This window comes from Mesorhizobium sp. M0028, from assembly GCF_040323855.1.
Taxonomy (GTDB): Bacteria; Pseudomonadota; Alphaproteobacteria; order Rhizobiales; family Rhizobiaceae; genus Mesorhizobium.
This window is the reverse complement of sequence record NZ_JAMYVG010000007.1, coordinates 111,340-224,250: the sequence shown is the minus strand read 5'-3', so window position 1 is coordinate 224,250 and position 112,911 is coordinate 111,340. Positions and strand designations below refer to the sequence as shown.

The following is a 112,911-nucleotide window of genomic DNA, read 5'->3' as shown; positions in this document are numbered from 1 at the left end:
CTTGGCCTGAACGCCAGCGCCGACCAGATCGAATTGCTGCGCAACCAGATGGGCCTCAACGCTCCCGTCGTGCTGCGCTATCTGCATTGGGCCGGCGGGCTGCTGAGCCTCGATTTCGGCCGTTCCTATACCTATTCGGTGCCGGTCATCGATCTGGTCCGCGAGCGCCTCGTCGTGTCGCTGCCGCTAGCGTTGATGGCGCTGGCGCTGTCCACCGTCATTGCCATCCCGGTCGGGCTGTTTTCCGCCAGCCGTAGCGGCCGGGCCGGCGACACGATCGCTATGGGCGCCGCCCAGCTTGGCGTCGCCGTGCCCAATTTCTGGTTTGCGCTGATGCTGATCTATCTTTTCGCCGTCTGGCTGCGGCTGGTGCCTGGCGGCGGCTTTCCCGGCTGGAGCGCCGGCGTCTGGCCGGCGCTGAAATCGCTGCTCCTGCCGGCAATCGCACTCGCTCTGCCGCAGGCGGCGATCCTTGCCCGGGTCACCCGTTCAGCGCTGATCGAAGTGCTGAGCGAGGACTACATCCGCACCGCCCGCGCCAAGGGCCTGCCCTATCGTATTGTCTTGTGGCGGCACGCACTGCGCAACGCCATGCTCCCGGTGGTCACCATTCTAGGCCTGCAATTCGCCTTCCTGCTCGCCGGCACCGTCATCATCGAGAACGTCTTCTACTTGCCCGGCCTCGGCCGGCTGGTGTTCCAGGCGATCAACCAGCGTGACTTGATCGTGGTCGAGAGCGTCGTCATGCTGCTGGTCGCCGCCGTCATCGTCGTCAATTTCGTTGTCGATCTCTCCTATGCGGTGGTCGATCCGCGCCTGAGAGGCCGGCAATGACGCTGCACATCGACATCCCCGACGAGAACCTTGCCGGCATCCTGGCCAAGGCGTTCAAAAACCGTTCGTTCCTCGCCGGCTTCGTCATCACCGCGCTGGTGGCTGCGGTCGCGATCCTCTCCTTCTTCTGGACGCCTTACGATGTCACCAGGCTGGTCATTTCCGACAAGACCCAGGCGCCATCGCTGGCGCACTGGTTCGGCACCGACCATTTCGGTCGCGACATCCTGTCGATGATCATGGTCGGCGCCCGCAACTCGATCGCCGTGGCGCTGGTGGCGGTCGGCATCGGCATGGGCATCGGCGTGCCGCTCGGCGCCTTTGCCGCGGCGCGCGGCGGCATCGCCGACGACGTGCTGATGCGGCTGAACGACCTGGTCTTCGCCTTTCCGGCGCTGCTTTCGGCAATCATGATCACCGTCATCTTCGGGCCGGGCGCGTTCAACGCCATCATCGCCATCGGCATCTTCAACGTCCCGGTGTTCGCGCGCGTCGCCCGGGCCGGCGCCCTGGCGATCTGGCCGCGCGAATTCATCCTCGCCGCCCGCGCCGCCGGCAAAAGCAGGACGCTGATCAGCATCGAACATGTGCTGCCCAACATCGCCACGCTGCTGCTGGTGCAAGGCACCATCCAGTTCGCGCTGGGCATATTGGCCGAAGCCGGGCTTTCCTATGTCGGGCTGGGCACCCAGCCGCCGATGCCGAGCTGGGGCCGCATGCTGTTCGACGCCCAGACCCGCATGGTGGTGGCGCCCTGGATGGCGATCTTTCCGGGCATGGCGATCGTCGTCACCGTGCTTGGCCTGAACCTGCTTGGCGACGGCATTGCCGACATTCTCGATCCGAAATCGCGGCGGCAGCGATGAGCCTGCTCGAAATCGACAAGCTGTCGCTGACCATCGGCAGCACCCGTATCCTCAGAGACATCGAACTTTCCGTCGCGCCGGGCGAAGTGATGGGGCTCGTTGGCGAATCCGGCTCCGGCAAGTCGATGACGGCGCTCACCGTCATGCAGCTTCTGCCCTGGGCGGCGCACACCAGCGGACGCATCACCTTCGACGGCATCGACATCCTTGCCGCCAGCGAGGACCAGATGTGCGCGCTGCGCGGCGACGATATCGGCATGGTGTTCCAGGAGCCGATGACGGCGCTCAATCCGGTCAAGACCATCGGCGAGCAGGTCGCCGAGGGTATTCGCTGGCACACCAGGGCAAGCCGCGCCGACGCCGAGGAACGGGCGCGAAAAATGCTCGACCGGGTCGGCCTGCCGGCAGCACAATTCCCGCTGTCGCGTTATCCGCACGAACTCTCCGGCGGCCAGCGCCAACGCGTCGTCATTGCCATTGCCTGTGCGCTGAAACCCAAGCTGCTGATTGCCGACGAGCCGACGACCGCGCTCGACGTGGTGCTGCAGGCGCAGATCCTCGACCTTCTGCGCGACCTCGTAGCGGAAAACCGCATGGGTCTTCTGCTCATCTCGCACGACCTCGCCGTGGTGACGGAGATGGCGGACCGCATCACCATCCTGCGCCATGGCGAGGTGATGGAGGCCGGCGACACGGCCCGCACGCTATCTGAACAGCTTCACCCCTACACGCGCCAACTGGCGCAGGCCTCGATGCATTTGCCGGCGCGAGCCCGCACGCATGACAGCGGATCAGCCAAACCGCTGCTTCAGGTAGCGAACGTAACGCGGGACTATCCCGGACGGCGCATATCGATGTTGAAACCGGCAGCTCCCATCCGCGCCGTCGACGATGTCTCCTTCTCGATGGCGCCCGGCCAGTCGGTGGCGCTCGTGGGGCGCTCCGGCTGCGGCAAGTCGACGCTCGCCCGCATGGTCCTGGCGCTGGACAAGCCGACGGCCGGTGGGATCCGCTTCCGTGGCGACACCCTCACCGGCAAGAGCGAGGCGGAGCTGAAGCCGGCGCGGCGCGACATGCAGGTCGTGTTCCAGGACCCGTATGGTTCGTTCGACCCACGCCAGAAGGTCGAGAGATTGGTGGCCGAGCCGCTGCATGTGCTGGAGAAGAAGCCGGCGCCCGCCGCGCGGCGCGAAATGGTGGCGCATGCGCTGCACGAGGTCGGCCTGTCGCCTAAAGACATGGACAAATATCCGCACGAGTTTTCGGGCGGCCAGCGCCAGCGCCTGTCGATCGCCCGCGCCATCATCACCCGGCCGAAGCTGATCGTCGCCGACGAGCCGGTCTCGGCGCTCGACGTCTCGATCCGCGCGCAGATCCTCGATTTGTTCGCCGAACTCAACCAGAAACTCGGCATCGCCTATCTGTTCATCACCCATGATCTGACCGTCGCCCGCGCCATCACCGACGAAGTGATGGTCATGCATGACGGCAAGATCGTCGAGCGCGGCAGGACGAGCGAAGTGCTCGACCACCCGCAATCCGAAGCCGCCAAGGCGCTGGTCGCCGCCGCTCCCGATTTGCATCGGGCAATTGCGAAAAGGCTGCAGGAACAGGGGTGAGCAGCTTCGTGGCACGGCTTGATCCACAAAGCATACCTACCCCCTCACGTGAAAACTACACCGATCGCGGTCAATCAGGCGAGCGGAGTGTCGAGTCTAGCCACAAAGAAAGCAAGGATTCGACCGGCAACAATGGCGGACATTAGAATGGCTAAGGAGGCGGCGAAACGGGGCGTCGGGACCCTGTAAAGCCAAATCCCAACAAAGGAGGCGATAAACCTCCTTCTGTTCCAAACGACTAACAGGAGGGGCTAATGGTCGACCTATCAATGCTCGAGTGGTTAGAGGAGTGGTACCAAGGGCAGTGCAACGGCGATTGGGAACACCAATACGGCATAAAAATTGATACGATCGACAACCCTGGATGGGAAGTTTCAATAGATTTGCACGGGACGCAGCTCTATGGAAGAAAGTTTACAGACGTAAGCTTTCAGTATGGCGAGGAAATAGATTGGTTTTTTGTAACAGTCAAGGATGGTACTTTCAAGGGATTTGGAGGGGCAAGGAACTTGTCGAAGATTATCGAACAGTTTAAAAAGTTTGCGATGGAGACGCAAAGGTAAATAGAGAAATTAGATGCCTAAAGATTTTTTTCGCTAGATGTACAAAACTGGAACTACGGTGACAGTGCTGGACCTCACCACATAAATGAGACACGGCAATTTCTGTGACAGGTTATCCTGGAGGATGACCTATTACAGACAAAATGACGCTCAGAACGTCAGCAGTCAGCCGATGACTCAGTCTTGCGGCTTCACCACATCGGCCGGGCTGATGTCGAGCAGGTCGAGGGTGCGGCGCAACAGCTGCATCTCGCTTCCGGCAAGTTGCGAATCGGCCTTGGCGATCTCGGCCATGTGACGGGCGAGCAGCTTGCGCCGCTCGACGTCGAGGTCGCGAAACTGAGCGATGGCTTGCGAGCTGTTGGTCTCGTAGCCGAACTCGTTGAGATATTCGATAACGCTGTCGATGCTGGTTTCGGGAATGCCGAAGGCTTCCCGGCAGATACGCCTGAAGGCTGTCATTTCGCTTTCGCTGACCGATCCGTCGGCCAGGATCATGCGGAACAGCATCAGCAGTTCCGCCGACAGCACCGGATCGTCTGCGACCTTGCGCACGCCGGGATCGCCGTCGAAGATCGAGCGTATCTGGTCCAGCAATCCCATCGCCATCAGCCCCTTCCGATTCGTCGGGAAGGTAGCGCGGAATCGGCTTTGCGCAAACGGGGTGCGAAGGGTGGAACTGGGCAATCGCTTCAGGTTTTGAATTCGTCTCCTCACCCCTTTAGGGCGTTGGCGCTGCCCCTCACCTGCCTGCCGGCATCCTCTCCCCGTTTAGTGACGGGGAGAGGGCGCTCTCGTCACCGGTTTCGCCAATCGCAGACGCTGCAAGAAAAGGCGCCGACGTTGCGACCAGCCCTTTCTCCCCGTCACTATACGGGGAGAAATGCCCGGCAGGGCAATGAGGGGCGGCGGCGACATCGACAATTGGTGGTCTCCGCCACAATTTGGAAACTGTCATTCGTCTGAAGCGATTGCCCTTCGTGATCGAACTCGCGGCACCGTTCTGGCCACTCCCATAAAACTGCTGGCCGATCCGGCAAGCCCCGCTGCGCGCGCATTGGTGTGTGACCGCGCGACTGATAGTATGCCGTTGTACGAATCATGTTGAGGAGGGACCGGACATGAATCTCAGTGCGCCTACCCAGCTTATTTTCATCATATCCCTTGTCATCGCCATCATCGGCGTTCTCGCCGCGCTTGGCGTTCTTGCGTTTATCCCTTTGAATGCCGCGTGGATTGTCGTCATCGCCTACATCGTGCTGGCCGCCGGCTGCCTGATGCGCGGCGCTTAAACACGTCCAGACAATTCAGAATCTCAGGCAACTCGGAGCGCCCGGCCAAAAGCCGGGCGCTTTTGATTCTGCAGGATGGTCTGTTAGAATTCCTGGACGAGGGAAGCACATGCCCGCCAGCGAAGACGGCAGCCGCCACGACGGCCCAGGGCTCGATCGGTTCGAGATGGTGCGGCGCGCGCCCAGTCATCGGCTTCAAGGCGCCGTCACCGACATGTGCGGCTTTCGCGAAACCATGCCAGGCCATTTCCGCGTCATCGAATATGCCTCGCTGACCGTGCCGCTGGTCATCAGCTTTGCCGAACCCTTTGCCATCGGGCTCGGCAGGGACCCCGGCGACAATGACCGCTTCGCCAGTTTTGCCGCCGGCCTCTACGCCGGGCCGGTGGTGATCGAATCCTTCGGCGGCGCCTGTTGTGTGCAGATCAATTTCACCCCGCTCGGCGCTCGTCGCTTCTTCGGCCGGCCGATGAGCGAACTGACCGATCGCATGGTCGGCCTGGATGACGTGCTCGGCGTTGGAGGCGTCGCGCTTCGCGAAAGGCTTGGCAATGCGCCGGATTGGAGCTCACGCTTTGCCATCGCCGAGGCCTTCGTCGCCGACCGGTTGGCAACCACAGACGGCACTCAAGCCGAAATTGTCTGGGCCTATGAGACGATCGTCTCGACGAGTGGTCGGACCCGCATCTCGACGCTGGCCGAAAAGCTTGGCTGGAGCCGCAAGCATCTCGCCGGAAAATTTTCGGACGCGGTCGGCGTTGGACCCAAGACGCTCTCGCGCATCGTCCGCTTCAACCACGCGCTTTGCCTGTCGAGAAAGGCCAACAGCGATTGGGCCGACATCGCCGCCGACTGCGGCTATGCCGACCAGGCGCATCTGGTGCGCGAGTTTCGCGACCTCGCAGGCGTCACGCCGACGACTGTCGCCGTGAGGTAACATTTCTTCAAGACGCGCGACCGGCCTTCGCCCAGACTGGGTTGATCGACCAACACAGCGAAGGAGATCAGCCATGCCGAACACCACCGAAGCACCGCGGCTTTACCCGGCGCTGCGCTACAGAAATGCCGGCAAAATGATCGACTGGTTGTGCGAGGCCTTCGGCTTCAGCGTCCGCACCCGCTATGGCGAAGGCGACGTGGTGCACCATGCCGAACTCGCATTCGGCTCCTCGATCATCATGCTCGGCACGGCCCGCGACGATGCCTATGGAAAGATGGTCGGCGCGCCCGGCTCGGGCGGCGGCAAGTCGATCTATGTCGCGGTCGCTGACGCCGACGCGGCATACGCTCGGGCAAAAACCGCCGGCGCCGAGATTCTGGAAGAGCTCACCGACCGCGACTATGGCAGCCGCGAATTCATCTGCCGCGATCCGGAAGGCAATGTCTGGTCGTTCGGCACCTACTGGCCGAAGGCTGACGAAGCCGCCAGCTAACGCGCCAGCCCGAAAATCGCGTTGCAGTCGAGGTGGGTTTCCAGTTCGGCTGCGATCTCGTCCAGTGCCCGTTCGACCTCGGCGCGGTAGTCGATGCCGCCGCCCTTGACGCCGAGGCTTTCGAGGAATTTCGCCCGGAAGGCGTCGGCGGAAAACAGCCCGTGCATGTAGGTGCCTGACACCTTGCCGTCGGCGGAGATGGCGCCGTCATCGACGCCGTTGATAACGGCGGATGGCCGCAGCGTGTCGGGACCGGTGGTGCGGCCGAGATGGATTTCGTAGCCCTCGAGCGGCAGATCGAACGGCACCGAGCGCGCGCTGACATTGCGCACCGTCTTTTCCGGCTCCATAACCGTTTCGACGTCGAGCAGGCCGAGGCCTTGCGTCTCGGTAACGCTGCCCTCGATGCCGTCGGGATCGCGCACGCTATGGCCGAGCATCTGGAAGCCGCCGCAAATACCGACGATATGGCCACCGCGTTTCCTGTGCGCGGCAAGGTCGCGGTCCCAGCCATTCTCGCGGAATTTCACGAGATCGCCGATCGTCGACTTTGAGCCGGGAATGACCACCAGCCCTGCATCCTGCGGCAGGCGTTGGCCAGGCGGCACGAACACCACCTCGACCTGCGGTTCGGCCTTGAGCGGGTCGAGGTCGTCGAAATTGGCGATGCGCGAGAGCACCGGCACGGCGATCTTCAGCGCGCGCCTCTGGCCGGACGCCAGCCGTTCGAGCACGACGGAATCCTCCGACGGCAGCCGCGCCGCCGCCTTCAGCCACGGCACGATGCCAAAACAGCGCCAGCCAGTGAATTTTTCGATCGCCTCGATGCCGTCATCGAACAGCGAGACATCGCCACGGAACTTGTTGATGAGGTAGCCGACGATCATACGCCGGTCCTCCTCCGGCAGGATCAGATGGGTGCCAGCGACCGAGGCGATGACACCGCCGCGATCGATATCGCCGACCAGGATCACCGGCACGCCGGCGCGCGTCGCAAAGCCCATATTGGCAATGTCTCGGCTCCTGAGATTGATCTCGGCCGGCGAGCCGGCGCCCTCGACAATGACCAGATCGGCGCCCTCGCCGACCTTCGCCCAGGAGTCCAGCACCGCATCCATCAACCGGCCCTTCAGCGCCTGGTAGTCGCGCGCCCGCGCCTCGCCGAACACCTTGCCCTGCACGACAACTTGAGCGCCGACATCGGTCTGCGGCTTGAGCAGCACCGGATTCATGTGGATGGTCGGCGGCACGCCGCAGGCGATCGCCTGCAGCCATTGCGCGCGGCCGATCTCACCGCCGCTTGAATCGCCGGGAATATCGGCGACGGCGGCATTGTTCGACATGTTCTGCGGCTTGAACGGCCGCACTTTCAAGCCGCGGTTCTTCGCCGCGCGGCAAAGACCGGCGACGAGCACCGTCTTGCCGACATCCGAACCCGTGCCCTGCAGCATGATTGCCTTGGCCATATCAGCCCCTGCCCTGCGCAACGGTTCCGGTGATCGTCGACTTGGCTGCCAGCGGGCCGCCGCGCCAGAGATAGAGCGCCATCAGTGGCTCCTTGCCGGTGCGCATGGCGTGGCTGACGTCAGAGGCATGGTGGATCACCTCGCCCGCCGCTCGAAGGCGAAAACCGCCATCGCCCATGCGCCATTCGGTGCCGCCGGTAAGCGGGACGTAGATCTCCTCCGCGACATGGTGGTGATCGGGGTAGACGATGTCGGGCCCAAGGATCAGCAGGCCGGCCGCGACCTCTTCATTGACGAAATGACCGCGCGTGCCGAATACCTCCAGCCAGCCGTAATTGTCGATGAAAATCTTGCCGAAATCCGCTTCGCCATAGGTCTGGCCCCAGCGCAGATCGCCGCGACGCTGCGCAACCAGCCGCGCCAGCGGCTTGGCCGCAGCGGGAGCGAGTTCGACGATACGGTCGAGCAGGACGAGACAAGGCAGTGCATGCGGTTCGAGCGGCCGGCTTGGCATGTCCCAGCCGATTCGGGCCACGGCGTCGCGCACCAGCGCATCATCGAACGTCTGGAGATAGGCATGGAAGCGTCCAAGCAGTTCGTCGAAATTTGTCGTCACACTTTGCTCCAAAGCGCATTCGCACACAGCGGCTGCGCAGACGGTCGGGTTGCGCGGCGGCATCATTGGTCTAGATTGGACGGCGCGCAAAGCCAAAAACGACAGGCCAGCAGGCCGGAAACATCAGGGAGCACGCCATGGACGCCGCTGTCGATGCGGGCACCAGCCAGTTCGAACTCAACGAGGACCAGCGCGCCATCCAAGAGATGGCCGAGGCCTTCGCCGCCGATCGTGTGGCGCCGAACGCACTCGACTGGGATCGCAACAAATATTTCCCCGCCGACGTGATCCGCGAGACCGGCCCGCTCGGCCTTGGCGGCATCTATGTCCGCGACGATGTCGGCGGCTCGGGGCTCGGCCGGCTCGACGCCGTGCTGATCTTCGAGGCGCTTTCGCGTGCCGATCCGGCGTTTTCCGCCTTCATCTCGATCCACAACATGGCAGCATCGATGATCGACCGCTTCGGCAGCGACGAGCAGCGCCGGCGCTTCCTGCCCAAACTGACCTCGATGGAATGGCTGGCAAGCTACTGCCTGACCGAGCCGGGCTCGGGCTCGGATGCGGCGGCGCTGAAGACGCGCGCGGTCAAAAGCGGCAGTGACTATGTGCTGAACGGCGCCAAGCAGTTCATCTCCGGTGCCGGCGACAGCGACCTCTATGTCGTCATGGCGCGCACCGGCGCCGACGGGCCGAAAGGCATTTCCACCTTCGTCGTGTCGAACGATGCGCCCGGCCTTTCCTTCGGCGCCAACGAACACAAGATGGGCTGGCACATGCAGTCGACCCGCCAGGTCGTCTTCGAGGACTGCAAGGTGCCGGCGGAAAACCTTTTGTCGGCAGAAGGCGCCGGCTTCGGCATCGCCATGGCCGGGCTCGACGGCGGCCGCTTGAACATCGCCGCCTGTTCGCTCGGCGGCGCGCAATCGGCACTCGACAAGGCTCTCGCCTACACCGCCGAGCGCAAGGCCTTCGGCTCGAAGATCAACCAATTCCAGGCGCTGCAGTTCAAACTCGCCGACATGGAGACCGAACTGCAGGCAGCGCGCATCTTCCTCTACACCGCCGCCTCGAAGCTCGACCGCAAGGCGCCGGATGCCGGAAAATGGTCGGCAATGGCCAAGCGCTTCGTCACCGACACCGGCTTCAACGTCGCCAATGACGCCCTGCAGTTGCATGGCGGCTATGGCTATCTGCACGATTACGGCATCGAGAAGCTGGTACGGGATCTGCGCGTCCACCAGATCCTCGAAGGCACCAACGAGATCATGCGCGTCATCATCGCTCGCGCGCTGATCGTACGGTAAGGCAGTAGGCAGTAGGCAGTAGGCAGTAGGCAGTAGGCAGTAGGCAGTAGGCAGGAAGATGACCGGCAAGATCAATTCGTACAAGGATCTTATCGTATGGCAGCAGGCGATGGATCTGGCCGTCACCACCTACTCCTTGACCAAGGCATGGCCAAAAGAAGAATTGTATGGGTTGACCAGCCAAATTCGCCGCTCAGCAACCTCTATTCCTGCAAACATCGCGGAAGGTCATGGTCGAGACAACAGAGGCTCCTATCAGCAATTTCTCAGGATAGCCCAAGGATCGTTGAAGGAGTTCGAGACACACCTTGAGATCGCTGAACGCATTGGCCTTGCCACGCATGACCAAGCTTATCACGTACTGTTAGCGACCGAGGGCATCGGAAAAATGCTTCGCCAACTTATTAGCAAACTTGCGCCCGAATAGGTCGCCTACTGCCTACTGCCTACTGCCTGCCTTACCCAAACCGCGGAGTGCCATTATGACCACCATCGCCTTCATCGGCCTCGGCAATATGGGAAATCCGATGGCCGCCAACCTGGTCAAGGCCGGGTATGCCGTGCACGGCTTCGACCTGGTGCCGGAAAACCTCGTCATCGCCAGGGAGCACGGCGTCGTCATCATGGCCAATGCCGTTGCGGCGGTAAAGGATGCCGATGCGGTCATCACCATGCTGCCGGCCGGCAAGCATGTGCTGTCGGTTTACGCAGACATCGCGGCCAAGGCGAAAAAAGGCGCGTTGTTCATCGATTCCTCGACCATCGACGTCGAGTCGGCGCGAAAGGCCCATGCCACCGCGGCCAAGCACGGATTGCTGACGATCGACGCGCCGGTCTCCGGCGGGACGGGCGGTGCGGCGGCCGGCACGCTGACCTTCATGGCCGGCGGTTCGAAGGACGCCTTCGCCAAGGCCGAACCGATCCTCAAGCCAATGGCCGGCCGCATCGTTCATTGCGGCGACGACGGCGCCGGGCAGGCGGCGAAGATCTGCAACAACATGATTTTGGGCATTTCGATGATCGGCGTTGCCGAGGCCTTCGTGCTGGCGGAAAAGCTCGGCCTGTCGCACCAGGCGCTGTTCGACGTCGCCTCGACCTCGTCCGGCCAGTGCTGGTCGCTGACCACTTACTGCCCGGTGCCCGGCCCTGTGCCGACATCGCCCGCCAACAATGGCTATAAGCCCGGGTTTGCAGCGGCACTGATGCTGAAGGACCTGAAACTGTCGCAGGAGGCCGCACAGAGCGTCGGTGCGGCAACGCCGCTCGGCGCCGAGGCAGCCCAGCTTTATGCGCTGTTCAACGCACAAGGCAATGCCGGCGCGGATTTTTCCGGCATCATCAATTTCCTGCGCGGTGACCCTGCGTAAGGTCAAATTTCATAGTTTTCGATCTGCCCAAAGCGGAAAGTCGGCAAATTTAGGTTTGCTTAAGCTCTTGCTAACCCTGCAGTAACGATGTGCGTTTAAAACGGATTGCGAGGCGGACATCCGCCCGGCGCTCCGGATCAGGTCTCGCGTACCGGAGCCCGTAAGTTTCGCCGTAAGTTTCGCAAGTGTATTGTTGGCGAAGCACCATGCGTATCTGGCAAAGCCGCGTTCCGATGGAGCGCGGTTTTTGCGTTTTCGCCATGTCGTCGGAGCTATATTCCGATTGCCGCGTCGCTGATGCGGCCCTTCGGTGCTGTCTCAGTTTGAATTTCCGCTCACGACCCCCACATGAATTTCGGCTCGCTACCATTTCCACCGAGCGGGCTCGAAAGCTTGAAGGCAACCCAGTTGCAGACATAGTCGCGAAGACTATTTCATTAGAGGCTATACGGCCGCACGAATCTCTTCACATATTGAGGTCCCGCAATGGCGCACGAGCCTCGAAAAAGACCACTGTTCCGCAAGCTCGATAATCATCTATTGCGCGTGAGCGACCTCGATGCAGCCGTATCGTTCTATGGGGATCGTCTCGGTCATGCGCTCGTTTGGCGGGACGATGAAGCCGCCGGCTTTGCGCTGCCTGAAACCGATGCGGAGCTGGTTGTCCATCTTCATATCGGTCCCGAGACCGACATCCTGGTCGATAACGTGGACGACGCGTTTGAGGAATTCTTGGCCGCCGGCGGTGAGGCTGTGCAACCGCCATTCGAGATCGCGGTCGGGCGGTGCGCCCGTGTCCGCGATCCTTTCGGCAACATTGTTGTGATCTTGGACCAATCGAAAGGGATGTTGGTCACTGACGCGAAGGGGCACGTCATCGGTGTCAAGGCGGGCCAGTGATCACGCGTGGTCGTCGATACTGCCAACAGCCTCGCCTGGCGAACTCTTCGCCATAAAGCGGCATTCAAACTCCGGGCGCCCGATTACCGGACGCCCGGCGATCGTTCCATCTTACCGCTTGCGCAAATCTGCTTCGGCCAGGTCGAGCGCCCTGGCGATGCGGTCGCAGGCCATGTCGATCGTCTCGCGCGTCCAGATCAGCGGCGGCGACAGGATCATCGTGTCGCCGGTGGCGCGCAGCATCATGCCTTGGGCAAGGGCGTGGTCGCGAACCATCACCGCCGCGCTGCCGGCCGGCAGGAAGCGCTCCTTGGTCACCTTGTCCTTGACGATCTCGATCGCCCCCATCAGCCCGAACGAGCGCACCTCGCCAACCAGATCATGCCCACCGAAACGTTCCTGCAGCGCCTTGGCGAAGTAAGGCCCGGTGTCGTTCCTGACGCGCTCGATCAGGCCCTCGCGCTCGATGATCTCGAGGTTCTTCAGCGCCACCGCGCAGGCCACCGGATGCCCGGCATAGGTGTAGCCGTGATAGAATTCGCCGCCCTTTTCGACCAGCGTCGCCGCGATGCGGTCGCCGACAAGCAGCGCCGACAGCGGCTGATAGCCGGAGGTCAGCGCCTTGGCCGTGGTGATGGTGTCGGGCTCGACGTCGAAGGCTTGTGCGGCGAACCATTCGCCGGTGCGGCCATAGCCGGTGATAACCTCGTCCAGCATCAGCAGTACATCGTATTTGCGGCAAATGCGCTGCACTTCCGGCCAATAGCTCATCGGCGGGATCTTCACCCCGCCTGCCCCCATCACCGGCTCGCCGATGAAGGCGGCGACCTTGTCGGCGCCAGCTTCGAGGATCGCGTCCTCGACCGCTTTTGCCGCGCGCAGGCCGAAATCATGGTCGCTTTCGCCGGGCAGTGCCAGCTCATAGGCATAGGGCATCATCACATGGACGATGTTGGGCACGGCGCCGCCGAGCTGCTTGTGCATCAAATCCATGCCGCCGAGCGAGGCGCCGGCTATGGTCGAGCCGTGGTAGCCCATCTTGCGCGAGATGATGCGGTTCTTCTCGGGCCTGCCTTCCAGCACCCAATAGTGGCGGACGAGGCGCAGCGCCGTGTCGTTGGCCTCCGAACCGGATGAGCCGTAGAACACCTGGTTGATGTGCCTTGGCGCGATCTCCGCCAGCTTTTTCGACAGCAGAACCGGCGTCGGCGTCGAGCATTTGAAGAAGGAGTTGTAGTAGGGCAATTCCTTCATCTGGGCGTAGGCGGCGTCGGCAAGCTCGTCGCGGCCGTAGCCGACATTGACGCACCATAGCCCGGCCATGCCGTCGAGGATTTCCGTCCCTTCGGCATCGTAGATGAACGGACCGTTGGCGTGGGTGATGATGCGCGAGCCGGTCTCGCGCATCTCCTTGTGGTCGGTGAACGGATGAAGGTGATGCGCGGCATCGATCTGCTGAAGCTGCTTCAGCGAATAATTCTGGTAGGTCATGTCTGGTCTTTCCTCTTGAACCAATCCGGCAGCTTTCGCGCCGGGGCGGATTCGTTAGAGGACAGCGGGCGGCGAATAGCCGATACGGGCGCACAGCCGCAACAGCTCGGCGCGAAGCGTGCGCGGCGACGGCGTCACCGCCACCCCAAATGCGCACCCCGATTTCGCCAGCCGAGCCATGCATGTACCTTAGGCTGCCTCCAGCCCTCAGTTCAAGCCGTACCGGTCAAGCGATGTCGGTCAATTGGTGCCAGTCAGGGCCCGCTGCAGGAAGACGTACTTCATCGCCGCCTGTGCGGCCTGCGGCCGCCGATCGCCGCGCCCGCCATGCCCGCCCTCGGTCTCTTCGAAGAACAGCGTCTTGCCATGGCCCGCCGCCTGCAGCCGCGCCGCCATCTTGCGGGCATGGCCGGGATGGACGCGGTCGTCGGCAGTCGAGGTCGTCAGCAGTACCGGCGGATAGGCTGCATCCGTGTCTACATGCTGGTAGGGCGAATAGGAGGCGAGCCAAGCTGCCTCTTCCGGCTTCGCCGGATCGCCATACTCGGCCATCCATGACGCGCCGGGCGGCAGCTCGGTGTAACGCAGCATGTCGAGCAGCGGCACGTCGATGATCACCGCGCCGAACAATTCCGGGCGTTGCGTCAGCGAGACGCCAGTCAGCAAGCCCCCGTTCGAACCGCCCTGGATGCCCAGCGTGGCCGGTGTGGCGATGCCGCGTTTGACCAGATCTTGCGCCACCGCTGCGAAATCGTCGAATGCATTCTGGCGATTGGCCTTGAGCGCCGCCTGGTGCCAGTTCGGGCCGAACTCGCCGCCGCCGCGGATGTTGGCCTGCACATAGGCATTGCCCTTCTCCAGCCACAGCCTGCCGCGCACGCCGGCATAGCCGGGCAGCAGCGGCACTTCGAAGCCGCCATAGCCGTAAAGCAATGTCGGCACCGGCCCGTCCTGGTCGCGCCGCCTGACGACGAAGTACGGGATCATCGTGCCGTCCTTCGAGCGCGCCTCGAACTGTTCGGAGACCAGGGACGACGCATCGAAGCGCGCCGGCTGCGACTTCACCGTTGCCAGCGCCGCGGCATTATCGTCCGACCAGATGATCGAGCTCGGCGTCAGGAAATCGGTGAAGGAGAAGGAGACGCTGGAGCCGAAATGCTCGGCATGGCTGATGCCGACATTGCCGTTTTCGGGCAATGCAACGGGCTTGAACTCCCAGCCGCTGTCGCTGCGCTCGCCGGCGATGACCTTGCCGCGCACATTGTCCATCAAATTGATGAACAGCCGGGCCTGCGTGCGGGCGATGCCGGCGATCGAGACACGGTGCGCCGGCTCGAGCACGATATCGATGGATCCGAACAGACCGGTTTCGATCCAGCGCTCGAAATCGAGTGAATAGAGCCCGTCGGGCTTGCACAGCGTGCCGTCCGGCGCCGTCCACGGGGTACGCACGCCGAAGACAAGCTGGCCCTTGAACAGCGCCGTATCGGTGACGTCGTCCGGCAACGGGATGCGCCGGTTCTCGCCAGAAGGCAGCCGCAGGAAACTGTGCGAGGCGAAGAAGTCGAGCGTCCGGGCCAGGAAGACGTGGCGCCTGTCACCGTCGAATTCGACGGATCCGCCGGCGGCGAGATCCTGCTTCAGCGCCTCGAAGATCGGCATCGCCGCTTCCAGTGGCGTGCCGCGCCGCCAGAGCTTGACCACGCGCGGATAGCCGGACTGGGTCATGTCGTCCTCCTCGAAGGCGGCGGAAACGATGACCGTGTCCTCGTCCAGCCAGCTGAAGTTCGATTTCGAGGCGGGAGCACGAAAGCCACCCTCGACGAAGGACCTGCTTTCGATATCGAATTCGCGCATCTCGCTGGCATCGCCGCCATCCGGCGACAGGCTGAGCAGGCAGCGGCTGAAATCGGGGTAAAGCCGGCTGGCGCCGCTGAACACCCATTTCACCCCCTCTTCCGCCGCCAGACTGTCGAAGTCAATGATCGTCTGCCAATCCGGCTTGTCGGTCTTGTAGGACGCGACGGTGGTGCGCCGCCAGAGGCCGAGTACGTTCGTGCGGTCCTGCCAGAAATTATAGACATGGCCGTTGATAGCGGCCCCGACGGCGATGTTATCCTCGGCCGTCATCAGGTCGAGCGCGGTCTGGAACGTTGCCTGGTAGGACGGGTCACCCTGCAATTCGGCGACAGTGATTTCATTCTGGCGATGAACCCAGTCGAGCGCTCGCTGGTCAGTCCTGCCCTCCAGCCAGAGGAAGGGATCTTCGGCCGCCGGATCCGGTTGGGCCTGGCTGTTCAATTTGGTCATGAGGTCTCCGGTTGAGTCGGGCGTCGGCATCGCCAAGATCGACACGGGGCCGCTAATATTCAAGTCATTGCGTCAGAACGGCGACTTCAGGCATTCACACCATCCGCCTTCGAATGACCGTTACAAGCCCCAGCGCCAGGCAAATGGCGCCAAGCGTGAGCGGCAGGCCGCCTGCGCCAACAACATCCATGGCGCCGCCCGCCAGCGGCGGCACGGCGATGCCGCCGACGCCCCACATCAGCGAAAAGGCGGCGTTGCCGGCGACCAGCGCCGAGCCGGTGAACCGCTCGCCGAGCTCGATGATCGACATCGTGTAGATGCCGTAGGAAACCGCACCCCAGATGAAGACGCATGGCCATATGAGCGGCGTCTCGATGAGAACCGGCAACAGCACGCATCCGAGCACCGTCACCGCCACACAGATGAACCGCACCAGCCGCGCCGTCAGTCGTTCCGCCAACAGGCCGAGCGGCACCTGCATAGCGATGTTGCCGGCGATCATCACCGACAGCAGCGCCGACATGCGCGCTTCGGCGATGCCGTAATGCGTTCCGTAGACCGGCAGCAAGGCGAGCACTGCCTGTTCGAAACCGGCGGCCACCACGACCGCCGACAACAGCAGCCACGCCTGCGGCACGAATCCCAGCACCGAAACCCGGTGCCCGCTCTCGTCGACCCTCGGCAGCCGTGCCAGCACCGAGGCAAGGCAGGCGCCGCAAAACAGGAATGCGCCGATGCCGACCAGAAACGGCGGCCATCCCACGGTGCCGACCGCAAGCAGGCACAGCGGCCCCGCCGCAAAGCCCGCCGAAATGATCGTCGAATAGATGCCCATGACGCGGCCGCGGCGTGCTGGCGGCGCCAGTGCAATCACCCAGACTTCGCTCAGCACGTAGAGCGGGTTGGTGACCCCACCGATCAAAAAGCGCAGCGGAAACCACAGATAGACATTTTGCGTCCAGCCGATCAGCGCCAGCACCAGCGCGGAAAGTGCCGCGCAAGTAAGCGCGGTGCGCCCGGCCCCGAAACGGCGCGCCAGCGCTGGAACCAACGGCGAGGAGACGATGAAGCCGATCGGCGTCATTGCCGCCGACAGGCCGATCATGGCCGGCGAGACGCCCTGGCGCTGCAGGATGAAGCTCAACAGCGGGTAGCTCAGCCCTTGCGCAATGGCGAACACCGAGACAGTCGCGATCACGCCGGTGATCGCCGCCCATTGCACTGCCTCGCCGCTGTTCTGTTCCGCCCGGTCCATGATGCAGGATTAGCGTTTCGGTTCCGTCGCAGTAAGCACCGGCACCGAAAACCGCTTGCGCCAGCCGGAACGCGATCAAGAGGCTGACGATCCCGCCGGCTGCCCCCAGGGCATGTCGCTTCCCTCGTCCTAGTGGTCGCCGCCTCCGCAATGGCCGGACGGCCGGCAGTCCATTATGCCGCCGCATTGCCGCAGCGTACGAGGACTATCATGACCGCCGCCCTTCAGCCCGCCGAACCGGCACTGGCAAACGACCGCGCCCGTCGCGGCGGCCGCGCGGGGAAGCGTGCCGGCGGATCGGCGGTGTTCGAGCAGCCGCCGTTTCGCCAGTTGAAGAACCCGCTGACGCCGACCCGGCTGGTTTCCGACGACGAGCTGGAATCCATCCACCTCGCCTCTCTGCGGGTGCTGCGGGAAATCGGCGTCGACGTGCTGCATGACGAAGCCCGGCGCATCATGAAGGCGCATGGCGCCGATGTCCGCGAAGGCAGCGAGCGGGTGCGCTTCGACAGCGACATGATCCTGGAACTGGTTGCGCACTGCCCGCCGGAATTCACCATCCACGCCCGCAACCCGGCGCATAATGTGCGCTTCGGTGGCGATAATCTGATCATCTCGATGATGGCGTCGGCACCCAATTGCTCCGACGTCGACCGCGGCCGCCGGCCGGGCAACCAGCAGGACTACCGCAACTTTCTCAAGCTTGCGCAGATGCACAACATATTGAATTGCACGGGCGGTTATCCGGTCGAGCCGATCGACATCCATCCGTCCGTGCGACACCTCGAATGCATCCGTGACCTCGCCACGCTGACCGACAAAATGTTCCACATCTATTCGCTCGGCAAGGAGCGCAACGTCGACGGCATCGAGATCACCAGGATCGCACGTGGCATTAGCCACGAGCAACTGCTCGCAGAGCCGTCGGTATTCACCATCATCAACACCAATTCGCCGCTCAAGCTCGACGTGCCGATGATGGAAGGCATCATCCAGATGTCGAGCAAGGGTCAGGTGGTCGTCGTGACGCCGTTCACCCTGTCCGGCGCCATGGCACCGGTGACGATTGCCGGCGCGCTGGTGCAACAGAATGCCGAGGCGCTGTCCGGCATCGCCTTCGCGCAGATGGTGCGCAAGGGCGCTCCTGTCGGCTACGGCGGCTTCACCTCGAATGTCGACATGAAGTCCGGCGCGCCGGCCTTCGGCACGCCGGAATATATGAAGGCGCAGCTGGTCGGCGGCCAGCTCGCCCGCCGCTACAACATCCCCTACCGCACCTCCAACACCTGCGCCGCCAACACCGTCGACGCGCAAGCCGCCTATGAAAGCGTGTTCTCGCTGTGGGGTGCCATCCAGGGCGGCGGTAATCTGATGATGCATGCCGCCGGCTGGCTCGAAGGCGGCCTGCGCTGCTCCTATGAGAAGACCATCCTCGACATAGACCTGTTGCAGATGGTCGCCGAGTTCCTGACGCCGCTCGATCTTTCCGACGAGGCGCTCGGTTTCGACGCCATCCAGTCGGTCGGCCCCGGCGGCCATTTCTTCGGCACCCAGCACACGCAGGACCGCTACAAGACCGCCTTCTATGCGCCGATCATTTCGGACTGGCGCAATTTCGAGAGTTGGGCGGAGGCTGGGTCACCGACCGCGCTCGAAAAAGCCAATCGCGTCTGGAAGGAGCGGCTGGCCTCCTATGAAGAGCCTTATATGGACCCGGCGATCCGCGAGGAGCTCAATGCTTTCGTCGACAAGCGCCGGGCCGAAGGCGGCGCCCCGACCGATTTCTGATCATCTGATGAGTAGTCGACCCCCACTCCGTCGAGCTTCGCTCGACACCTCTCCCCCGATCGACGGGGTAGAGGAAGGGCGCGAAACGATTCCAGTTGGCGCCCTTCCTTTCCCCCCGGAGGGGGGAGAGGTGGCGCCGCGAAGCGGCGACGGAGTGGGGGAAGCCGTTCATGAAACGCGCAGCCGCCGCAAAACAGGCACAACCCAGCGAGCGCGTAGCCTGCGGCAAGCAGGCAATCAGGCCGAAGCACTGCTTTGGCCTGAACTAAAGGCGCGCAAGCTTGGCGGCTATCGCTTTACGCGTCAGTTCTCCATCGGCGCCTTTTTTGCAGACTTTGTCTGCCGCGAAAAATGGCTTGTTGTTGAAGTCGACGGACAACAGCACGCCGGCAGTTCATATGACCGCCGCCGCGATGATTTCATGCGCGCCCAAGGCTACTCGATCCTGCGTCTTTGGAGCCATGACGTCCTGAAACATCGTACTTCCGTCTGTGAAACCATTCTTGCCGCGCTTGATGGCAGGCTGGCCGAAAACATCGCTGTATTCGATCTCCGCTTTGTTTTCGCGCCCCGCTCACTCGATTCAATCTCTTCAAAAACGGAACTATCTTCATGAAATCTCATGCAAAAGCGGTTGTTATCGGCGGCGGCGTCGTTGGCTGCTCGGTGCTCTATCATCTGGCCAAGGCCGGCTGGACCGACATCATGCTGATCGAGCGTTCGGAGCTCACCTCCGGCTCGTCCTGGCATGCGGCGGGCGGCTTTCATACGCTGAACGGCGATCCCAACGTCGCCAAGCTGCAGGCCTATACGGTGCAGCTTTACAAGGAGATCGAGGAGATTTCCGGCCAATCCTGCTCGCTGCACCTGACCGGCGGCGTCATGATGGCCGACACGCCAGAGCGCATGGACTTCCTTCGCCTCGCCCATGCCAAGGGCCGCTATCTCGGCATGGACACCGAACTGATCACGCCGTCCGAAGCCAAGGCGATGTTCCCGCTGATGGACGAGACGAATTTCGTCGGCGCTATGTGGGATCCAGTCGAGGGCCACCTCGACCCTTCCGGCACCACCCACGCCTATGCCAAAGCCGCCCGGAAGCTCGGCGCCGAGATCGTGCTGCGCAACCGCGTCGTCGAACTGACGCAGGAGGTCGACGGCACCTGGAACGTCGTCACCGAGCAAGGCACGATCAAAGCCGAGCATGTCGTCAACTGCGGCGGCCTTTGGGCGCGCGAGATCGGTCGCATGGTCGGCGTCGAGCTGCCGGTGCTGGCGATGGAGCACATGTATCTCCTGACCGAGCCGATGCCGGAGGTCGAGGAATTCAACAAGTCGACCGGGCGCGAGATGATCGGCGTGCTCGACTTCAAGGGCGAGATCTATACCCGCCAGGAACGCAACGGCATCCTGCTCGGCACCTATGAAAAAGCCTGCAAGCCGTGGTCGCCGGTCAACACGCCATGGGATTTCGGCCACGAGCTGCTGCAGCCCGACATCGACCGCATCGCGCCGTCGCTCGAGATCGGCTTCAAGCATTTTCCCGGCATCGAGAAAGCCGGCATCAAGCAGATCATCAACGGCCCCTTCACCTTCGCGCTCGACGGCAACCCGCTCGTTGGCCCTGTGCAGGGCCTGACCAATTTCTGGTGCGCCTGCGCCGTCATGGCCGGCTTCAGCCAAGGCGGCGGCGTCGGCTTGGCGCTGTCGAACTGGATGGTCCATGGCGACCCCGGCTTCGACGTCTGGGGCATGGACGTTGCGCGCTTCGGCGAATGGGCAACGCTGCGCTATACCAACGCAAAGGTGCGCGAAAATTATTCGCGCCGTTTCTCCATCCGCTTTCCCAACGAGGAATTCCCGGCGGCAAGACCGGCGCAGACGACCCCGCTTTACGACACCATGCTCGCCAACAACGCCGTCATGGGCGACAGCTGGGGTCTCGAAACCCCGCTCTGGTTCGCGCCGAAAGGCTCGGAGCCGAAGGACATCGTGTCCTTCCACCGCTCGAATGATTTCGGCGCGATCGGCGAGGAAGTGTGCGCCACCCGCGAGAGGGTCGGCGTCACCGAGATCGCCAACTTCGCCAAATACGAAGTCTCCGGACCTGGGGCCGAGGATTTCCTCAACCGGCTGATGACCAACCGCATGCCGAAGACCGGCCGCATCGTGCTGACGCCGATGCTGAACGAGTTCGGCAGACTGATCGGCGACTTCACCATCGCCAAGGCGGGCGAAGAACGCTTCATGATCTGGGGTTCTTCGGCCGCGCAAAAATATCACATGCGCTGGTTCGAGAAGCATCTGCCGAAGGACGGTCCAAGGGCGTCGGAGGTGCGCATCCACCGCTTCGACCAGACGCTGGTTGGCCTCTCCATCGCCGGGCCGAAATCGCGCGACCTGCTGCAGAAACTGGTCGACGTCGACATCTCGACCAAGGCCTTCCGCTTCATGGATTTCCGCGAGATGGCGGTCGGCGGCGCGCCCTGCATGGTCAACCGCATCACCTACACCGGCGATCTCGGCTATGAGATCTGGATGGCGCCGGCCTATCAGCGTCTGGTCTACAAGGCGATCAAGGAGGCCGGCGAAGAGTTCGGACTTGTTGATTTCGGCATGCGCGCCCTGCTCTCGATGCGGCTTGAAAAGAACTTTCCGACCTGGTTCCGCGAGCTACGTCCGATCTACGGACCGTTCGAAGGTTCGATGGACCGCTTTATCAAGCTGGAGAAGAACGATTTCATCGGCCGCGAGGCAGCGGCCAAGGAACAGGCGGCAGGGCCGAAGCTGCGCCGCGTTTCCTTTATCGTCGATGCTGCGGATGCCGACGTCATGGGCGACGAGCCGATCTGGGCCAAGGTCGGCGACAAGGATTTCGGCACGGTAGAAAAGCCGCATGGCTATGGCGCGCCGCGCTTCGACGCGGGCGGCAAGGAAGTGCGCGGCTCGAACGCCGCTGAAGGCGCGTCTGCCGTGCGCGGTATTGTCGACGGCAACTGGCGCGTGGTCGGCTGGGTCACCTCCGGCGGCTATGCGCATTATGTCGAGAAGTCGATGGCGCAAGGCTACGTACCGGCAGTGCTTGCCGAAAACGAGAGCGCCGGGCTGTTCGAGATCGAGATCCTTGGACACCGGCGGTCGGCGCGCATCAACGTCGAGCCGCCCTTCGATCCGAGTGGCGAAAAGATGCGAACGTAGGTGCAGCCAGCCGGTCGCATTGTGCGGAGCACGCTCTTCATGCTAGCCCAGCCGGCAACTGTGCCGGCAGGGGCGATGAGACTTCCTTGAAGTACGACATGAAATGGGCCGAGTGGCTGGCCGAGGGACGGATCGGCCCCTTCCCGGCGGCGATCGTCATGGTCGCGGCTTATTTTGCCTTGCAGACCATCATACTGTCCCTGTTGAGCTCTTGGGCGGGAACCGGCGTCGGCATCGACGATGCGGAGCAGCTGATCTATGTACCGTATCTCTGGGCTGGATATGGCGGCTCGCAACCACCTCTCTACACCTGGATCAATTGGCTGGCCGCGCATGTTTTCGGCACCAGTATCTTCACGCTGAAGCTCGTCAAATACTCAGTGCTGTTCCTCGCCGCCTGCAGCGTGTTCGCCGCCATGCGGCGGTTCGGCTACACCAAGGCGACAGCGGCGGCGGCCATGTTCGGCCTGTTTACGATCCCGCAGGTCGTCTGGGAATCGCAGCGCGCTTTGTCGCATTCCGTCGCCGTCGTCGGCTTCTGCTCGCTGCTCCTGCTCACCATGGCCTATCTTCTCGAGCGGCGTAGCATGATTGCCTATGCGGCGTTTGGCCTGGCCACGGCGGCGGCAATTCTTGCCAAGTATAACGATGTCTTCCTCGTGGTGGCCCTTGTTGCGGCAGCGCTGTCGCTGCGCGAATTGCGCAGCGCCATCCTTGATCCAAAGTTCGCAATCAGCATAGCGGTCGCGATATTGGTGCTGGCACCAACCACCTATTGGAGCCTCATGCATCCCGCCGATTTATTGTCGAGAGGCGAGAAGTTCGGAATAGACCCGCAACAAGGGCGCATCGCGGCGGCCTTTGTCGGCGCCGGCAAGTTTGTCATGGGGACCTTCAATTTCGCGGTCTTGCCGGTGCTCGTTTCCGCGCTGGCCTTCGGGGTGGCGAAGTTCCGTTTCTCCGAGCGGCACCCGAAACGTCCGGCCAGGGAAATTCTGTTGTGGCGTAGCTTGGCGCTCGGCTTGGCTATGCTGGCAATACTTGTGCTGGCCACCGGCGTGACGGTTGTCAAGGACCGCTGGCTGCTGCCGGTCCTGTTCATGTTGCCGCTGGCCATCGTCGCCACTATGGAACGGCTGGCGCCGCGCGGCAGGAATGCGCAGCTCCTGGTGATCGCGGCTGGAGCGATCATCGCCGTGTTGCTCGCGCCCGCCACTTGGTACGTCCAGATAAACGGGACCAGTGGCCTCTCCCGCATGATCCGCTTGGATTACCCGGCCCTCTATCGCCAACTGACCGCGGACGGACCGGTGAAAACTGCAATATCCGACGGTGCATGGGTCGGCAACCTGCGGCTGGTCGACGAAAAACTGGTCGCACTTGACCAGGAAGTGCCTAATTTCGAAACGCTGATGCGGGGGCCGGCCGTACTCGTCTGGCTTGATCACGACGATCCGCGGCCGGTCATTTTGGACCAGCTCAAAGCGGCCGGCTATGAGCCGGACGGCCAACCGCGGCAAATCATGGTTCCGCTGTTGCGTGGCACCGACAAGTCCGCCCGGCCCGGCGCATTCGTCCGACTGAAGAGAATGGAAGGAGCCATGGCGCCCAAGGAAGGCGCTGGCGAAGGAGTCGAGGGTGGACAGGAATCCGACTGACCGGCCCCGTCATCATCGCAAGATCATGCCGTTCGAGCCGGAGGACTCGATCGATGCGCTGCGCAAAAAATCGCGGCTGAAGGCCGCTGAACTCAACCAGCATCTGCTGGGCTATGGTGCGCTGGCGGAAGCCGAGTGGCAGGCGGCGGGTATTGACGCTCCTGACTTGCCCGCCATGCGCCGATACCGGCTCGAGCGCATCCGCGCCGAGCTGAAGCGCCGCGACTATGCGGGAGCCCTGCTCTACGATCCGGTCAACATCCGCTACGCGACCGATGCGACCAACATGCAGCTCTGGGTCGCGCACAATCCGACCAGGCATTGTTTCGTCGCCACCGATGGGCCGGTGGTACTGTTCGACTATTTTTCCTGTGAGCACCTTTCCGACCATTCCGGCGTCGTCGACGAGGTGCGGCCGGCGGTGTCGTGGGCGTATCTCTACAGCGGCGAGTTGACCGGGCAAAAAGTCCGCCGCTGGGCAGCCGGCATCGCCGAGCTGGTACTGGAACATGGCGGCGGCAATCGCCGTATCGCGGTCGATCACATCAATCCCGAGGGCATCGAGGAACTCGCCCGTCTCGGCATTTCGACCGGCAATGGCGAGGCGGTGATGGAAAATGCGCGGCTGATCAAATCGCCCGACGAGATCCTTGCCATGCGCCGGGCGATCGTCGCTTGCGAGGCGGCGATGGGCGAGATGGAGCAGGCGCTGAGACCTGGTATTTCCGAGAACGAATTGTGGGCCGAACTCCATCGCGGCAACATCGCGCGCGGCGGCGAATGGATCGAAACCCGGCTCCTGTCGTCGGGTCCGCGCACCAATCCGTGGTTCCAGGAGTGTTCGTCGCGGACGATCGAGGCCGGCGATCTCGTCGCCTTCGACACCGACCTGATCGGTCCTTACGGCTTCTGCGCCGACCTGTCGCGCACCTGGCTTTGCGGTGACGCGCCGCCGTCGCAGGAACAGCGTGACCTGTTTCAGATCGCTGCCGACCAGATCGCCCACAACACCGAACTGATGCGGCCGGGCATATCCTTCCGCGATCTCGTCGAGGGCTCGTCGGTGCCGCCGGGAGACTGCTTCCCGGCGCGCTACGGGGTGCTCTATCACGGCGTCGGCCTGGCCGACGAATACCCGACATTGCCGCATGCCGGCGACTGGACCGACGACACGCCGGACGGCGTGCTTGTGTCAGGCATGGTGCTGTGCGTCGAGAGCTACATCGGCAGGCTTGGCGCCTACGAAGGCGTCAAGATCGAGGAACAGATCCTGATCACCGACACCGGCAACGAGAAGCTTTCGACCTATCCGCTCGACAATCGGCTGCTTGGGGGCTGAGCGAACCTAATGCATGTCGCGCAAAAGTGTGCAGCGGTTTTGCGATAACGACATGCGTAAAACAAGAATTTAAAGCGCGTCGCATGAGGCCGACCGGACGCGACGCGCTTTATGTGAGCGCCTCGATCGCCTCGCGCATCATGGCGACGATCGTTTCCGGCGTCCTGCTGGCCGTGATGAACGGCAATCCTTTGCGCCGCCTTGTCCAGCCGACGACCGTCATCTTCTGCGCTGCAGGCTCGAAACGCTGCGCCAGCGCCCAGCTCTCGCAGTCGATCGCCGCGACGTCGGCCCTGCCCTCGGCAACAGCAACAATCGAAGCGCGGTGCCCCCAGCTTTCGCTCAGCGCGGAAAAGATATCCAAACTCTCGCCCAGTGCTTGCAGGTCGCGTGTCGGCGCGATGATGCCCGACATGGAATCGAGGCTGTTGAAGGTGAAACGTTTGCCGCGAAGCTGATCGAGCGGAATGACGGCGCCGCCGTCGGCCGGCGACCTTGCCGGCGGTGCCTCGCCCGCCCTCATGACGATGGCGCTCGAATAGAGTTCGCCCTGTCCGCCCTCAAAGGCGTCGTAGCGCGGCTGGCCGACGAGGTGGACACGCTGCGACAGGCCGAGTTCCATCGGTCCCCAGCAGGTTTGCGCAAAGAGCAGCGCCGGGTGCAGCCAGAGCCGGTGAAAATCCAGTTCGTCCGGCGGCAATGTCGCCGGATCGGGCGCGATGAGTTTTCCCTTATCGTCGCGAATACCGCCAGGCACCGGGGGCAAATCGCCATTGCGGCGGATAATCGTCTCCGGCGCATCGATGCCTTTTTGTCTGAAAGCATCGCGCAGCCGCGCCCATTCTGCGTCGACCTCGTCCCGCGCTTCCGGCCAGTCGTACATCGGCAAAGCCGCAATGAATTCGCTCATGCCGGGATTTGACCGTTATGCAGGGAAATTGACAAGGTCAGGAAAGCGTTGCCCGCGCGGCAGCGCCTGCAATGCCGCGAGGATCATTCCTTCGGCGGCTCGGCGGGTACCGGTGCGCTGCCAAGCCCATTGAGGCTGCGTGCCCTGACGCGCGGCTTGAATGCGCGTCCTGGTTCCGGCATGCGCCGCAGCACGGGATGGACGATCGGTTCCTTCGCCTTGAAGGCATAGGCCTTGAGCAGCGCGAAATAGTTCGGATAGGCGTAGCCATTGTTCATCCGCAGCCACTCGTCGCGGCGGTCGCGAAACAGCTTCGGCAGCCTGTACCAGGCCACCGTCGGGCTCTTGTGATGGACGAAATGCAGATTGTTGTTGAGGAACAGGAAGGACAGCGGCGAGCGCTCGACGATGATCGTGCGGCCTTCCGGATGTTCAGACCATTGATGCTCGGCGTAGGTGCGGATCGAAATCAGCGACTGCCCAAGCCACACCGGCACCAGTATGTAGAGCCACAACGGCATGCCGAAGCCGAACTGCACGACAGGCAACACTACGGCGAGGCCGATCGCATGCAGCAGCCATGCCTTGCGGATGGAATTGTCGCCCGCGGCAACCTGCCTGGCGTCGTCGATGAAGAAGCCGATGCAGGAGAGCCACGGACCGAGCACCAAACGCCCGAGCATCGTGTTGTTGACCTTCAGCAGGAACTTCATAGCCGACGGCAGCTCTTCGTGCTGCCAGAGCGCCTTGTAATAGCTTTCGGGATCGTCGAGCGGATCGGTCAGGCGCTCGTCTGCATGGTGGCGCAGATGAATGGTCTTGAACCGGCGAAACGGCCAGACAAGGCCAATCGGCAGGAACACAACGGCTTCGTTGAGCCGCGCGTTCCGGGTTGGGTGGCCGTGCAGGGCCTCGTGCATCAGCGAGGATTGCAGCGCCGCAATCAGGGCCAGAAGGGCGAGCGCCAACAGCGGGTAGGATGGCCAGAGCAGAAAGCCGGTAGCGAGCCAGCCGCCGTAGCAGAAAAGTGCGAGAAACACCGTCGGCCATTCGATGGTCGCCGCGCCATGTCGCCTGTTGCCCATGCTCGTCATGCTATCGACCACTGCCTTCCAGTCGCCGGAACCCGTTTGATTCCTGACAGAATTGTGTCAGGAGCGTTGCATTGCTGCAACGCGATAAAGCGCACAAACTGTTGCGATTGCGCATTTTCAGCTGCATATGTTATGCATTGTAAACAACGCACCGGATTCATTTACGCCTGAAGCTCCGCGTTCGCGGCTTCAGCGCAAATTTTTCCTCCTATCGGGTGGGGTGGCGATTTGGACAAGCGCGACCTGTCGACGATCTTTCGCGAGCGCCTGAAAATGCTCTTGACAAGGTCCGATCTGAACCAGTCGGCCTTCGCCGCCGCGGTTGGCATCGACCGTTCGGCGCTGTCGCAGCTGCTCTCCGGCGCCTCGACCCGCCTTCCCCGCGCCGAAACGCTGCTCAACATCGCCGCCGAATTCAAAGTCTCGCTCGACTGGCTGCTCGGCCTCAGCCAGGACGAGGGCGTCACCGGTGAAATCCGCGAGAGCCTTGAGATCGAGGAGGCGCCGGACGGCTTCGACCGCACGCTGCTGGCTCGCTGGCATGCCGAGGCGGCGGGAACGAAAATCCGCTACGTCCCGGCCGGCATTCCCGATCTTCTGCGCACCGAGGCGCTTGTCGACTATGAAGCCGTCATCGCCAACAAGAGCCGCGAGGCACAGGCCGGCGAAACGCAGTACCGCATCGACTACAACCGACGGCCCGAAACCGACATGGAAGTCTGTATGCCGCGCCACACGCTGGAGATCTTCGCGCGCGGGCTGGGCGTGTGGGACCGCTTTCCGGAGGCCGACCGCCACCAGCAGCTCCTGCACATGGCGACGCTACTCGACGACCTCTATCCCACCTTCCGCCTGTTTCTCTATGACGGGCGGATGCGCTATTCGATCCCGTACACCATCTTCGGGCCCTATCGCGCAGCCATTTACGTCGGCGACATGTATCTGGTGCTGAACGCCACGCAGCCGATCCGCATCCTGACCAGCCATTTCGACAATCTGATCCGTGCCGCGGACGTCAACGCGCATGAAGCGGCCAGCTTCACACGAAAGCTGGCGGAGATGCGATTTTGACCGGTTGCTCTCCGTGTCGACATTGACGGCACATAAAGAATTCTTTATATCCTTATCTCAGTTATTCTTCCGGGAAGGCGTATTTCACATGACCAATCCGATCGACGCTCTGCTTGCCGAAAAGGGCGTCCTGCTCGCCGATGGCGCCACCGGCACCAATCTGTTCGCGATGGGCCTTGAGGCCGGAGAGGCTCCTGAGCTCTTGAACGAGACCGCGCCCGACACCATCACCAGCCTGCACCAGAACTTTGTCGATGCCGGCGCCGACATCATCCTGACCAACTCTTTTGGCGGGACCCGCCATCGGCTCAAGCTGCACCATGCGCAGGACCGCGTCCACGCACTGAACAAGCGCGCCGCCGAGATCGCAAGCGCCGTCGCCGGCAAGGCCGGCCGCAAGGTGATCGTGGCCGGCTCAGTCGGCCCGACCGGCGAATTGCTGGTGCCGCTCGGCGCCATGACCTATGACGAGGCGGTCGAGGCCTTTGCCGAGCAGATCGAGGGCCTGAAGGCCGGCGGCGCCGAAGTCGCCTGGATCGAAACCATGTCGGCGCCGGACGAGATCCGTGCCGCCGCCGAAGCCGCCATCCGCGTCGGCTTGCCCTATACCTATACCGGCTCCTTCGACACCGCCGGCCGCACCATGATGGGGCTGCTGCCGAAGGACATCCACGGTGTCGTCGACGGCCTGTCGCAGACGCCGCTCGGTGTCGGCGCAAATTGCGGTGTCGGCGCCTCCGATATTCTCGCTTCGCTGCTCGACATGACCGAGGCGAAGCCCGAGGCAACGGTGATCGTCAAGGGCAATTGCGGCATCCCCGAATTTCGCGGTGCCGAGATCTACTATTCGGGCACGCCCGAGCTGATGGCCGATTATGTGCGCCTGGCCGTCGATGCCGGCGCCAAGATCGTCGGCGGCTGCTGCGGTACCTCGTTCCAGCACCTTGCCGCCATGCGCAAGGCGCTCGATGCGCACACCAGGTCGGATCGCCCGACCGTCGAGCAGATCGTCGAACGCATCGGCCCGATGCGCAACAAGCAGGCGACGGTCAACGTCGCCGAGACCAGCGAAGCCCGCCGCGAACGGCGCCGCGGACGCGCCTGACGCTTTCGGCTGCGACGCGGTCCGCGAAGCGGTGCAGCCACGAAAAAAGGCCGGCAAGGTTTCCCTCGCCGGCCTGCCTCACCCGCCCGTAGGCCGGTTCCCCCTGTCAGAACGATCCCATCTGAAAGAAACCGGCCATCATTGCCACTACCGGTTACCGCCGAGCGCCGAGGCAAGGCGCACAAGCGAGAGGAACTCGGACCGGTACCCAAACGGGTCGGCTCCTCTGGCGGCGGTGGCAATCTCCATGATCTTGTCGTAGCCGAACTTCGCGGTCGCATCCTCGTCGCGCAGCTTCTGGCCGAAGGCAGCGACGGCAACGGAGAAACGCTGGTCGGTGCTGGCCTGGTCGAACGACGCCACCTCGTTGGCTGACGTCACCGGCGTGGTGATCAGCTTCGAAGTGTCCTCGTTCGGCAGCTTGTAGCGGATTTTGACGAAGGCATATTCGTCGGCATTGGCGACACCGCCATGGTTCACCGAGGCCTGGCCATAGCGCAGCTGATCGATCTGTTCGCCGCCGCTGCCCTTAGGCGTGATCTCGTAGATCGCGGTGACCGAATGGCCTGAGCCGATCTCGCCGGCGTCGACGCGGTCGTTGTTGAAATCCTCGCGGTTCAAGGCGCGGGTCTCGTAGCCGATCAGCCGGTATTCCGAGACCTTGTTCGGGTTGAACTCGACCTGGATCTTCACGTCCTTGGCAATGGTGAACAGTGTCGAGGAGGCATCCTCGACCAGCACCTTCTCGGCCTCCGCCAAAGTGTCGATATAGGCGGCGGTGCCGTTGCCGTTCTGGGCGATGGTCTGCATCATCTGGTCGTTCAGGTTGCCGCGGCCGAAGCCGAACACCGACAGGAACACGCCTGTCTTGCGCTCCTTTTCGATCAGCCGCTTCAGGTCGTCGTCGTCGGTCTGGCCGACATTGAAATCACCATCGGTGGCGAGCATCACCCGGTTGATACCGTCCTTGACGAAGGATTTCTGCGCCAGCCTGTAGGCTTCCTTGATGCCCGCCTCGCCTGCCGTCGAGCCGCCGGATGTCAGGTTGTCGATGGCAGCGAGGATCTTGTCCTTTTCCGAAGCCTTGGTGGGCTCCAGCACGGTACCGGCATCGCCCGCATAGGTGACGATCGAGACGGTATCGTCGGGTCTCAGCTTGTTGACCAGCAGCCGAAAGGCCGACTGCAGGAGCGGCAGCTTGTCCTGCTCGTTCATCGAGCCCGACACATCGATCAGAAAGACCAGATTGGCCTTGGGCTGCTCGGCCGGCTTCACGTCGAAACCCTTGATGGCAACATGCATCAGCCTGGTGTGCTCGTTCCACGGAGTCGGCATGACGCTGACGGTCGAGTTGAACGGCGTCGAGGCGGAGTCCGGGCCTTTCCAGTCATAGGGGAAGTAGTTGACCATCTCCTCGACGCGCACCGTATCGGCCTGCGGGATAAAACCTTCCTTCAGCGAGCGCCGGACGAAGGAATAGGAAGCGGTGTCGACATCGATAGAGAACGTCGAGACCGGGTCTTCGAGTGCGGCATGCACCGGATTGGTCTTGAAATCCTCGACCCGGTCACGGTTTTCCTCTCGCGGCAGCATCTGGTCGGCCGGCGCAGCGGCAGGCTGCTGTGCCATCAGCTTGGACTCGGCAACCGTGCCAGGCATGCGTCCGACCCGCGCGCCACCATCGACTGCCGGAGCCACGGAGTTTGCACCGCCATCCAGCGCAAACTCGCCGCTCTTCGCCGGTTCGGGTGCATTGCGGGTGAGCACATCCTGCTGCGTCAACCCGCCGACCGCGGTCGATTCCGCTTTCGGCGGCGATGTCGGCGCCACAAGCGCCTCGCCGGCGTCGCGGCTTTCGCTGTCGGCGTCCGCCTTCTTCTGCTTATCTGCTTCGGCAACAACCGGCGGTTTGACGGTCGCCGGCTTGTCAGCCAGCGTTTCGGTGATCTTATCGTCGCCGCCGAATTCGGGCCCGCCGAATTTGGATTCCCCAAGCATATAGATGGTGGCGTATCCGGCGATCGGCAGGGCAACGAGCCCGGCAATGGCCGGCGTGGCGAAGAGTTTCTTTTGCATGATTTCGCTCCAGAGCCTTTGTGCTCGCTCTGTGAGACGAAGCCCGCCTGCCGATCCTTGGGCGGCCGGTAAAGTTTTTTCTTCCATGTCATAGGCGCGCAGCGCGGCCTGGAGGGCACGCGCCTTTGCATCCGCGTCAGGCGCCGGTGCTGCGATATCGCGCAGCCTGTTCAGTTGCTTGTCGTCGACCATGGTCACACTTCCCCGGCTGAACGCATCAGCGTCTTCAACCGTTTCTTCGCCTCATGGATGTGCCAGGAAACCGTCGTCTCCGAGATCGCCATCGCCTCGGCGGCGGCTGCGTGGCTCAGCCCTTCGCCATAGACCAGCAGCACCGCGTCGCGCTGCTTGTCCGGCAGCTTGCGCACCGCTGCCCAGAGCGCCTCGACCGGGTCTTCCGCCTCGGACGAGGTTTCCCCCGAAATCAGCGCATAGGCGCCATAGGCCTCGGTCTTGGCCGTATCGCGGGCGGTCTTGCGCATCATGTCGCGCGCCGCATTCAGCGTCATGGTGTAGAGCCACGTCGTGAAGGCACCGCTGCCGTGATAGTCGCGGATCGCGCGGCCGAGCCGGACGCAGACTTCCTGGGCGATATCCTCGGCGTCGGCCTTTTTTCCACACCACCGATAGGCGGCGCGATAGACGAAACCATAGTGCCTTTCGAGCAACTTGCCGAAAGCACCCCGGTCTCCGCCCTTCGCCCGTCCGATCAATTCGGCGTCGGAGGCTTCGCTTTCGTCCAGCATCATCGCCATCATTTGCCTGTTGGACGAAGGCTAATGGCGGTTCCTTGGGGCGATGGAAAGAATTTTTTGGCGGGCAGTCACGTCGTAATGGTTGGCGCGCCTTGGCCGAGCGTCTCCGCAAACAGCATCGTCAGCCGCTTCCAGTGGCGTTCGGCGCCGGCTGCATCGAAGGCACTATGTGGAGCCGCCACGTTCACAAATGCGTATCGGGGTTGCTTTACGCTGGCTTTGTGCACAATTTCGCCGACTGCCTGCCATGCTATGGCGGCCTGAAGTGAACGGCGCGCTTCAATTTGCCAAGGGACGGAGCTCATATGTGGCTGACGGCATTCCTTGCTTTTTTCGCGGGTGTTTTTGGCGCCAATGGCGTCCCACATTTCGTGAGTGGGATAACCAAGGGTTCCTACCCGTGCGTCTTCGGTAACTCCGCCGTGCCCAATCTGATAGCCGGCTGGGCGAGCTTCGTGGTGGCAACCCTCTTCGCGTACGGGGCCAACTTCGCACAGTATCCCATCGTCTCGTTGGTCTCTGGTGCCATCGGGGTGCTGCTGATGGGTCTCTTTCACGCGGCGGGGCTGGCTTTCGGCCAAAAATCCTGAGATCGGAACGGTCGACGTCTTTGCGTGCAGCGGGGTCTTGTCTGGCTAGCGCGCGAATGCTGCCATGTGAAAGGCCTGAACCTCGGCCGGATAGCGATAATCGATGCCGTAAGGACAGGCGTTGCGATCAAGGCAGCCGCCGGTCCGGCAAGGTCCGCCGTTTTGCCCACGCACATGCGCCAGACAGGTTTCATGCACAAAACCATCCGCAGAATAAGCCGCGACCGGACAGGATTTCAGGCAAGGTTTTTCCAAACATGTGTCGCAAAGGTGAATCACGTCGCGACGTTCGTGGAGCGCAATCTCGTTCTCGAACAACAGCGCGCCGCGATAGGCATGCCAGAGCCCGTATTGCGGATGCATGAGGATGCCGAGCGGCGACGGCTTCAGCCCCTCAGCCTGCATCGCCCATTGCTGGAACGGCAGATAAGGCCTGTCGGACGGTGACACCGCGCGTGCCCCGAATTTTTCGGCCACAGCGCCGATCACTCCGCGCGACCATCTGTCGAGCGGATCGTCGATCGGCTGTGACTGTTTCTCCAACCAGCGCAGGAAGTGCGGCCAAGGTGCGGCGCCTGCCTGCCCCACCAGCAGGACGGATCTGGCGGCGGCGCCGGAGAGACCGGAAGGTGTCCCCTCACCGCCCGCAAAATTGAAGCCGCCGCGCAGGATGAGGCCGTGGGCGGAAAGCGCGGCCGCGATGGTTTCGACCATGCCGCGCTCGAGAATCATCCCTTCTTGTCCGGGTCGGAGAAGGCGCTCCGCCAGACTTCCTTGTGGATGATGTTGGCGACTTTAGCCCCGCCTGATTCGGGCTCCTTTCAGGTGAAGGCGTCGGCCATCGACGCCTTCTTCCTGGCGATGAAGTCCTTCAGCCCGTCGTCGATGCCCTGGTCGAGATAAGGCGCCTCGTAGCTCTCCAGCCAGCGGCGGGCGAGCTCGTTGGCGCGCTGCGGCGCGGTTTTTTCGCCTTCGGCCAGCCACTGCTCGTAGGAATTGTTATCGGCGATGTTGGAGCGGTAGAACGCGGTCTGGAAATTGGCCTGGGTGTGATCGCAGCCGAGGTAATGGCTGCCCGGACCCACCTGGCGGATGGCATCCATCGCCTGACCGTTTTCCGACAGGTCGACACCCTCGGAGAACTTCTGCGTCATGCCGAGTTGGTCGATATCCATCATGAACTTTTCGTAGCAGGAGGCGAGCCCGCCCTCGAGCCAGCCGGCCGAATGCAGCACGAAATTGGTGCCGGCGAGGATCGTCGAATTCAGCGTGTTGGCGCTCTCATAGGCCGCCTGCGCATCGGGGATTTTCGAAGCACAAAGCGAGCCGCCGGTGCGGAACGGCAGCCCGAGCCTGCGAGCAAGCTGGGCGGCGCCATAGGAGACCAGCGACGGCTCCGGCGTGCCGAAGGTCGGCGCGCCCGACTGCATTGAGATCGACGAGGCGAAGGTGCCGAACAGTACCGGCGCACCCGGCCGGATCAGCTGTGTGAACGACGCCCCGGCCAGAACCTCGGCCAAAACCTGGGTCAGTGTGCCGGCGACCGTCACCGGGCTCATCGCCCCGGCAAGGATGAACGGCGTGACGATGCACGCCTGGTTATGGCGCGAGTAAACTTTCAGCGCTCCCAGCATGGTCTCGTCGAAGACCATCGGCGAGTTGGCGTTGATCAGGCTGGTCAACACCGTGTTGTTCTCGACGAAATCGTCACCAAACACGATCTGGGCCATCGCCACCGTATCTTCGGCGCGCTCGGGCGCGGTCACCGAGCCCATGAACGGCTTGTCCGAATATTTGATATGGCTGTAGACCATGTCGAGATGGCGCTTGTTGACCGGCACGTCGACCGGCTCGCAAACCGTGCCGCCCGAATGGTGGATCGATGGCGCCATATAGGCAAGTTTTACGAAATTCCGGAAATCCTCGATCGTCGCGTAGCGCCTGACGCCGTCGAGATCGCGCACGAAGGGCGGTCCATAGACCGGCGCGAACACGGTCGCGTTGCCGCCGATCTGCACCGAGCGCTCGCCGTTGCGGGCGTGCTGGGTATAGACGGACGGAGCGGTCTTCAACAGCGAGCGGCAGAGGCCCTTGGGGAAATGCACCCGCTCGCCCTTGACGTCGGCGCCCGCCTCTTTCCAAAGCTGCAGTGCCTCGGCGTCGTCGCGGAAGATGATGCCGATCTCTTCCAGCACCGTGTCGGTGTTCTTTTCGATCAGCGCCAGGCCTTCCTCGTCCAGCACTTCATAGACGTTGATCTTGCGCTTGATATAGGTGAGCTGTGTACCGGGGCCGCCGCCCGAACGTGCAGCCCGGCGCGCTGCGGCGCCACCGCTGGCAGCGCGCCCGCGCCGTGCGTTTGACGCTTCCTGATCGACCGGCGCGTTCTCACTCATAATCGTTCTTCCCTGGCTTTCGTTCTGGCCTGATTTGCTTTGGCCGGGCTCTTGTTCCGGCCTGAAATCCATTTGCAGCCGCATATTGCGGTCTCTGGCCGGATCGTAGCCATGCACCTTATTCGAAACGGCCCGCCAGCGCCAACGCCTGTCGCAAAATCGACAAGAATTCCAAGAGATTTACGGTCGCTTTCGTTTTGCGGGAAGTCGCAAATCAGCTATGGACAACCGGCCCGCGCGGGTTAGGTAATGGCGCGATATTTTTAAGCTGCCGCGATAGTTGTAGCCGGCAAGGAGCCTGAGAAAAAATGGCCGACGACGAGATCATCCTTTCGGAACTCTCCGACGACGAGTTGGTGCAGCAGATGCACGACGACCTTTATGATGGGTTGAAGGAAGAAATCGAGGAAGGCACCAACATCCTTCTCGAGCGCGGCTGGGCGCCTTACAAGGTGCTGACCGAGGCTCTGGTCGAAGGCATGCGCATCGTCGGCGAGGATTTTCGCGACGGCATTCTGTTCGTTCCGGAAGTGCTGCTGTCGGCCAACGCGATGAAGGCCGGCATGTTCATCCTGCGTCCGTTGCTTGTCGCCACCGGCGCGCCGAAGCAGGGCAAGATGGTGATCGGCACCGTTAAGGGCGACATCCACGACATCGGCAAGAACCTCGTCGGCATGATGATGGAAGGCGCCGGCTTCGATGTCATCGACCTCGGCATCAACAATGCGGTCGAAAAATATCTCGATGCCATCGAAAAGCATCAGCCCGACATCATCGGCATGTCGGCCCTGCTGACGACGACCATGCCTTACATGAAGGTCGTCATCGATACGATGAAGGAAAAAGGCATTCGCGATGATTATGTCGTGCTGGTCGGCGGCGCGCCGCTCAACGAGGAATTCGGCAAAGCCGTCGGCGCCGACGCCTATTGCCGCGACGCCGCGGTGGCGGTCGAGACCGCCAAGGACTTCATGAAGCGCAAGCACAACGTCCGCGCTTCGGCCTGAGTCAATAAATTCGGCACCGACGAGAAAAGCCGCGCCTTGCAGTGCGGCTTTTTTATTCCCAAATGTTTGAAATCGTGCAGATCAGGGTTTCTTGACGGTATCGTCAACCGCCTTCGCAGTGGATTTGATATCCTTACCGACGCCGCGCACCGTGTTGGCGCAGGCCGAAACAGCCAGGGCGCAGGCGAGAATAGCGATTGGCGCAACGCGGAACAATTTCATGATTGGTGTCTCCCTCAGAATATAAATTCGCTGGACAGCAACGAAGATGGATTAGACTGGTTCCATGACTACCGCGCGAAAACAACAATCCGATCAAGGCGACAGGCTGCTCGTCATCGCCTGCGGGATGATTGCGCGCGAAGTTCTGGCGGTCAAGGAGCAGCTCGGGCTCGACCATCTCGACCTGACCTGCCTCCCGGCGGAGTTCCATTTCTATCCGGACCGCATTGCGCCGGCCATGGACAAGGCAATCGCCAAGGCCAGGGCTGACGGCTACAAACACATCTTCGTCGGCTATGCCGATTGCGGCACGGGTGGCCTGCTCGACCGGATCTGCGAGAAGCATGGCGTCGAGCGCATGGCCGGGCCGCATTGCTTTGCCTTCTACCAAGGCATGGATACCTATGCGAAGGTTGCCGATGACGACATGATGTCGTTCTACATGACCGATTTCCTCTGCCGGCAATTCGATGCCTTCTTCATGAAGCCGCTCGGCCTCGACAAGCACCCGGAGCTGATCAAGGACTATTTCGGCAATTACGAGAAGCTGATCTACATCGCCCAGACCGACGACCCGGAACTCGACAAGGTCGCCGAAAAGGCGGCGAAAATGCTCGGCCTCGCCTATGAGCGCCGCTCGACCGGCTACGGCGACCTGACGAAGGAACTGGCTGGGGCCTCAGCCCTGGCCTGACACTTTAGGCACCGTTTTCTTCAGCTTCGAGCCCAGCGAGCACATCGGCAAAGCTCGTCTTGCAGACGAAATCCAGCCGGTCCCTCGCCCGGGACGCATCGTAGACCCGGTTGATCGACGAAAACATCGTCCAGCCTTTCTTCAAGTAGAGTGCCGGATAATCCGGAAAATAGCGCGCGACGATCGACGGTGCGTCGGCGATCAATGCCGTGCAATCGTCGGGCTGGAAAGGTGTCGGTGCCGAGATGATGAAGGTGTCGAAGCCCAATTGCGGCGCTTTCTCCAAGGCAGCGATGTGGGCGTCGGCAGCATCCTCCACCGTCAGCCGGCGAAACAACAGCTCATTGGCCTTGGTGTTGGCGTCCGACTGTTCGATCACATGCGCCATATCGTCTGCTTCGGGAAAGAAGCGGGCGGTGCGCAGTACGATCACCGGCAGGCCGAACTGGATATGGTAGAGCCGACAAAGATGTTCCGCCGCAAGCTTTGTCACGCCGTAGATGTTGCGCGGTTCAGGCGACATGTCTTCCGTTAGCCAAGCCGCCCTGCCGGGCAAGCCGGCGCGGATGGCCTGGGTAATCATCAGCGATGTCGTCGACGTGAAGATGAAGCGCTGAACGCCGAAAGTTGCCGCCGCATCGAGCAGGTTGAGCGTGCCGCGCACATTCGTCTCGACGAAATTCTCGTTGCGATGATGTTCGATGTCAGGCTTGTGCAGCGCGCCACTATGGATGATGGCCTCGATGCGGTTCTCCTCGACCGCCCTCATGACCAGGTCGCGATCGGCGACTGAGCCGACGATTCGCGTTTCCGAGGATGGGACCGGATCGAGGCCAGTGACGTCATGGCCGAGAGTCCGCAGGCGTGGCGCCAAGGCCCTGCCCAGCCAACCCGACGATCCCGTCAGCAAGATCCGCATTCTTTCCACCTCGTTTCTGCTGTCGATGCTCAAGCAAGGATGACAGAGCGCGGCGAAACATTAAGGTATGCGCCAGACAAGAAAACAGGCTGCTCCAGTCATCAAAAGGGAAACGCCACCAATGATCGCTCGCCTTATGTTTGCCGTAGCAGCTGTCCTCTGCTTGACGTTGCCCGCGTTCGCCGATGGCGAAGTGCAGAAGCTGATCACCGCTGCCGACAAGGCGCGCCTCGACAAATATGGCGAGACGCGCAAGGCAGCGCTTGACGAGGCGAAGGCCGGCGATCCCGCCGAGGTCAAGCAGCTCGACGCCTTGCTGGCAAAGCCGCTGGTTTCCTTCTCCGACAAGGACCTGACCGGCAATTGGCAATGCCGCACCATCAAGGCCGGCGGATTGAGCCCGCTCGTCATCTATGGCTGGTTCAAATGCAAGGTGAGCGACGACGGTTCCGGCTGGAGACTGGAAAAGATCACCGGTTCGCAGCGCACCAAGGGCCGCTTCTTCGACGATGGCGAGAAACGCGCGATCTATCTAGGTTCCTTCTACCTCAACGACGATCCGGCAAAGCCCTACGGCAGCGGCCCGGAAAGCGATCAGGTCGGCTATGCCTTCCGCCACAGCGCCAGCGAATGGCGCATCGAGTTCCCGGCGCCCCACTACGAATCGAAGCTCGACATCCTCGAATTCAAGCGCTGAGCCCGCCCCCGATCACCAAGGGTTAACCCGGTCAACCTAGCATTCGCGCACAAAGAACAGCTCTTTGCGGGGGTCGCGAAGCATGGCACGGTCGAAAACAAACCAACGGCCGATCGTCGTCGTCACCGAAGGCGGCCCGCATATCTGGGCGATCGTCAACGCCATCGCCGACCACCTCGCGCCTGTCAGCGTCATCCTCGAAACCCCTGAATCCAAAAGGCAATTGCTTCTCGGGCGGGCGCGGCGGCAAGGCTGGACCTCGGCCATCGGTCAACTCGGCACGATGATGCTGACCCGGCTCGGCAAGCGCTTCTTCGCCGGCCACGCAGCACGGCTCGCCGCCGAGCAAAAGCTGCAAACCGAACCGAAGCCTGGGCAAAAGATCGTCCAGGTCTCGTCGGCCAACGCGCCGGAGTGCCTGCAGGCGATCGAGAAAATCCAGCCGGGTGTCGTGCTGCTCGCCGGCTGCCGCTTGCTGTCGCGGCAGACGCTGGCGAAAATCCCTTGCCCGGTCCTCAACTACCATGCCGGCATCGCCCCGAAATATCGTGGCATGAACGGCGGCTATTGGGCGCTGGCTTCAGGCGATGCGGAAAACTTCGGCACCACCGTGCATCTGGTCGACGCCGGCGTCGACACTGGCGGGGTGTTGCGGCAGGCACGCGGCAAACCCCAACCTAGCGACACTATTTCAAGCTACGCGTTGCGGCAGGCGGCATTCTCGCGCGACATCTGCGTCGAGGCGGTCAGGGATGCGCTGGCCGGCAAGCTCGGCACGGTCGATCCCGGTCTGCCTTCGAGACAATGGTATCATCCGACGGTCTGGTTCTATCTCTGGACCGGGATAAGAAACGGCGTCTGGTGACACGCGCGCCGATTTACCCGACAGCCACCCGCCGCTAACATTGCATCATGAGCGACATCGACCACCGCACCATCATTGCCGGTCTTTCGGTTGAGGAACGTCGCGACCTCACCGCCCGGGTCGACGGGCCAGGCATTGTCCGGCTGGCCGTCCATGGCGGGCTGGTTGTCGTGCTGGGCGCACTGATCGCCGCCCGCATCCCGTTCTGGCCGCTTCTCGTCTTGCCGCAGGGGATCCTGATCGTCTTCTTCTTCACGCTGTTGCACGAGACCATCCATGAAACGGCGTTCAGAACGGCGTGGCTCAATCGCGCTGTTGCCGCCGTGGCCGGCTTCTTGATCCTGCTGCCGCCCGCATGGTTCCGCTATTTCCATTTCGCCCATCACCGCCACACCCACGACCCGGACAACGACCCCGAACTGATGGCGCCGAAGCCGGAGACCATCAGCCAATATCTGCGCTATCTGTCCGGCGGCCCCTATTGGATAGGCATGGCTCGTGTGATCGCAACCAATGCGGCGGGCCGCAACCGCGACGGCTTTGTGCCGGAAAAGGGCCGCGGCAAGGTGGTTATTGAAGCGCGGCTGTTCCTGATCGGCTATGCGGTGTTGCTGGCCGCATCGCTCGCCGCACAGTCGGCGCTGCTGTTGTGGGTCTGGATCGTGCCGGTGCTGGTCGCACAGCCGTTTTTGCGGGCCTACCTGCTGGCCGAGCACGCATTGTGCCCGCATGTCGCCAACATGCTCGAGAACACCCGCACCACCTTCACCACAAGGCTGGTGCGCTTCGTGGCTTGGAACATGCCGTACCATTCCGAGCACCATTCCTATCCGGCCGTTCCCTTCCATCGCCTGCCGCGCTTCCATGAGATCATCGCGGAGCATTTACGCACGACCGAACGAGGTTACGTGCGCTTCCACAGGAAACTGGTCGGCAGCTTCGATGGCCGCGCCGGCTGACCAGTGCTGGAAGAGACTCCGCTTTCAGCCGCAGCCGTCGATTGCGTCGCTTTTGAAGGCCCCCGCGTCGTCCCATAACAAGCAGCCCAACAGCGCTTCCGGCAATGCTCGAAACCACTGCATCGGCCCAAAGGATCGGAATCGATCTTCGGAGGGCACGATGCAGCGGAGTTAGGTGGTAGAGCATCGTTTGTGCGTTCGATTGGACGCGCGGCGCTCTCCAGGAGCAGGAATTCATGGCCGATCTGATCGTCGTCTACTGGCGCGACATCCCCGCCCAGGTCATCATCAAGAAGGGCCGGCAGAACGCCAAGCGCGAACTGCCGCTGCGCTTCACCGAGGCGATCGACATGTGCGCCATGCGCACCGGCGCCGGCGGCACCGACGACTATCTTGCCGAATGGCGCAAGGCAGAGCCCGTCCCAGTCAGTGACGATCTTGAAGTCGAGGCCGAGAAGGCTCTTCAGGAGCTCGATGCGAAATACGACCGTGAGCGGCTGGTCGCTCTGGTCAAGGCGGGCGGCAAAGAAAATGTCTGATCCCCAATCAATGCCGGCGACGACGGCTCAAGGCGGCGTGACCCAGGCGACAATCGTCAAGAAGGCGGCGCCGAAATCCGACTACAAGCCGGCTGACGTGTCGCCGCAGCGGCGCGTGCAGCGCTCGTTTGCGGTGCGGCTTTGGTCGGTGCGGCATTCGCGGCTGCTCGAGTGGTTCTACGCCAAATTCGCCGACATGTTCCTGACTCTCCACCCGCTATGGAAAGGCATCGGCTACAGCCGTGTCGAAGGGCCGGTGAAATTCGTCGAGAAGCGCGTCAAGGGCTTCATGTTCGACTGCCGCATGTGCGGTCAGTGCATTCTTTCCTCGACCGGCATGTCGTGCCCGATGAACTGCCCTAAGCAATTGCGCAACGGCCCTTGCGGCGGTGTGCGCGCCAACGGCAATTGCGAGGTCGAGCCTGATATGCCTTGCGTCTGGGTCAAGGCCTGGGAAGGCTCGCAGAACATGGTGCATGGCGACAAGATTTTGGACGTGCAGAAGCCGGTGGATCAGTCCTTGCGCGAAACCTCCGCCTGGCTGCGGGTGACCGCGCAGGCCGCGGCCGCCCGCAATGCGGCCCAGAATACTACGAACACCGGAGCGTCGGCATGATCGGCCGTCAGCCAGACGAGAATCCGGCCGGCATCCATTTGCCGCTCGATCCCCTGCCCGGTCACACCTCGCGCGGCCGGCTTGAGCGGGTCCTGCGACGCGGCGAGTTCGCAGTGACGACCGAGCTCAATCCGCCCGACAGCGCCGATCCGGAAGACGTCTACAACCGCGCCAGGATTTTCGACGGCTGGGTCGACGCCATCAATGCCGTCGACGCTTCCGGGGCCAACTGCCACATGTCGTCGGTCGGTATTTGCGCGCTGCTGACCCGCATGGGTTATGCCCCGATCATGCAAATCGCCTGCCGCGACCGGAACCGCATCGCCATCCAGGGCGACGTGCTGGGGGGTGCCGCGATGGGTGTTGCCAACATGCTGTGCCTGACTGGCGACGGCGTGCAGGCCGGCGACCAGCCCGGCGCCAAGCCGGTGTTCGATCTCGACTGCATGTCGCTGCTCGAAACCTGCCGCATCATGCGCGATAACGGCAAATTCCTGTCCGGCCGCAAACTCACCACGCCGCCGCAGCTTTTCCTTGGCGCGGCCATCAACCCGTTCGCGCCGCCGATCGATTTCCGGCCGTATCGGCTGGGCAAGAAGATCGCCGCCGGCGCGCAGTTCGTGCAGAGCCAGTACTGCTTCGACGTACCGATGTTCCGCACCTACATGCAGAAGGTCCGCGACCTCGGCTATACCGAGAAATGCTTCATCCTGTGCGGAGTCGGGCCGCTGGCCTCGGCCAAGACGGCCAGATGGGTCCGCTCCAACGTGCCGGGCATTCACATTCCCGATCAGATCGTCAAGCGCCTGGAAGGCGCTCAGGATCAGAAGAAGGAAGGCAAGCAGCTCTGCATCGACATCATCAATGAGGTGAAGGAAATTCCAGGTGTGTCCGGCGTCCATGTGATGGCCTATCGCCAGGAAGAGTATGTCGCCGAGATCGTCGACGAGTCCGGCGTGCTGAAGGGCCGTCGGCCGTGGAAGCGCGAAATCCGCCGCGACGACCAGCTCGTTGCCGACCGGCTCGACCACATACTGCATGACGACCTCACCGAAACCCAGGTCGACATGGTCAAGACCGCGCATTGACAGCGCGAATCGTCAGCATTCGCTTGATCAGAAACAGATAACGATATAAAGAACTCTTTATATCACGATGGAGAGATTTCATGACCCGGACCATCGTCGCCTCGGCGACACGAGAAATCATCATCGGCTTCGATCAGCCCTTCTGCGTGATCGGCGAGCGCATCAACCCGACCGGCCGCAAAAAGCTGGCCGCCGAAATGATCGCGGGCAATTTTGAGACCGTCATCAGGGATGCGCTGGAACAGGCCGCCTGCGGCGCAACCATGCTCGACGTCAATGCCGGCGTCACCTCGGTCAACCCGAACGAGACCGAACCCGGCCTGCTGGTGCAGACCCTGGAGATCGTGCAGGGCCTGGTCGACCTGCCGCTGTCGATCGACTCCTCGGTGACCGCGGCGATCGAAGCGGCGCTGAAAGTCGCCAAGGGCCGACCGCTGGTCAACTCCGTCACTGGCGAGGAGGAAAAGCTCGAGGCCATCCTGCCTCTGGTCAAGAAATACAACGTTCCGGTCGTCGCCATTTCCAACGACGAGACCGGTATTTCGATGGACCCCGACGTGCGCTTTGCCGTCGCCAAGAAGATCGTTCAGCGCTGCGCAGACTTCGGTATTCCGGCGCATGACGTGGTCGTCGACCCGCTGGTCATGCCGATCGGCGCGTTGGGCGATGCCGGCCGCCAGGTGTTTGCACTGCTACGCCGCCTGCGCGAGGAGCTCAAGGTCAACACCACCTGCGGCCTCTCTAACATCTCGTTCGGCCTGCCGCACCGTCATGGCATCAACGCCGCCTTCATTCCGATGGTGATCGGCGCCGGCATGACCTCGGCGATCATGAACCCGGTGCGGCCGCAGGAAATGGAAGCGGTGCGTGGCGCCAATGTGCTGAACGGCACCGATGAGAACTGCACCAACTGGATCAGGACCTACAAGGATTACAAGCCTGCCGAAGGCGGCCAGGCCGTTGCCGCCCGGACGCAGGTCAACGCGCCGGGCGATGGCAATGGCAATGGCGGACGCAGGCGCGGCGGCCGCGAAGCGCGGATGGCCCGGGGTTGAGCCATGGCTTGGCCGACACGATATGGGGCTTAGGACTGGGGAGGAACCGAAACACTGCGGCATCGCTGCCGCGGCCAAGACCTGAGCAGCGTAGAAAGTAAAGTCTGGAACGTATGAACTCTCCCGTCAACATCACCGATCCGCTCGTGCTGTTCATGCCGTCTGGCAAGCGGGGGCGGTTTCCGGTCGGCACGCCGGTGCTGGATGCCGCGCGCCAGCTCGGTGTCTATGTCGAGAGCGTGTGCGGCGGGCGTGCCACTTGTGGGCGTTGCCAGATTGAGGTGCAGGAAGGCAATTTCGCCAAGCACAAGATCGTTTCCTCCAACGACCACATCTCGCCCAAGGGCGCAAAGGAAGAGCGCTACGAGCGCGTTCGTGGGCTGCCCGAACGCCGCCGCCTGTCCTGCTCGGCGCAGATTCTCGGCGATCTCGTCGTCGACGTGCCGCAGGACACCGTCATCAACGCGCAAACCATCCGCAAAGACGCCGACACCAGGGTCATCGCCCGCGATGCGGCAATCCGCATGTGCTATGTCGAGATCGAAGAACCCGACATGCACAAGCCGCTCGGCGACCTCGACCGCCTGAAAATCGCGCTGATGAAGGACTGGGGCCTCAAGAGCCTCGATTTCGATTTCCATCTGTTGCCGCAGGTGCAAGGCATTTTGCGCAAAGGCAACTGGGCAGCGACCGCCGCCATCCACAAGGACACCGACAGCGAGACCGCACGGGTCATCGCCTTGTGGCCAGGCCTCAAGAACGAGGCGTACGGGCTTGCCTGCGATATCGGCTCGACCACGATCGCCATGCATCTGGTGTCGTTGCTATCGGGCCGCGTCGCCGCCTCGTCGGGTACATCCAATCCGCAGATCCGCTTCGGCGAGGATCTGATGAGCCGCGTCTCTTACGTGATGATGAACCCGGACGGCCGCGAAGGCATGACAGTCGCCGTGCGCGAGGCCATTTCGGGCCTCGTCGACAAGGTCTGCGCCGAAGGCAGCGTCCAGCGCAACGACATACTGGATTCCATTTTCGTCGGTAATCCGATCATGCACCATCTGTTCCTCGGCATCGATCCGACCGAGCTCGGCGGCGCTCCCTTCGCGCTAGCGATCTCCGGCGCCGTCCACATCAAGGCATCGGATATCGGCCTGAAGCTCAACCAGGGCGCCAGGCTTTATATGCTGCCTTGCATTGCCGGCCATGTCGGCGCCGATGCGGCGGCGGTGACGCTGTCGGAGGGGCCGCACCGCCAGGACGAAATGATGCTGATCGTCGATGTCGGCACTAATGCCGAGATCGTGCTCGGCAATCGCCAGCGGGTCGTGGCGGCATCCTCGCCGACCGGCCCGGCCTTTGAGGGCGCGGAAATCTCCGGCGGCCAGCGCGCCGCACCGGGTGCCATCGAGCGCGTCCGTATCGATCCCGAAACGCTGGAGCCCAAATATCGCGTCATCGGCTCGGAACTCTGGTCCGACGAGCCGGGCTTCCTCGACAGCGTGCAGGCGACCGGCGTCACCGGCATCTGCGGCTCCGGCATCATCGAGGTAGTCGCCGAGATGTATCTCGCCGGCGTCATCTCCGAGGACGGTGTCGTCGACGGATCGCTGAGCGCCCGCTCGCCGCGCGTCGTCGCCAACGGCCGCACCTTCTCCTATGTGCTGAAGGAAGGCGGGCCCAAGATCACCATCACCCAGACCGACGTGCGCGCTATCCAGCTTGCCAAGGCCGCCCTTTATGCCGGCACCAAGCTTTTGATGGAAAAGCAGCACACTGATCATGTCGACCGCATCCACTTCGCCGGTGCATTCGGCTCGTTCATCGACCCGAAATACGCAATGGTGCTGGGCCTGATCCCGGATTGCGACCTCGACAAGGTCTCGGCCGTTGGCAATGCGGCCGGCGCCGGTGCCCGCATGGCGCTGTTGAACCGCGGCTATCGCCGCGAGATCGAGGAAACCGTCAGCAGGATCGAGAAGATTGAGACGGCCCTGGAGCCGAAATTCCAGGAGCATTTCGTCTACGCCATGGCGCTGCCGAACAAGATCGACCCGTTCCCCAAGCTTTCGGCGGCGGTCAAACTGCCGCCGCGCAAGACGGTGAGCGAAGACGGCATTGCCGGCGACGCCGCCCCGCGGCGGCGTTCGCGCGAAGGCCACGCCGCGCGGCGCGGGCGGGGATGACTCGCCCCCGCTAGGCCTGTCATACCTTCCATTTTCATTTGTATGCAAATGTTTCCAGATCGCGCCGATCTGGAAACGAAATCGCGTTTTCGTGAAATCCGCCACATACATAGGCGGTGCATTTAACCGGCATCGAACGGCAGGCAGAACCAGTTTCCGGCCACCGCAACGCTCCAAAGGAGATCAAGATGTCGATGTTCGAAAGCCTCGGCCGCTATGGTGCGGCCTTCAAGAAAGCACGCGAAGCGCGCAAGTCACTGCGCATCCTGAACAGCCTGCCGCCTGAGATCCAGAAGGACATTGGCTGGCCGGTGTCGCCGCGATCGAGCAAAAAGCAGCTTTCGGTCGGCTGGGGCATGCAGCGCGGATGAAATTCACCGACAAATGCAAGCTGCTCGGTATTCGCCGGGGCCGCAATGCGGCTCCGGCTGCACCCAGCAATTGGCTGCGCGCCGCATTACTGCCCCGGCGTTGAGCTGCGCCGCTGGGCCAGGGACTCCATAGGCCGGACACTTTGTCGCCGGCCGGGATCAAACCACCGTGTTGAGATCGCATAAATCTTGACTTTTTTGGTGGCGACACAATCTTCGAAATAGTCGGGGGTTCTCTTAGTCGGCTCAGCCGAAGTCCGTGTATCTGTATGCCCAGCCTCAAAAGCCACGTCGTGTCGTTCGTCCTCAGGTACAGCCGCAAGAAGGCGTTTTCCAGCCCGGAGAACCTGCAGCGCTGGATCGCCTATGCGCGCAAGACTGAAAACCATCAGCCGCCTGCGTCGCTGCAGTCGCGCCTGGAGATCACAACCCGCACGATCAGCGGCTTCCCCGTCTACGAGATCGCGCCCAAGGCTGGCGAGCGGAGGCGGATTCTCTACCTGCACGGCGGCGCTTACGTCTTTGAAATCACACCCTATCATTGGCGGCTGATCGCGGACATGGCCGACCGTCTCGGGTTCGGCATCACTGTGCCGATCTATCCCATTGCTCCCGAACACGATTTCCACGCCATGTTCGGCATGGTCGGCGCCGTCTACCGCCAGATGTTCGGCGAAACCGGGGCGAATGACATCATCTTCATGGGCGATTCCGCCGGCGGAAACATGGCCGTCGTGCTGACCATGATGGCTGCGCAAGACGGCCTGCCCTTGCCATCACGCCACGTGCTGATTTCGCCCGGCCTCGACGTGTCGCTCGCCAACCCAGAAATGTATGAGGCTGAACGCAACGATCCGTGGCTGGGCATTGCTGGCGGCCGCGAGGCGATCCGGCTTTACAGCGCCGGTATAGATCCCACCGACTGGCGCATCAGCCCGGTTTACGGCGACCTGTCGGTGCTGCCCAAAACGTTGCTGCTGACCGGTTCACGCGATCTGCTCACCCCCGACAATCTGATCTTCGCTGAAAAGGCACGCGCGGCCGGCGTCGAAATTGAGGTCGTCCACGAGCAAGGCATGTTCCATGTCTGGCCGTTGATCGACATGCCGGAGGCGCGACGCGCGCGGGACAGTATAGTGGCCTTCTTGACCAACGAAACTGACAGTTATCATGCCACGGCAGGCGTGTTGTCGCTGCAGAGGACAGACCGCGACGGAACCCCTCGCGATCTGGTTGCGCCGCTCAGGTCGTAGTTTGGGTCAGAACTTCCCAGTTTCCCTGAACATCTCAAACGTCGCGCGGATATGGTCGGCGACTGCCTTCACCGGCGCGCTGGCGTCTGGCGTCACCACCATGGCGAGATTGTAGGTGCCGATGTCAGGCATACCGTCCTTCGGGCACAACTCGACCATGTCACTGCCGAGGAACGATTTCGGCAGCGGCGCGACTGCAAGATCCGCCATGATCGCGGCGCGCTGGCCGGCCGTGTGTGCGCTCATATAGGCGATGCGGTAGTTGCGGCCCTCGCGGCCAAGCGCCTCCAATGCCCCTGCCCGCCAGGCACAGCCCTCTTCCCACAATGAGACCGGCAGCGGCTCGCGCAGATGCGCGCAACCGCCCTTGGCACCGGCCCAGACGATCGGCTCTGTGAGCAGCACTTCGGCGCCGATCGCGCTGGTCTTGTAGGAGTTGGTGAGCAGCGTGATGTCGAGCGCCCGGTCGTCCATGCGCCGGCGCAAATTGACGCTCTGGTCGATGGTGACGTCGACTGCGATCGATGGATGCGATTGTGCGAACCGCTTCAGCACATGCGGCAGCACACGTTCGCCGTAATCGTCCGGCGAGCCGAGCCGCACCACCCCGACAATGTCTGGAATGATGAACTTCGACACCACCTCGCGATTGATCGACAGCAGCCGGCGCGCATAGCCGAGCAGCATCTCGCCATCGGTGGTCAGCGTCACCGAACGGGCGTCGCGCGCGAACACCGAGCGGCCGAGAATGTCCTCCAGCTTCTTGATCTGCATGGAGACGGCCGACGGCGTGCGGAAGACCGCATTGGCCGCAGTGGTGAAACTGCCGGTCTCGGCGATTGCGACGAAAGTGCGCAGAACATCGAGATCGAGCAGCGGCAGTGGATGATTGAGTGGGGCGTTCATGGGAAGCGACCTTCAATTTTTCTGATGCAAACCATCATTCCATTTCGTTTGATTGAACATCAGTTTGGGAGGATAGTCAACTCCATCGAAGGCAAGACACGTAGAAGTGGTCCCGAAACAACCATGACACGGACCTGCAATCGACACGAAATGAAGCTGAAACAAACCCGGTGTACCGCCTGACGCTGCAAGCGCCGGGACAATCCCGGCCCAACGCGAAGGAGAATGAGATGTCTATCCTGTCATCCATCGGTCGGATCGCGACCGAGTTCAGCGAGGCCCGTGCCCGCTACCAGACGGAACGCGCCATCCGCGCGCTGCCGATTGAACTGCAGAAGGATATCGGCTGGCCCGAAGCTGCCGATGCCAAGACTGGCACTCGCCATGGTGTGGGATCTTGGGCCGGAGCAAAGTAACCGTGTGTATCAACAGCTGAAGGCCTGCCGCGCAGATCAGCCCGGCAGGCCTTTTTGTTTGTATTCAAATGATTTCCCCGAGCCATGTCGCCGCCGCATGACGCATATGAGCAAGTCGCATAGCAGCCCGCGCCGGCAATCAACACGTTGTAAATAATCGTAAATCCTGGGCAGAATGCCAAAATTTGTCGCATTCCGTGTCGCTTTTCATATCAAGTGCTTCGCTTTTGCGATTTAGTTTCCCCTCACCTAAGCCTATATCATCATCAACAAACGAGCTGCCCCACTCCATCAAGCGAAGGCGACCCGTCTGAGCAACCGAATGGAGATGATCATGAAGCTTTTTGCCCGCCTCTTTGCCCGCCGCGAAATGAACCTGACGACCGCGCTCGAGCGCCAGCGCCTGGCTAACACCATGCCTGGCCAGACCGGTGCCATGGCCGCCGCGCGCCTCGGCTTTGTCGCCTGAAACAGCAAATCTTGGCAGAAGCAGCCTAGCGCTGCTTCGAAGTCGATCCAGCGCCGCTTCGGCTTTGCCGAGGCGGCGTTTTCGTGTGCGCAGACTGTTCGGCTCGTTTGGACAATCCGGCGGCACGTTGTGCCCTTCGCCGCATAGCGATTGCCCATTTGCGACCCATGTCGCAAATAAAGTCTTTCCGTTGCCATCTAGCCAATTGACAGGAAACGTTTTTCCTGATGTCGCTATGCTGATCGCGACATCCTGTTCGCGCCATTGCAGCGTGAGGATCTACCCGTGAACGTCGTAAAGCACCCGATCCGGCGATCGTTTGTATTCTTCCTGATCCCCGATTTCACCATGATCGCCTTCGCGACGGCGCTTGATCCGTTGCGTTCGGCCAACCGCATGCTCGGCTATGAAGCCTATCGCTGGCGGCTCGCCAGCATCGACGGCAAGCCGGTGCGCGCCTCGAATGGCGTCGAATGCGCCGTCAACACCTCGCTGGAGGAAGAGCGCAAGAAAATGTCCGGACCGGACCGGCCGAACATGGCCATCGTCTGCAGCGGCATCAATGTCGAGCGCTACCAGAACAAATCGGCCTTTGCCTGGCTGCGCGAGGAGTACAATCGCGGCGTTGCCGTCGGTGGCCTGTGCACCGGCGCGCATATCCTGGCCGCCGCCGGCCTGCTGTCCAACAAGCGCTGCGCCATCCATTGGGAGAACCTGCCGGGCTTTTCCGAGGCGTTCCCCAAGGCCAATGTCTTCGCCGACCTCTTCGAGATCGACCAGAACATCTACACCTGCGCCGGCGGCACCGCCGCGCTCGACATGATGCTGAAGCTGATCGGCGACGATTTCGACGAGAGCCTCGTCAACCGCGTCTGCGAGCAGGTGCTGACCGATCGCGTGCGCAGCCCGACCGACCGCCAGCGCCTGCCGCTACGCGCCCGTCTCGGCGTGCAGAATTCCAAGGTTCTGACCATTATCGAGCTGATGGAGGCCAATCTCTCCGAGCCGCTCTCGCTGATCGAGATCGCTGACCATGTCGACCTGTCGCGCCGGCAGATCGAGCGCCTGTTCCGCACCGAGATGGGGCGCTCCCCTGCCCGTTACTATCTGGAAATCCGCCTCGACCGCGCCCGGCACCTGCTGATCCAGTCGTCGTTGCCGGTGGTCGAAGTGGCAGTCGCCTGCGGCTTTGTTTCCGCCTCGCATTTCTCCAAATGCTATCGCGAACTCTATGCCCGCTCGCCGCAACAAGAACGCGTCGACCGCAAGCAGCTTCTGGCGGCTTGATCCGAGCCATCAGCTGAAGAAAGTCCACTGAGTTAATGCGCTTCGGCCGTGCGCATTGCCTCGACGCGGATGTCTTCCGTCAGCCGCGCCTTCAGTGCCGAAAACTCCGGGCTGGTCTTCAGCGTATAGTGGCGCGGATGCGGCAGGTCGACGGCAACGTCCGACTTGATGCGGCCGGGCCGCGCCGTCATCACCACCACGCGCGACGCCATGAAGATCGCCTCCTCGATGTCGTGGGTGACGAACAGCACCGTCTTTTGCCGGCGCTCCCAGATGCCGAGAAGCAGTTCCTGCATCAGCCCGCGGGTCTGGTTGTCGAGTGCGCCGAACGGCTCGTCGAGCAGCAGGATCTCCGGATCGTTGGCCAGTGCCCGGGCAATCGCCGTGCGTTGCTGCATGCCGCCGGAAAGCTGCTTCGGCCAATGGTTCTCAAAACCTTTCAGACCGACCAGATCGACATAGGACGCGACGATGTCGCTGCGCTCGCGCTCGGCCACTCCACGTTCGCGCAGGCCGAAGGCGATGTTCTCGGCGACCGTCAGCCACGGGAACAGCGTATAGGACTGGAAAACCATGCCACGGTCTGGACCCGGCCGGTCCACCGCCTTGCCGTCGAGCAACACGCGGCCCTCACTCGGCGCTTCGAGGCCGGCGACGATCCTGAGCAGCGTCGATTTTCCACAGCCGGACGGCCCGAGGATGGTGATGAAGTCGTTGGCGGCGACCGCCAGATCGATCGGCATCAGCGCCTGGACCGGTTGCCCGCCGCCGACACCGGCAAACGTGCGCGAGACGCCTTCAATAAGAAGCTTGCTCACGCCAGGCTCCATGGAAACAGCCAACGGTTGAGCGCCTTGAAGGCGAAATCGGACAACAGCCCAATCAGGCCGATGACGATGATGCCGAAGATGATCTGCCCCGTCGCCAGCCGCGATTGGCTGTTGATGATCATGTAACCGATGCCCGACGACGAGCCGATCAGCTCGGCGACGATGACATAGGTCCAGGCCCAGCCGAGCACCAGGCGCAGGGTCTCGGCAATCTCCGGCGCATTGGCCGGCATGATCACGCGCCGCACGATGCCGTTGTCGGACGAGCCAAGCGTGTAGGCCGCCTCGACCAGGTCGCGCCGTGTGCCGCCGACCTTGACCGCGATGATCAGGATGATCTGGAATACCGAGCCGACGAAGATCACTAGTAGTTTTTCGAGCTCGCCGACACCCGCCCATAGGATGAGCAGCGGGATGAAGGCCGATGCCGGCAGATAGCGGGCGAAGGAGACGAACGGCTCCAGGAACGCTTCCACCGGCTTCCAGGCCCCCATCACGATGCCGAGCGGCACGGCCACGATGGCCGCCATCAGAAACCCGCCGAAGACGCGCCAGATGGTGATGAGGATGTCGAGCCAGAAGCGGTCCTCGACCAGCAGCCGCCAGCCGTCTCTCAGCATCGAAAGCGGATCGGCAAGGAAGATGCGATTGACGTGGCCGCCAAGCGTGATCCATGCCCAGAACGCCACGAACAGCACGAAGAACGAGATGCCGAGCACGGTTCGAATGCCCGGCGAGACCGGATGCAAGGGGCGCGGCATCGTCAACCGTCCTTTGATCTGAATGAAAAGGCGGCGGCGCAGGGCGCCGCCGCCGGGCGACAATTCTGCCGGTCAGTCCGCGACGGCGCTGGTGTCGGCCAATGTCGAGACGTCGGGCGCTTCTTTGATCAGTCCCATCTGCAGCAGAAGCTCGCCGGCAGTCTTGGAAAAGTCCTGGAATTCCTTGGTGAAGAACTGCTTGTTTTCGGCCTTGTCCGCCCATTTCAGATATTTGGCCGACTCTTCGAACTCCTTGGCCGACTGCTTCACGTCGGCGCCCATGGTCTCATAGGATTTCGCCGGATCGCTCTTGATCAGGGCGAGTGCCTCGAAATAGCTGTCGGCAAGCGCCTTGGCCGCATCCGGATTGGCCTTGAGGAACTCCGGCGTGCAGCCGACCGTGTCGAGCACCATCGGATAGTCGAGAGTGGTCACAAGGATATGGCCCTGGTCGGATTTTTCGCGCACCGCCGAGATGAACGGCTCGTAGGTGACTGCCGCATCGTTCTGTCCGGCAAGAAACGCCTGCGCCGCCGCATCCGGCTCCAGATTGACGACCGTCACGTCCTTGGTCGACATGCCGTTCTTGTTGAGCACCCAGGCCAGCATGAAATAGGGCGACGTGCCCGGCGCCGATGACGCAACCGACTTACCCTTGAGGTCGGCAACGGTCTTGATGTCGTTGCGGGCGACGATGCCGTCGGCGCCGTAGGACTTGTCGAGCTGGAATATCTGCTTAGTCGTCACACCGTTGGCGTTCCAGACCAGCCAGGTCTCGACCGTGGTGGCGGCGCATTGCAGGTCGCCGCTGGCGATGGCGAGCGGCCGGCTGGCTTGCGGCACCTTCTTCAAGGTGACGTCGAGGCCATGCTTTTCGAAGATGCCGGCCTGCTTGGCGAGCGTCAGCGGCGCAAAGCCCGTCCATCCGCTGATGCCGATGCTGACCGATGTGGCGGCTATCGCCGGCGCGCACAACCCAGCGGCAAGCGCCAAGCCTGTGGCAAGAATTCCGATCCTGTTCATGTCGGTTCCCCTTTTTTGTTCGGATGGGAATTGTGTCACAGACGCCCGCAGGCTTGTCAATGAAGCCGATGCTGCACTGCGGTATGTGGCCGCCGGCAGCAAACTTCGCCATTAGCGGCTGTTGTACATCCAGCTGCGGTCGCGCCACATTTTTTCGCCGACCAGGCAGTCGGTGACGGGGATGTCCTGTGCCAGCACCAATGGCGGATGCGCCGCCTCTTCCGTCGCTCGCTGCGGCGAGGCCGGACCGGCAAGCTCCAGCACCAGCTTGCGGCGGATGGCCTCCGGAAACTGCGTCCAGTCATTGACCGGGATCATGAAGGAACCTGGCCCACCGATGACGCAATCGCTGTAGTAACGGTCGAGATTGTTGACATCGTAAGCGCTGCTGAACCCGCCGCCCTTGGTCATCAGCGGCAGGCCGTTGACAGTGATGCCCTGCTTGATCACGGCGTCGCGGGTGATGTCGACAGGTGCGCCCTGGTTGTTGGGGCCGTCGCCCGAAATGTCGATCACCCGCTTGACGCCCTGGAAGCCGCTTTCGGCGAACAGATCGCTGGCGAATTCCAGCGCGCCGGAGATGGAGGTGCGCCTGGCACTGGCCGGCGGATGAGCGGAAAGCTGCGCTGCCAGCCGCTCGGCGTCGGCACGGTTGGCGATTACCGTCCACGGCACAACGACCTGCTGCCAGGTCGCGCCTGCCCATTCGACGTAGGTGACGGCAATCTTGCCGTGAGCGCCGTCGCCGATTGCCTGCAGCACGTCGTCGTGCGTCAGCGCCGCCGCATAGCCGTGGCGCTGGATTTCGAGCTCGTCGGGCGACATGGACAAGGACACGTCGACTGCCAGCACCAGTTCGACGTCAACCGGCTCGGCGGCGCGGGAGATTGCCGCCGGCCATAGCACCGACGCCAGCGCGGCGGCACCCGAGACGAGATGTCTTGCACAGGCAAAAGCAGACATGCCGCACGGTAAGCTAAAATCGACGACCGACAAAGAGGAAAGCCCGGCCGAGAGCGCGGCTGTTCCAGTCACGTTTTTGCGAGCACGTCTCTAAGTTCAGCTGCGCGGATTGAGGTTCTCCGGGTCGTAGAGCGGCCTGTAGCCGACGGCGGCCACTTCGACCGGGTATTTCTCGCCGAAATATTCGACGCTCAACTTGCGGCTCTCCTGGCAATAAGCCCAGGGCAGGTAGGCGAGCGCGATATTCTTGCCGAGGGTCGGACCATAGGCCACCGAGGTCGTGAACGACCGACGGCCGAGCTCGTCGACCAGCGTCTCACCGGTTTGCGGGTCCATCACCGGCATCGTGCCGACCGGATAGCGGGGAACGCCGTTGGAATCGGTATTGTCCGTCATCACAAGGGTGCAAAGCATGGCCGGCTGATGCGCCCGGGCGCGATATTCCAGATGCTTTGCCTTGCCGCAGAAATCGGCCTCCTTGACCTTCGGCCGGGCAAGATCAGCCTCCAGCAGATTGTACTCGGTCAAGAGATCCGCGTTCTGCAGGCGCAGGCTCTTCTCCATGCGGCGGCTGTTGGCATAGGTCTCGACGCCAAAGGCCATTACGCCGGTCGACCGCAGGGCGTCCCAGACGGCCAGGCCGTCCTCGTAGCGCATATGCAGTTCCCAGCCTTGCTCGCCGACATAGGAGATGCGGAAGGCGGTCACGTCCTTGCCGGCGATCCTGACAGGCTTGATGGCGGCAAAGGGAAAATTCTCCGGCGTCAGTCCGTCGGGATTTTCCACGACCTTGCTCAATGCCGCCCGCGCATTCGGACCCCAGATGCCGACGGTCACGTACTTCTCGGTCACGTCGGTGACGGTAACGTCGAAGCCTTTGTCTTCTGCCGTCCGGCGCATGTACTGGAAGTCGCGCGGTCCGGCATCGGCGCCGTCGATCACGCGGCAGCGGTCGGCCATGCGGATGACGGTCAGGTCGGCGCGCACCATGCCTTCCTCATCGAGGAAATGGGTATAGATGCCCTTGCCGATATTGCCGTCGCCGCCGATCTTTGCCGCGCACAGCCATTCCATCAGCGCGACGTGATCGGGGCCTTCGACGTCGTACATGGCGAAATGCGACAGGTTGACGATGCCGCAATCCTCGCTCATGGCGAGATGCTCGGCATTCGAGACGCGCCAGAAATGGCGGTTGTCCCACTCGTTTTGACGCATCGGCACCCGGTTGCCGTATTTCTCGAGCAAATGCTCGTTGGCGGCGTAGCCATGGGCGCGTTCCCAGCCGCCGAGCTCCATGAAATAGCCGCCGAGTTCCTTCTCGCGCTCCCAGAAGGGCGAGCGGCGGACATTGCGGGCCTTGGAGAAGGGTTCGCGCGGATGCACCGCCGGGTTGTAGACCTTCATCGCCGTTTCGGTGCAGCGGTCCCAGATGAACTGCTCTTTCGTCTGGTGCGGATAGAAGCGCGAATAGTCGATGGCGTGGTGGTCGATCGCCGTGCGGCCGTCCGTCATCCAGTCGGCGATGAGCTTGCCCATGCCCGGGCCATCCTTGACCCAGATGGCAACGGCATACCAGAGGCCCCTGACCTTCTGGCTTTCGCCCATCGACGGGCCGCCGTCCGCCGTCACCTGCAGCAGGCCGTTGAAGGAATGGCTCTCATTGTAGCCCAACTCGCCCAGGATCGGCGTCAGTTCCATGGCGCGCTCGAGCGGCGCCATGATCTGCTCCATGTCGAGATCGCGCTGCGACGGCGAAAGCCGTGCCTCGTTTTTCTCGAGAATGTCGCGCGGATGGCAAAGGCGCGGATTGGTCTCTTCGTAGTAGCCCCACTCGATCTGCCCGCCTTCGGCCGTCTTGGGATCGCCGGTATCGCGCATGTAAGCCGAGTTGCCCTGGTCGCGCAGCAGCGGCCAGCCGATCTCCTTGCCGGTGCCGGCGAACTCGGTGTACGGCCCGAAGAAGGTAAGCGGATGGTCGATCGGCATCACGGGCAGGTCCTCGCCCGCCATTTCCGCAATAAGCCGTCCCCAGATTCCGGTGCAGACCACGACATAGTCGGCTTCGATAGTGCCGCGGTCGGTCACCACGGCCTTGATGCGGCCGTTCTCGATGACGAGCGACTTGGCGGAGGTATTGGCAAACGCCCTGACTTTGCCGGAGGCTTCCGCCTGGTCGACCAGCTTGCCGGCGACCGTCTGCGAGCGCGGGATGACGAGGCCGGCGTCGGGATCCCACAGGCCGCCCTGTACCGTCTGTTCTTCGATCAGCGGGAATTTTTCCTTGATCTCGGCGGGATCGATCAGGCGGGCGCGTGTGCCGAAGGCCTTCGCCGAGGCGATCTTGCGCTTGATCTCCGCCATGCGGGCGTCGTCGCCGACGCGGGCGACCTCGAGGCCGCCGATGCGCGCGTAATGGCCCATCTTTTCGTAGAAATCGATGGAATAGAGCGTCGTCCAGCACGACAGGAAATCGTGGCTGGTCGTGTAGCAGAAGTCGGAGGCATGCGCCGTCGAGCCGATATCCGTCGGGATGCCTGATTTGTCGATGCCGACAATATCGTCCCATCCGCGCTCGATCAGGTGATGGGCGACCGATGCGCCCACGATGCCGCCAAGCCCGACGATGACGACCTTCGCCTTTTCCGGAAACCCTGCCATTGCCCGCGACTCCAAGATGCTATTGCGCCAGACTATAGGGCGGCGCCGCGCCGCGCTTGCAGCCTGTTTGCGACATCGCCAAAAAAGCCCGCGCCACCAGCCCGTCGAATGCAGTTAGACCTACGCCTTCGCCCTGCTCAGTACGAAGGCGCTGCTAGAGCCCGTCCTGCGCAGCTTCGAAGAAAAGTGCATACCTTCATCGCCGATTACCGGAAGCAAATAAAAGGCCGGGCGTTTGCCCGGCCTTCAAAAAATCATGGCGTCGACTTTACTTGATGCGCGCGACGCCGCCCGAGATCTCAATGGTCTCCGAACCGGTCAGCGCCTCGAGGTCGCCATTCGGCAAGGTAACAAAACAGCCGCTCGGGCAAAATTCCACGGTTTCGCCGGCGGCCAGCGCCAGCTCGGTCTTGCCGCCGCCTTCGGTCACGATCAGCGTGCGGGTCTCAGCGTCCTTGTTGACCGCGCTGGCGGCATGGGCCGAACCGCCCACGGCCAGAAAAGCGATGGCGGCGACGAGAGACTTCCACATTTTGCAGTATCGGTGTTGCCACCGCCTCTGTTGCATTTTGCAAGGCATTCTCGCCGTTTGCAGGTGAGCTTATATGCAATGCAAGCTGAACGGCAACTGAATGCCGCATTCATGCCGCAATTGGTTTCCGAAGGCTTGAAGGCAAGCTCCAAACAGCTAGTCAGGATCAGGCTTCCGCACCTTGCGTCCCGACTTGGCGAGACGTTTCGCCTCCGCCACTGCCAGTGCTTTTGCTTGCTCTCGCTCGGCGAATTCGACTTCGATCTTGTCGTCGTCGATCGGCCACGCCTCGTGCTTTTTGGTCTCGACGACGGCGCGCGGCGCCGACGGAATTTCGATATGCTGGTCGGCGAACACATCGAAGATTGCAAAGCGGATGTCGTTCTGGACGATATTGCCACTAAGAACGTCTGCCAGGAACACGCGAATCTCGAATTCGAGCGCGGCCGGGCCGAAATTGGAAAACAGCACAAAGGGTTCCGGGTTCTTCAGCACCAGCGGATGGCTGCGTGCGATCTCCAAAAGGACGCCATGCACGTGCTTGACGTCGCTACCATAGGCAACGCCGACCTTGATGTCGACGCGGCCGAGCTTGTTGCGGTGCGTCCAGTTGCCGACCGCATTGTTGATCAGGTTTGAATTGGGCAGGATCACCGATTGCCGTTGGAACGTCTCGATCTCGGTGGCGCGCACGCTGATCTTCTTGACAGTGCCGCTGATGTCGCCGGCGACGATCCAGTCGCCGACCTTGAACGGCCGCTCGGCCAACAGGATCAGGCCCGAGACGAAGTTCGAGACGACATTCTGCAGGCCGAAGCCGATGCCGAGGGACAGCGCACCGGCGACCAGCGCGAGGCTGGAGAGGTCGATGCCGGCGGCCGAGATGCCGACCAGTGCCGCGACGGCGACGCCGGCATAGCCGACCGCCAGCCGGATCGAATTGCGCACGCCGGTGTCGACGCGGCCGCGCGCCATCACCGAGCCGTCCAGCCATCCCTGGAACCAGCGCGTCAGGAAATAGCCGATGATGAAGACAACGACGCCTGAGAGGATGCCGGTGATCGAGATCGTCACCGAGCCGATGGTCAGCCCCGTTGCCAGCTTGTAGGCCCAAGCCTGGATGTCGCCGGGCTGGAAGCCCCACGTCAACAGGATCAGCGGCAGGAACACCAGCACGATCATCACGTTGATGGCGACGCTGACGACCAGGCCGAGCTGGTCGAGCGCGGTCGGCTCATAGCTTGAATTGGCGGATAGCCAACGGCCGATCGAGCTATTGGCGAAGCCGCCTTCCTCGCCGATCGCCCGCGCCGACAGGAAGCCGATATAGGCGGTGACCAGGATGGTGCCGGTGATCACGACCTGCACCGAGACGAACATGGCAAGGCCGATATAGCCGAACAGCGCCGACGCGATGGTGAACAGCCCCAGCGCCACGGCGGTGTAACGCAGCCACGCCGGCCACGGCCGCCAGATCCCGTCGGCGGCCTTGAACGGCTTCAGCAGGCCCATCAGGATCAGGATGACGCCGACGATGATGGTGGCGACAAAGCTTCTGGCGATGGTCAGCGACAGCGGCGAGCCCATCTTGTCGTTCACGACCGACAGGAAATAATTGATGCCGATGGCGACGGCCATGGCCGTCGTCAGCCGCACCAGCCAGCGCGCCGGGCCGGTTTCGACAGGGATCAGACGCCAGTTCGGCAGTCGCGGCTCAAGCGCCGCATTGGTCAGCCGGTTGACGCAGAACACACCCGCGACAACGGCAGCCAGCGCATTCAGGAAGATGCCGATATCGCCGCGCAAGACGTTGTAATAATTGAAAAAGAAAATGGTCGAGGCAAGGAAGACGCCGACTGCCAGCGTCGGCAGCAATGTCGACCAGAACGCCACCGACAGCCGGCTGAGATAGGAGGGATCCTCCACCGAGGGGTCCGCTTCGAACACACGGCCGAACAGGCGCCGCCCGCCGACGAAAAGCACGGCGGCCAAGGCAAGCGCCATCAAGGCCGCGGCAAGAACGGCCTGGAACTTGAACTTGAAGGCAAAGCTCAGCCAGGACGACACCGCCTTGTAGAAACTGGTAAATTCGTTGTTGGCATCGGAAATGACCTCCGGGCTCAATGCATCGGACAGCACGTAGCGCTTGGTGAGCTGGTTGCGGAAAAGCTCGCTGCGCATATTGCCGATCTTCTCGATCAGCCCGCTGATGCGGATCGACAGGTTTTGCGCCGTGGCGATGACGGCATTGATCTCGGCTTTTTCGGAGGCCAGCGCCTGGCGTTCGCCGGTCACGATATCGGGCTCGGCCGGCTGGCCCGCGGCCGGCGGCGGGCCTAGCTGCTCTAGCCGGCTGTTGATCTCGCTCAGCCGCGGCCGGAAAGCGAGCGCGCTGTTGAGCGAGGCACGCGACATTTCTTCCAGCTGCAGCCGAATATCGACAAGGCTGGCGTCATCGTCGCCGTCCTGCTGGAACTTCGTTTCGAGATTGTCGGTCTTCGTCGTCAGGTCCTGGAGGATTTTCTGCTGATCACTGACCAGTCCCGCGGGCGCCTGGCCAAGCCCTTGCGCCACCGCTCGCAACGAAAGCGGCGCCGAGGCGACAAGCATCAGGACCAGAACGAAGCGGAGCAGTCGGAAAAACATGATTGTCTGGCGACTCACGGGCGATAAGGCGTTCTAAAGGCCCGCTCTTGATAAAGACCGACATATCTGGGGGCAAGCCGTCCCTGACGGCCCGCTTTCGAAGTCGGCCATATCCAATCGAAGTCGGGGAGTCGAAAAGCGATGGCGCAATCTTGGCTTTGCGTTGGCCGCCTGCTCTATAGTCTGCCGCCAAGCCTGAAATGGATGACAATAAGAATGGCGGAATATTCGGCCTTTTCGCTTCTCAAGAACGCGCTGACCGGAAACAAGGACTGGAGGCCGGCCTGGCGCAAGCCCGACCCGAAGGCGTCCTACGATGTCATCGTCATCGGCGGCGGCGGCCATGGCCTGTCGACCGCTTACTATCTCGCCAAGGAGCACGGCATCACCAATGTCGCGGTGCTGGAGAAGGGCTGGCTCGGTTCCGGCAATGTCGGCCGCAACACGACGGCCGTCCGCTCCAACTACCTGCTGCCCGCCAACACGCGCTTCTACGAACATTCGATGAAGCTGTGGGAGAACCTGTCGCATGACCTCAACTATAACGTCATGTTCTCGCAGCGCGGCTGCCTGAACCTCGCCCACACACCTGCTCAGCTCGACGACTATGCCCGGCGCGGCAACGCCATGCGCCATCTCGGCGTCGACGCGGAACTGATGACCACGGCGGAGATCGCCCGCCTGGTGCCGGCGCTGGACGTCTCCGCCACGGCGCGTTTCCCGATCGTCGGCGGCCTGATGCAGCGACGCGCCGGCACCGCCCGCCACGATGCGGTCGCCTGGGGATATGCGCGTGGCGCAGATCGCCGCGGCGTCGACATCGTCGAAAACTGCGAGGTCACCGGCTTCCTGCGCGACGGCGACCGCATCACCGGCGTCACGACGACCCGCGGCGAAATCCGCGCTAAAAAGGTAGCGGTCGCGGTGGCCGGCAGCACCGGGCGGGTCATGCGGCTTGCCGGCATCGAGACAATGCCGATCGAGAGCCACGTGCTGCAGGCCTTCGTTACGGAATCGCTGAAACCGTTTATCGATACGGTCCTGACCTTCGGCATGGGCCATTTCTATATGTCGCAATCGGACAAGGGCGGCCTTGTCTATGGCGGCGACCTCGACGGCTACAACAGCTACGCCCAGCGCGGCAGCCTGCCGATCGTCGATGAGGTGATGAGCGAGATGCTGGCGCTGTTCCCGGGGCTCGCCCGCGTCCGCATGCTGCGCTCATGGGGCGGCGTCTGCGACATGTCGATGGACGGCTCGCCAATCATCACCACCGGTCCGCTGCCGGGCATGTATCTCAACTGCGGCTGGTGCTATGGCGGCTTCAAGGCGACGCCGGCTTCCGGCTGGTGCTTTGCCTGGACCATTGCCAAGGACGAGCCGCACGATCTCAACGCGGCCTTCACGCTCGACCGCTTTTACCGTGGCATGGTGATCGACGACAAGGGCCAGGGCGCCACGCCCCGGCTGCATTAGGCCATGATCCCGAACCGCAGGTCCGCGTCAGCGAAAAGTGGAAACCGGTTTTCGGACAAGATCATGGTCAAACGAGAAGTTTAAGAGATCCATGCTCATCACCTGCCCCTATTGCGGCCCGCGCGACGTTATCGAATTCACCTATCAGGGCGACGGCAATCGCCAGCGCCCACAGCCCGCGTCGCAAAACCTCGACGCCTGGAACGCTTATGTCTACGACCGGCTGAACCCCGCCGGCGACCACAATGAGATCTGGCAGCATTCCGGCGGCTGCCGCGCCCATCTCAGGGTGGTGCGCAACACGCTGACGCACGAGATCTCCAGCACTGCCTTCGCGCGCGGCGACCACAACTCGGTTGCGCGGCACAGGGCCGAGGACAAGTCATGAGCCCGCGCCGTACCGAGACCGGCGGCCGCATCGACCGGCTGCGGACCATCCGCTTCACCTTCGACGGCGCGCCTTATACCGGCCATGCCGGCGACACGCTGGCTTCGGCGCTGCTGGCCAACGGCGTCACCCTGTTTGGGCGTTCGTTCAAATATCACCGCCCGCGCGGCGTGCTGACTGCCGGCGTCGAGGAGCCAAACGCGCTCGTGACTGTGTTGAGGGGCGAGGTTCGCGAGCCGAACATTCCCGCCACCATGGTCGAGATCTATGACGGGCTGGCCGCAATGAGCCAGAACCGCTTCCCCTCGCTTGCCTGGGACGTCAATGCCATCAACCAGCTCGGCGGCAAGCTTTTGTCGGCCGGCTTCTACTACAAGACCTTCATGGGACCCGTGGTCGGTCCGCTGAAGGGCACGCGCTTCTGGATGTTCTGCGAGCATTTCATCCGCCGTGCCGCCGGCCTGGGCAAGGCAGGCACGGCTCCCGATACGGCGCGCTACGAACGCATGAACGCGTTTTGCGACGTGCTGGTAGTCGGTTCCGGCCCGGCCGGGCTGATGGCCGCCAGGGCGGCCGCCGATCAGGGTGCACGCGTCATCCTGGCCGAGCTCGAGCCGCATTTCGGCGGCTCGGCCAATTGGTCGGGCGAGACGATCGATGGCATGCCGGCCGCCGATTGGGCGGCGCGCGCCGCCGGCCAGCTTGAAGGCCATGACAATGTTCGCCTGCTGCCGCGCACCACCGTCTGGGGCTATTACGACGGCAACACGCTTGCCGCGATCGAACGCGTCACCGACCATAAGGAAACGCCGGACAAAGGCGAGCCGCGCCATCGCTACTGGACCATCCGCGCCAAATCGGTGGTGCTGGCCACCGGCTCCCTGGAGCGTCCCTTGGTCTTTCCTGGCAATGATCGGCCAGGCGTGATGCTGGCGCATGCGGCCGAGCGCTATGCCAATGAATATGGCGTGCTGCCGGGTCACAGGGTCGCGCTGTTCACCAACAATGACAGCGCCTATCGCGCAGCACTGGCGTTGAAGAAGGCCGGTGCCGCGGTCGTCGCCATCGTCGACGCGCGCCCGGAGCTTTCGAGCGAAATGCGCAAGCTGGCCGGCGAGACCGAAGCCGAGATCTTTTCTGGCCACGCGGTGATAGCCACCGAGGGCGGCAAGGCGCTTTCCGGCTTCAAGGTGCAGCGCTTCGACATGGCCAGTGGTGCGCTTTCCGGCGATGCGCGCAGCATCCACGCCGATTGCCTGCTGATGTCGGGCGGCTGGTCGCCGACCATCCATCTGGCCAGCCAGGCCGGAGCCAAAGCGGAATGGAACGAAGCGTTACAAGCGTTCCTGCCGCCGAAACCGACAACACGGCAATGGATCGGCGCCGGCGCCTTCACCGGCAGTTTCTCCACCGCCGAGGCGATCGCCGAAGGTCGCGCCGCCGGCCTTTCCGCTGCGGGCGCAACAGCCACGCCGGCGGCCTTGCCTGCCGTCGGGGCAGCACCTGGCGATCCCGATCCGGCACCGGTGTTCGAGATCAAGGCCGCAGGAAAAAGCTTCGTCGACTTCCAGCATGACGTGACGGCCGACGACGTGCGGCTGGCGCATCGCGAAGGCTTCGTCTCGGTCGAGCATCTGAAGCGCTACACCACGCTCGGCATGGCGACCGACCAGGGCAAGAGTTCCAACATACCAGGCCTCGCCATCATGGCCGAGGCGCTGGGCAAGCCGATCCCGCAGGTCGGCACGACGCGCTTTCGTCCGCCTTTTTCGGCGGTGTCGATCGGCTCGCTTGCCGCCGAACGCTTCGGCGATCTGAAGCCCGAGCGGCTGACGCCGATGCATGACTGGCACGTCGCCAACGGCGCCACCATGTATTCGGCCGGCCTCTGGTACCGGCCGATGATCTACGGCCATCCCGGTGAAACGATCGAGCAGGCCTATGTGCGCGAGGCGAGAGCCACGCGCGAGAGCGCCGGCATTGTCGACGTCTCGACACTGGGCAAGATCGCGGTGCAAGGCCCGGACGCGGCGGAATTCCTCGACCGCGTCTACACCAACATGTTTTCGACGCTGGCCGTCGGCAAGGCGCGTTATGGGCTAATGCTGCGCGAGGACGGCCTCGCCTTCGACGACGGCACCACCTGGCGGCTTGGCGAGCAGGATTTCCTGATGACCACCACCACCGCCAATGCCGGCAAGGTAATGCAGCATCTGGAGTATTTTCTCGACGTGATCTGGCCGGAGCTGAAGGTCCACGTCACCTCGGTCACCGACCAATGGGCCGGTGCCGCCATCGGCGGGCCGAACGCCAGGCAGATATTGGCTGCTTGCGTCAGCGGCACCGCTGTCGACAATGCCGCCCTGCCCTTCATGGGCATCGTCCACGGCGAAATCGCCGGCGTGCCGGTGATGATCTGCCGGCTGTCCTTCTCCGGCGAAATGGCCTTCGAGGTCTATTCCGGCGCCGGTTACGGCACCCATGTCTGGGAGGCGCTGATCGAAGCCGGCAAGCCGTTCGGGCTGGTGACCTACGGACTGGAGGCGCTGGGCACCCTGCGCATCGAGAAGGGCCACGTCACCGGCGCCGAGATCGACGGTCGTACCACGGGGCGCGACCTGCATCTCGACTGGATGCTGTCGAAGAAGAAGCCGTTTATCGGTTCGGCGATGATGGATCGCGAGGGGCTGATCGCGCCCGACCGCCTGGAACTCGTCGGTATTGTTTCGCTCGACAACCAGCCGCTAAACGGCGGCGCACACATCGTCGAGGAGCTTGACGAAGCCAATCCGCACGGCTCGCTCGGTCACATCACCGCTTGCTGCTATTCGCCGGCGCTCGGCAAATATATAGCGCTTGCCTTGGTCAAGGGCGGCAAGGCGCGGCGCGGCACGCGCGCTTATGTCTCCGACCCGTTGCGCAACCGGTTCGGGCCGGTCGAGATCGTCTCCAACCATTTCTTCGATCCGGACGGGAGCCGCATGCATGGTTGAGCGCCAATCACCGCTTGAGCCGGTGCTGCATCCAGGCTCGCATGGCAATTTCGAGCACGGTGTCGAAATCATCCTCTCCGAAACCAGGCCGGGTTCGATCCTGCAGCTCGCCGCCTGGCCCGGCCAGGAGAAGGCGTTGATGGCCGGCATCCGCACTGTTACCGGCCTGGCTTTGCCCGACGGCGCCGGCGGCGGTGTCACGGACGGCGTCAGGTCGGTGTTCGGCTTTGCGCCGGGAAAGTTCACAATGGTCGATGAGGCCGAGGGATTGGCATCGGCCTTTGCCGACGTCGTCACTCCGTCCATCGGTACGGTGACCGACCTTTCGCACGGCCGCACCGCGATCCGTATCGCCGGGCCAAAGGCCGAGTGGGTCCTGGCAAAATTCTTCGCCATCGACTTCGCGCTGCCGGCCTTCCCGATCGGCGCCGGCCGCTCAACCATGCATCACGACGTCTTCGCCCAGATCCAGCGCACCGGCGCCGATCAGTTCGACATCTATGTGTTCCGCTCGTTCGCACGCTCGTTCTGGAAGGCACTCTGCCACGCCAGCGAGGAAGTCGGCTACGAAGTGCAGTAGCTAGACGGCGCGTCGTCACCTTACTCGGCGAACGTCACCCACTCTTCCAGCGGCGCGCGATCGGTGCGGAAGGCATTTTCAGGCTTGGACGTATCCTCGTGGCCGAGCGCCATGCCGCACACGACGATCTCCTCGTCGGGAATGTCGAGCACGGGCCTGATCTGCCGGTGATAGGGCGCGAAGGCGGCCTGCGGGCAGGTGTGTAGGCCCCTGCCCCGCGCCGCGACCATGATGTTCTGCAGGAACATGCCGTAGTCGATCCACGACCCCTTGTTCAGCCGCCGGTCGACGGTGAAGATCAAGCCGACCGGCGCATCGAAGAAGACGAAATTGCGGTCGTGTTGCGCACGCATCCTGTCGACCTCGCGCCGGCCGATGCCGAGCACGCCGTAGAGGCCGAAGCCGTTGGCCCGCCGTCGCGTCAGATAGGGTTCGAAGAACTGGTCAGGATAGTAGCGGTACTCGTCCCACTCCGCCTTTTCGGCGCGGATGCCCGAACTGAGAATGGCGTCGGTGATGCGCTGCTTGACCTCGCCCTTGGTCACATAGACCTTCCAGGGTTGCATGTTGGTGCCTGAAGGCGCGCGCGCGGCAACGGCGAGAATATCGCGGATGGTGTCGTCATCGACCATGTCAGGCAAGAAGGCGCGTACGGACCGGCGCGAGGTGATCGCGTCATCGACGATCGCCGCCGCAATCCGGGAGTTGTTTTCCAGCATGGGCCGTCCCTTTGCGCATAATCCTGGAACCCGGCTTTTCCGGAAAGGATCATGCGCCGACTAGAAGTGATGGAGCATCCTTGCGAGTTTCTATGAACGCTCGACGCCCTATCCGCCTCGACCGGACGCCCCACTCGCCGCTCGTGTGCCGAGCCTTTGCCTGAACCGTCAAAATGGCGCAAGTAAATCTTGTGGGTTCATGAAAATCATCTTGATTTTTTCACAGACCTGCGGTCACATGAAATTTGCTGGGAATTTTTCATCGAGACAGGGATGGCTTTGCCCTCAACCGCCGCAACACCGGAACAAGATAACGGCGAACGGCTGCTGGCCGGCGACATTCGCGCGTTGCGCAAGGCGCGCGGCCTGACGCTTGCCGAAATCGGGCTGAAGCTCGGCCGTTCCGTCGGCTGGGTCAGTCAGGTCGAGCGCGGCCTGTCGATCCCGTCGCTCGGCGATCTCAGGGCCTTCGCCGAATTGTTCGGCGTGCCGGTCAGCCTGTTCTTCAGCCATGACGTGCCTGTCGAGACCGAACGCGGCGTGGTCGTGCGCGCCGGCAACCGGCGCACCCTTGGCACAAGCGATTCCGGCCTGGTGGAGGAGCTTCTGTCGCCGGATCTCGGCGGTAGCTTCGAGATGCTGCGTTCGGTCTTCGCCCCCGGTGCCGAGCTGAAGACCGAGGCCCGCCGGCCGACCGAGGAAGCCGGCTACGTCGCGTCCGGCAGCTTCGACATCGAAATTGCCGGCGTCTGGCACCGGCTTGGAGCAGGCGACTCCTTCCGCTTTGACGGCAAGCCGTTCCGCTGGCGCAATCCTGGAGCGGAACCGGCTGTGGTGATCTGGGTGGTTTCGCCGCCCGTCTATTGATCTGGAGAAGAACATGGCCAGTTTGCCGACCACGGCACGCGTGGTGATCATCGGAGGCGGTGCCGTCGGCGCCTCCTCGCTCTATCATCTCGCCAAGGCGGGCTGGACCGACTGCGTGCTTCTGGAGAAGAACGAGCTGACTTCCGGCTCGACCTGGCATGCCGCCGGCAACGTGCCGACGTTCTCCTCGTCATGGTCGCTGATGAACATGCAGCGCTATTCGACCGAGCTCTATCGCCGGTTGGCCGACGAGGTCGGCTATCCCATGAACTATCATGTCACCGGCTCGCTCAGGCTCGCCCATACGATCGAGCGTATGCAGGAATTCCAGCGCGCCAAGGGCATGGGCCGCTATCAGGGCATGGACATCAATGTCGTCGGCCCCGACGAGATCAAGCGCCGCTACCCCTTCATCGAAACGCATGAGCTGAAGGGCGCGCTCTACGATCCGAGCGACGGCGACATCGACCCGGCGCAATTGACCCAGGCGCTGGCCAAGGGCGCGCGCGACATGGGTGCGAAGATCATCCGCTTCTGCCCGGTCACCGGCGTGCGCCGCGAGAACGACGAGTGGGTGGTCGAGACGCCGCAAGGCGAGATTCGCTGCGAGATTGTCGTCAACGCCGCCGGCTACCGCGCCGCCGAAGTCGGCAGGATGTTCGGCCGCGAGGTGCCGATGATGGTGATGAGCCATCAATACATCCTGTTTGAGGAAATCCCCGAACTGGCGGCGTGGTCGAAGGAACAAGGCAAGAAGCTGCCGCTGCTGCGCGACGTCGATACGTCCTATTATCTGCGCCAGGAAAAGAACGGCATGAACCTCGGCCCCTATGAGCGCAATTGCCGCGCCCATTGGGTCGGCCACAACGACCCGATGCCGGACGACTTTTCGTTCCAGCTGTTTCCCGACGACCTCGACCGGCTGGAACATTACCTGGCCGATGCCGTCGCCCGCGTGCCGATCCTCGGCACCGCCGGGCTGTCCAAGGTCATCAACGGGCCGATCCCCTATGCGCCGGACGGCAACCCGCTGATCGGCCCGATGCCTGGCGTGCCCAACGCCTTCGAGGCCTGCGTCTTCACCTTCGGCATCGCCCAGGGCGGCGGCGCCGGCAAAGTGCTGGCCGAGTGGGTGACCGAGGGCCAGACCGAATGGGACATGTGGTCCTGCGATCCACGCCGTTTCACCGCCTTTGCGTCGGCGCCGGATTACTGCGTCGCCAAGGGCATGGAGATCTACGGCAACGAGTATGCCATCCAATTCCCGCGCCACGCCTGGCCGGCTGGGCGCGACCGCAAGCTGTCGCCGCTCCACGGCCGCATCAAGGCGCTCGGCGCCCAGTTCGACGCCTATAATGGCTGGGAACGCGCCACCTGGTATGCGAAGCCAGGCGACGACATCTCCGAACAATCCACGCTGACCTTCCGCCGTGACGGCCCCTGGCAGCATCGTGTGCGCGAGGAATGCCTCGCCGTCCGCGATGCCGCCGGCATTCTGGACCTGCCGGGATTTTCCCGGTTCAATCTAGACGGTCCGGGTGCCGCCGAATGGCTGAGCCTCCAGGTGACAGGCCTGGTGCCGAAACCCGGCCGCATCGGCCTCGTCTACTTTGCCGACGACAAGGGCCGCGTCGTCACCGAGATGTCGGTGGTGCGTCACGACGAAGATCACATGACGCTGATCACCGCCGCGGTGGCGCAGTGGCACGATTTCGAATGGCTGAAATCGCGCATGCCGAAGGACGCGACGTTCAAGTTGACTGACCGGACAGAAGAGTATTCGACCCAGATCCTCGCCGGACCCAACTCGCGAAACATCCTCGCCGAACTCTGCGCGGCCGACCTCACCCTGCCCTGGCTGACGCATCAGGAAACATCGATCGCCGGGCGCTGGGCCAAGCTGGTGCGCGTATCCTTCGCTGGCGAGCTCGGCTGGGAAATCCACAGCAAGGTCGACGATACCGCAGTCATCTTCGACGCTGTCTGGGCGGCCGGCCAGAGGCACGGCCTGAAACCATTCGGCATGTACGCGCTGGATTCGCTGCGGCTCGAAAAAGGCTACCGTACGTGGAAGGGCGATCTGTCGACCGACTACTCGATCCTGCAGGGCGGGCTGGAGCGCTTCGTCAGATGGGACAAGCCCGACTTCCGCGGTAAGGCGGCGTTGCAGAGCGAAAAGCAGCAAGGCGTCAAGAAACGCTTCGTCACGCTGGTCGTCGAAAATCCCGGCGACTGCGACACACCTTACATGTCGACGCTTTGGCATGACGGCCGGATCGTCGGCGAGACGACATCCGGCGGCTGGGGTCATCGCATCGACAAGTCGATCGCGCTCGGCATGCTGCGCGCCGACCTCACCGAGCCGGGAACCGCGGTCGAGGTCGATATCTTCGGCGAACGTTTTCGGGCGATCGTGCAGAAGGATGAGCCGTTATGGGATCCGAAGAACGAGAGGCTCAAAGCATGAAGAAAGTCATCCTCACCGATGGCGGCATGGGCCAGGAGCTGGTCCGCCGCAGCAGCTCCGAGCCGACGCCGCTCTGGTCGGCCAGGGTGCTGATCGACGAACCGGATCTGGTGCGCGACCTGCATGCGGAATTCATCCGCGCCGGAGCCCGCGTCATCACCATCAACACTTATTCCGCAACGCCGGAGCGGCTGGCGCGCGAGGGCGCGGAAGAGCTGTTCAAGCCTTTGCAGAAGCGCAGCATCGAACTGGCAAGGCAAGCACGCGACCAGACCGGCGACGCGGCGATCGCCGGCTGCCTGTCGCCGCTGTTCGGCAGCTATGCGCCGGCGCTGACGATATCCTTCCAGGATACGCTCGACATCTATCGCCGTATAGTTGCCGAGCAGGCGGACGGCGTCGATCTGTTTCTGTGCGAAACCATGGCGTCGGCCGAAGAGGCGCGCGCCGCCGTCACCGCGGCATCGGAAAGCGGCAAGCCTGTCTGGGTGTCGTGGACGCTCGCGGATCACGGCATGCCGCGCCTGCGCAGCGGCGAAGCCATTGCGGCGGCGTCGGGCGCTCTTGACGGCCTACCCGTCGCGGCCCGGCTGATCAATTGCTGTCGGCCCGAAGCGATCGCTGCAGCGCTGCCCGGACTGATCGCTCTCGGCGGTGCGGTCGGCGCCTATGCCAATGGCTTCACCTCGGTCGAGGCGCTCAAGCATGGCGGCACCGTCGAAGTGCTGCACGCCCGCCACGACCTCGATCCGGACGCCTATGCCGGCCAGGCGATCGGCTGGGTCGAGGCCGGCGCCGGCATCGTCGGCGGCTGCTGCGAAGTCGGACCGGCCCACATCGCCGCCTTGCGCGACCGGCTCGAACAGGCCGGCTACGAAATTTCGGGAGTAGCATAATGCCCAGGCCATCATCGCGCATTTCCGGCATCGTGCCTTCGGGCAAGGATGGCTGGGAGGTTCATTCCGCTGCCTGGGCGCGCAAGCAGGCCGGCGAGGACATCATCATGCTGTCGGTCGGCGACCATGATTTCGACACGCCGAGCGAGACGATCGAAGCCTGCGTGACGGCGGTCCGCGCCAGCAATCACCACTACACCCCACTTGCCGGCGTTCCGCGGCTGCGCAAGGCGATGGCGGCGGCCTCGACGCTCTGCACCGGTGTTGCGACCAGCCCCGACCAGGTCATCGCCACGCCGGGCGGGCAGGCCGCGCTTTACGCAGCTATTCAAGCTGTTCTCGACCAGGGCGACCATGCCATCGTCGTCGCGCCCTATTACGCCACCTATCCCAATACCTTCAGCGCGGCGGGCGCCGCGTTCAGCGTCGTCGAGACACCCGCCGAGGATGGCTTTCAGCCGCGCGCCGCCGAGATCCGCGCCGCCCTACGGCCGAACACCCGCGCCATTCTGATCAACACGCCGAACAACCCGACCGGTGCCGTCTATTTGCGCGAGCGCCTGGAAGAGCTGGCGCAGATCTGCCGCGAGCATGACCTATGGCTGCTGTCAGACGAGGTCTACTGGACGCTGGGTGGCGGCGAGCACGTCTCACCACGCTCGCTGCCCGGCATGGCCGAACGTACGCTGGTCATCAATTCGATGTCCAAGAGCCACGGCATGACCGGCTGGCGCATGGGCTGGCTGACCGGGCCCGAACCAATGGTCTCGCTGCTGACCGACCTCAATCTGGTGATGACCTACGGCCTGCCGGCCTTCATCAGCCTCGCCTGCGCCGAGGCGCTCGAAAACGGCTACGGCGTCAAGGAGATCGCCGAGCGCTATGCCGCAAGGCGCGCCGTCGTTCTCGATGCCATGCGCGGCATGAACAACATCACCGTGCGCGGCTCCGAGGGCGGCATGTACGTGATGCTCGACATATCGGCGATCGAGCCGGACGATGAGAAATTCGCCTGGGCGTTCCTCGACCAGGAGAAGGTCGGCGTCATGCCCGGCTCGAGCTTCGGCGAAGCTGCAGCCGGCCACATCCGCTTCAGCCTCTGCCAGCCTGAGCCGGTGCTGATGGAGGCTGCCACGCGCCTGCGCCGCTTCGCCTCCAGCTACCGCCGCGAAGCCGCATGAACTCGCCGCCCGCCAAAACCATACCGACCAAGGCCATTCCTCCCAAAGCAAGGGCGGTCATCATCGGTGGCGGCGTCTCCGGCTGCTCGGTCGCCTATCATCTGGCCAAGCTCGGCTGGACCGACATCGTTCTGCTCGAGCGCAAGCAGCTGACATCGGGCACGACATGGCACGCTGCCGGCCTGATCGGCCAGCTGCGCGGCTCGCAGAACATGACCCGGCTGGCGAAGTATTCGGCCGATCTCTACGTCAAGCTCGAGGTCGAGACCGATGTCGGCACCGGCATGCGCCAGGTTGGCTCGATCACGGTGGCGCTTACCGAGGAGCGCAAGCACGAGATCTATCGGCAGGCGTCTCTCGCCCGCGCCTTCGATGTCGACGTGCGCGAGATTTCGCCAGGTGAAGTCAAGCAGATGTACCCGCATCTCAATGTATCCGATGTGGTCGGCGCCGTGCATCTGCCGCTCGACGGCCAATGCGACCCCGCCAACATCGCCATGGCGTTGGCCAAGGGCGCACGTCAGCGCGGTGCGACGATCGTCGAGAACGTCAAGGTGACCAAGGTGCATACCAAGGCAGGCCGCGTCACCGGCGTCTCCTGGGCGCAGGGCGACGAGCAAGGCACGATCGAAGCCGATATCGTCGTCAACTGCGCCGGCATGTGGGCACGCGAACTTGGCGCCCAGAACGGCGTCACCATCCCGCTGCACGCCTGCGAGCATTTCTATCTCGTCACCGAGCCGATCCCGGGGCTCTCCCGCCTGCCGGTGCTGCGCGTGCCGGACGAATGCGCCTACTACAAGGAAGATGCCGGCAAGATGATGCTCGGCGCTTTCGAGCCGGTGGCCAAGCCGTGGGGCATGAACGGCATAAGCGAGGAGTTCTGCTTCGACCAGTTGCCGCAGGACATGGACCATTTCGAGCCGATCCTCGAAATGGGCGTCAACCGCATGCCGATGCTGGCCACCGCCGGCATCCACACCTTCTTCAACGGCCCAGAGAGTTTTACCCCCGACGACCGTTATTATCTCGGCGAGGCGCCGGAGCTTTCCGGCTACTGGATGGCGACCGGCTACAATTCGATCGGCATCGTCTCCTCCGGCGGCGCCGGCATGGCGCTGGCGCAATGGATCAATGACGGCGAGGCGCCGTTCGATCTCTGGGAGGTCGACATCCGCCGCGCCCAGCCGTTCCAGAAGAACCGCCGCTATCTCAAGGAGCGCGTCTCCGAAACGCTCGGCCTGCTCTACGCCGATCATTTTCCTTACCGGCAGATGGCAACCTCGCGGAACGTGAGGCGTTCGCCGCTGCACGAGCACCTGAAGACGCGCGGCGCGGTGTTCGGCGAGGTCGCCGGCTGGGAGCGCGCCAACTGGTTCGCTAGGCCCTGCCAGGAGCGCGAATACCGCTATTCGTGGAAACGGCAGAACTGGTTCGACAACCAGCGCGAGGAGCATCTGGCGGTCCGGAACGGCGTCGGCCTGTTCGACATGACCTCGTTCGGCAAGATCCGCGTCGAAGGCCGCGACGCCTGCGCCTTCCTGCAAAGGCTCTGCGCCAACGACATGGACGTGGCGCCGGGCAAGATCGTCTACACCCAGATGCTCAACCAGCGCGGCGGTATCGAGAGCGATCTGACCGTCTCGCGATTGTCCGAAACAGCCTTCTTCCTCGTCGTGCCGGGCGCCACGCTGCAGCGCGATCTGGCCTGGCTGAAAAAACATCTTGCCGACGAGTTCGTCGTCATTACCGATGTGACCGCTGCCGAAGCGGTGCTTTGCCTGATGGGCCCGGATTCGAGGAAGCTGATCCAAAAGGTCAGCCCGAATGATTTCTCCAATGACAACAATCCGTTCGGAACGTTTCAGGAGATCGAGATCGGCATGGGCCTGGCCCGCGCCCACCGCGTCACCTATGTCGGCGAGCTCGGCTGGGAGCTTTATGTCTCGACCGACCAGGCCGCCCACGTCTTCGAGGCGATAGAAGAGGCCGGCGCCGATGTCGGTCTGAAGCTATGCGGCCTGCACACGCTGGACTCCTGCCGCATCGAAAAGGCGTTCCGGCATTTCGGCCACGACATCACCGACGAAGACAATGTGCTGGAGGCCGGCCTTGGCTTCGCCGTGAAGACGGCCAAGAGCTATTTCCTCGGCCGCGATGCGGTGCTGAAGAAGAAAGAAACCGGCCTGTCACGCCGGCTGGTGCAGTTCCGCCTGAACGACCCCGAGCCGCTGCTCTTCCACAACGAGGCGATCCTGCGCGACGGCAAGATCGTCGGTCCGATCACCTCGGGCAATTACGGCCATCATCTCGGCGGCGCAATCGGGCTTGGCTACGTGCCTTGCAAGGGTGAGAGCGAGGCGGATGTGCTGTCGTCGTCCTACGAGATCGAGATCGCCGGCGAGCGCTTTGCCGCCGAGGCCTCGCTCAAGCCGATGTACGATCCGAAGGCCGAGCGAGTGCGAATGTAGCTCAGAACGCATCCATCTCGGCCGCGACCTTCGCCACGAATCTCGTCCGCCTCTCGTCGGTCGATAGGTTCATCGAGTACTGCGCGAGGTAGGAAACCGACCCGCCAGGCTTGATGGTCGCACGCAGCACCCGCTTGACCAGCTTGCGCGGCGGGTCGCCCATCAGCATGGCTCGGAACCGACTGCCGCCATAGGTGGCGACCGCGGCGACCTTGCGAATGTTGTGCAGCGACGGCTGCACCTTGCCGTCAACCAATTTGAACGACACGCCGGGCAGGAAGACGCGATCGAAAAAGCCTTTCAGAATGGCCGGATAGCCGAAGTTCCACACCGGAAACGATAGCACCAGCGCCTCGGCCCGCAGCAAGCGCTCGACGTAAGCCGCTGCAGGATCGCCGTCACTGCGCGCGTCGTGATAGGAGAGCCGTTCGGCCCGCGTCAGCCTGGGATCGAACCCCTCGGCATAGAGATCGCAATCGTCGACGGCATGGCCGGCGGCCTTCAGCCGCTCGACGATGGTCCGGTGCAGACCGGCATTGAAGCTGGTCTCGACCGGATGAGCGTAGAGGACGAGGATGTTCACCCAAGTCCTCGCAGGTCGGCGCGAGGCACCCCCCTCTGCCCTACCGGGCATCTCCCCCTCAAGGGGGGAGATTGGCGGTTCCATCGTCTCGACCATCTTCCAACGTCGGCAACTGGCGAAAGCGATACCGACAGCCGATCTCCCCCCTTGAGGGGGAGATGGCCGGCAGGCCAGAGGGGGGTGTTCAAGCGCAAACCTCTCCTCAACCCGTCTTCTCCAGCCCCTTGAACAGGAACGACTTGCCTGAGCGATAATCATAGTCCGGATTTTCCCAGGCGATCATCTTGCCCGGATTGAGCAGCCCCTGCGGGTCGGTCTCGCGCTTGAAGGCGAGCTGCACCTCGTCGGTGCGCTTCATGCCGCCCTCTTCCAGCGTGTAGCGGTGCGGGTTGAAGATCCAGCAGCCATTGTCCTCGTGGATGCGAATGATCTCGTCCAGCCGCTCCGCCGTGGTGAAGCGCACTAGCGGCAGCCCTGCGATGCCGATGGCGCCGTCGAAGCGGATGAATTCGAGATGCGCCGGCACCTCGTCGCCGAAGCGTTCGACCATTGCCTTGACGTGGCCGAGGTGGTCCGGCGACGGGTAGCGGGTCTGCAGATAGGTGATCGTCGGGTCGACCCGGATGGCGCGCAGCGTGGTGTGGTTCCAGGTCAGCTCATAGGCCGGCGGCAGCCCCTTGAGATCGGCCTCCTTATCGGCGCGAAAGACGATCTCGCCCTTACTGCGCGCAGTGAAGGCGAGGAAGGCATCCATCGCATGCGGCGCGATCATCAGGACGACGATGCTTTGGCCGCGCCGGAAAAACCGCTGGTGGCGCTTGAAGTAATCGTAGGGGATGGGTGCTGCTATCGGCGTGATCAGCTTCGCCAGGATGCCGTCCTGGATGGCGAGATCGTTGCCGAAGCCGGCCGCATCCATGAAATCGTCGAAGCCGACGATGACGTCGATCCAGTCATAACTGGCGGTTAGCGGCATCTCGACTTCGGTGATGATGCCGTTGGTGCCGTAGGCGTGCATCACTTTCAGCACGTCCTCGCCGGTGAGCTCCATGACGCGGGGCTGTGCCTCCATCGTCACGGTCCTCAGCCGGATGACGTTGCCGAGGTCGCGCAAGCCGCCCCAGCGGATCGAGCCAATACCGCCGGAGCCGCCGGCGACGAAGCCGCCGATCGATGCCGTGTTGTAGGTCGACGGCGACATGCGGAGCTCCTGGCCGGAATGCGCCCGAGTCGCCTTGTCGATGTCGGCGAGCACGGCGCCGGGACCGGTGACGACACGACCGGGCGCGATCGCCTTGATCGCGTTCATCTCGGCGAGATTGAGCACGACGCCGCCGGACAGAGGCATCGCCTGCCCGTAATTGCCGGTGCCGCTGCCGCGCGGCGTCACCGGCACGCCATGCCGGTGGCAGGCGGCGAGCACGCGGACGACCTCATCTTCCGTTTTCGGCGTCACGATCAGGTCGCCGGTGACATGCTCGAGCTGCTGCTTCAGCACCGGGCTGTACCAGTAGAAGTCGCGGCTCTTCTGCTGGACGATCGCCGGATGGTCGTCGACCTTGAGGCCGTCCAGGTCGCGCTTGAGCGCCGCAATATCCATCATTCCACCATCAGATCATCGAGTTCGGCATAATCGGGCAGCTGGCGTTCGATCGCCTGGCCGTCGCGCACCACGATGCGATCCGATTCGGGCCGTGACAGCAATTCCGTCCAGCTTCGCCCCTTGAAGACGACGAAATCGGCCGGCCCTCCGGCGGCAAGCGTGCCGAAACCATCGAGCCGCATCACCTTGGCCGGCGTCGCTGTTACCGCTTGCGGCCAGTCAGCGACGGGATGGTCGAGATGCAGGATGCGCGTCGCCATGCGATAGACCTCCAGCATATCGAGATCGCCATAGGCGTAGAACGGGTCGCGCGTATTGTCGGAGGCGACGGCGACGGCGATGCCGCGCGCCTTCATCTCGTGCAGCAGCGTCACCCCGCGCCAGCGCGGCGTGGTGTTATCGCCGCGCCGGTCCTGCAAATAGAGATTGCACATTGGCAGCGACACCACCGCCAGGCCGGCCTTGGCGACCTTGTCCAGCGTGTCGAGCACCTCGAGATCGGGCTGGCGCGCCAGCGAGCAGCAATGGCCGACCAGGATGTTCCCGTCAAAACCGTTCCAGAGGGCGGCTTCGGCAATCTTCTTGAGCGAGATCGCCGAGACATCGTCGGTCTCGTCGGCATGGAAATCGAGGTCGAGGCCATGCTTGATCGCCTGCGCAAACACCTGGTCAAGCAGTTCCTCGAGGTCCGGCACCATATAGGTGACGACGCCGAGCACGCCCTTGGCGGCAGCCACCCGCTTGGCCAGCCTCTCGAACCATTTCCTGTCGCGCACGCCTTCGATGCCGAGCAGGCAGGCCGCCTGCAGCTCGATGCGGCCGCGCCATTTCTCCCGCATCGTCTCGAACACCGGCCAGGAGATCTCTTCCTGCGGCGCAACGCTGTCGAGATGCGTACGCAGCGCCTTGGTGCCATGCGCATAGGCAGAGCGCAGCGAAAAATCCATGCGGCGGGCAACGTCGTCGGCGCTCCAGTGCGCCGCGCGGTCGGCGCCCGTTGCGTTCAGCGCGCCCATGAAGGTGCCGTCCGGGTTCGGCTTTCGAGGCCAGATATGGCCCTTGTCGATATGCGTGTGGCAGTCGACGAAGCAGGGCAAGACGATCCGGCCGCCAAGGTCGATGGCGCCTGCCTGTGCGTTGGATCGATGCGCCGTAATCCCGGAGATCTTGCCATCGGCGATGGCGATATCCGCGAGCCCAAACCCGTCGGTATCGAAGGCTCCAGAAAAGCCCGGCGTCAGTGAGGCATGAAGCCGAACCTTGGCGAGATGGTAGGAACCAGAAGCTGGTATCAAGGCGGCGCTGTCCACCATCACCGCTCCTGCCTCAGCGCGCTCTCGTGCCAGCGCCGCAAAATGAGATGCGAAATCAGCGACAGCACCAGGAAGATCAGGATGCCGGTGAGCGAGATCAGGATCAGCGCCGCGAACAGCCTCGGCGCGTTGAGCCGGTAGCCGGCCTCGATTATGCGCGAGGCGAGGCCGGACGACTGGCCGGTGGCGCCGGCGACGAACTCGGCCACCACCGCACCGATCAGCGACAGGCCGCCGGCGATCTTCAGCCCGCCGAGGAAATAAGGCATCGCCGCCGGCAGCCGCAGATAGCGCAATTGCTGCCAGCGGGTGGCGCCGTTGAGCTTGAACAAATCGCGCAGATTGCGGTCGACGGAATTGAGGCCGAGCGTGGTGTTGGAGAGGATCGGGAAGAAGGCGACGATCCAGGCGCAAAGCAAAAGCTTTGTCGTCTGGTTGTCGACATAGATATTGATCAGCGGAAAGATCGCGACGATCGGCGTCACCTGCAGCACGATGGCGAAGGGAAAGAACGACATCTCCACCCATTTCGACTGCGCGAACAGCACTGCCAGCCCGACGCCGCCGATGACGGCGAGAAGCAGGCTCAAGAAGGTGATCCTGAGTGTCACCAGCAGCGAGGAGAACAGCAGCCCGGCATCGTCGTGCAGCGTCTGCAGCACCACGCCGGGACGCGGCAGGATATATTTCGGGATGTCGTTCCAGACGCAGACGCGGTCCCACAGCCAGATCGCCAGGATCATGATCGCCAGCGGCAGCAGCCATCTGCCGATGCGCTCGAAGCGCTCTTGGCGAACGCGACGCGCCTCCTCCGGGTCGAGCGCCAGGATTTGTTCTTCAATGGCCGTCATGATGCGGTCCGGCAGTTGAGTTGATGGCGCCGATCAGCACGTCGGATGCCTGGCGGCAGAGCGCGGCATAGTCGGGCGAGGTGCGAAACGCCTCGTCGCGCGGATAGGACGCATCGACGGCGAGCTCGGCGAACACCCGGCCCGGCCGCGCCGCCATGACGACGACGCGGTTGGAGAGGAAAACGCTTTCGAAGACGCTGTGGGTGACGAAAACGACGGTGAAACGTTCATCCTGCCACAGCTCCAGCAGATCGTTGTTGAGCTTGAAGCGGGTGATCTCGTCGAGTGCTGCGAACGGCTCGTCCATCAACAGAATCCGCGGCTTGGTCACCATGGCCCGGGCAATCGAGACGCGCATCTTCATGCCGCCCGACAATTCGCGCGGCACGGCATTCTCGAAGCCGGTCAGGTGAACCCTCGCCAGCATCTCCATCACCGCCGGCGCCGCCTTGGCCCGCGACACGCCCTTCAGCCGCAGCGGCAGCCAGACATTGTCGAAGACATCGGCCCAGGGCAGCAGCGTCGGCTCCTGGAAGACGAAGCCGATATTCGAGCGGTCGCCGATATTTGAACGATCGAGGGCGCCGCTGCCGCGCCAGTCGAGCACGCCCGAGGTCGGCGTCGACAGGCCGGCAATCAGCCGCAGCGCCGTCGACTTGCCGCAGCCCGACGGTCCGAGCAGGCTGAGGAAATCGCCTTCCCGGATCGTCAGCTCGACATTGCTGAGCGCGGTGACGCCGTTGGAAAACACCTTGCCGACGCCACGCAGCGCCAACAGCGTCGGCCCCGATACGCTTCCTGGCTGTTGCGCCACTTTCTCCAGCTTCACGGCCTACTTCTTCAGGTCGAGCCCGACGCTCTTGTTGACGAAGGCCAGCGTGTAGGCCTTCTTGATGTCGATGCCCGCCGGCGTTACCTTGGCCTTGACCATCTTGTCGTAAAAACTCTGGATGCGCGCATCGGTCATGGCGCCGATGCCGAGCTTTTCGCTGTCGCCGGAATCGACCACGCCGAACTTCTTCAGCTGCTCGATCGAGAAGGCGATCTGCTCATCCGTCATGTCCGGATTTTCCTTCTTGATCATCTCGTTGGCGGCCTTGTTGTCGCCGTAGAGATAATTGTACCAGCCCTTGGCCGAGCCATCGACGAAGCACTGGACCACCTCGGGCCGCTTGTCGACCGTCTCCTGCATGGTTTCGACCGTCGTTGCATATGTGTCCCAGCCATAGTCGGCCAGCAGGAACTGGTTCGGCGTGAAACCGCCCTGCTTCTGGACGGCGAATGGCTCCGAGGTGACGTAGCCCTGCTGGATCGACTTCTTGTTGGCGATGAACGGAGCCGGGTTGAAAGTGTAGGGCACGCGTTTTGCGGCATCGAAGCCGAGGTCGGTGACCATCCACTGGAAGAAGGTCTGCGCACCTTCGTCGCCGAGGATGTACTGGTCGGCGTTCTTCAGGTCTTCCCATTTGTCCAGCCCCTGGCCGGGATGGGACATGATGACCTGCGGGTCCTTCTGGAAGTCGGCGGCCACGACGCGCATCGGTATGCCTTGCTGCACGGCATCGAAGGCCGACAGCAGATTGCCGCCCATGTAGAAATCGATCTTACCTGCGAGCAGCAGCGGCCGGCCGCTGACCTGTGGGCCGCCCTGCATGATCGTCACGTCGATGCCGCATGCGGCATAGGTACCATCCACCACGGCTTGGTAGTAACCGCCATGTTCCGGCTCGGCCAGCCAGTTGGTGCCGAAGGTGACTTTTTCGTTCGCTGCCGCGGCAAGCGTACCTGCGCCAAGCAGCACGATCACGCCCGCCGAAATCTTGAGTCTTCCGTACATCCACACCACCCTTTGTTCGCTCCGGCGCATCACGCGCCGGGCTCGACACCATTGTTTCAAGAAGCAAGACACATGCCACCGGCGCGTTGCGTCGGGACCGCCCGCTTGTGCAATGCCCGCCTGTGCAATGGCGGCGCGAAGGCCGGACGGGTCATGCTGTACGGAAGGCATCGTGCCTATTTTTTGATCGCCTGTCCACAATCGCCCTCGTGACATGCACCGCCATCTTGATGCCCGCCTACATCCAGCTTTACGCTGCCGTGAACGGAGATTGCCATGTTCAAATTTCTCACGCCGAAGTCGATCAAGCCGCCCTTCGCCCGCTACAGCCATGGCGTCGAGCTGCCGCCCGGCAAGCGGCTGGTGCTGTGTTCGGGCCAGGTCGCGATCACAGCGGACGACCAGATCCCCGAGGAGGCCGGCGCACAGGCCGAGCTCTGTTTCCAGAACATAGCGGCGATTCTCGGCGAGGCCGGGCTCGGCCTGTCCGACATCGTCCGCATCAACGCCTACGTCACCGACCGCGCCTTCCTGCGGCCCTATATGGAGGTTCGCGACCGGCTGTTCGCCAGTCCGGCGCCGGCCTCGACGCTGATGATCGTGTCCGGCTTTGCCCGGCCGGAGTTTAAGGTCGAGATCGAGGTCATCGCGTCGGGTTGAGGAGCGCTGGCCAGCGGCTGGAATCGACAGGCCGATGATCTCAAGTTACACGACAAAGGTTGGTGCCGCCCCTCATCAAGCGCGCATCCAGTCTCTTCGAGGTAAAAAATGGCCGGAACAAAAAAACGCGTATGGTGGGGTGACTACCGGACCACCGAATACGCGACCGTCGATCCTGAGGCGACCATTGCCGTTCTGCCGCTGGCGGCGATCGAGCAGCACGGGCCCCATCTGCCGGTTTCGACCGACACCTCGATCATGAACGGCATGCTGGAAACGGTGATCGCGCGCCTGCCCGGCGATCTCGACATCCGCATCCTGCCGGTTCAGGCGGTGGGCAAGTCGAACGAGCATTTGCATGCGCCCGGCACCCTCACTCTGCCGGCGACGACCCTGGTCGAGGCGTGGACCGAACTTGGCCTGTCGGTCGCACGCGCCGGCGTCCGAAAACTGATTGTCGTCAACTCGCATGGCGGCAATGAGGAGATCATGGGCATCGTCACCCGCGAATTGCGCGTGCGGGCAAAGATGCTGGCGGTAAAGACCAGCTGGCAACGGTTTGGCCGGCCGGCCGGCATGTACACCGACCTCGAAGACCGCCACGGCATTCATGGCGGCGACGTCGAGACCTCGCTGATGCTGCACTTCCGGCCCGACCTCGTCGACATGGCCAAGGCCGATAATTTCGTGTCCAAGGTCGCCCGCGCCGAAAAGGAATTTTCGCTGCTGCGCCACACCGGAACGCACGCCTTCGCCTGGATCGCCAGCGACCTCAACCCGAATGGCGTGGTCGGCGACGCCAGCATTGCAACCGCCGAAAAAGGCCGGCTCACCGCCGAGCATCAAGCCGACGGCTTCATCAGCTTGCTGAAGGACGTGCGCAAGGCAAAGCTGGCGGATTGGCTGGCGTAACTAGCCCTCGATCCTCAGCGCAAACGGCGTGCCCTCAAACGCTTCGGCGCCGCGCCCGATCGCCTCGATGGCGCGGCTCATGCGGCCGTCGCGCTCGAGCAGTGCGTCGGCAATTGCGATCAGCCGCGGATTGGGTGTCGCCGTGGGCGACAGCGCGCGCAGCGTCTTGGCCAGTTCGGCTTCGTCGCGCTTCGGCGCCAGCGCTGCCGCGATAATGTAGGCCGAGGCGGTCGACCGGCTGATGCCGGCATAGCAATGCACCACCAGCGGCCGCGAGCGATCCCATTGGCGGGCGAAATCGAGCAGGTTCAAGACATGCTCCTCGCCCGGCATGGTCATGCCCTCCTGCGCTACCGCAATGTCGTGCATGACCAGGTGCAGATGGTTTTCCCTGGTGATCGAGGCCGGCCGCATCACCTCCGTGCCGGCAGCGAGCAGCGAAAGCAGCCGCCCGGCCCCGGTCTTCGTCACCGTTTCCTCGACTTTGGACAGCGAGCAGACATGGATCATTGGATCGTTTCTCCCTTGGCATCATCGTCGCGCCGCGAGGCCCAGCCGGCAAGCGCTGATTCGAGCCGCCGCCATTCTTCGTCGGCTCCCGGTAGGCCGGCGCGCAACACATCCGGCCGGTCGGCGAAATGCCGAAGCAGGATGCCGCGCTGGCCGAGCACCGAAAACAGGCGGGCGGCGTTCGCCAGCCTGATATAGCGGAACAGCGCGGTGCCAGCGGCGACAGGCACGCCGAACCGGCCGAACAGCGCATCGAGCCGTGCGGCATCCTCGGCCAATCGGCGCCGCATCCCGGCCTGCCAGCCGGTATCGGCAAGCGCCCTTATGCCATATTCGAGCGCCGGCCCGGAAATCGCCCATGGCCCGAATTGCGCCTGCAGCCGCTCGACCGTCAGCGCGTCGGTCAATGCAAAGCCAAGCCGCAGGCCGGCCAGGCCGAAGAACTTGCCGAACGAGCGCAGCACGACGATGCCGCCCTGGTCGACGTCGCCAGCGAGACTTTCGCTGCGTGGGCCGACATCCATGAAGGCCTCGTCGACGACCAGCAGCCCGCCTCTGGCGCGCAATTTTGCGGCAAGTCGAAGCAATCTTTCGCGCTCGACGACGCGCCCGTCCGGGTTGTTGGGATTGACGACGACGGCAAGGTCGGCCGCCGCCGAGGCTTCGAAATCATCGACTTCAGCCGCCGCATGGCCGGCGATCGCCGCTGCCCGCCGATGCTCGGCATAAGTCGGCCCGAGCACCAGCGCCCTGCCCGGGCTGACCAGCGAAGCGACGCGCGGCAACAGGATCTGCGTGCCGGGCGCCGCTGCGACATTCGCCGCCGATGGAGCGCCATAGGCGCTTGCCGCGACTTCGGCCAATTCGCGGGCACGCGCTGCTTCCGGCAATCGCGACAGGGCGGTGGCGGGCAAATCGAAAAGCGGGTAGGAGTGCGGATTGATCCCGGTCGAGAGGTCGACGAAAGGCAGCGGCGCGTGAGGGAAAAGCGCCCTCGCCCGGCCAAGGCTTCCGCCGTGGTCCACTGCCGCCGTCACTCCATCAAGAGACTTCATGTCGATCCTGATCACTTTCCTGTCGCTGGCCATCGAACTTGTACTCGGCTACCCGGCCCAGCTCTTCGATGCCATTGGCCATCCCGTCACCTGGTTCGGCAGGCTGATATCCTTTCTCGACGGCAGGCTCAACCGCGCCACTGATTCCGACGCCCACCGTCGCCGCTGGGGCGTGCTCGCGCTGCTGGTCATCGTGCTGGTGCCGGCCGCCCTCGCCTTCTGGATCGAAGCCATGCTTTGGAGCATTCCCCTCGGCTTGTTGGTCATCGCAATCCTGGCGACGTCGCTGCTGTCGCAGAAGAGCCTGGCCGAGCATGTCGAAGCGGTGGCCGACGCCCTCGACAGCGGCGGACTGGACATGGGCCGCATTGCCGTCTCGCGGATCGTCGGCCGCGACCCGGAAAAGCTCGACAGGGCCGCTGTCTGCCGCGCCGCGATCGAAAGCCTGGCCGAGAACTTCTCCGACGGCGTCGTCGCGCCGGCGTTCTGGATCGGCGTTGGCGGGCTCGCCGGCGGCGTCGCCTACAAGGCCGCCAACACCGCCGATTCGATGATCGGCCACCGCACCCCGCGCCACGAGGCCTTCGGCTGGGCGGCGGCGCGCTTCGACGATTGGATCAACCTGCCGGCATCACGGCTGACGGCGCTGCTGATCGTGCTTGCCGCTTTCCTGGTCAAGGGCGCCGATGCCAAAGCCGCCTGGCATGCTGTGCGGCGCGATGCGAAAAAACACCGCTCGCCCAATGCCGGCTGGCCGGAAGCAGCGATGGCCGGTGCGCTCGGCCTGGCGCTCGCCGGCCCCCGTTCCTATGACGGCGTCATGGTCGAAGACGCGTTGATGGGCGAAGGCGGCCGCCGCGACGATATCGAGAGCACCGACATCCGACGGGCGCTGAAACTTTACCGGGTCGCCGACTTACTGCTGATCGCGCTGTTCGGGGTGGTCGCAGTGGTTGTTATCTTGGCGTGACCTGCGCCCGAGATCGAGCGGAAACAAAAAACCCGCCAAGCGGCGGGTCGTTGGAGCCAGTTAGCACCATAGCGAGATTAGTACCATAGCTGCCGGCACAAAGCAAGAACAAAATTGCTGTGCCCAAAGAATAATCGCCCCAGCTTTGCGCTTCTCATTCCCTGCCTTTGACGTTCGAGGTTGGCGAAATCCGAAGCGCCATCCAATCTCCCCCCTCGCGGGGGAGATGTCCGGCAGGACAGAGGGGGGCGCGAAGGATCGCCAGCCTCTTGACCGTTCACCTGCTAATGACGGTCTGACGACGTAGTTGTCTCCGACTGACAGGCCGAGGGACAGTGCCCCCCTTTGCCCTGCCGGGCATCTCCCCCACAAGGGGGGAGATCGGCAGCTTCGCCGGCGCCGCCTGCTCCGAAACGCCCTTCCCCGATCGCCAAACCCCTCAGAACTCTATCCCTTGCTGCGCCTTCACGCCGGCGGAGAAGTGGTGCTTGGTCACGCCCATCTCGGTGACCAGATCGGCTGCCTCGACCAATACCGGCTTGGCATTGCGGCCGGTGACGACGACATGCAGGCCCTCGCGACGCGCCTTCAGCGCTGCGACCACCTTTTCGAGGTCGAGATAATCGTAGCGCAGCGCGATGTTGAGTTCGTCGAGCACCACGAGGCTGATCGACGGCTCGGCCATCAGCTCGAGCGCCTTGGCCCAGGCGGCCTCAGCGGCCGCGATGTCGCGCTTCAGGTCCTGCGTTTCCCAGGTAAAGCCCTCGCCCATGGCGTGCCAGACGACGCGGTCGCCGAAGCAGGCAAAAGCATCCTTCTCGCCGGTGTGCCATTTGCCTTTGATGAACTGGACGACGCCGACGCGCTTGCCGTAGCCGAGCATTCTGAGCGCCAGCCCGAAGGCGGCCGTGGTCTTGCCCTTGCCCGGACCGGTGTTGACGATCAACAGCCCTTTCTCGACCGTCTTGGCTGCAACCTCGGCGTCCTGCACCGCCTTGCGCTTGGCCATCTTCGCGCGGTGGCGTTTCTCGTCCTTGGGATCGATGTGGTCGGTATCAGCCATGTCATTTCACCCTGAGCGGCAGCCCCGCCACCATCAAAAGCACGGTGTCAGCGACGGCGGCAACGTCCTGGTTCAACCGGCCGGCCGCGTCGCGAAACCGTCTTGCCAGCGCATTCTCCGGCACGATGCCCTGGCCGACCTCGTTGGACACCACGAACCAGGGTCCACGCGGCCGCGACAGCACATCTGCCAGCCTTCGGCATTCGGCCTCGACATCATGTTCGGCCAGCATATGGTTGGTCAGCCACAGCGTCAGGCAATCGATCAGCACCGGCTGGCCGTCAGGCAGTGCCTCGATCGCGCCGGCAAGGTCGAGCGGCGCCTCGATGGTCGTCCAGCCGGCGCTGCGGCGCGAGCGGTGCAGCGCGATCCGTTCGCGCATCTCCTCGTCATAGGCTTGCGCCGTGGCGATATAGCTCCATGGCGCCGGACAGGCACTCACCAGCCTCTCGGCATGCACGCTCTTGCCGGAGCGCGCACCGCCGATGATCAGGATCAGCGCCCCGGCAGCGCGGTCAGGCAAAGCTGTCGCGCAGGCTGGTCGCCGTGCCGGTGAAGCGGCCGCGCACCACGCCGACGACCGCGCCGAGCACCAGCCAGAACACCAGATTGGTCAGCGTCACCGCCACCACGAACTGATGATGCAGGCCTTCCGGGATTGTCGTCTCGAAGCTGTCGGGCTGCGGCGCGCCGACAATATGCGGCGCCACGATCAACGCCACGGCAAGGACCGCCAGCGGCAGCGATCTGCGGAAGGCGAGCAGGCCGAGACCGGCGGCGGTCGCCACCACCGTTGCCCACCACCAGATCTGGCGTTGGACAAGGTCGGCCGCCGGCATTGCCGGCAATTCCGGCGGCAGGCCGAGGCCCGGCGCCAGCGTGAACACGGCAAAGCCGGCAAGCCCCCAGAACAGGCCCTGGCGCCAATTGCCGATGCCGCCGGCGAACTCCGAAACCGCAACCAGGACCAACGCGAAGCCGATACCGGTGACGATATTGGCAACGACGCTGAAGGCAAAGCGTTCGAAACCGTCGGCCGGCGCCCAGCCTTCGTCCTCAGCCGGAGCCATTGCTTCAGCCGGTGCCGGCGCGGCGCTGCTCATAGCCATCGTGCCCGTGGCGGCCGGTGCCGCAGGTGCGGCGGCATGGTCATGGCCGCCGCCGGCCTGTTCGTAGACTTCCGCCTTCAGGATCAGCGGCACCGTGGCATAGGCCTGCATGCAGGCGAGAACGACGCCGGCCACGAGCCCTGCGATCGCCGCGATGAACACGACGTTGCGAAACAGTGTCATGATGTCAGCCCCTTGTCAGTGGCAGGGAAAGCCCATCGAGTGGCGATAGTCGTGGGCGGCATTGTGGACCGCATCGATGTGCGAGAAGCCGACAAAGCCCATGACGAAAATGCCGAGGAATGCAGCAAGCGCCAGCTGCATGAAACGCGACTGCGAGGAGACGGAAGCGCCGAGCGAGACGGAAGCGGTATTCATGTCTTGTCCTTTCGCCCTCCACCCGAGGGCATAGAAGTCAGTTTCCTGTCGCCGGCAGGTCTCCTGGCTCGCGGATCAGCGCCCTTCCCCACCTTCCCGAAGAAAATCTTCAGTGGCATATGGAGAGGACTACCGCACACAGTTGCGGGGGCAGCCACGGCATTGGGCAAGAATTTCGCCCGCACCGCATTCCCTCTTGGTTCCAAACGGAACCGACGACATCAGCGACTATAGGCAGAATCGCCGCGCCCGGCAAACCAAATTCCGCCGGATCGTGTGGCGAATGCGCCGCCTCGCCAAGCTCGCCGGCCGGCGCCGCAATTGACAATTCTCACAGCCGGGTGTCGGCTGGCGGATGGGGAGGAAGCCGGCATGCAACCCAGCCCGAATGAGCGCGGTCCCTATAACGGCCTGCCGCGGGCCGAGCCGACGCTGCCGTCATCGGCCTATTGGGACATCGCAGGCTATCAGCGCGATCTCGAGGCCATCTGGTATCGCAATTGGCTGCTGGTCTGCCGCGAGGCCGACCTTGCCCATCCGCTGGCTTTCAGGACGTTTCGCATAGGCACGCAGGAGGTCGTCGTGCTGCGCGACGAGACCGGCGAATTGCGCGCCTTTCACAACACCTGCCGGCATCGCGGCTCGCAGCTTTGCCAGCAGAGCGAAGGACGGCTGAGGGCGCGGCTCATCACCTGCCCCTACCACGCCTGGTCCTATTCGCTGCGCGGCGATCTGGTGCGCGTGCCGTCGAAATCGCTGCCGGACGGTTTCGACAAGGCCGATCATCCGCTCTACCGCGTCGCGCTTTCGGTGTGGCGCGGTTTCGTTTTCGTCAACCTCGCGCAAGACGCTGCCGGTTCGGCTGAAACATCCTTCGATCCGGCATCCGGCAACCTCGCCAACTGGCCGCTGGAAACGCTGCTGAGCGGCCATGTGCTGCGCAAGGTTATGAACTGCAACTGGAAGATATTTTGGGAGAACTTCAACGAGTGCCTGCACTGCCCTGGCGTCCACAAGGACCTGTCGCGGCTGGTGCCGATCTATGGCCGCGGCCTGATGGGCCGGCACGACGACCCCGAATGGGCGCGCCACGCCGACAATGACGCGCCGGAATTTGCCGGCGGCTTGCGGGCCGGGGCCGAAACCTGGTCGCGCGACGGGCGCGTCCACGGCTCGGTCTTTTCGAGCCTGACGCCGGCCGAGCGTGCTGCCGGGCAGACCTATGCCACCAACTTGCCCTCGATGTTCGTCGTCGGCCATGTCGACTATGTCAGGACCGTGCGGCTGGTGCCGCTTGGGCCGGAGCAGACCGAACTCACCGCCGAATGGCTTTTTTCGCCCGAAGCGCTCGTCGATCCGGCTGCGGATATCGACAACATCGTCGCCTTCGGTACCCAGGTGCTGGAGGAAGACGCTGATATCTGCGAGGTCAACCAGAAGGGCCTGCGCTCGATGCGCCATAAGGCCGGCGTGCTGATGCCCGAGGAATATGATTTGCACCGCTTCCACAACTGGGTGCGCGAGCGGCATGCGGCGCTTGAACATCAAAGCGATTTGGGCAGATAGCGCCAAGTGACGAAGCCGCAGACCGCCGCCAGCAGGCCGAGCGTCGCGAAAACCGCGCCCAGGCCGAAGAACGCCAGCACCACTGAATAGACCAGCGGCGGCGTCAGCTCGGAAAAGTCGAGATAGGTGCGGTAGACCGCCGCCATCTGCGCCCGCTCATACGAGCGCACCGAGCGCATGAACGCGGTCGAGCCCAGCGCATCGAGCGCGATGGTGAAGAAGGCACCGCAAAGCAGCAACGCGCCGGTGACGAGCGGCGCGGCCTCGCCGACGGCGCCGGCCGCCAGCAGCGTCGCCGACATGGCGAAATAGGCAAACGTCATGGTGCGCCGGCCGCCGAAACGCTTTCCCGCCCTGCCCCAGAAGATGGCCATGAACAAAAGCGCATTGCCGGCCGAAACCAAGAGGCCACCGGCGAGCTCGCCCTCGCCGGTGATCACCATGAACAGCGGCCCATAGACAAAGAACGTCGTCCAGAAGCAGGAACGGCCGAAGGCGATCAGCCAGGCCAGCCTCAGCCTTGGCTGCGCGACGAAGCGGCCGATATTGGCCAGCGGATTGACCGGCCGCGTCTTGCCCGGGCGGATCGACGGGTTGTCGCCAAGCCGGTAGGTCCAGAACAGCGCCAGCAGGGCCATGGCGAAGACGGCCACCGCGCTATGCGCGGCATAGATGCCGAAACGCGTGTAGAGGAAAATGCCGAGCGTCGGCCCGGCGGTCCAGGCAAGCATCGACCACGCCATGCGCAGCGACTCGGCCTGCATGAAATCGGTCTTGCGGATGTGGTCCATGATGTAGAGGTTGAGCGTGATCGCCAGCGCGCTGGCGCCGATGACGCGGCAGAGCATGCCGACCGTTTGGCCAGCAAGCGTATGAGTGACGAAGAACAGCGAGCCGACGGCCAGCAGGCAGGCACCGGCGGTATAGACCCAGCGCCGGGCAAAGCGCCGGATCAACATCGGCATGAACAGCGTCGCCGAGAGGCCGAGCATTGCCACGACCGTGTAGAGGATCGAGACGATCTGCTCGTTGTGCAGGATCTCATAGGCCTGGATCGGGATGACGCTGGAGACGGTGGCGCGCGCGAACGATTCGACCGCATAAAGCGAGGCGAAGGTGCGTGCATCCGCCGGCCGCAAGGCCGCAAGCCAGATAGGATGGCGCACATGGGTAGCCATTGCTTTCCCCGAAGCAGAATCGCCCAAAGCAGGGTTTGGAGCACAAATCTGCCGCGGCGATTCCTGGCCGGGTAACAGGAAACCGACGCCTTCACGGCAAAAAGCGAAGCCGGCCAAAGGCTTTCCGGCTCTGGCCTAAAGCGAGTTCTAATGCTGACCCGCGCCAACGCGACGCGAGGACTGCTTCTTTTGACGGTGGCAACCGTGATAGTCGTCTTGCCGGGGCTGAACCAAGACAGCGAGACCGATGAGCATCGCCACGCCGACCACCGCCGTTCAGGATCAACCGAAGGCGAAGCGCATCGCCGCCATCGACATCGCACGCGGCATCGCTTTGCTTGCCATGGCGAGCTATCATTTCACCTGGGATCTCGAATTTTTCGGCTACACCGATCCCGGCCTCACCGCCTTCGGCTGGTGGAAAATCTACGCGCGCTGCATCGCCTCGAGCTTCCTGTTCCTGGTCGGCGTCAGCCTCTATCTCGCCCATGGGAAGAAAATCCGCTGGACAGGCTTCTGGAAGCGCTTCGCCATGGTTGCCGGGGCGGCTCTCGCAATATCGCTGGTCACCCGAATCGCCACGCCCGACGGCTTCATTTTTTTCGGCATATTGCACGAGATCGCGCTCGCCAGCCTGCTCGGCCTGGCGTTCCTGCGGCTGCCGGCGCTGCTGACACTGCTTGTCGCGGCGTTTGTCATCGCGGCGCCCTTCTACCTCAGATCCGAGGCCTTCGATCATCCGGCTTTGTGGTGGGTCGGTCTATCGGCGACCAATCCGCACTCCAACGACTATGTTCCGCTGCTGCCCTGGTTCGGCGCCGTGCTTGCCGGCATCGCGGTTACCAAACTCGTCGCCACCTCCGGCGTGCTGACCCGGCTGTCGGCCATGACGCCAGGCCGCTGGGCAAACCCGCTGGTCTTCATCGGCCGGCACAGCCTTGCCTTTTATCTGATCCATCAGCCGCTGCTGATCGGCTCGGTCTGGCTGTTTTCGCAATTCATGCCGGCGCGGGTCGAAAGCAGGGAGGTGAACTTTCTGAAATCCTGCCAAATATCCTGCGAGCAGGCGCGCGACACCGAGTTCTGCTCCAGCTATTGTGCCTGCATGCTGGACACTCTCCAGGGCGAAGCCTCGCTTGACCGGCTCTACAGCAACGACCAGTCCCCGGAGTGGAAGGCGCATATTGGCGAGCTCGCCGGCACCTGCACCGCCCAAACCGAGACGGCGGAACCGAGAACGCGCTAATCGAGGGAGGACAACAATGACCGACAGTCACCCGAAACCCGTGCAGCAAAATCCTGGGCAGCCGAAGCTGGGGCACATCCCATGGCCGCCGCTGATCTATGTCGCCGCCATCATCGTCAGCGTCGCGCTAGGGTTTTTCTATCCACTGCCGTGGATCGGCGATCTTCTCGGCGACATCCTGTTCGCCGCCGGCCTTGTGGGGTTGGTGGCGGTCGCCGCGCTCTGGTTCACCGCGATCCGCACCATGATCCGCGCCAAAACGACGCTCAACCCCAACGGCGTGCCGGACCATCTGGTGACCACCGGACCCTTCGCCGTCAGCCGCAACCCGATCTACCTCGCCAACACATTGCTGCTGGTCAGCCTCGCCTTTGTCTCGGGGATCGCCTGGTTCCTGCCGCTCGCGGTCATCGCGGCGTTCCTGACGCAGAAGCTGACGATCGAGAGCGAGGAGAAGGTGCTGACGGCCAAATTCGGCAAGAAGTACCGGGACTACGCCAAAAGGGTGCGGCGCTGGATTTGAGCCGGGGCTGACACCGCGCTTACGTGGTGACGCCGAGTTCAACCAGCCGCTCGACGCAGGATTCCTCGGCCTGGTCGAGCTCGGCCAGGGTCTCCTCGAGGTCGCGGCGTTTCTGGCGAAGATCCTCGCGCTTTTCCTCGATGCGCTTGATCATCAGCTTGAGTTGGCCGACCTCGCCGGGCGGCTCCCTGTACATCTGGATGATTTCGCGGATCTCGTTGATCGAGAAGCCGAGCCTCTTGCCGCGCATGATCTGGCGGATGAGATGCCGGTCCGACGGACGGAACAGCCGGGTGCGGCCGCGCCTTACCGGCTGCACCAGCCCTTCGTCCTCGTAGAAGCGCAACGTCCGCGTCGACACGTCGAATTCGCGGGTCAGCTCCGTGATCGAATAATATTCCCGCATCGCCACTCCAATGCCCCGGCCACGCCGCGAGTTCCAACTGGCCGGCGCCGCCGGCATCCAGGCGCGTACCAGAATCGGCGGACAAGGCACCTTCCAAAGCCTCGCACGGCATTTACGTAAAAGTCAATTGAGGTGCCGTTCAGCCTACGCCGAACCACCATGTGGCAAGCCCGAGAAAGGCAAAGAAACCGACGACATCGGTGACCGTAGTGACGAAAACCGCCGAAGCCACAGCCGGATCGATCTTGAAGCGGTCGAGCAGCAGCGGGATCAGGATGCCCGCCAGAGCCGCCACGAACATGTTGATGATCATCGCCGCCGCGATGATGCCGCCGAGATTGCGATCGTGGAACCAGGCAGCCGCGACGATGCCGATCAGGATGGCGAAGATGATGCCGTTGATGAAGCCCACCCCGATTTCGCGGCGGATGATGCGGCCGGCATTGTAGATATCGAGGTCCCTCGTCGCCAGCGCCCGCACGGTGACGGTCATGGTCTGCGAGCCGGCATTGCCGCCCATGCCGGCGACGATCGGCATCAGCACCGCCAGCGCCACGATATGCTCGATGGTGCGGTCGAACAGGCCGATCACCGAAGCCGCGAGGAAGGCCGTCAAAAGGTTGACCAGCAGCCACGGCACACGCGAGCGCGAAGTCGAAAGGATGCTGTCCGAGAGTTCTTCGTCGCCGACGCCGCCCATGCGCAGCAGATCTTCCTCGGCCTCCTGCTGGATGACGTCGACGACGTCGTCGATGGTCAGCACGCCGACCAGCCGCTCGTTCTCGTCGACGACGGCAGCGGACAGAAGATCGTATTGTTCGAATTCGCGTGCCGCCTCCTCCTGGTCCATGGTGGCCGGGATGGCATGCCTGGTCTCATGCATGACCTCTTCGACCTTGACCGAGCGCTTGGTGCGCAGGATCTGGTCGAGGTCGATGGCGCCGAGCAGCTTGAAGCTCGGATCGATGACGAAGATCTGGCTGAAACGGTCGGGAAGGTTGTTGTCCTCGCGCATGTAGTCGATGGTCTGGCCGATCGTCCAGAATGGCGGCACCGCGACGAACTCCGTCTGCATGCGGCGGCCGGCGGTCTCTTCGGGATAGTCGAGCGAGCGCCGCAGCCTGATCCGCTCGGTGAACGGCAGTTGCGACAGGATCTCGTCCTGGTCCTCCTGGTCGAGGTCCTCGAGGATGTAGACGGCATCGTCGGAATCGAGCTCCTGCACGGCCTGGGCGATCTGCGCATTGGGCAGATTGTCGACGATGTCGCGCCTGATCGCCTCGTCGACCTCGGTCAGCGCGGAAAAATCGAAATCCTTGCCCAGCAATTCGACCAGGGCGCGGCGCTGTTCCGGGTGCAGCGCCTCGAGCAGGTGGCCGAGTTCCGACTGGTGCAGATCGTCGACTTCGCGCTTCAGCGTCAGCGTATCGCGATCGGCGATCGCGGCACCGATCTGGGTGAGAAACGACGACAGGATGACGCCGTCCTCGTCATAGATGTCGGCGCGGCGCTCCTCAGCGGCCCTGGCGCCGGTCATGTGTTCGTCCTGGCCTTCCACCAGCGCCTCCCGCCATCGGATTTCCGGATAAGGTGCCTGTCAGGTCTAGACCATGATCCTGAAAAGTGGAAACCGGTTTTCCGAAAAGATCATGGTCAAACACAAGGATGGAGCGGCGGCGCGATTTGGCTTGAGCATCGGCCTCTCTGTGCGCAACCGACGGATATCAGGCGCCCTTGCGAGCTGCCGGTTGCCCAAGATTGATAATTCAAGATTGATAATTAGAGGATTCTAATTTAGCATCTCTATAATTACCGGTAATAAAGGGAGGGTGTTTATGGGGAAGTATCTGTTTACCAGTCTTGCGTTGGTTTGTTCGGGAATACTTTTGAACCCGATTACCGCCGATGCAAAGGCCTTCAAATCTTTTCAGGGCAAGGAATGCAAGCCTGACTACAAACGGCTTTGCCCAATGACACCGATCGGCAAATGCGACCTTCAGAGCATGATCGAGCAGTTGTCACCCGCCTGCAAGGCTTTCGTCGAGAAGCACCGGTAATCCAGCTCTGCCATCGCCGCCGACCAACCGCCGGGCAGTCCGCGACAACGCCAGGTGTGGTGTGCCCCGGTCGGGGAATCGGTCGCCCAACAACAACAGTCCCGGTGGTCGGGCAGAACGGCATATGCTGCACCGGGAATGAGGCGAGGCCGACGGTGCGACGGCCTCGCTGGATATCGGGCTTAGAGGCCTGCCGATCAGGCAGCGTAGCGTTTGGCCTCAGCCGCGTAGGCGCCAAGGACACCGCTCCAGCCACGCTCCGATTCGAAGGCCTGGCGCGCTGCTTCTGCGGTCTCGCCCATGTTCTCCAGAAGCCGGTGCTCGAGTTCCACCCGCGTCGAATTCTCGCCGAGCGCGACAAAGCGGATGTCGACCTCGGTCAGCAATGCCGGATCGTAGCGCCAGTCGGCCCCGATACGCCAGGCGAGCGTCAGCCTCGACGGCGGATCCCAGGCGAGAACCTCGCCCCAATCGCATTCTGACCCATCCTCGCCGATCTCGTACCAGCGGCCGCCGGCTTTCGGTTCGATCACCGCGGTCGTCAGGGCGGATTTGCCGATCGAGTGCGAAGCCGGCCACCACCGTCCGAACCCTGTCGTGAACACATCGAATGCCTTGTCGAGCGGCACCTCCACGGTCACCGACTTCCTGACCGGTGCGGGCTTGATCATGGTCGTCATTTCCTCTTCTCCTTGCTGTTGTCGACTTCCCGTTTGAAGGCGTCGAGCGCATCGCCCCACATGCGATCGAGCCAGGCGCGCATCTCGCCGAGCCCATGCGGGTCGAGATGATAGATATTGCTGGCGCCCTTGGGCTCGGCACGGACCAGTCGGGCTTCCTTCAGCACTTTGAGGTGCTGCGATACCGCCGGCTGCGAGACCGGAAGCACCCGCGTCAGATCGATGACCGAGCGCGGCCGATCGGCGATGAGCTCGAACACCTTGCGGCGTGTCGGATCGGCCAAGGCCACCATTCCTGCGTAATCATAAACCATGACTTATGATAAGCTAAAACTTATGATAGGTCAACCGAGGGAGTGGCGGGCCTGTGTTTAAGCAACGGGCCGGTTCGGCCCGAGGCTCCGGGGTAATTCCTTCGCGCGGGGCATGGGCAGCAATGCGGATGCAAGATTGCTCAGGGAATCAATCCACCGCATGCGAGCCGGCAGGTATCGACCACCGGGGAAAAGTAAACCTGACGGCAAGGTTTTTACCTTATCGGTGTATATGTCTCTGCGGCGAAACATTAAGAACGGGTAAATTGGCTTGGCCCTAACTACGGAAGCCTCTCGCCACAGGCCCTCAGCCATATGGCAATTGCGCCTCTCCTTGTTTATGGCAATGTACGTGTTAGGTGCATCTGCACTATATCCAGAAGTATTCCGTACATCAGCCCTAATCTATTCTCACAAGTTTCTTATTGGCATGCCGGTCTTGTTTATCGGTGGCGTCTGTTGTGCCGCGCTCATACATGGCCGACGGCAACCGGTTCGCTACGCCCTGGAATTGGTTCAAGGGCGCTGGCGCGGCTGTCTGTTGGTGCTGCTGTTCTTCTTTGCCAGCTTGACCGCGTTCTCCACCTACAAGATCGCCATCCCGTCCGTCGTCCCATACTATGCCGACCACTGGTTAGCCGACGCTGATGAATGGTTGCACGGGATGCCGCCGTGGGAGATCGCCCATAAGCTCGACAGCAACGGGTGGTCGCTCGTCGTCTTCGACAGCTATGAAGTCATTTGGTTCTACCAGTGGTTCGGCACCATCCTTTTCGTGGCGCTCTGGTCGGACGAGATTGCGCGCATCCGCTATCTCAGCGCGGCAGCGCTGACGTTGTGCATCCTCGGAACTGTCTTGGCTTTGGCGCTGGCATCGGTCGGGCCGGTTTACTACCACCAGTTTGTTGGCGTGGATCGCTTCCACGGATTGAATGCCGCCTTGGACAGACTGGACCATAGTTACATGGTGCGGGAACCCGCAGCATATCTCCTGATGGCTTACCGGAGTGGCCGGCCAAGCCTTGGCGGCGGCATCTCGGCCATGCCAAGCATGCATGTCGCCTTTGCCGCACTGAACGCCTATTTGCTGTCCTCGATCAATCTCTGGCTGGGCGCTCTGGGTTGGGCGTTTGCAGCCCTGATCCTGTACGGATCGGTGTACACTGGATGGCACTATGCCCTGGACGGCTACGTATCGATCGCTGCTGTATCTGTGATCTGGTGGGCAACCGGACGCCTGGTGCGCGAATAATTATCCACGCAAACCGCATATATGGCTACGCGCCGATGGCGTTTTCGCATCGGCCAAACTCGCGATCGCAGTCAGGCAAAAAAGCCTCGCGCCTGACAAAGACGCTCTTTGCCGTGCTCGAACTCAACGGGGCGCTTTCGAATTAAATGGTGCGGTCGAGAAGACTCGAACTTCCACGGGTTGCCCCACAGCGACCTCAACGCTGCGCGTCTACCAATTCCGCCACGACCGCACGTGGTAGGAGCCAGAACGAACCGGCCCGCGGCGTGTAGCAAATCGTTTCCGGTGAAACAAGTGCGCGGCCAGCAATAATCGGCCGGATATCGGCTTAACTCTGCAAAGCGCCGAACGTGCCCGGAACTGGACGTTTGTACCGATTGCCGCCATATGAGGGGCGAGACGAGATATCATGACAGAACGCAGCCAGATCGCCACGTCGTTCCTGCCCTCGCCCGGCTCGGCGCCGGTCGAATGGCGCATTGAGCCCGGGCTCACCGCCTATCCCGATGCGCTCGCCGTGATGGAGGCGCGCGCCGAAGCAATCCGCAGCGGCGCGGCTGGCGAGATGGTCTGGTTGGTCGAGCATCCGCCGCTCTATACCGCCGGCACCAGCGCCCGTTTCGAGGACCTGATCGAGCCGGACCGCTTCCCGGTCTTTGCCGCCGGGCGCGGCGGCGAATACACCTATCATGGGCCGGGCCAGCGCGTCGCCTATGTCATGCTCGACCTCAAGCGGCGGCGCGAGGATGTCCGCGCCTTCGTCGCGGCACTCGAACAATGGATCATCGGCACGCTGGCCGCCTTCAACGTACGCGGCGAACGCCGCGAGGACCGCGTCGGCGTCTGGGTGGTGCGGCCGGATCGCCCCGCTTTGCCCGACGGCTCGGTCGCCGAGGACAAGATCGCTGCCATCGGCATCAGGCTGAGGCGCTGGGTGAGCTTTCACGGCATTGCCATCAATGTCGAGCCGGATCTCGGCCATTTCAGCGGCATCGTGCCGTGCGGCGTCCAGGATCACGGCGTCACCAGCCTCATCGATCTCGGCCTTCCCGTAACAATGGCCGATCTCGACCTGGCGCTGAAATCAGCCTTCGAAGATGTCTTCGGCCCGGCAGCGCCTTTGCAGGTCGAGGCGGCCCGCAAAGTCGGCTGACAGAACCTCACTGAAGACCGTAGTCCTACGCTGCGCCCCTCGCCTCCGCGAAGAACGGGTCGTCAGCGTTCGAGCCATGTCTTTCAGCGCATCCTCACATCGCGCCGATCCAGATTGCCATGGAAATGAGGAACGTGCTCATGCACACCAGCGAAACGACATCCTGAACAAGATCGGTCATAACTCTCTCCTGTTGTTAGTATGTTCGTATTTTGTTCTAATTTTGTTCGAATGTCAACGATCGCAATCCCGGCATGGCCGGAATTGCGTGCGGTCAATTTCGGCAGGGTTAAGAAAGGGTTGAGAGGCAGATTGCCGACGGTTTCGGGCCGAGAGCGCGCACGAAAAATAGCGGACGGCGCACGCCAGTTCGCAGGCCGGCATCACCTCGGTCTTAGCACACCCTAAAGCGGGACGACCTTGCCGTCGGCAAGCGTCACGCGGCGATCCATGCGCGAGGCAAGCTCGTGATTATGGGTGGCGATCAGCGCCGCCAGGCCGGATTGCCGGACCAGCGCTGCCAGCGCCTCGAACACATAGGAAGCAGTCACCGGGTCGAGGTTGCCGGTCGGCTCGTCGGCCAAAAGCACCAGCGGTGCGTTGGCGACGGCGCGCGCAATGGCGACGCGCTGCTGCTCGCCGCCGGAGAGCTCGGAAGGGCGATGCTGCGCCCGCTTGCCGATCTGCATGTAGTCGAGCAATTGCGCCGCCCGCTCGGCCGCCTCCTTGCGCGCCAGCCCTTTTATCAGCTGCGGCATCATGATGTTTTCCAGCGCCGAGAATTCAGGCAGCAAATGATGGAACTGGTAGACGAAGCCGACATCGTTGCGGCGGATCGCCGTGCGCTCGTCGTCGGAAAGCCGGCCGCAGGCGCGCCCCGCCAGGATCACGTCGCCGGCGTCCGGCCGCTCCAGCAGCCCGGCGGTGTGGAGCAGCGTCGACTTGCCGGTGCCCGACGGCGCCACCAGCGCCACCATCTCGCCACGCTTAAGCGAAAAATCGGCGCCGTTCAGGATGGTCAGCTTGCGCGGCCCCTGCACATAGTGCCGTTCGACGCTCTTCAGCTCGATAATGGCCTCGGCCATCATTCGTACCTCAGCGCTTCGACCGGATCGAGCCTGGCCGCCCGCCACGCCGGAAACAGTGTCGCCAGGAACGACAGCGCCAAAGCCATGAGAACGACCGAGATCGTCTCGCTGGCATCCATGCGGGCCGGCAGCTGGCTTAGGAAATAAAGCTCGGGATTGAACAGCCGCTCGTCGGCCAGCCAGGAGAAGAACTGGCGGATGCGCTCGACGTTGAGGCAGATCAAGATACCGAGCAGCACGCCGGCGATGGTGCCGACAACGCCGATCGCAGCGCCTGTCATCAGGAAGATGCGCAGGATCGCGCCGCGCGTCGCTCCCATGGTGCGCAGGATGGCGATGTCGTGGCCCTTGTCCTTCACCAGCATGATCAGGCCCGAAATGATGTTGAGCGCCGCCACCAGCACGATCAGCGTCAGGATCATGAACATGACGTTGCGCTCGACCTGCAGCGCGTCGAAGAACGTCTTGTTGCGTTGCCGCCAATCGACAAGGCTGATCGGCCGCTGCGCCGCCTCTTCGACCTTCGGCTTCAGCGCGTCGATATTGTCGGGATTGTCGGTGTAGATCTCGATCGTCTGCGCCCGGCCGTCCATGTTGAAATAAAGCTGCGCTTCCGAGAACGGCATGTAAACGATGGAGCTGTCATATTCCGACATGCCGACCTCGAAGATCGCGGTGACCGGATAGCCCTTCATGCGCGGCGTCGTGCCGAGCGGCGTGACGTCGCCCTCGGGCGAGATCAGCGTGATCGTATCGCCAAGCACAAGGCCGAGATTCTCGGCCATGCGGCTGCCGATGGCGACGCCCTCGCCGGTGTCGAAGCCGACGATCGAGCCCTCCTTGATGTTGTTGGCGACGATGGTGATCTTGCCGAGGTCCTCGCCGCGTATGCCGCGCACCAGCGCGCCGGTGCCGCCGCCGACATTGCCTTGCGCCAGCACCTGCCCGTCGATCAGCGGAATGGCGTATTTGACGCCGGGCACGCCGTTGATGCGGCCGGCGACCTGGGCATAGTCCTCCAGCGGCATGTCGAGCGGCTGCACGATCAGGTGCCCGTTGACGCCGAGGATGCGCGTCAGCAGTTCGGCGCGAAAGCCGTTCATGACCGCCATGACGACGATCAGCGTGGCAACGCCCAGCATGATGCCGAGGAAGGAGATCGAGGCGATGACCGAGATCACCGTCTCCTTGCGGCGCGAGCGCAGATAGCGCCACGCAACCATACGCTCAAAGCCGGAAAAGGGTCCTGCCCCCGAAGGTTTGGCTGCTGCCGCTTCGTTCATGCGGCGGCACCGAAACGCTTTTTCACGTCGCCGATCGGCAGCGTCTCGCGCTCGCCGGTCCTGCGGTTCTTGATCTCGACCTCGCCGGCTGCGACGCCGCGCGGCCCCACGATCACCTGCCACGGAAGTCCGATCAGGTCGGCGGTAGCGAACTTGCCTCCCGGCCGCTGGTCGGTGTCATCGTAGAGCACCTCCTTGCCGGCGGCGGCAAAGGCGGCATGCATCTCACCGCAGACGCGGTCGCATTCGGCATCGCCAGCCTTCATGTTGATCAGGCCGATGTCGAACGGCGCCACCGCTTCCGGCCAGATGATGCCGTTATCGTCATGGCTGGCCTCGATAATCGCCGCGACCAGCCGCGACGGACCGATGCCGTAGGAACCGCCAGAGACGAAATGATCCTTGCCGTCCGGCCCGGTCACCTTGGCGCCCATCGGCTTGGAATATTTGTCGCCGAAATGGAAGATATGGCCAACCTCGATGCCGCGCGCCGAGACCTTGTCGGCTTCGGAGAGCTTTTCCCATGCCGCCTCGTCATGCATTTCGTCGGTGGCGGCATAGGGCGTCGTCCATGTCTTGACGATCTCGGCAATCTCGGCGTCATTCGAAAAGTCGGTATTCGCCCCTGGTACATCAAGCGAGAGATAGTCGCGATGGCAAAACACCTGGCTCTCGCCGGTGTCGGCCAGGATGATGAACTCATGGCTGAGGTCGCCGCCGATCGGCCCGGTGTCGGCGCGCATCGGGATCGCCTGCAGCCCCATGCGCGTGAACGTCCTGAGATAGGACACGAACATACGGCTATAAGCGGCCTTGGCGCCTTCATAATCGAGGTCGAAGGAATAGGCGTCCTTCATTAGGAATTCGCGCGAACGCATGACGCCAAAGCGCGGGCGCACCTCGTCGCGAAACTTCCACTGGATATGATAGAGGTTGAGCGGCAGGTCCTTGTAGGACTTGACGTAGGAGCGGAAGATCTCGGTGACCATCTCCTCGTTGGTCGGGCCGTAGAGCATGTCGCGATCTTGCCGGTCCTTGATGCGCAGCATCTCCTTGCCGTAGTCTTCGTAGCGGCCGCTTTCGCGCCACAGCTCGGCCGATTGGATGGTCGGCATCAGGATTTCGAGCGCGCCGGCGCGATTCTGCTCCTCGCGAATGATCCGGCAGACCTTGTCCAGTACCCGCTTGCCGAGCGGCAGCCAGGAGAAGCTGCCTTGCCCCTGCTGGCGGATCATGCCGGCGCGCAGCATCAGCCGATGCGAGACGATCTCGGCCTCGCGCGGATTTTCTTTGAGGATGGGCAGGAAATAGCGCGACAAACGCATGAACTGGTCCGTGAGAGAGGATGGCGGCGCCGGAATCGGCGCAGCGCAGGCTTGCTTGCCCCGGCTTCATAGCCATTTCATGGCGGAATGGAAACCCGGCCCAGGCGCTGCACAGACGCCGCAATTGCCGCACACGGCTTGCTGGGCGTTTCGCAAGCAACGCCTGCCGTACTATTGTGCACTGCAGCACGAGATTGCCTGTTTCCGGGCAAAATTCTTCGTGACATTTTCACCCGCCTTAGGCTAGTGTGCCCCGATAACCGAGAGGGCGGAGAAAAATCTGCCCTCCTACGCGGTCAAAGTCTTGGGAGGATGCGATCTAGGCGCGGTAACTCGCTGCCGCCGGACACCGGAAACAGATCGGACGCGTTTAAATTGCAAGGCCTCGCGCCTTGCATTTTTTTTGTGCAATCATTTGGTTAGCAAGACAGATTGCCAAACTACATGACGTTGCGTCAGCCCAAATCCGGCCCACGGCCTTTACTTGGGTTGACCTTGCTGGCTGAGCTTGATTTCAGGGCGTCGGCATAGGTCTTGGATAGCCGGACATTGGGTAGCCGGCTAATGCGCTGGGCTCTGGTTGAAATCCGGCACGATGTGCGGGATGTCGTCGATGCCGAGACCAAGCCCTCTCGTGATGCCGTAGAAGATGCCCATCAGGACCAGTGTGGCGATCGTCGTGCGCAGTGCGGCGCGCAGCATATGCGGTCCGCGCGGCGCGCTCGGAACCGTACCCAGCGTCACATCCTGGTCCTCGTCCTGCGTCCGCATGCTGAACGGCAGGACGGCGAACAACACCACCCACCATGTGGCGAAGAACAGGGCGATGAAAGAGACCCAGCTCATGCTTGCTCCAGTTCGACCAGCGTGCCGAAAAAGTCCTTGGGGTGCAGAAACAATACAGGTTTGCCATGCGCGCCGGTCTTCGGATTGCCATCGCCCAGCACGCGCGCGCCGCTGGCCTTGAGACGGTCGCGCGCCGCAACAATGTCGTCAACCTCGTAGCAGACATGGTGCATGCCGCCGGACGGATTCTTCTCGAGGAATGCCGCGATCGGCGAGCCTTCGCCGAGCGGCTCCAGCAACTCGATCCTGGTATTGCCGACGTCGACGAACACCACCGTCACGCCATGCTCCGGCAGCGCCTGCGGCGCGGTCACGCGGGCGCCAAGCGTATCCCGATAGGCCGCCGCCGCCGCAGCCAGATCCGGCACGGCAAGCGCGACATGGTTGAGGCGTCCGAGCATTGACTGCGTCCTTAGGGCAGTAAGGCAATAGGGCAGTATGGGAGTAGGGAAAACTACTTTCTCCCCTACTGCCGTACTGCCCTACTCCCCTATTCCCTTACCGCGTGACGAACACCGTCACCAGCGGCTTCTTGCCCCAGGCTTCGTTGGCCGCGCCGCGCACCGCGCGCCGCACCGCCTCCTGGACCAGGTCGAGGTCTTTTCGGCGCTGGCGGGGGATGGAGTCCACGGCGCCGATTGCCGCATCGATCATCAGGTCTTCCAGGCTCTCGCCGCTGCCATCGGCCTCGGCGACGCCGATGGCGACGAGATCGGGATCGCCGGCGAGTTCGTATTTGTCGTCGAGCACGACATTGACGGCGACGTGGCCGGCGAAGGACAGCTTGCGCCGGTCGCGAATGCCCATCGCCTGGTCGGTGCCGACCAGCCTTCCGTCCTTGTAGATGCGGCCGAACGGCACCTGGTCGATGATCGCAGCCGCACCCGGATAGAGCCTGAGCATGTCGCCATCGCGCACCTGCGCCACCTGGCCGATGCCGGACGTCGACATCAGCGAGCCCTGCGCCACCAGATGCGCCGCCTCGCCATGCACGGGAACGCCGATCTGCGGCCGCACCCATTCATACATCTTGCGCAATTCGCTGCGGCGCGGATGACCGGAGACATGCACCAGCGCATCGCCGTCCTCAATGATCTTGATGCCGAGATCGATCAGGCGGTTCTTGATCTCGAGGATCGCCTTCTCATTGCCGGGAATGGTGCGCGAGGAAAACACCACCGTGTCGCCGGCAGTCAGCGCCACCGACTTCATCTCGTCGCGCGACAGCTTGGCGAGTGCGGCAAGCGGCTCGCCCTGGCTGCCGGTACAGATGATGACGAGGTTTTCGCGCGGGATGAAGCCGTAATCTTCCTCGGCGATGAATTCCGGCAAGCCGTCCATATAGCCGAGTTCATCAGCCACATCGATGACGCGCTTCATCGAGCGGCCAAGCACCAGGCACTGGCGGCCGGCATCCCGCGCTGCCTTGGCGATGGAGACGATGCGCCCGACATTGGAGGAGAAGCTGGTGACGGCGACACGGCCCTTGGCGTTCTGGATGACGCTCTTGATGCCCTCGCCCACCGCCACTTCGGACGGCGATTCCCCTTCCCGCAACGCATTGGTGGAATCGCAGATCAGCGCCAGCACGCCCTTGTCGCCATAGGCGCGGAAGCGTGACTCGTCGGTCATCGGCCCCACCGTCGGCGCCGGATCGATCTTCCAGTCGCCGGTATGGATGACGACGCCGGCCGGAGTGGTGATCGCCAGCGACATCGGCTCGGGAATGGAGTGCGCGACGGGGATGGCCTCGATCTCGAACGGACCGACGGTGAATTTCTCGCCGGCCCGGTAGATCGTCACCGGAATTTTCGGCGCCCCTTGCTCGCCCTGCCGCTTGGCTTCCAGCAGGCCGGCGCTGAACGGCGTCATCCACACCGGCGCCTTGAGCTTCGGCCAGATGTCGTGCAGCGCACCGTAGTGGTCCTCATGCGCATGGGTGATGACGATCCCGCGCAGATTGGCGACATTCTCCTCGATGAAGCGCGTGTCGGGCAGCACCAGGTCGACGCCGGGCAGGGTTGCATCGGGAAAGGTGACGCCGACATCGACGACGATCCATTCGCGCGCATTGGCCGGGCCATAGCCGTAGAGGGCGAAGTTCATGCCGATCTCACCGACACCGCCGAGCGGCACGAAGACAAGTTCGGCGTTTTCCGCTTTCGCCATGATCTTTCCTTCCTTGCCCGTCAAACTCTTGGGCCGGTCAAATTCAAGCTGGTCAAATACAGGCCAGTCAAACGTATTGGCCAGTCAACCGCCGGCCGAGGCAACCGCGCCGAAATGCACGTCGCCGGCGGCGATCGTCAGAACCGAACCTTCATCGTCGCGGATCACGAAACGGCAGTCCTCGTCAATGGTCTCGAAGGTGCCGCGCACCACATTACCGTCAATTCTGACAGCAACCTGCCCGCCAAGCCCCGCCGCACGCGCCAGCCACCGCTGCCTGACGGCGGCAAGCCCACGCCCTTCGTTCCACAGCCGGGCATTCTCGCTCCATGCATCCGACAGCGCCAGAAACAGCGTCTCGGCATCGCAAGCAGACCCCAGCGCGTTGAGCGACGTCGCTGGATAGGGCAAATCCCTGGGATAAGCCACCACATTGACGCCGATGCCGACAGCCACTGCGGAACGGCCCCCCTCCAGCATCGCCGATTCCAGTAGGATGCCGGCGAGCTTGGCGCCCGAGGCAAGCACATCGTTCGGCCATTTCAGCTCGAAACGGTTCTTGCCTTGGCTCGCACCATCGAGGCCGATCGCGATCCTGCCCTTCGGCACGACAGCGTCGAGCGCGTCGGCCAGCGCCAGTCCGGCAACGAAGCCGAGCGTCGCGGCAAGCCGAAGCTCGGTGTTGGTGATCACCAGCAGCGTCGCTGCCAGATTGCCTTCGGGCGTCGCCCAGGCGCGGCCACGGCGGCCACGCCCGGCTTGCTGCTTTTTTGAGACGACCCAGAGCTTGCCCGGATCGCCGGCCCGCGCGTGCTCCAGCGCCAGCGCATTGGTGGAGCCGACCGTGTCGTGCGCCTCGAGCCGGAACCCTTCCGAAGCCGCGGTTGGAGCCAGCCTGAATGTCATTCCGTCAGAAGAAGGTCTTGGCTGCGGCAGCGGCATAGGTTCCGATCGGGCCGCCGATCAGCACATAGAACAGCACGAAGGCGCCGCAGACGCCGAGCACGACGCGCAGTTCGGTCGCCATCGGAACGAAGCCGCCGACCGGTTCGTCGAACCACATGATCTTGATGATGCGCAGATAATAATAGGCGCCCACCACCGAGGCCAGCACGCCGATGATCGCCAGCGCGTAGAGATTGGCATTGATGGCGGCAAGGAACACGTACCATTTTCCCCAGAAGCCGGCGAGCGGCGGGATACCGGCCAGCGAGAACATCAGGATGGTGAGGATCGTCGCCATGATCGGGTTGGTCGCCGACAGGCCGGCGAGATCGCTGATCTGCTCGACATTGCCCTCCTTGCGCCGCATGGCGAGGATGAAGGCGAAGGTGCCGAGCGTCATCACCAGGTAGATCAGCATGTAGATGGCGACGCCGCGCACGCCGTCCTGGCTGTTGGCGGCAAGGCCGACCAGCGCATAGCCCATATGGCCGATGGAGGAATAGGCCATCAGCCGCTTGATGTTGGTCTGGCCGATCGCCGCAAAGGCGCCGAGCGCCATCGACGCGATCGAGATGAAGACGATGATCTGCTGCCAGTCGGCGGCGATCGGCTTGAAGGCGCCCATGGTGACGCGCACCATCAGCGCCATCGCCGCCATTTTGGGTGCCGCCGCCAGAAAAGCCGTCACCGGCGTCGGCGCACCTTCATAGACGTCGGGCGTCCACATATGGAACGGCACCGCCGAGATCTTGAAGGCAAGGCCGGCCAGCACGAAAACCAGGCCGAAGACGAGGCCGAGCTGGCGCTCGCCGCCGCTCAGCGCCGCGGCGATCTCCTGGAAGCCGGTATTGCCGGTGTAGCCGTAGACCAGCGAGATGCCGTAAAGCAGCATGCCCGAAGACAGCGCGCCAAGGACGAAATACTTCAGGCCGGCCTCGGTCGAACGCAGACTGTCGCGGTTGATCGCCGCCAGCACGTAGATCGCCAGCGACTGCAGCTCGAGGCCGAGATAGAGCCCGATCATGCCGTTGGCCGAGATCATCAGCATCATGCCGAGCGTGCAGAGCAGGATCAGCACCGGATATTCGAACTTGTCGAAATGCTCCGCCTGGGCAAAGCGGACCGACATGACCAGCGTCACCGCCGAGCCGATTAGCGCCAACACCTTCATGAAGCGGGCGAACGGATCCTGGATGAAGGCTTCGCCATAGGCGTTGCCCTGCCCCGGGGAAAAGATCAGCCAGGCGCCAGCGATCACCAGCACGGCGACGGCAAGGCCGCTCACTGTGACGGTGGTGTTGGCGCGCGAATAGGCGCCGAGCATCAACAGCGCCAAGGCGCCGATTGCGAGGATCAGCTCTGGCGTCGAGAGCGACAGGCTGGAGAGAAGGTCCGGCGTCATGGTTCGCAAAACCCCTAGTCAGTTCGCCGCCGCGGTCTGCGCGGCGCCGATGGATGCAGTGACATTGGTAACGAGCGCCTTGACCGATTCGGCCGTCGCGTCGAAGATCGGCGCCGGATAGACGCCGAAGAAAATGACCAGCGCGACCAGCGGATAGATGATCACCTTCTCGCGTGTCGACAGGTCGAGCAGTCCTTTCAGGCTTTCCTTGGTCAGTGCGCCGAAGATCACCTTGCGGTAGAGCCAGAGCGCATAGGCCGCCGACAGGATGACGCCGGTGGTGGCGAAGAACGCCACCCAGGTGTTGACCCGGAACACGCCGAGCATGGTCAGGAACTCGCCGACGAAGCCGCTGGTGCCGGGCAGACCGACATTGGCCATGGTGAAGATCATGAACACGGTTGCATATTTCGGCATGTTGTTGACCAACCCGCCATAGGCGTCGATGTCACGCGTGTGCATGCGGTCGTAGACGACGCCGACGCAGAGGAACAGCGCGCCTGAGACCAGGCCGTGCGACAGCATCTGGAAGATCGAGCCCTGCACGCCTTCCTGGTTCATCGCGAAGATGCCCATGGTGACGAAGCCCATGTGAGCGACCGACGAATAGGCGATCAGCTTCTTCATGTCCTCCTGCATCAGCGCCACCAGCGAGGTGTAGATGATGGCGACTACGGAGAGCGTGAAGATCAGCGGCGCGAACATTTCGGAGGCGATCGGAAACATCGGCAGCGAAAAACGCAGGAAGCCGTAGCCGCCCATCTTGAGCAGGATGGCGGCCAGGATCACCGAGCCGGCCGTCGGCGCTTCGACATGGGCGTCCGGCAGCCAGGTATGCACCGGCCACATCGGCATCTTCACCGCAAAGGAAGCGAAGAAGGCAAGCCATAGCCAGGTCTGCATATTGGCCGGGAAGTTGTGGGTCAGAAGCGTCGGGATGTCGGTGGTGCCGGACTGGAAGAACATCGCCATGATGGCGAGCAGCATCAGCACCGAGCCGGCCAGCGTATAGAGGAAGAACTTGAACGAGGCATAGACGCGCCGCTTGCCGCCCCACACGCCGATGATGATGAACATCGGGATCAGGCCGGCTTCGAAGAAGACGTAGAACAAGACGATGTCGAGCGCGCAGAACACGCCGATCATCAGCGTCTCGAGCAACAGGAAGGCGATCATGTAAGCCTTGACGCGCTTCTCGATCGATTCCCACGAAGCGAGGATGCAGAGCGGCATCAGGAAGGTGGTCAGGATGACGAACAGCATGGAGATGCCATCTACGCCCATATGGTAGGAGATGCCGGAATCCAGCCAGGCAAACTTCTCGACGAACTGGAAGCCGGGCTGCGAATTGTCGAAGCCGGTCCAGATGAACAGCGAAACCACGAAGGTGAAGGCGGTCGTGAACAGCGCAATGGCGCGGATGTTGCGGCGCGCATTGTCGCTGTCGTCACGCACGAAAAGGATGAGCAACACACCAACCAGCGGCAGGAAGGTGACCAGCGATAGGATCGGCCAGGCGGTCATCAGAGCATCATCCAGGTGACGAGTGCGGCAACGCCGATCAGCATGGCGAAGGCATAGTGATAGAGATAGCCGGTCTGCAGCTTGACGACGCGGTTGGTGACGTCGACGACGCGCGCCGAGATGCCGTCCGGCCCGAGCCCGTCGATGATAGTGCCGTCGCCGGTCTTCCACAGGAAGCTGCCGAGGCGCTTTGCCGGCCGCACGAACAGGAAGTCGTAGAGCTCGTCGAAATACCATTTGTTGAGCAGGAAGGCATAGAGCAGGCGATGGTTGGCCGCGACGCTCCGAGGCATTTCCGGCGCGCGAATGTAGAATTGCCAGGCTATCGCAAAGCCGATCAGCATGGCGATGAACGGCGCGAGCTCGACCCAAAGCGGCAGTTCGTGGATCTCGTGCAGGATGTGGTTGTCAGGCAGCGTGAACAGCGACACCTTCCAGAATTCGGCATAGCCCTCGCCGATGAAGGCGCCGTGGAAGATCACGCCGGCGAACAGGGCGCCTGCCGCCAGGATGAACAGCGGCACCAGCATGACCGGCGGCGATTCATGGACATGGTGCATCACCTCATGGCTGGCCCGCGGCTCGCCATGGAAGGTCATGAAGATCAGCCGCCAGGAATAGAAGGAGGTGAAGCAGGCGGCAACGACCAGCAATATGAAGGCAAACCCGGCGACCGCATTGTGGCTGGCAAAAGCGGCTTCGATGATGGCGTCCTTGGAGAAGAAACCGGCCGTGCCGATGATCGTCACCGGGATGCCGACGCCGGTCAGCGCCAACGTGCCGATCACCATCATCCAGTAGGTCGTCGGGATGAGCGTCCTCAGGCCGCCCATCTTGCGCATGTCCTGCTCGTCGGAGACGGCGTGGATGACCGAACCCGAGCCGAGGAACAGTAGCGCCTTGAAGAAGGCGTGCGTGAACAGATGGAAGATCGCCGCGCCATAGGCGCCGACGCCGAGCGCCACGAACATGTAGCCGAGCTGCGAACAGGTCGAATAGGCGATGACACGCTTGATGTCGTTCTGGACGAGGCCAACTGTCGCCGCGAAGAAGGCGGTGAAGGCGCCGATGAAGGTGACCACGGTCAGCGCCGAATGCGACAGCTCGAACAGCGGCGACAGCCGCGCCAGCATGAACACGCCTGCCGTCACCATGGTAGCGGCATGGATCAGCGCCGAGACCGGCGTCGGGCCTTCCATGGCATCCGGCAGCCAGGTGTGCAGCGGCACCTGCGCCGACTTGCCCATGGCGCCCATGAACAGGAGCAGGCAGACGACTGTCATCGCGGCTTGCTTATCAAGCGCATAGCCGAGGAAGGTCAGTACGGCCGGACCCTGCTGCGCGCCTTCGGCCGGAATGAACGTCGCCGCATTGGCGAAGATGGTGCCGAGATTGACCGAGCCGAAAAGCACGAACACGCCGAATATGCCAAGCGCGAAGCCGAAATCGCCGACGCGGTTGACGACGAAGGCCTTGATCGCAGCCGCATTGGCCGACGGCTTCTTGTACCAGAAGCCGATCAGCAGATAGGAGGCCAGACCGACACCTTCCCAGCCGAAGAACATCTGCACGAGGTTGTCGGCCGTCACCAGCATCAGCATGGCGAAGGTGAACAGCGACAGATAAGCGAAGAAGCGGGGCCGGTCCGGGTCGTGATGCATGTAGCCGATCGAGTAGATATGGACCAGCGCCGACACCGTATTGACGACGACCAGCATCACTACGGTCAGCGTGTCGATCCGCAGCGCCCACGACGCTTCGAGGCCTCCCGACTGGATCCAGCGCATCACCGGCACGGTGAACACCTCGCCGCCGCCGAAGCCGACCGAGAAGAAGGCGACCCACGACAGCACAGCCGCGATCACCAGGAAGCCGGAGGTGATGTATTCGGAAGCCTTGGCGCCGAGCGAGGTGCCGAACAGGCCGACGATCAGGAAGCCGAGCAGCGGAAGGAAGACGATGGCCTGATACATGGTGGTTCCGTCAACCCTTCATCATGTTCACGTCTTCAACCGCGATCGAGCCGCGGTTGCGGAAGAAGACGACGAGAATGGCAAGGCCGATCGCCGCCTCGGCCGCCGCGACGGTCAGCACGAACAGTGCGAACACCTGGCCGACCAGATCGCCGAGCGCCGCCGAAAAGGCGACGAAATTGATGTTGACCGCAAGCAGGATCAGCTCGATCGACATCAGGATGACGATGACGTTCCTACGGTTCAGGAAGATGCCGAACACGCCGAGCGTGAACAGGATCGCCGATACGGTCAGGTAGTGCGCGATGCCGACGACCATCTCAGACTCCTTCGCCCGTCTTGACCTTGCGGATTTCCACTCCGGTTACCGGCGTGCGGCCGACCTGGGCGGCGATCGACTGCCGCTTGACGCCCGGCTTGTGGCGCAGCGTCAGCACGATGGCGCCGATCATGGCGACCAGCAGCACCAGCCCCGCCACCTGGAAGTAATAGAGGTAATCCGTATAGAGGATGTCGCCGAGCGCCGCCGTGTTGGAGCGCGCGGCCAGGTCCGGGATGGGCTTCGAAACCGTCGCCGCCAGTTTCGGCGCAAATGTGTAGCCGCCGAGCACGATGATCAGCTCCGCTGCCAGGATCAGGCCGACCAGCGCGCCGATCGGCGCGTATTGCAGGGCGCCTTCCTTCATCTCGGCGAAATCGACGTCGAGCATCATCACGACGAACAGGAACAGCACCATAACCGCGCCGACATAGACGACGAGCAGGATCATCGCCAGGAACTCGGCGCCGGTCAGCATGAACAGGCCGGCGGCGTTGAAGAAGGTCAGGATCAGGAACAGCACCGAATGCACAGGATTGCGCGCCGAAATGACCATGAACGCCGACGCCACCGCGACAAAGGCGAAGAGGTAGAAAAAGGCCGCCTCTAGTCCACTCAGCATGGGTTCCCCCGGGTTTCCTGTCCGAACAGGACATTCGTCCTGTTTTTTGCCACCGCCTCCGGCCGGCAAGTTGCGTGTTCCTTAAACGAGGCCCCTCGCCCCGTCCATGCGTCAAATATCAGCGGTAAGGCGCATCCAGCGAGATGTTGCGCGCAAGTTCACGCTCCCAGCGGTCGCCATTGGCCAGAAGCCTGTCCTTGTCGTAATAAAGCTCCTCGCGCGTCTCCGTCGCGAATTCGAAATTCGGCCCCTCGACGATAGCGTCGACCGGGCAGGCTTCCTGGCAGAAGCCGCAATAAATGCATTTCACCATGTCGATGTCGTAGCGCACGGTGCGCCGCGTGCCGTCATTGCGGCGCGGGCCGGCTTCGATGGTAATGGCCTGCGCCGGGCAGATCGCCTCGCACAATTTGCAGGCGATGCAACGTTCCTCGCCGTTCGGATAGCGGCGCAGCGCATGTTCGCCACGGAAGCGCGGGCTGACCGGCCCCTTCTCATGCGGATAATTGATCGTCTCCTTCGGCGCGAAGAACTGGCGCATCGACAGGAAGAAAGCACTGACGAAATCCTGCAATAGCAGTGACTTGGCGGCCTGGGACAATGCTGACATCAGGCAAACCCCGTGATCTTGAGGAAGGCGGCGGTGGCGACCACCATGAACAGCGAGATCGGCAGGAAGACCTTCCAGCCGAGCCGCATCAGCTGGTCGTAGCGATAGCGCGGCACGAACGCCTTCACCATCGAGAACATGAAGAACACCAGGCAGACCTTGAGCACGAACCAGATCAGCCCCGGCACCCAGGTGAACGGCGCGAAATTGAAGGGCGGCAGCCAGCCGCCAAGGAACAGGATGGTGGCCAGTGCGCACATCAGGACGACGGCGACATATTCGCCCAGGAAGAACAACAGGAACGGCGTCGAGGAATATTCGACCATATGGCCGGCGACGAGTTCCGATTCGGCTTCCACGAGGTCGAAGGGCGGACGGTTGGTTTCCGCCAGCGCCGAGATGAAGAAGACGATGAACATCGGAAACAGGGACAGCCAATGCCAGTCGAGGAAGGTATTGGGCAGGCCGATCCTCGTGCCCAGCCCATCCTGCTGCGACAAAACGATATCGGTCAGGTTGAGCGAGCCGACGCAAAGCAGCACGGTGACGATGACGAAACCGATGGAGACTTCGTAGGACACCATCTGCGCCGCCGAGCGCAGCGCACCGAGGAACGGGTATTTCGAATTGGACGCCCAGCCGCCCATGATCACGCCATAGACCTCGAGCGAGGAGATGGCGAAGACGTAGAGGATGCCGACATTGACGTTGGCGATGGCCCAGCCCTCATTGACCGGGATCACCGCCCAGGCTGAGATCGCAAGCACCGCCGACACCAGCGGCGCCAGCAGGAAAACGCCCTTGTTGGCGCCGGACGGAATCACCGGCTCCTTGAAGACGAATTTCAAAAGGTCAGCGAAGGCCTGCAGCGTGCCCCATGGGCCGACGACGTTCGGTCCGCGGCGCAATTGCACCGCCGCCCAGATCTTGCGGTCGGCGTAAAGCACATAGGCGACGAAGATCAACAGAACGACGATCAGCACGACCGACTTCAAAAGGATCAGCAGCGCCGGCAGCACGTAGAAGGAGAAGAAGGTGTCCATGTCTACTCCGCCGCCTGCCTGAAGCCGTTCTTCGCCAAAGCCGAGCACTCGGCCATCACCGCGGAAGCCCGCGCGATCGGGTTGGTCAGGTAGAAATCCTTGACCGGCGAGGTGAAGGTGCCCTTGTTCAGCCGCCCGCCGAGCTTGGCCACCCTGGCGATGTCGGCCGGGTCGCCGGCCGCGACATGGTCGATGCGGGCAAGATGCGGGTATTCCGCATAGAGCCTAGCGCGCAATTGCGGCAGCGAAT

At 63.0% G+C, this 112,911-nt stretch carries 107 protein-coding genes, 1 tRNA gene and 1 riboswitch (2 of these 109 cut by a window edge); of the genes, 52 read left to right on the top strand and 56 right to left on the bottom strand.

Features of this window, described 5'->3' with window-relative positions; all coding sequences use genetic code 11:
- From NKJ93_RS16455 to NKJ93_RS16440, 4 genes are all read left to right on the top strand, one after another.
- Positions 1-834: the 3' portion of an ABC transporter permease gene (locus NKJ93_RS16455; RefSeq protein WP_352495965.1), read on the top strand. 114 nt of this gene lie to the left of the window's left edge; only the last 834 of its 948 coding nucleotides appear in the window; its start codon lies beyond the left edge, outside the window; the stop codon is at positions 832-834.
- Positions 831-1,700 (top strand): ABC transporter permease, encoded by an 870-nt coding sequence (locus NKJ93_RS16450; protein WP_352495964.1) that lies wholly within the window; start codon positions 831-833, stop codon positions 1,698-1,700. The genes NKJ93_RS16455 and NKJ93_RS16450 overlap by 4 nt, the downstream gene beginning before the upstream one ends.
- A complete protein-coding gene (locus NKJ93_RS16445; RefSeq protein ID WP_352590187.1) occupies positions 1,697-3,319 on the top strand; it encodes an ABC transporter ATP-binding protein in 1,623 nt (540 codons plus the stop codon). The genes NKJ93_RS16450 and NKJ93_RS16445 overlap by 4 nt, the downstream gene beginning before the upstream one ends.
- Before the next feature lie 254 nt (positions 3,320-3,573).
- On the top strand, positions 3,574-3,882 hold the full coding sequence (locus NKJ93_RS16440; protein ID WP_352495962.1) for an immunity 53 family protein: 309 nt from the start codon (positions 3,574-3,576) through the stop codon (positions 3,880-3,882).
- A gap of 177 nt (positions 3,883-4,059) precedes the next feature.
- On the opposite strand, the gene NKJ93_RS16435 is transcribed toward NKJ93_RS16440, so the two are convergent.
- Entirely contained in the window at positions 4,060-4,491 is a 432-nt protein-coding gene (locus tag NKJ93_RS16435) for a TerB family tellurite resistance protein (protein WP_352590184.1), read from the bottom strand.
- 512 nt (positions 4,492-5,003) lie between these two features.
- On the opposite strand from NKJ93_RS16435, the gene NKJ93_RS16430 reads away from it, so the two are divergent.
- The 3 genes from NKJ93_RS16430 to NKJ93_RS16420 all read left to right on the top strand — a co-directional run bounded on the left by NKJ93_RS16430 (position 5,004) and on the right by NKJ93_RS16420 (position 6,607).
- Positions 5,004-5,174 (top strand): hypothetical protein, encoded by a 171-nt coding sequence (locus tag NKJ93_RS16430; protein ID WP_023676480.1) that lies wholly within the window; start codon positions 5,004-5,006, stop codon positions 5,172-5,174.
- Between the two features lie 109 nt (positions 5,175-5,283).
- A complete protein-coding gene (locus NKJ93_RS16425; protein WP_031194284.1) occupies positions 5,284-6,111 on the top strand; it encodes a helix-turn-helix domain-containing protein in 828 nt (275 codons plus the stop codon).
- A gap of 73 nt (positions 6,112-6,184) precedes the next feature.
- Positions 6,185-6,607: a VOC family protein gene (locus NKJ93_RS16420; protein ID WP_023719962.1), complete on the top strand. Its 423-nt coding sequence runs from the start codon at positions 6,185-6,187 to the stop codon at positions 6,605-6,607.
- On the opposite strand, the gene NKJ93_RS16415 is transcribed toward NKJ93_RS16420, so the two are convergent.
- A complete protein-coding gene (locus tag NKJ93_RS16415; protein ID WP_352484188.1) occupies positions 6,604-8,073 on the bottom strand; it encodes a cobyric acid synthase in 1,470 nt (489 codons plus the stop codon). The two genes, NKJ93_RS16420 and NKJ93_RS16415, sit on opposite strands and share 4 nt — an antisense overlap.
- 1 nt (position 8,074) lies before the next feature.
- Positions 8,075-8,689 carry a dimethylsulfonioproprionate lyase family protein gene (locus NKJ93_RS16410; protein WP_352484187.1) on the bottom strand — a complete coding sequence of 205 codons (615 nt, stop codon included), beginning with the start codon at positions 8,687-8,689 and terminating at the stop codon, positions 8,075-8,077.
- A gap of 137 nt (positions 8,690-8,826) precedes the next feature.
- Here NKJ93_RS16410 and NKJ93_RS16405 point away from each other — a divergent pair, with 137 nt between their 5' ends.
- From NKJ93_RS16405 to NKJ93_RS16390, 4 genes are all read left to right on the top strand, one after another.
- Complete coding sequence (locus NKJ93_RS16405) at positions 8,827-9,993, top strand: isobutyryl-CoA dehydrogenase (protein ID WP_352484186.1); 1,167 nt, start codon at positions 8,827-8,829, stop codon at positions 9,991-9,993.
- A gap of 58 nt (positions 9,994-10,051) precedes the next feature.
- Entirely contained in the window at positions 10,052-10,420 is a 369-nt protein-coding gene (locus NKJ93_RS16400) for a four helix bundle protein (RefSeq protein WP_352484537.1), read from the top strand.
- A 55-nt stretch (positions 10,421-10,475) separates the two neighbouring features.
- Complete coding sequence (gene mmsB, locus NKJ93_RS16395; protein ID WP_352484536.1) at positions 10,476-11,360, top strand: 3-hydroxyisobutyrate dehydrogenase; 885 nt, start codon at positions 10,476-10,478, stop codon at positions 11,358-11,360.
- 486 nt (positions 11,361-11,846) lie between these two features.
- Entirely contained in the window at positions 11,847-12,260 is a 414-nt protein-coding gene (locus NKJ93_RS16390; protein ID WP_156948098.1) for a VOC family protein, read from the top strand.
- Between the two features lie 111 nt (positions 12,261-12,371).
- On the opposite strand, the gene NKJ93_RS16385 is transcribed toward NKJ93_RS16390, so the two are convergent.
- The 3 genes from NKJ93_RS16385 to NKJ93_RS16375 form a co-directional block, all read right to left on the bottom strand.
- Positions 12,372-13,751, bottom strand: a complete 1,380-nt coding sequence (locus NKJ93_RS16385) for an aspartate aminotransferase family protein (protein ID WP_352590181.1) — start codon at positions 13,749-13,751, stop codon at positions 12,372-12,374.
- A 240-nt stretch (positions 13,752-13,991) separates the two neighbouring features.
- A complete protein-coding gene (locus tag NKJ93_RS16380) occupies positions 13,992-16,061 on the bottom strand; it encodes a prolyl oligopeptidase family serine peptidase (RefSeq protein WP_352590179.1) in 2,070 nt (689 codons plus the stop codon).
- A 94-nt stretch (positions 16,062-16,155) separates the two neighbouring features.
- Positions 16,156-17,316, bottom strand: a complete 1,161-nt coding sequence (locus NKJ93_RS16375; RefSeq protein WP_352590175.1) for an MFS transporter — start codon at positions 17,314-17,316, stop codon at positions 16,156-16,158.
- Positions 17,317-17,526: 210 nt separating this feature from the next.
- Here NKJ93_RS16375 and NKJ93_RS16370 point away from each other — a divergent pair, with 210 nt between their 5' ends.
- From NKJ93_RS16370 to NKJ93_RS16350, 5 genes are all read left to right on the top strand, one after another.
- The gene (locus tag NKJ93_RS16370; RefSeq protein WP_352590172.1) at positions 17,527-19,104 is read left to right on the top strand and encodes a trimethylamine methyltransferase family protein; all 1,578 of its coding nucleotides are present in this window, start codon (positions 17,527-17,529) and stop codon (positions 19,102-19,104) included.
- Positions 19,105-19,234: 130 nt separating this feature from the next.
- Positions 19,235-19,720 carry an endonuclease domain-containing protein gene (locus NKJ93_RS16365; protein ID WP_352590169.1) on the top strand — a complete coding sequence of 162 codons (486 nt, stop codon included), beginning with the start codon at positions 19,235-19,237 and terminating at the stop codon, positions 19,718-19,720.
- Complete coding sequence (locus NKJ93_RS16360) at positions 19,717-22,302, top strand: GcvT family protein (protein ID WP_352590166.1); 2,586 nt, start codon at positions 19,717-19,719, stop codon at positions 22,300-22,302. The genes NKJ93_RS16365 and NKJ93_RS16360 overlap by 4 nt, the downstream gene beginning before the upstream one ends.
- A gap of 86 nt (positions 22,303-22,388) precedes the next feature.
- Positions 22,389-23,960, top strand: a complete 1,572-nt coding sequence (locus NKJ93_RS16355) for a glycosyltransferase family 39 protein (protein ID WP_352495951.1) — start codon at positions 22,389-22,391, stop codon at positions 23,958-23,960.
- A gap of 25 nt (positions 23,961-23,985) precedes the next feature.
- Positions 23,986-25,299, top strand: a complete 1,314-nt coding sequence (locus NKJ93_RS16350) for a M24 family metallopeptidase (RefSeq protein WP_023719948.1) — start codon at positions 23,986-23,988, stop codon at positions 25,297-25,299.
- Between the two features lie 109 nt (positions 25,300-25,408).
- On the opposite strand, the gene NKJ93_RS16345 is transcribed toward NKJ93_RS16350, so the two are convergent.
- Positions 25,409-26,209 (bottom strand): phosphate/phosphite/phosphonate ABC transporter substrate-binding protein, encoded by an 801-nt coding sequence (locus NKJ93_RS16345; protein ID WP_352590163.1) that lies wholly within the window; start codon positions 26,207-26,209, stop codon positions 25,409-25,411.
- An 83-nt stretch (positions 26,210-26,292) separates the two neighbouring features.
- Complete coding sequence (locus NKJ93_RS16340) at positions 26,293-27,303, bottom strand: fatty acid desaturase (protein WP_352484528.1); 1,011 nt, start codon at positions 27,301-27,303, stop codon at positions 26,293-26,295.
- A 228-nt stretch (positions 27,304-27,531) separates the two neighbouring features.
- On the opposite strand from NKJ93_RS16340, the gene NKJ93_RS16335 reads away from it, so the two are divergent.
- Both NKJ93_RS16335 and bmt read left to right on the top strand, forming a co-directional pair.
- Positions 27,532-28,374: a helix-turn-helix domain-containing protein gene (locus NKJ93_RS16335; protein ID WP_023719945.1), complete on the top strand. Its 843-nt coding sequence runs from the start codon at positions 27,532-27,534 to the stop codon at positions 28,372-28,374.
- A gap of 88 nt (positions 28,375-28,462) precedes the next feature.
- Positions 28,463-29,479, top strand: coding sequence for a betaine--homocysteine S-methyltransferase (bmt, locus tag NKJ93_RS16330; RefSeq protein ID WP_023719944.1), 1,017 nt, complete (start codon positions 28,463-28,465; stop codon positions 29,477-29,479).
- A 147-nt stretch (positions 29,480-29,626) separates the two neighbouring features.
- Here bmt and NKJ93_RS16325 read toward each other — a convergent pair whose 3' ends face one another.
- Both NKJ93_RS16325 and NKJ93_RS16320 read right to left on the bottom strand, forming a co-directional pair.
- Entirely contained in the window at positions 29,627-31,747 is a 2,121-nt protein-coding gene (locus NKJ93_RS16325) for a vWA domain-containing protein (RefSeq protein ID WP_352590160.1), read from the bottom strand.
- 2 nt (positions 31,748-31,749) lie between these two features.
- A complete protein-coding gene (locus tag NKJ93_RS16320; protein WP_023719942.1) occupies positions 31,750-32,310 on the bottom strand; it encodes an RNA polymerase sigma factor in 561 nt (186 codons plus the stop codon).
- Between the two features lie 305 nt (positions 32,311-32,615).
- Here NKJ93_RS16320 and NKJ93_RS16315 point away from each other — a divergent pair, with 305 nt between their 5' ends.
- On the top strand, positions 32,616-32,900 hold the full coding sequence (locus NKJ93_RS16315) for a hypothetical protein (RefSeq protein ID WP_352590158.1): 285 nt from the start codon (positions 32,616-32,618) through the stop codon (positions 32,898-32,900).
- Between the two features lie 45 nt (positions 32,901-32,945).
- On the opposite strand, the gene NKJ93_RS16310 is transcribed toward NKJ93_RS16315, so the two are convergent.
- Positions 32,946-33,632, bottom strand: a complete 687-nt coding sequence (locus tag NKJ93_RS16310; RefSeq protein WP_352590155.1) for a hypothetical protein — start codon at positions 33,630-33,632, stop codon at positions 32,946-32,948.
- An 89-nt stretch (positions 33,633-33,721) separates the two neighbouring features.
- The gene (locus tag NKJ93_RS16305) at positions 33,722-35,296 is read right to left on the bottom strand and encodes a trimethylamine methyltransferase family protein (protein ID WP_352590152.1); all 1,575 of its coding nucleotides are present in this window, start codon (positions 35,294-35,296) and stop codon (positions 33,722-33,724) included.
- A gap of 308 nt (positions 35,297-35,604) precedes the next feature.
- Between NKJ93_RS16305 and NKJ93_RS16300 the strand changes: the two genes are divergently transcribed.
- Positions 35,605-36,303, top strand: a complete 699-nt coding sequence (locus NKJ93_RS16300) for a cobalamin B12-binding domain-containing protein (RefSeq protein WP_023676506.1) — start codon at positions 35,605-35,607, stop codon at positions 36,301-36,303.
- An 81-nt stretch (positions 36,304-36,384) separates the two neighbouring features.
- Here the strand turns inward: NKJ93_RS16300 and NKJ93_RS16295 are convergent, their stop codons facing one another.
- The gene (locus NKJ93_RS16295; protein WP_023676507.1) at positions 36,385-36,525 is read right to left on the bottom strand and encodes an entericidin A/B family lipoprotein; all 141 of its coding nucleotides are present in this window, start codon (positions 36,523-36,525) and stop codon (positions 36,385-36,387) included.
- Positions 36,526-36,589: 64 nt separating this feature from the next.
- Between NKJ93_RS16295 and NKJ93_RS16290 the strand changes: the two genes are divergently transcribed.
- Entirely contained in the window at positions 36,590-37,219 is a 630-nt protein-coding gene (locus NKJ93_RS16290; protein ID WP_352590149.1) for a DUF1638 domain-containing protein, read from the top strand.
- Between the two features lie 4 nt (positions 37,220-37,223).
- On the opposite strand, the gene NKJ93_RS16285 is transcribed toward NKJ93_RS16290, so the two are convergent.
- On the bottom strand, positions 37,224-38,138 hold the full coding sequence (locus NKJ93_RS16285) for an NAD-dependent epimerase/dehydratase family protein (RefSeq protein ID WP_352590146.1): 915 nt from the start codon (positions 38,136-38,138) through the stop codon (positions 37,224-37,226).
- A 121-nt stretch (positions 38,139-38,259) separates the two neighbouring features.
- On the opposite strand from NKJ93_RS16285, the gene NKJ93_RS16280 reads away from it, so the two are divergent.
- The 10 genes from NKJ93_RS16280 (at position 38,260) to NKJ93_RS16235 (ending at position 47,764) form a co-directional block, all read left to right on the top strand.
- Positions 38,260-38,835, top strand: coding sequence for a DUF4893 domain-containing protein (locus NKJ93_RS16280; RefSeq protein ID WP_352590143.1), 576 nt, complete (start codon positions 38,260-38,262; stop codon positions 38,833-38,835).
- Between the two features lie 82 nt (positions 38,836-38,917).
- Positions 38,918-39,700 (top strand): formyl transferase, encoded by a 783-nt coding sequence (locus NKJ93_RS16275; RefSeq protein ID WP_023719934.1) that lies wholly within the window; start codon positions 38,918-38,920, stop codon positions 39,698-39,700.
- A 47-nt stretch (positions 39,701-39,747) separates the two neighbouring features.
- Positions 39,748-40,659, top strand: coding sequence for a fatty acid desaturase (locus tag NKJ93_RS16270; RefSeq protein ID WP_245278621.1), 912 nt, complete (start codon positions 39,748-39,750; stop codon positions 40,657-40,659).
- A 236-nt stretch (positions 40,660-40,895) separates the two neighbouring features.
- Positions 40,896-41,198, top strand: coding sequence for a virulence factor (locus tag NKJ93_RS16265; RefSeq protein WP_023719932.1), 303 nt, complete (start codon positions 40,896-40,898; stop codon positions 41,196-41,198).
- Positions 41,191-41,814 carry a methylenetetrahydrofolate reductase C-terminal domain-containing protein gene (locus tag NKJ93_RS16260; RefSeq protein WP_023719931.1) on the top strand — a complete coding sequence of 208 codons (624 nt, stop codon included), beginning with the start codon at positions 41,191-41,193 and terminating at the stop codon, positions 41,812-41,814. The genes NKJ93_RS16265 and NKJ93_RS16260 overlap by 8 nt, the downstream gene beginning before the upstream one ends.
- A complete protein-coding gene (locus NKJ93_RS16255; protein ID WP_023719930.1) occupies positions 41,811-42,902 on the top strand; it encodes a methylenetetrahydrofolate reductase in 1,092 nt (363 codons plus the stop codon). The genes NKJ93_RS16260 and NKJ93_RS16255 overlap by 4 nt, the downstream gene beginning before the upstream one ends.
- An 80-nt stretch (positions 42,903-42,982) precedes the next feature.
- A complete protein-coding gene (locus tag NKJ93_RS16250) occupies positions 42,983-43,957 on the top strand; it encodes a methyltetrahydrofolate cobalamin methyltransferase (RefSeq protein ID WP_023719929.1) in 975 nt (324 codons plus the stop codon).
- A gap of 113 nt (positions 43,958-44,070) precedes the next feature.
- A complete protein-coding gene (locus NKJ93_RS16245; RefSeq protein WP_023719928.1) occupies positions 44,071-46,140 on the top strand; it encodes an ASKHA domain-containing protein in 2,070 nt (689 codons plus the stop codon).
- Between the two features lie 188 nt (positions 46,141-46,328).
- Positions 46,329-46,511, top strand: a complete 183-nt coding sequence (locus tag NKJ93_RS16240) for a hypothetical protein (protein WP_023719927.1) — start codon at positions 46,329-46,331, stop codon at positions 46,509-46,511.
- A 269-nt stretch (positions 46,512-46,780) separates the two neighbouring features.
- Entirely contained in the window at positions 46,781-47,764 is a 984-nt protein-coding gene (locus tag NKJ93_RS16235) for an alpha/beta hydrolase (protein ID WP_023719926.1), read from the top strand.
- Positions 47,765-47,770: 6 nt separating this feature from the next.
- Here NKJ93_RS16235 and NKJ93_RS16230 read toward each other — a convergent pair whose 3' ends face one another.
- Positions 47,771-48,670: a LysR substrate-binding domain-containing protein gene (locus tag NKJ93_RS16230; RefSeq protein ID WP_023676521.1), complete on the bottom strand. Its 900-nt coding sequence runs from the start codon at positions 48,668-48,670 to the stop codon at positions 47,771-47,773.
- Positions 48,671-48,900: 230 nt separating this feature from the next.
- On the opposite strand from NKJ93_RS16230, the gene NKJ93_RS16225 reads away from it, so the two are divergent.
- The 3 genes from NKJ93_RS16225 (at position 48,901) to NKJ93_RS16215 (ending at position 50,842) form a co-directional block, all read left to right on the top strand.
- A complete protein-coding gene (locus NKJ93_RS16225) occupies positions 48,901-49,086 on the top strand; it encodes a hypothetical protein (RefSeq protein WP_023719925.1) in 186 nt (61 codons plus the stop codon).
- A gap of 334 nt (positions 49,087-49,420) precedes the next feature.
- Positions 49,421-49,555 (top strand): hypothetical protein, encoded by a 135-nt coding sequence (locus NKJ93_RS16220; protein WP_013894968.1) that lies wholly within the window; start codon positions 49,421-49,423, stop codon positions 49,553-49,555.
- A 348-nt stretch (positions 49,556-49,903) separates the two neighbouring features.
- Positions 49,904-50,842 carry a GlxA family transcriptional regulator gene (locus NKJ93_RS16215; protein WP_302895626.1) on the top strand — a complete coding sequence of 313 codons (939 nt, stop codon included), beginning with the start codon at positions 49,904-49,906 and terminating at the stop codon, positions 50,840-50,842.
- A gap of 32 nt (positions 50,843-50,874) precedes the next feature.
- Here NKJ93_RS16215 and NKJ93_RS16210 read toward each other — a convergent pair whose 3' ends face one another.
- The 7 genes from NKJ93_RS16210 to NKJ93_RS16180 all read right to left on the bottom strand — a co-directional run bounded on the left by NKJ93_RS16210 (position 50,875) and on the right by NKJ93_RS16180 (position 60,255).
- Positions 50,875-51,660: an ABC transporter ATP-binding protein gene (locus tag NKJ93_RS16210; protein WP_352495945.1), complete on the bottom strand. Its 786-nt coding sequence runs from the start codon at positions 51,658-51,660 to the stop codon at positions 50,875-50,877.
- Positions 51,657-52,433 (bottom strand): ABC transporter permease, encoded by a 777-nt coding sequence (locus NKJ93_RS16205; protein WP_352484520.1) that lies wholly within the window; start codon positions 52,431-52,433, stop codon positions 51,657-51,659. Before NKJ93_RS16205 ends, NKJ93_RS16210 begins: the two co-directional genes overlap by 4 nt.
- A 72-nt stretch (positions 52,434-52,505) precedes the next feature.
- Positions 52,506-53,456: an ABC transporter substrate-binding protein gene (locus NKJ93_RS16200; protein ID WP_352495944.1), complete on the bottom strand. Its 951-nt coding sequence runs from the start codon at positions 53,454-53,456 to the stop codon at positions 52,506-52,508.
- A gap of 111 nt (positions 53,457-53,567) precedes the next feature.
- A complete protein-coding gene (locus tag NKJ93_RS16195; protein WP_352495943.1) occupies positions 53,568-54,419 on the bottom strand; it encodes a DUF1194 domain-containing protein in 852 nt (283 codons plus the stop codon).
- A 96-nt stretch (positions 54,420-54,515) separates the two neighbouring features.
- Positions 54,516-57,077 carry a GcvT family protein gene (locus NKJ93_RS16190; RefSeq protein ID WP_352495942.1) on the bottom strand — a complete coding sequence of 854 codons (2,562 nt, stop codon included), beginning with the start codon at positions 57,075-57,077 and terminating at the stop codon, positions 54,516-54,518.
- A 268-nt stretch (positions 57,078-57,345) separates the two neighbouring features.
- Positions 57,346-57,609, bottom strand: coding sequence for a hypothetical protein (locus tag NKJ93_RS16185; RefSeq protein ID WP_023676533.1), 264 nt, complete (start codon positions 57,607-57,609; stop codon positions 57,346-57,348).
- 156 nt (positions 57,610-57,765) lie between these two features.
- Positions 57,766-60,255, bottom strand: a complete 2,490-nt coding sequence (locus tag NKJ93_RS16180) for a mechanosensitive ion channel family protein (RefSeq protein WP_352484517.1) — start codon at positions 60,253-60,255, stop codon at positions 57,766-57,768.
- A 216-nt stretch (positions 60,256-60,471) separates the two neighbouring features.
- Here NKJ93_RS16180 and NKJ93_RS16175 point away from each other — a divergent pair, with 216 nt between their 5' ends.
- The 4 genes from NKJ93_RS16175 to NKJ93_RS16160 all read left to right on the top strand — a co-directional run bounded on the left by NKJ93_RS16175 (position 60,472) and on the right by NKJ93_RS16160 (position 65,692).
- A complete protein-coding gene (locus NKJ93_RS16175; RefSeq protein ID WP_023719918.1) occupies positions 60,472-61,731 on the top strand; it encodes a sarcosine oxidase subunit beta in 1,260 nt (419 codons plus the stop codon).
- 91 nt (positions 61,732-61,822) lie between these two features.
- Positions 61,823-62,119 carry a sarcosine oxidase subunit delta gene (locus NKJ93_RS16170; protein ID WP_023719917.1) on the top strand — a complete coding sequence of 99 codons (297 nt, stop codon included), beginning with the start codon at positions 61,823-61,825 and terminating at the stop codon, positions 62,117-62,119.
- Positions 62,116-65,112 (top strand): sarcosine oxidase subunit alpha, encoded by a 2,997-nt coding sequence (locus NKJ93_RS16165; protein WP_023719916.1) that lies wholly within the window; start codon positions 62,116-62,118, stop codon positions 65,110-65,112. Before NKJ93_RS16170 ends, NKJ93_RS16165 begins: the two co-directional genes overlap by 4 nt.
- Positions 65,105-65,692 (top strand): sarcosine oxidase subunit gamma, encoded by a 588-nt coding sequence (locus NKJ93_RS16160; RefSeq protein WP_023719915.1) that lies wholly within the window; start codon positions 65,105-65,107, stop codon positions 65,690-65,692. The genes NKJ93_RS16165 and NKJ93_RS16160 overlap by 8 nt, the downstream gene beginning before the upstream one ends.
- A gap of 20 nt (positions 65,693-65,712) precedes the next feature.
- On the opposite strand, the gene NKJ93_RS16155 is transcribed toward NKJ93_RS16160, so the two are convergent.
- Positions 65,713-66,411 (bottom strand): nitroreductase, encoded by a 699-nt coding sequence (locus NKJ93_RS16155; RefSeq protein ID WP_023719914.1) that lies wholly within the window; start codon positions 66,409-66,411, stop codon positions 65,713-65,715.
- Positions 66,412-66,684: 273 nt separating this feature from the next.
- Here NKJ93_RS16155 and NKJ93_RS16150 point away from each other — a divergent pair, with 273 nt between their 5' ends.
- Genes NKJ93_RS16150 through NKJ93_RS16130 form a run of 5 tightly spaced genes read left to right on the top strand, consistent with a single transcriptional unit; the run spans position 66,685 to position 74,293 of the window.
- On the top strand, positions 66,685-67,278 hold the full coding sequence (locus tag NKJ93_RS16150; RefSeq protein ID WP_352484512.1) for a helix-turn-helix domain-containing protein: 594 nt from the start codon (positions 66,685-66,687) through the stop codon (positions 67,276-67,278).
- A 13-nt stretch (positions 67,279-67,291) separates the two neighbouring features.
- Positions 67,292-69,745, top strand: coding sequence for a GcvT family protein (locus NKJ93_RS16145; RefSeq protein WP_352590139.1), 2,454 nt, complete (start codon positions 67,292-67,294; stop codon positions 69,743-69,745).
- Positions 69,742-70,641, top strand: coding sequence for a homocysteine S-methyltransferase family protein (locus NKJ93_RS16140; RefSeq protein WP_352590136.1), 900 nt, complete (start codon positions 69,742-69,744; stop codon positions 70,639-70,641). The genes NKJ93_RS16145 and NKJ93_RS16140 overlap by 4 nt, the downstream gene beginning before the upstream one ends.
- Positions 70,641-71,822 (top strand): pyridoxal phosphate-dependent aminotransferase, encoded by a 1,182-nt coding sequence (locus NKJ93_RS16135; protein WP_023719911.1) that lies wholly within the window; start codon positions 70,641-70,643, stop codon positions 71,820-71,822. Before NKJ93_RS16140 ends, NKJ93_RS16135 begins: the two co-directional genes overlap by 1 nt.
- A complete protein-coding gene (locus NKJ93_RS16130; protein WP_352590133.1) occupies positions 71,819-74,293 on the top strand; it encodes a GcvT family protein in 2,475 nt (824 codons plus the stop codon). Before NKJ93_RS16135 ends, NKJ93_RS16130 begins: the two co-directional genes overlap by 4 nt.
- A 1-nt stretch (position 74,294) precedes the next feature.
- Here the strand turns inward: NKJ93_RS16130 and NKJ93_RS16125 are convergent, their stop codons facing one another.
- The 6 genes from NKJ93_RS16125 to NKJ93_RS16100 form a co-directional block, all read right to left on the bottom strand.
- Complete coding sequence (locus NKJ93_RS16125; RefSeq protein WP_352495937.1) at positions 74,295-74,876, bottom strand: NAD(P)H-dependent oxidoreductase; 582 nt, start codon at positions 74,874-74,876, stop codon at positions 74,295-74,297.
- A 202-nt stretch (positions 74,877-75,078) separates the two neighbouring features.
- Positions 75,079-76,476 carry an FAD-binding oxidoreductase gene (locus tag NKJ93_RS16120; protein WP_352495955.1) on the bottom strand — a complete coding sequence of 466 codons (1,398 nt, stop codon included), beginning with the start codon at positions 76,474-76,476 and terminating at the stop codon, positions 75,079-75,081.
- Positions 76,476-77,774 carry a cytosine deaminase gene (locus NKJ93_RS16115; protein WP_352495954.1) on the bottom strand — a complete coding sequence of 433 codons (1,299 nt, stop codon included), beginning with the start codon at positions 77,772-77,774 and terminating at the stop codon, positions 76,476-76,478. The genes NKJ93_RS16120 and NKJ93_RS16115 overlap by 1 nt, the downstream gene beginning before the upstream one ends.
- A 17-nt stretch (positions 77,775-77,791) precedes the next feature.
- Positions 77,792-78,643: an ABC transporter permease gene (locus NKJ93_RS16110; RefSeq protein ID WP_352590130.1), complete on the bottom strand. Its 852-nt coding sequence runs from the start codon at positions 78,641-78,643 to the stop codon at positions 77,792-77,794.
- Positions 78,630-79,472: an ABC transporter ATP-binding protein gene (locus NKJ93_RS16105; protein WP_023719906.1), complete on the bottom strand. Its 843-nt coding sequence runs from the start codon at positions 79,470-79,472 to the stop codon at positions 78,630-78,632. Before NKJ93_RS16105 ends, NKJ93_RS16110 begins: the two co-directional genes overlap by 14 nt.
- A 3-nt stretch (positions 79,473-79,475) precedes the next feature.
- Positions 79,476-80,480, bottom strand: a complete 1,005-nt coding sequence (locus tag NKJ93_RS16100) for an ABC transporter substrate-binding protein (RefSeq protein ID WP_023719905.1) — start codon at positions 80,478-80,480, stop codon at positions 79,476-79,478.
- Positions 80,481-80,756: 276 nt separating this feature from the next.
- On the opposite strand from NKJ93_RS16100, the gene NKJ93_RS16095 reads away from it, so the two are divergent.
- Together NKJ93_RS16095 and NKJ93_RS16090 are read left to right on the top strand one after the other, a co-directional pair.
- Positions 80,757-81,140 (top strand): RidA family protein, encoded by a 384-nt coding sequence (locus NKJ93_RS16095; RefSeq protein ID WP_352484505.1) that lies wholly within the window; start codon positions 80,757-80,759, stop codon positions 81,138-81,140.
- A 108-nt stretch (positions 81,141-81,248) separates the two neighbouring features.
- Complete coding sequence (locus tag NKJ93_RS16090) at positions 81,249-82,052, top strand: creatininase family protein (protein ID WP_023719903.1); 804 nt, start codon at positions 81,249-81,251, stop codon at positions 82,050-82,052.
- Here the strand turns inward: NKJ93_RS16090 and NKJ93_RS16085 are convergent, their stop codons facing one another.
- Complete coding sequence (locus tag NKJ93_RS16085; RefSeq protein ID WP_023719902.1) at positions 82,053-82,562, bottom strand: tyrosine phosphatase family protein; 510 nt, start codon at positions 82,560-82,562, stop codon at positions 82,053-82,055. It abuts the gene before it with no gap.
- Positions 82,559-83,617 (bottom strand): threonine-phosphate decarboxylase CobD, encoded by a 1,059-nt coding sequence (gene cobD, locus NKJ93_RS16080; protein WP_352590127.1) that lies wholly within the window; start codon positions 83,615-83,617, stop codon positions 82,559-82,561. Before cobD ends, NKJ93_RS16085 begins: the two co-directional genes overlap by 4 nt.
- On the opposite strand from cobD, the gene cbiB reads away from it, so the two are divergent.
- A complete protein-coding gene (gene cbiB / locus NKJ93_RS16075) occupies positions 83,616-84,587 on the top strand; it encodes an adenosylcobinamide-phosphate synthase CbiB (RefSeq protein ID WP_352590124.1) in 972 nt (323 codons plus the stop codon). The genes cobD and cbiB overlap by 2 nt on opposite strands.
- A gap of 439 nt (positions 84,588-85,026) precedes the next feature.
- On the opposite strand, the gene cobO is transcribed toward cbiB, so the two are convergent.
- From cobO to NKJ93_RS16055, 4 genes are read right to left on the bottom strand one after another with little or no spacing between them, the layout of a single operon-like run.
- Positions 85,027-85,650, bottom strand: a complete 624-nt coding sequence (gene cobO, locus NKJ93_RS16070; RefSeq protein ID WP_352590121.1) for a cob(I)yrinic acid a,c-diamide adenosyltransferase — start codon at positions 85,648-85,650, stop codon at positions 85,027-85,029.
- 1 nt (position 85,651) lies between these two features.
- Positions 85,652-86,173 carry a bifunctional adenosylcobinamide kinase/adenosylcobinamide-phosphate guanylyltransferase gene (gene cobU / locus NKJ93_RS16065; protein WP_352590119.1) on the bottom strand — a complete coding sequence of 174 codons (522 nt, stop codon included), beginning with the start codon at positions 86,171-86,173 and terminating at the stop codon, positions 85,652-85,654.
- Complete coding sequence (locus NKJ93_RS16060) at positions 86,166-86,942, bottom strand: CbtA family protein (protein ID WP_352590116.1); 777 nt, start codon at positions 86,940-86,942, stop codon at positions 86,166-86,168. Before NKJ93_RS16060 ends, cobU begins: the two co-directional genes overlap by 8 nt.
- A gap of 15 nt (positions 86,943-86,957) precedes the next feature.
- A complete protein-coding gene (locus NKJ93_RS16055) occupies positions 86,958-87,137 on the bottom strand; it encodes a CbtB domain-containing protein (protein ID WP_023720718.1) in 180 nt (59 codons plus the stop codon).
- A gap of 36 nt (positions 87,138-87,173) precedes the next feature.
- Positions 87,174-87,369, bottom strand: a riboswitch (cobalamin riboswitch).
- Between the two features lie 140 nt (positions 87,370-87,509).
- Here NKJ93_RS16055 and NKJ93_RS16050 point away from each other — a divergent pair.
- Positions 87,510-88,703, top strand: coding sequence for an aromatic ring-hydroxylating oxygenase subunit alpha (locus NKJ93_RS16050; RefSeq protein WP_352590113.1), 1,194 nt, complete (start codon positions 87,510-87,512; stop codon positions 88,701-88,703).
- Here the strand turns inward: NKJ93_RS16050 and NKJ93_RS16045 are convergent.
- On the bottom strand, positions 88,682-89,881 hold the full coding sequence (locus NKJ93_RS16045) for an MFS transporter (protein ID WP_023720721.1): 1,200 nt from the start codon (positions 89,879-89,881) through the stop codon (positions 88,682-88,684). The two genes, NKJ93_RS16050 and NKJ93_RS16045, sit on opposite strands and share 22 nt — an antisense overlap.
- A gap of 247 nt (positions 89,882-90,128) precedes the next feature.
- Here NKJ93_RS16045 and NKJ93_RS16040 point away from each other — a divergent pair, with 247 nt between their 5' ends.
- Both NKJ93_RS16040 and NKJ93_RS16035 read left to right on the top strand, forming a co-directional pair.
- Positions 90,129-91,127 carry a heparan-alpha-glucosaminide N-acetyltransferase gene (locus NKJ93_RS16040; RefSeq protein ID WP_352590110.1) on the top strand — a complete coding sequence of 333 codons (999 nt, stop codon included), beginning with the start codon at positions 90,129-90,131 and terminating at the stop codon, positions 91,125-91,127.
- 16 nt (positions 91,128-91,143) lie between these two features.
- Positions 91,144-91,650 carry a methyltransferase family protein gene (locus tag NKJ93_RS16035; RefSeq protein WP_352483066.1) on the top strand — a complete coding sequence of 169 codons (507 nt, stop codon included), beginning with the start codon at positions 91,144-91,146 and terminating at the stop codon, positions 91,648-91,650.
- 19 nt (positions 91,651-91,669) lie between these two features.
- On the opposite strand, the gene NKJ93_RS16030 is transcribed toward NKJ93_RS16035, so the two are convergent.
- Together NKJ93_RS16030 and mgtE are read right to left on the bottom strand one after the other, a co-directional pair.
- Entirely contained in the window at positions 91,670-92,056 is a 387-nt protein-coding gene (locus tag NKJ93_RS16030) for a MerR family transcriptional regulator (RefSeq protein WP_023676566.1), read from the bottom strand.
- A gap of 139 nt (positions 92,057-92,195) precedes the next feature.
- Positions 92,196-93,614, bottom strand: coding sequence for a magnesium transporter (gene mgtE, locus NKJ93_RS16025; protein WP_023720724.1), 1,419 nt, complete (start codon positions 93,612-93,614; stop codon positions 92,196-92,198).
- A gap of 277 nt (positions 93,615-93,891) precedes the next feature.
- On the opposite strand from mgtE, the gene NKJ93_RS16020 reads away from it, so the two are divergent.
- Complete coding sequence (locus NKJ93_RS16020; RefSeq protein WP_156948157.1) at positions 93,892-94,113, top strand: hypothetical protein; 222 nt, start codon at positions 93,892-93,894, stop codon at positions 94,111-94,113.
- A gap of 197 nt (positions 94,114-94,310) precedes the next feature.
- Here NKJ93_RS16020 and NKJ93_RS16015 read toward each other — a convergent pair whose 3' ends face one another.
- Together NKJ93_RS16015 and NKJ93_RS16010 are read right to left on the bottom strand one after the other, a co-directional pair.
- Positions 94,311-94,793, bottom strand: a complete 483-nt coding sequence (locus NKJ93_RS16015; protein WP_031194498.1) for an SRPBCC family protein — start codon at positions 94,791-94,793, stop codon at positions 94,311-94,313.
- Complete coding sequence (locus NKJ93_RS16010) at positions 94,790-95,107, bottom strand: ArsR/SmtB family transcription factor (protein ID WP_023720727.1); 318 nt, start codon at positions 95,105-95,107, stop codon at positions 94,790-94,792. The genes NKJ93_RS16015 and NKJ93_RS16010 overlap by 4 nt, the downstream gene beginning before the upstream one ends.
- 430 nt (positions 95,108-95,537) lie before the next feature.
- Here NKJ93_RS16010 and NKJ93_RS16005 point away from each other — a divergent pair, with 430 nt between their 5' ends.
- Complete coding sequence (locus tag NKJ93_RS16005) at positions 95,538-96,359, top strand: phosphatase PAP2 family protein (RefSeq protein WP_352590107.1); 822 nt, start codon at positions 95,538-95,540, stop codon at positions 96,357-96,359.
- A 147-nt stretch (positions 96,360-96,506) separates the two neighbouring features.
- Here NKJ93_RS16005 and NKJ93_RS16000 read toward each other — a convergent pair.
- A tRNA-Leu gene (locus tag NKJ93_RS16000) sits at positions 96,507-96,591 on the bottom strand.
- Positions 96,592-96,768: 177 nt separating this feature from the next.
- Here NKJ93_RS16000 and lipB point away from each other — a divergent pair.
- Positions 96,769-97,512 (top strand): lipoyl(octanoyl) transferase LipB, encoded by a 744-nt coding sequence (gene lipB / locus NKJ93_RS15995; protein ID WP_352483062.1) that lies wholly within the window; start codon positions 96,769-96,771, stop codon positions 97,510-97,512.
- A 404-nt stretch (positions 97,513-97,916) separates the two neighbouring features.
- Here lipB and NKJ93_RS15990 read toward each other — a convergent pair whose 3' ends face one another.
- From NKJ93_RS15990 to nuoG, 15 genes are all read right to left on the bottom strand, one after another.
- Positions 97,917-98,600 (bottom strand): ABC transporter ATP-binding protein, encoded by a 684-nt coding sequence (locus tag NKJ93_RS15990; protein ID WP_023720730.1) that lies wholly within the window; start codon positions 98,598-98,600, stop codon positions 97,917-97,919.
- Complete coding sequence (locus tag NKJ93_RS15985; RefSeq protein ID WP_352483059.1) at positions 98,597-99,883, bottom strand: lipoprotein-releasing ABC transporter permease subunit; 1,287 nt, start codon at positions 99,881-99,883, stop codon at positions 98,597-98,599. The genes NKJ93_RS15990 and NKJ93_RS15985 overlap by 4 nt, the downstream gene beginning before the upstream one ends.
- Positions 99,880-101,208: a proline--tRNA ligase gene (gene proS / locus NKJ93_RS15980; RefSeq protein ID WP_352590104.1), complete on the bottom strand. Its 1,329-nt coding sequence runs from the start codon at positions 101,206-101,208 to the stop codon at positions 99,880-99,882. The genes NKJ93_RS15985 and proS overlap by 4 nt, the downstream gene beginning before the upstream one ends.
- 561 nt (positions 101,209-101,769) lie before the next feature.
- Positions 101,770-102,054, bottom strand: a complete 285-nt coding sequence (locus NKJ93_RS15975; protein WP_352590101.1) for a DUF1467 family protein — start codon at positions 102,052-102,054, stop codon at positions 101,770-101,772.
- Complete coding sequence (gene mce, locus NKJ93_RS15970; protein ID WP_352483057.1) at positions 102,051-102,455, bottom strand: methylmalonyl-CoA epimerase; 405 nt, start codon at positions 102,453-102,455, stop codon at positions 102,051-102,053. Before mce ends, NKJ93_RS15975 begins: the two co-directional genes overlap by 4 nt.
- A 97-nt stretch (positions 102,456-102,552) precedes the next feature.
- Positions 102,553-104,223: a ribonuclease J gene (locus tag NKJ93_RS15965; RefSeq protein ID WP_023720735.1), complete on the bottom strand. Its 1,671-nt coding sequence runs from the start codon at positions 104,221-104,223 to the stop codon at positions 102,553-102,555.
- An 84-nt stretch (positions 104,224-104,307) separates the two neighbouring features.
- Positions 104,308-105,129 carry a biotin--[acetyl-CoA-carboxylase] ligase gene (locus tag NKJ93_RS15960; RefSeq protein ID WP_352590098.1) on the bottom strand — a complete coding sequence of 274 codons (822 nt, stop codon included), beginning with the start codon at positions 105,127-105,129 and terminating at the stop codon, positions 104,308-104,310.
- A gap of 4 nt (positions 105,130-105,133) precedes the next feature.
- Entirely contained in the window at positions 105,134-106,570 is a 1,437-nt protein-coding gene (nuoN, locus tag NKJ93_RS15955) for an NADH-quinone oxidoreductase subunit NuoN (RefSeq protein ID WP_023720737.1), read from the bottom strand.
- Positions 106,571-106,588: 18 nt separating this feature from the next.
- Positions 106,589-108,094, bottom strand: a complete 1,506-nt coding sequence (locus tag NKJ93_RS15950) for an NADH-quinone oxidoreductase subunit M (RefSeq protein ID WP_352590095.1) — start codon at positions 108,092-108,094, stop codon at positions 106,589-106,591.
- On the bottom strand, positions 108,094-110,067 hold the full coding sequence (nuoL, locus tag NKJ93_RS15945; protein WP_023720739.1) for an NADH-quinone oxidoreductase subunit L: 1,974 nt from the start codon (positions 110,065-110,067) through the stop codon (positions 108,094-108,096). Before nuoL ends, NKJ93_RS15950 begins: the two co-directional genes overlap by 1 nt.
- 10 nt (positions 110,068-110,077) lie before the next feature.
- Positions 110,078-110,386 carry an NADH-quinone oxidoreductase subunit NuoK gene (gene nuoK, locus NKJ93_RS15940; RefSeq protein ID WP_023676620.1) on the bottom strand — a complete coding sequence of 103 codons (309 nt, stop codon included), beginning with the start codon at positions 110,384-110,386 and terminating at the stop codon, positions 110,078-110,080.
- Between the two features lies 1 nt (position 110,387).
- The gene (locus tag NKJ93_RS15935) at positions 110,388-111,008 is read right to left on the bottom strand and encodes an NADH-quinone oxidoreductase subunit J (RefSeq protein WP_352483053.1); all 621 of its coding nucleotides are present in this window, start codon (positions 111,006-111,008) and stop codon (positions 110,388-110,390) included.
- A gap of 118 nt (positions 111,009-111,126) precedes the next feature.
- Positions 111,127-111,618: an NADH-quinone oxidoreductase subunit NuoI gene (nuoI, locus tag NKJ93_RS15930; RefSeq protein WP_023676622.1), complete on the bottom strand. Its 492-nt coding sequence runs from the start codon at positions 111,616-111,618 to the stop codon at positions 111,127-111,129.
- Positions 111,618-112,661 carry an NADH-quinone oxidoreductase subunit NuoH gene (gene nuoH, locus NKJ93_RS15925; RefSeq protein ID WP_352483051.1) on the bottom strand — a complete coding sequence of 348 codons (1,044 nt, stop codon included), beginning with the start codon at positions 112,659-112,661 and terminating at the stop codon, positions 111,618-111,620. Before nuoH ends, nuoI begins: the two co-directional genes overlap by 1 nt.
- A gap of 2 nt (positions 112,662-112,663) precedes the next feature.
- Positions 112,664-112,911 carry the 3' end of an NADH-quinone oxidoreductase subunit NuoG gene (nuoG, locus tag NKJ93_RS15920; RefSeq protein ID WP_352483050.1) on the bottom strand. The gene runs 1,834 nt beyond the window's last position, so only the last 248 of its 2,082 coding nucleotides appear in the window; the start codon falls outside the window, past its right edge; it ends in the stop codon at positions 112,664-112,666.

Excerpts from the sequence above, each read along its gene's own strand:
- NKJ93_RS16400 (WP_352484537.1), top strand. The coding sequence starts at position 10,052 with ATGACCGGCAAGATCAATTCGTACAAGGATCTTATCGTATGGCAGCAG.
- NKJ93_RS16230 (WP_023676521.1), bottom strand. The coding sequence starts at position 48,670 with ATGAACGCCCCACTCAATCATCCACTGCCGCTGCTCGATCTCGATGTT.
- NKJ93_RS15965 (WP_023720735.1), bottom strand. The coding sequence starts at position 104,223 with ATGGCGAAAGCGGAAAACGCCGAACTTGTCTTCGTGCCGCTCGGCGGT.
- NKJ93_RS16215 (WP_302895626.1), top strand. The coding sequence starts at position 49,904 with ATGATCGCCTTCGCGACGGCGCTTGATCCGTTGCGTTCGGCCAACCGC.
- NKJ93_RS15985 (WP_352483059.1), bottom strand. The coding sequence starts at position 99,883 with ATGAACGAAGCGGCAGCAGCCAAACCTTCGGGGGCAGGACCCTTTTCC.
- NKJ93_RS16180 (WP_352484517.1), bottom strand. The coding sequence starts at position 60,255 with ATGTTTTTCCGACTGCTCCGCTTCGTTCTGGTCCTGATGCTTGTCGCC.
- NKJ93_RS16150 (WP_352484512.1), top strand. The coding sequence starts at position 66,685 with ATGGCTTTGCCCTCAACCGCCGCAACACCGGAACAAGATAACGGCGAA.
- NKJ93_RS16005 (WP_352590107.1), top strand. The coding sequence starts at position 95,538 with ATGCCGGTCTTGTTTATCGGTGGCGTCTGTTGTGCCGCGCTCATACAT.
- nuoL (WP_023720739.1), bottom strand. The coding sequence starts at position 110,067 with ATGTATCAGGCCATCGTCTTCCTTCCGCTGCTCGGCTTCCTGATCGTC.
- NKJ93_RS16430 (WP_023676480.1), top strand. The coding sequence starts at position 5,004 with ATGAATCTCAGTGCGCCTACCCAGCTTATTTTCATCATATCCCTTGTC.
- NKJ93_RS16030 (WP_023676566.1), bottom strand. The coding sequence starts at position 92,056 with ATGCGGGAATATTATTCGATCACGGAGCTGACCCGCGAATTCGACGTG.
- NKJ93_RS16245 (WP_023719928.1), top strand. The coding sequence starts at position 44,071 with ATGAACTCTCCCGTCAACATCACCGATCCGCTCGTGCTGTTCATGCCG.
- NKJ93_RS16380 (WP_352590179.1), bottom strand. The coding sequence starts at position 16,061 with ATGACCAAATTGAACAGCCAGGCCCAACCGGATCCGGCGGCCGAAGAT.
- NKJ93_RS16120 (WP_352495955.1), bottom strand. The coding sequence starts at position 76,476 with ATGGATATTGCGGCGCTCAAGCGCGACCTGGACGGCCTCAAGGTCGAC.
- NKJ93_RS16020 (WP_156948157.1), top strand. The coding sequence starts at position 93,892 with ATGGGGAAGTATCTGTTTACCAGTCTTGCGTTGGTTTGTTCGGGAATA.
- NKJ93_RS16015 (WP_031194498.1), bottom strand. The coding sequence starts at position 94,793 with ATGACGACCATGATCAAGCCCGCACCGGTCAGGAAGTCGGTGACCGTG.
- NKJ93_RS16200 (WP_352495944.1), bottom strand. The coding sequence starts at position 53,456 with ATGAACAGGATCGGAATTCTTGCCACAGGCTTGGCGCTTGCCGCTGGG.
- NKJ93_RS16255 (WP_023719930.1), top strand. The coding sequence starts at position 41,811 with ATGATCGGCCGTCAGCCAGACGAGAATCCGGCCGGCATCCATTTGCCG.
- NKJ93_RS16385 (WP_352590181.1), bottom strand. The coding sequence starts at position 13,751 with ATGACCTACCAGAATTATTCGCTGAAGCAGCTTCAGCAGATCGATGCC.
- bmt (WP_023719944.1), top strand. The coding sequence starts at position 28,463 with ATGACCAATCCGATCGACGCTCTGCTTGCCGAAAAGGGCGTCCTGCTC.
- NKJ93_RS16405 (WP_352484186.1), top strand. The coding sequence starts at position 8,827 with ATGGACGCCGCTGTCGATGCGGGCACCAGCCAGTTCGAACTCAACGAG.
- NKJ93_RS16160 (WP_023719915.1), top strand. The coding sequence starts at position 65,105 with ATGGTTGAGCGCCAATCACCGCTTGAGCCGGTGCTGCATCCAGGCTCG.
- NKJ93_RS16315 (WP_352590158.1), top strand. The coding sequence starts at position 32,616 with ATGTGGCTGACGGCATTCCTTGCTTTTTTCGCGGGTGTTTTTGGCGCC.
- NKJ93_RS16165 (WP_023719916.1), top strand. The coding sequence starts at position 62,116 with ATGAGCCCGCGCCGTACCGAGACCGGCGGCCGCATCGACCGGCTGCGG.
- proS (WP_352590104.1), bottom strand. The coding sequence starts at position 101,208 with ATGCGTTTGTCGCGCTATTTCCTGCCCATCCTCAAAGAAAATCCGCGC.
- NKJ93_RS16110 (WP_352590130.1), bottom strand. The coding sequence starts at position 78,643 with ATGACGGCCATTGAAGAACAAATCCTGGCGCTCGACCCGGAGGAGGCG.
- lipB (WP_352483062.1), top strand. The coding sequence starts at position 96,769 with ATGACAGAACGCAGCCAGATCGCCACGTCGTTCCTGCCCTCGCCCGGC.
- NKJ93_RS15990 (WP_023720730.1), bottom strand. The coding sequence starts at position 98,600 with ATGATGGCCGAGGCCATTATCGAGCTGAAGAGCGTCGAACGGCACTAT.
- NKJ93_RS16205 (WP_352484520.1), bottom strand. The coding sequence starts at position 52,433 with ATGCCGCGCCCCTTGCATCCGGTCTCGCCGGGCATTCGAACCGTGCTC.
- NKJ93_RS16340 (WP_352484528.1), bottom strand. The coding sequence starts at position 27,303 with ATGACGAGCATGGGCAACAGGCGACATGGCGCGGCGACCATCGAATGG.
- NKJ93_RS16195 (WP_352495943.1), bottom strand. The coding sequence starts at position 54,419 with ATGTCTGCTTTTGCCTGTGCAAGACATCTCGTCTCGGGTGCCGCCGCG.
- NKJ93_RS16445 (WP_352590187.1), top strand. The coding sequence starts at position 1,697 with ATGAGCCTGCTCGAAATCGACAAGCTGTCGCTGACCATCGGCAGCACC.
- NKJ93_RS16090 (WP_023719903.1), top strand. The coding sequence starts at position 81,249 with ATGGCCGGAACAAAAAAACGCGTATGGTGGGGTGACTACCGGACCACC.
- NKJ93_RS16185 (WP_023676533.1), bottom strand. The coding sequence starts at position 57,609 with ATGTGGAAGTCTCTCGTCGCCGCCATCGCTTTTCTGGCCGTGGGCGGT.
- NKJ93_RS16140 (WP_352590136.1), top strand. The coding sequence starts at position 69,742 with ATGAAGAAAGTCATCCTCACCGATGGCGGCATGGGCCAGGAGCTGGTC.
- NKJ93_RS16285 (WP_352590146.1), bottom strand. The coding sequence starts at position 38,138 with ATGCGGATCTTGCTGACGGGATCGTCGGGTTGGCTGGGCAGGGCCTTG.
- NKJ93_RS16350 (WP_023719948.1), top strand. The coding sequence starts at position 23,986 with ATGCCGTTCGAGCCGGAGGACTCGATCGATGCGCTGCGCAAAAAATCG.
- NKJ93_RS16225 (WP_023719925.1), top strand. The coding sequence starts at position 48,901 with ATGTCTATCCTGTCATCCATCGGTCGGATCGCGACCGAGTTCAGCGAG.
- NKJ93_RS16325 (WP_352590160.1), bottom strand. The coding sequence starts at position 31,747 with ATGGTCGACGACAAGCAACTGAACAGGCTGCGCGATATCGCAGCACCG.
- NKJ93_RS16435 (WP_352590184.1), bottom strand. The coding sequence starts at position 4,491 with ATGGCGATGGGATTGCTGGACCAGATACGCTCGATCTTCGACGGCGAT.
- NKJ93_RS15975 (WP_352590101.1), bottom strand. The coding sequence starts at position 102,054 with ATGAGCTGGGTCTCTTTCATCGCCCTGTTCTTCGCCACATGGTGGGTG.
- NKJ93_RS16010 (WP_023720727.1), bottom strand. The coding sequence starts at position 95,107 with ATGGTTTATGATTACGCAGGAATGGTGGCCTTGGCCGATCCGACACGC.
- NKJ93_RS16420 (WP_023719962.1), top strand. The coding sequence starts at position 6,185 with ATGCCGAACACCACCGAAGCACCGCGGCTTTACCCGGCGCTGCGCTAC.
- mce (WP_352483057.1), bottom strand. The coding sequence starts at position 102,455 with ATGCTCGGACGCCTCAACCATGTCGCGCTTGCCGTGCCGGATCTGGCT.
- nuoK (WP_023676620.1), bottom strand. The coding sequence starts at position 110,386 with ATGGTCGTCGGCATCGCGCACTACCTGACCGTATCGGCGATCCTGTTC.
- NKJ93_RS16270 (WP_245278621.1), top strand. The coding sequence starts at position 39,748 with ATGAGCGACATCGACCACCGCACCATCATTGCCGGTCTTTCGGTTGAG.
- cobD (WP_352590127.1), bottom strand. The coding sequence starts at position 83,617 with ATGAAGTCTCTTGATGGAGTGACGGCGGCAGTGGACCACGGCGGAAGC.
- nuoN (WP_023720737.1), bottom strand. The coding sequence starts at position 106,570 with ATGACGCCGGACCTTCTCTCCAGCCTGTCGCTCTCGACGCCAGAGCTG.
- NKJ93_RS16425 (WP_031194284.1), top strand. The coding sequence starts at position 5,284 with ATGCCCGCCAGCGAAGACGGCAGCCGCCACGACGGCCCAGGGCTCGAT.
- NKJ93_RS16275 (WP_023719934.1), top strand. The coding sequence starts at position 38,918 with ATGGCACGGTCGAAAACAAACCAACGGCCGATCGTCGTCGTCACCGAA.
- NKJ93_RS16370 (WP_352590172.1), top strand. The coding sequence starts at position 17,527 with ATGACCGCCGCCCTTCAGCCCGCCGAACCGGCACTGGCAAACGACCGC.
- NKJ93_RS16135 (WP_023719911.1), top strand. The coding sequence starts at position 70,641 with ATGCCCAGGCCATCATCGCGCATTTCCGGCATCGTGCCTTCGGGCAAG.
- NKJ93_RS16050 (WP_352590113.1), top strand. The coding sequence starts at position 87,510 with ATGCAACCCAGCCCGAATGAGCGCGGTCCCTATAACGGCCTGCCGCGG.
- NKJ93_RS16045 (WP_023720721.1), bottom strand. The coding sequence starts at position 89,881 with ATGGCTACCCATGTGCGCCATCCTATCTGGCTTGCGGCCTTGCGGCCG.
- NKJ93_RS16100 (WP_023719905.1), bottom strand. The coding sequence starts at position 80,480 with ATGTACGGAAGACTCAAGATTTCGGCGGGCGTGATCGTGCTGCTTGGC.
- NKJ93_RS16360 (WP_352590166.1), top strand. The coding sequence starts at position 19,717 with ATGAAATCTCATGCAAAAGCGGTTGTTATCGGCGGCGGCGTCGTTGGC.
- NKJ93_RS16320 (WP_023719942.1), bottom strand. The coding sequence starts at position 32,310 with ATGGCGATGATGCTGGACGAAAGCGAAGCCTCCGACGCCGAATTGATC.
- mmsB (WP_352484536.1), top strand. The coding sequence starts at position 10,476 with ATGACCACCATCGCCTTCATCGGCCTCGGCAATATGGGAAATCCGATG.
- NKJ93_RS16280 (WP_352590143.1), top strand. The coding sequence starts at position 38,260 with ATGATCGCTCGCCTTATGTTTGCCGTAGCAGCTGTCCTCTGCTTGACG.
- NKJ93_RS16060 (WP_352590116.1), bottom strand. The coding sequence starts at position 86,942 with ATGACACTGTTTCGCAACGTCGTGTTCATCGCGGCGATCGCAGGGCTC.
- NKJ93_RS16240 (WP_023719927.1), top strand. The coding sequence starts at position 46,329 with ATGTCGATGTTCGAAAGCCTCGGCCGCTATGGTGCGGCCTTCAAGAAA.
- NKJ93_RS16155 (WP_023719914.1), bottom strand. The coding sequence starts at position 66,411 with ATGCTGGAAAACAACTCCCGGATTGCGGCGGCGATCGTCGATGACGCG.
- nuoH (WP_352483051.1), bottom strand. The coding sequence starts at position 112,661 with ATGGACACCTTCTTCTCCTTCTACGTGCTGCCGGCGCTGCTGATCCTT.
- cobO (WP_352590121.1), bottom strand. The coding sequence starts at position 85,650 with ATGGCTGATACCGACCACATCGATCCCAAGGACGAGAAACGCCACCGC.
- NKJ93_RS16235 (WP_023719926.1), top strand. The coding sequence starts at position 46,781 with ATGCCCAGCCTCAAAAGCCACGTCGTGTCGTTCGTCCTCAGGTACAGC.
- NKJ93_RS16170 (WP_023719917.1), top strand. The coding sequence starts at position 61,823 with ATGCTCATCACCTGCCCCTATTGCGGCCCGCGCGACGTTATCGAATTC.
- NKJ93_RS16345 (WP_352590163.1), bottom strand. The coding sequence starts at position 26,209 with ATGAGCGAATTCATTGCGGCTTTGCCGATGTACGACTGGCCGGAAGCG.
- NKJ93_RS16310 (WP_352590155.1), bottom strand. The coding sequence starts at position 33,632 with ATGATTCTCGAGCGCGGCATGGTCGAAACCATCGCGGCCGCGCTTTCC.
- NKJ93_RS16375 (WP_352590175.1), bottom strand. The coding sequence starts at position 17,316 with ATGGACCGGGCGGAACAGAACAGCGGCGAGGCAGTGCAATGGGCGGCG.
- NKJ93_RS16305 (WP_352590152.1), bottom strand. The coding sequence starts at position 35,296 with ATGAGTGAGAACGCGCCGGTCGATCAGGAAGCGTCAAACGCACGGCGC.
- NKJ93_RS15935 (WP_352483053.1), bottom strand. The coding sequence starts at position 111,008 with ATGCTGAGTGGACTAGAGGCGGCCTTTTTCTACCTCTTCGCCTTTGTC.
- NKJ93_RS16265 (WP_023719932.1), top strand. The coding sequence starts at position 40,896 with ATGGCCGATCTGATCGTCGTCTACTGGCGCGACATCCCCGCCCAGGTC.
- NKJ93_RS16095 (WP_352484505.1), top strand. The coding sequence starts at position 80,757 with ATGTTCAAATTTCTCACGCCGAAGTCGATCAAGCCGCCCTTCGCCCGC.
- NKJ93_RS16300 (WP_023676506.1), top strand. The coding sequence starts at position 35,605 with ATGGCCGACGACGAGATCATCCTTTCGGAACTCTCCGACGACGAGTTG.
- NKJ93_RS16175 (WP_023719918.1), top strand. The coding sequence starts at position 60,472 with ATGGCGGAATATTCGGCCTTTTCGCTTCTCAAGAACGCGCTGACCGGA.
- NKJ93_RS16145 (WP_352590139.1), top strand. The coding sequence starts at position 67,292 with ATGGCCAGTTTGCCGACCACGGCACGCGTGGTGATCATCGGAGGCGGT.
- NKJ93_RS16220 (WP_013894968.1), top strand. The coding sequence starts at position 49,421 with ATGAAGCTTTTTGCCCGCCTCTTTGCCCGCCGCGAAATGAACCTGACG.
- NKJ93_RS16250 (WP_023719929.1), top strand. The coding sequence starts at position 42,983 with ATGACCCGGACCATCGTCGCCTCGGCGACACGAGAAATCATCATCGGC.
- NKJ93_RS16130 (WP_352590133.1), top strand. The coding sequence starts at position 71,819 with ATGAACTCGCCGCCCGCCAAAACCATACCGACCAAGGCCATTCCTCCC.
- NKJ93_RS16190 (WP_352495942.1), bottom strand. The coding sequence starts at position 57,077 with ATGGCAGGGTTTCCGGAAAAGGCGAAGGTCGTCATCGTCGGGCTTGGC.
- NKJ93_RS16260 (WP_023719931.1), top strand. The coding sequence starts at position 41,191 with ATGTCTGATCCCCAATCAATGCCGGCGACGACGGCTCAAGGCGGCGTG.
- NKJ93_RS16035 (WP_352483066.1), top strand. The coding sequence starts at position 91,144 with ATGACCGACAGTCACCCGAAACCCGTGCAGCAAAATCCTGGGCAGCCG.
- NKJ93_RS15960 (WP_352590098.1), bottom strand. The coding sequence starts at position 105,129 with ATGACATTCAGGCTGGCTCCAACCGCGGCTTCGGAAGGGTTCCGGCTC.
- nuoI (WP_023676622.1), bottom strand. The coding sequence starts at position 111,618 with ATGTCAGCATTGTCCCAGGCCGCCAAGTCACTGCTATTGCAGGATTTC.
- cbiB (WP_352590124.1), top strand. The coding sequence starts at position 83,616 with ATGTCGATCCTGATCACTTTCCTGTCGCTGGCCATCGAACTTGTACTC.
- NKJ93_RS16415 (WP_352484188.1), bottom strand. The coding sequence starts at position 8,073 with ATGGCCAAGGCAATCATGCTGCAGGGCACGGGTTCGGATGTCGGCAAG.
- NKJ93_RS15950 (WP_352590095.1), bottom strand. The coding sequence starts at position 108,094 with ATGACCGCCTGGCCGATCCTATCGCTGGTCACCTTCCTGCCGCTGGTT.
- NKJ93_RS16440 (WP_352495962.1), top strand. The coding sequence starts at position 3,574 with ATGGTCGACCTATCAATGCTCGAGTGGTTAGAGGAGTGGTACCAAGGG.
- NKJ93_RS16295 (WP_023676507.1), bottom strand. The coding sequence starts at position 36,525 with ATGAAATTGTTCCGCGTTGCGCCAATCGCTATTCTCGCCTGCGCCCTG.
- NKJ93_RS16055 (WP_023720718.1), bottom strand. The coding sequence starts at position 87,137 with ATGAATACCGCTTCCGTCTCGCTCGGCGCTTCCGTCTCCTCGCAGTCG.
- NKJ93_RS16085 (WP_023719902.1), bottom strand. The coding sequence starts at position 82,562 with ATGATCCATGTCTGCTCGCTGTCCAAAGTCGAGGAAACGGTGACGAAG.
- NKJ93_RS16290 (WP_352590149.1), top strand. The coding sequence starts at position 36,590 with ATGACTACCGCGCGAAAACAACAATCCGATCAAGGCGACAGGCTGCTC.
- NKJ93_RS16450 (WP_352495964.1), top strand. The coding sequence starts at position 831 with ATGACGCTGCACATCGACATCCCCGACGAGAACCTTGCCGGCATCCTG.
- NKJ93_RS16040 (WP_352590110.1), top strand. The coding sequence starts at position 90,129 with ATGAGCATCGCCACGCCGACCACCGCCGTTCAGGATCAACCGAAGGCG.
- NKJ93_RS16390 (WP_156948098.1), top strand. The coding sequence starts at position 11,847 with ATGGCGCACGAGCCTCGAAAAAGACCACTGTTCCGCAAGCTCGATAAT.